Source organism: Streptomyces sp. NPDC052023, from assembly GCF_044548465.1.
Lineage (GTDB): Bacteria > Actinomycetota > Actinomycetes > Streptomycetales > Streptomycetaceae > Streptomyces.
Window position 1 is genome coordinate 56,397 of the sequence record NZ_JBIUBW010000021.1, and the last position, 88,792, is coordinate 145,188.

The following is an 88,792-nucleotide window of genomic DNA, read 5'->3' on the forward strand; positions in this document are numbered from 1 at the left end:
GAGAGGGTGCCGGTGCTCACGGTGGAGTCATTCGCCTCGAGCACCGTGTTCACGCGGGCGTCGTCGACAAGGACCCCGCCGGAGGAAGCACCGGTGCCGGTGTCGTCGCTGTCGGAACTCGAGCCGGAGCTGCCGACGCGATAGGCGGCGATGGTGTCGCCCGGCTTGATGCCCCTCGGGTACTGGCCTTCCTTGAGAGCCAGACCCACGGTGGCCTTGCCTGCGGGCAGGCTGTTGCCCTCGGTGAACATGTCGCCGACGACGACGGTCCCGCCGTAGATGGTGGACTTCGCCTTGAGCTTCTTCAGCGCGTCCCGCTGCTCCCACGGCACGTAGTTGATCGTGTCGTCGTCCGCGACCATCACGGAGGTGGTGTTGCTGTCGCTGATGGACTCACCGGCCTGGATGTCCTTCGTCACCTGGATGACCTCGACCCGGTCCCCGGCCTGGAGGACCAACGTCGTCACGCCGAGCGCACCGACCAGGATGAGCAGCACCGCGAGGGCGGCCAGGGCGGGCTTGCGCTCGCGAGGAGGAGTGGGAAGCCGGTCACCGACAGCCGGTTGAGCCGGAACCGCGGAACGCCCCGCGCCCGCCCCCGTACGCTCCTGGATCTTCACGCAACCGCTCCCCGTACACCCAAATGAAGAATGTTCGCCAAATACCGTGCTGGTAGGGACACTTCATCACCGACCGCCGCTGCGGCGGACGCGCCGGGACGAACCGGCCGGCGCGCGAGAGAGTGTCAAGCCATCGCACCGTATCAGCCGCACATAAGCCCCTCAAGGCACACCCAGCCTCACGCGACCGCAACGAACGCACGCTTGAGCCCTGCCCACTTGAGGTAATTCATCCAGGTTGCCGAAGCGTATGAGCCCTCCCCGGTCGCTGTGCGCGAGCGAAGAGTGTGAGCCGTCACGGGACGACCACCACCCCTGCACGGTTCGCTCACGTGGGGGCGTGGGCGGCGTGCCATGATCTCTGGTCGCCTGCCGCGAGGTGCTCGACGACGCCGATCACGCCGGCCACGTCGGACGGAGGCGTCGGCTACGGCCCATTTGCACCTCGCCCTCATCGCGCTCGACCGCACCGACACACCACGGGGGTTACACCCATGCGACGCACCGCACCGACCATCATCGCGCTCTCCGCTGCCGTACTGCTGACCGCGTGCTCAGCCGACGAGGGCTCCGACACGTCCGCCGCCCCCGAGGCGTCGCCCACCCGCGCGAAGCAGATCTCCCCCAGCGAGCGCCTGGCGCAACTGATGATCACCAAGTCGGACACCGGGGCGGCAGTCGCCGAGGTCGATGAGAACTTCGTCTTCGCCCAGTCCCCGGACGAGGTCACCGTCGACAAGCCGGCCTGCGCCCCCTTGGCCCACGCCATGAATCAACTCCCCCTCGGCGACCCGACGGCCGACCTCACGCGGTATGTCTCGGACGGCATGAAGGGCGCGGCCACGTACATCACCTTGACGACCTACGCCGACGGCGCGGCGGAGACGACGATGGCCGAGCTGTCCCAGGCGGTCGACACCTGCGGCGACGGCTTCACGGCCAAGGCGGGCGACAGCACCAGCACGTACGACACGGTGGCCGCGGAGGATCCCCTCGCGCCCGCCGGTGACGAGACGATCGCCTTCGAGTCCACGATGACCTTCAGCGGGGCGTCCCACACCCTCCACACCCAGGCCGTACGCCGGGCTGACGTCATCGCCGTCTACTTCTCGGTCAACGGCCTCGCCATCGCCAACGGGCAGCCGAGCGACGGAAAGCTGTCGACGACGGTGGTGAAGGCGCAGAACCGGAAACTGGGATGAGTCGCCTTCGCTCCGCAAGGTGAACAACCGCCCTGTGCCTCAGGGCTGGGCCACACGCCCTGCCGCAGTTCGCTCTGGCGAAACCGGGAACCCCCCGGATACCGTCAGTGCTCTTGACTGAACATCTGTCTCACGGGGAGTCCACTGTGAAGCGCCGCACATTGCCCGTTGCCGCCGCGCTGGCGGCTGCCGCACTGCTGCTGACGGCTTGTGGCAGCGAGGGCGACAAGTCCAGCGACAACGACAAGATCGCCGGAGCCGACCAGGGAACGAAAACGCCGGAGGCGTCGACGGAAGCCCCGGCAGCACCGGCGGAGGACAAGCCGGACGGTGTGGATGTGTCCCTGCCCAAGGACATGAACCTGGTCTTCGACTGGAACAAGCCGGCTGACAAGAACGAGGCAGCGGCGATGGACGATGCCGCGAACTTCGTGCGGGCCATTTACCGGGGTGTCGACAAGGGCACGACCAGGGATGCGGCCGTCACCGCCTATGCCACGGGTGAGGGACTGCGATACGCGGAGACCCAGATTCAGAAAAGGGTAGACGGCGGCTGGACAGCCACAGGCATCCGGCGCCACTACCAGGCCACCACCCGGTCCGTACCCAGCGGGACTGCGGTGGAGGTCACGTTCTGCGTGGACTCGACCAGGTTCTACAGCAAGGAAGTCAAGACCGGCAAGATTCTGAAGAGCGAACCCAGCATCGATGCCTTCGACTATTTCAAGATCATCATGGTGAAGCTTCCTACAAGCTCCGGCCTGTGGCAGGCGTCCCAGGTGTTCGTCGAGACGAAGGCGGAAAAGTGCCGGTGAACCGATCACTGCGTTCGGGTCTCAGCACCGGCACCGTTGCCCTGATCCTGGCAGTCGCCACCTTCGGCCTCGCTTCGCCGGTCCACGCGACGGAACTGCCGGACAACACCTCCAGCACCGACCAGCAGGGCGGCAGCGACACAACCGGCATCTACGCCGCCGCACGCATCCAGTACTCCGGATCCGTCACCAAGGACGGCAGCCGCGGGAACGTCAGTTCCTCCGACGTCAACTGGACCCCGCCGCCCTGCTGGTATGCCCCCTATCTGGGCGCCAAGGACTTCAAGGAAAAGATGTCCAAGGACATCGAGAGCCAGATGAACGCGCCCGGGATGGGCGGTCACGCGGGTGCGGCACTCAGCGAACTGCAACGCCACTACGAGGACGAGTACGGCTGGACCGACACCCCCGGCTACAAGGACTACAACGTCGAAAAAGACGGCGACGGGATGTTCTGGGCCGCCGTCGAGAATCCGAATGAGCCCGACATTCTGAAGCGGAGCTCGTGCAACGACCTCCCCTTCTGGGTCGACAACGGCGAGCCCCCACCGGCCCAGTACGAACAGGCCATCACCCCTGAGATACTCGCGGCCCTCGCCTACCAGCACATGCAGCTTCCCGACACCGAAGTCACCCTCGCTCCGGAAACCACCACCAAGGTGAACCTCCCGACCTGGGCCTGGCTCGACAAGGCAGTCTTCAACGAGGTCCAGGCCACCGCGGCCATCAACGCCCCCGGCTTCAACCTCCAGGCCACGACCACCGCCAGGCCCGTGGCCCTCAAACTGGAACCAGGCACAGAGGACGCCGAGACCTACCCGGCCTCCGGCGAATGCGCCATCAACTCCGACCGCTCCATCGGCGAGCCCTACGCCAAGGGCAAGTCCCGCCAGACCCCACCCTGTGGCCTCAAATACCTCCGCTCCTCCGGCAACGGCACCTTCAACCTCCAGGCCACCATCACCTGGGAGATCTCCTGGGCCGGCACCGGCGGCACCGGCGGCGACCTCCCCGACGGCACCTTCGGCAACGACCAGGCCATCACCGTCCAGGAAATCCAGTCCGTCAACCGCTGATGAGAAGGAACTGGCTCGTTCTCGTCAGATCTCTTGACCGGACTTCAGCCCCACGGGGAGTCGAGACCACCGTGAAGCGCCGCACCTTGCCCACCGCCACGCTCGCCGCAGTTGCAGCCGCAACCTTGCTGCTGACGGCCTGTGGCAGCGAGGACGACAAGTCCACCGCCAACGACAGAAACGCCGGAGCCGACCAGGGAGCGCAGGAGCCGACGGCGTCCACCAAAGCCCCGGCAGCACCTCCGAATGACGAGCCGGACGGTGTGGATGTCTCCCTGCCCAAGGACATCAACCTGGTCTTCGACTGGAACAAGCCGACCGACAAGAACGACGCAGCCGCGATGGACGACGCCGCAAACTTCTTGCGCGGCATTTACCGAGGTGTCGACCAGCGCACGACCAAGGACGCGGCCGTGACCACCTACGCCACGGGCGACGGCCTGCACTACGCGGAGACGCAGATCGACGCCTGGATCAAAGGCGGCTGGACCGCTACCGGCACACTGCGCCACTACGACGCCACCACACGGTCCGCGATGAACGGAAGGTCTGTGGAAGTGGCATTCTGCGCGGACTCAGGCAAGTTCTTCGGCAAGGAAATCAAGACCAACAAGGTCCTCAAGACCAACCCAAGTATCGAGGACTTCGACTACTACAAGATCGTGATGGTCAAGTTCCCCACCGGCACGGACCTGTGGCAGGCGTCAAAGGTGTTCGTCGAGACGAAGGCGGCGAAATGCAAGTGAAGTGATCACGAACACCCACTCTTCCGTTTACACCACACTCACGCTCGCCCTCAGCGCCCGTAACACGATCACGGTCGGGCCGTCCTGGACCGCCTCCGAGAGATGAGGCCGCAGACGAGTGTGGCGAGGGCGCCGTACAGGCCAAGGCGTCTTGCTGCCGCATCCCCAGTCGCCGAGCAGGGACACCAATACGCCGTCGCGGGAGCAGGAGTTCCTCCGACGCCAACTGGGCGCCGCTCCCTGCGGGTACGCCCGCTACCTCGGTGCCAAGAACCTCAGGAAAATGTCCAAGGACGTCGACAGCCAATTGAGCGCGCAGACGCGCCGAGCGGGAGTGCCGGCCGAGCTGCCGACGCCATCCCTCCGCGCTCAAGGCCAACCACCGCTCAGCCGCGTCCCCACCCCACAGGGCAATACAACACGGGCCCTGACTCGTGACGGTCGGTTCACAAACGCTATGTGCACGGCGGCAGTTCGCCCTAGCGCATCGAGCAGCCCCACCGATACCTTCGGTCCCTAGACTGAACGTCTGTCTCACGGGGAGTTCACAGTGAAGCGCCGCACCTTGCCCACCGCAGTCGCGCTCGCCACCTCGGCAGCACTCTTGCTGACCGCGTGTGGCGGCGCAAACGAACAGTCCGGCACCAACGACAGGATCGAAGGTGCAGATTCGGGAGCCCCGGCATCGTCGCCGCCCAGTGCCACGGCCTCTGGTCCCGATGACCGGCCCGTGATCAAGTTGCCTGACGACGTGGAGAACAAGTTCGAGAACTGGCAGACGGGCGATCCCGCGGAAGACGCCGTACTGTCCGACGTGGCCGCGACGGTCAACGCCGTCGACGACGCCATCCTCCGCGGCGACACAGACTCAGCAGCCGTGGCGTACTACCGCCAGGGCAGCGCCCTCGTCAGCGCCCAGAAGTGGATCCAGGCCTGGCTCGACGAGGACCTCAGCTTTACCGGCGTCACGCGCTACTTCAACCCAGACATCAAAGTCGCCGACAAGGACACGGCTGCGGTTGTGTACTGCGCGGACGAGAGCAAGGCTTACAACAAGGACCGCAAGACCGGCAAGGTAGACAAGTCACCTTCAGGCGAGAGCCCGTACGTCACCTACAGCACACAGCTGAAGAAGAGCAGCAAGGGCGTGTGGCAGACGACCAACGTGGTGTCGAAGCGGGGAGACAAGACATGCGCGTCCTGAGCCGCCGCGCCGCCGGTGTCAGTGCACTCGTCATAGCCTTCAGCGCACTGACCGGAAGCGCTCACGCAAAGGGACCGGGTGAGTCGGAGTCCGAGATCGACAGCAGCGGCGGGCGTTCCGGAAACACCCTGGTCTCCAAGATCACGTACTCCGGAAGCACCAAGGGTAGTGGTGGTGGCTCCGGCGGCGTGACTCCGGTCGGCGACTGGACCCCGCCGGCCTGCTGGTACGAGCCCCGCTCGGCTGAGGAGTTCGCGAAGTACGTGGAGGACATGTACACCGAGACGGTCAACACCCCCGGGCAGCACAGCTACGCGAAGACCTCCGTCGGCATGTTCCGGGACGAGTACAAGGATGGCAAGTACGAGAACTACAACCTGGACAAGAAGGACGAGGGAAATTTCTGGGTCGCTGTCCAGGACGAGGACCGCTGGATGGAGCCCGAGGCGCAGCTCTGCGACGAAGCCCCCTTCTGGGTGGAGAACGGTGACGCACCCCCCGTCGAGAACGCGGTGACACCCCAGATCCTGGCTGAGCTCGCATACAACCAGATCCAGCTCCCGACCACGGAAGTGACCCTCGCCCCAGCAGCCACCACGAAGGTCAACCTCCCCACCTGGGCCTGGCTCGACAAGAACACGTTCAGAGAAGTCTCCGTCACCGCCCAGCTGAACGCCGGCGGATTCACCATCCAGGCGACCACGACCGCCAAACCGGTCTCGATGAGACTGGAGCCCGGCACGTCCGACGCTGAGACATACCCCGCCTCCGGCGAGTGCGCGCTCAACGACGACGGCTCCATCGGCCAGCCGTATGCCAAGGGCAAAGCCGACCGCATCCCGCCTTGCGGCCTCAAGTACCTGCGCTCCTCCGGCAACGGCACCTTCAACCTTCAGGCGACAGTCACTTGGGACATCACCTGGACCGGCACCGGCGGAACCGGCGGCGACCTCCCCGACGGCACCTTCGGCGCCGACCAGGCCGTCACCGTCCAGGAGATCCAGTCAGTGAACCGCTGAGCCGCTGAGCATTGCGCGCGCTCCCTGGTCCAAACGGACGACAGTCGACGAGGGTTCATACACCTGCACTCGCCCGCGTTTCGAGAAAGTTCGCTCTGGCGAGACCGGGAACGCCGCGGTTACCGTCAGCCAACGTCGGTCTCAGAGGGAGTCAGCTGTGAAGCGCCGCTCTCTGCCCGTCGCCTCGCCCGAGGCTGATGTGGCTGCCAAGCAGTTGCTGACGGCCTGTGTCAGCGAGGACGAAGGGTCCATCGACCAGACTGCCGGTGCCGACCACGGAGCTGAGATGCTGAGGGAGTTTGCAAGGCCGACAGCGGCTGGACCGCCACCAGCAACCCGGCGGCACTACCTACCCGACCCGACTCGAACGGCAGCTTATGGGGGAGATGGCGTGGTGCGTGGATCGAGCGTGTCCGATGGCGAAGAGAAGAAGGCTGAGAAATGCCCATGAGTAGGTCACGTCTTGTGGCTCTATGCACCGGCAGAGCCGCCCAGACGCTGGGCCTCGGCGCACTCTGCCCTGGTGAGCTGGCCTACGCGGCAGAGCAGGCTGGCTATGACACGGACTCCATCACTGACCGCAAAGGCGTTACCGAGCGGCGGCGTAGGAGTCGCTTCCAGTACTCCGGTATAGGCCAACGCTGCGATCAACGTCCCTGGCTTCCACTCTCAGGAACGACCACCGCCAAACCGCTGTCCTCACGGCGGAGCCCGGAATAGGGCGCCGAATTCTACGTACCCTTTGGCGAGCGCGCGATCAACAGCGACTGGTTGAATCAGCGAATGGTCTCGATCTGCATTTTATGAAATTCCTTATCAACGAAAGGGGCGAGGTCGTGGCAGACGACGCTGACCTTATCGTCAACGTGGACCTCCTAGTTGAGTCGGAGACCCTCCTGAAGAGCATCCAGAAAGAACTCAAAAACCTCAACAATCGCAAGGAAGATCTGCGCCCTTACTGGGGTAGCCATGACATAACGGGAGCCATGGACGAGTTTGTGAACAACTGGGACGACTACCGCGGGAAAATGCTGGAAAGCGTCAAGACGGTCGGAGAACTCGTCAAAGCGACCATCGATGGATTCACTGGCCTCGACGCACAGATGGCCAGTGAACTTCGAAAGGCCGAGAAGAAAAAGTGACCGAGCACTCCAAGTCGCGCCCCCGCAACTGGGACCCTTTGGCGCCATCCGATCCAGTGCCAGGCGATCCCGAAGAGATTCGAGCTGAAGTACGTCATATGAAGTCCGTAGCGAGTTCGCTACGCGAGCAAGCGAGGCTACTGCGCGGAATCAGTGACGATAACGAACTCAAGGGAAAGTACGCAGGAAAGCTCAAGGAAGAGGCCGGCGGGCTCGAGAAGCACCTGCGAGAGGTCGCGGGCCGCTATGAGCGAGTTCACGGACACCTGACCAACTGGGCTAACGATCTTGAGGAATTTCAGACCCAGGCCGACAAGGTACTGGCAAATGCCAAGAGGGAACAGGAGGAACAGGACGCCGACAAGGCCAAGAAGGGTTCCGGGGGCGACGGCACCCCTTCGTCTTCTCCGAGCGGCGCTGGGGGCGACCCCCTCCGCGACTTCCGAGTCCAGCTCGACCGTATCAAGGGAGATCGCGACGAGCGCGCTCGTCATCACGCTGGAAAGATCCGTGACCAGCTAGACGATGTGATTGAGGACAGCACCTGGGAGAACTTCAAAGGCTTGATACACGACAACATCAAAACGATCAAGATCGTGCTGGATGCCTTGGGATGGATAGCCACCATTGTTGGCGTCGTCGCCTTGTTCATTCCCGGCCTGAATGCACTCGCATTGGTCCTGGGCGGAGTCATTCTATTCGCAAGAACGGTGCTGGCAATCTCTGGTGAAGCAAGCTGGATGGAAGTGGTCATGGACTCCGTCGGGCTGCTCACCATGGGTATCGGCCGAGCCGGACTATCCGCCCTCAAGGGAGCTAACGCAGCAACGAAGCTGACCGCCACGGCCAGTCGTACCGCGGGCCTCAAGGCCGGCCTGGGTGCACACAAGTCGATGATGAACTCGCTCCAGCGTGCCATTGCCAATACTAGCGACGAAGGTGCCAAGAAGTTCTACAAAGATCTCCTCAACTTCACGCGGAAGAAGATCTCTGACAGCGCCGGGCGCGTGACCAAGGAACTTCCTGAGGCAAGCCCGGCGGCCAAATGGGCGCATCTCGGCGAGGACGAACTAGCGGCTCATTATGCGCAGTTCACCAAGAACAAGGCGGCGTTCCCCGGGGCTGCGGTCGGCAATACCGCGAAGGCACACATCGGGTACGGTCTGTCGATGGGAGCCGTCTACGTGGGAGCAGCAAGCGACGCCACCGACAAAATTTTCGGCCAGAGCGACGCTTGGAGCGCTGCCTCCACCGCAACGGGCGGCGTGATTCCTGACAAATGGTCGAGCGAGGGCTATAACGAATGGAAAGAGAACACATGGAAGCCCCCCGTCGGCTCCTCATGGTGAACGCTCGCGAAAGGGGTTGAGGATCACGTGCCATCGCAAGGGAGCACATCCAACTCGCTCATCAACCGACTCGGCGGCGGAATGGTGGCATATGCACGCTTGTGCATCATTGTGCCTTATTTGTATTTCATGGTCTATGTGGGCGGAGCATTCGTCATCCCCAAGGCATTCGGTCCCGCCTGGGTATGGCTACAACGTGGCGTCGTATCAGCGGCAATCGTTTGCCTTGTGGCGATCTTTTTCCAGAACCCCATCGCCCGCGACCGCCCGGCAGGCTTGACACATTCCTTGGGACTCTCCTTCATGCTGGTGCTCCCAGCGATCGTCACAAGTTACTGGGTGGGGGTCGTCGGCTCAGCTGTTACACCGCTGCTCGTGGTCGGCTCCACGCTCCGGGAAAGGGTCCGACGTGTCTGAGGCCATGGAAGCCGAGGCCGTGGTTCCTATCGGTTACACCATCGTCCCGCCACCCGGATGGGACCGAATTCCTCTCCGCGACGGAACCAGCCAGGCGATCAAGCGCATCGCGGACGGGTCCATGCTGGAGATCCCGGATGATATTCCTCGGGATCACCTGACCAAAGCTCGGATGGAACTGATCAAGCGACTCAAGAGAGTCGCTCGTCAGGCGCGTGATGCCCGGGCATTGGACCTGTACCTACCGGTGGAACGCATCAACGGACTGGCCCTCCCAGCTTCCTTCGTCGTCAGTGAGCCGTTCCCTACGCTGACTCTGGAAGTTGACTCTCCCATCGTCCTCAGTTCGCTGCGTCCGGACGCCTCTCAGAGCGATAGCGTGATCATGGACGGTGCTGCGGGATTCCGCATCGACGGTGTTGCTCAGGCCGATTCGGACAAGGACGTCGAATTTCCTTCCCGACGAGTCGAGTACATTCTTAACGTACCTAACTCAGCCCCACCGAAGTGGCTGACCATCTCTTTCAGTACCATCGCCGATGGTCAGCCGGACGGTGAGTTTGCGGCGATCTTGGTTGACCTGTTTGATGCCGTGATGACCACATTCCGCTGGAGCCATTCATGAAGTTGCTGAATACCGACTCAGAGACCCTGCAATGGTTTCCCACGCCCATGCACTGGAACAGTGACGCGGAGCGTGAGGAGTGGGCAGAGATGTGCGCTCTCGCAGTCCTGAGTGCACACGAAGAAAGCCCTAAACGACGACGTGTCAAGAACTTGCGCAAGTTGCTGGCGGCCTTTGTCGCTGACCTGCCCAAGTTGACGCCCGCGCAACAGGCGTTCCTCTTCATGCCGGATCCGGAGCGTACGCCGGTCCCGGCCTTTGTTCTCATGGCACCGAGCGAGGGAGAGGCGGGTCCCGCTCTACGGCAGATCGTCCAGGCCGATGCCGAAAGTGCAGTCCGACCGGTCGAAGTGGAGACATTTACCACGGAGCGGCTCGGACAAGGTCTCCGGAGTACGCGATTCTGGTCCACCGTCAACGGCCAGCTTATGGCAAGTGTGCGCTTCGGGTGGCGAGTTGCAGGTGCCGGTGTGGACCTCTGTCTGTATATGGTGTGGAGCGATCCAGGGCAAATGGCTGTCTACTCAGACACGATCGATGAATTCGCTGGGAGCCTATGGATGGGCGATGCTGACTGACGGATCCATTCAGAACATCAATCCGAGAAGTGCGTGAACCTGGGTAAATTCTACTTTCCGTCGCGGTGAGCAGATCGATTATGGGTAGGCTGACGCCGGGCTCCCGTGTGCTCAGCGACGGGAGCCGGGCGTCACTCGCACGTTGCGGGCTGACTCAGCTGCTCTTGGCGCTGTTCGCCAGCTGCACGTCCAGCTGCTCGTACGCCTCCTTGGCCTTCTTCAGGAACTCGGACATGCCCTCGAGCCCCTCCATGGCCTTCTTGGCGCCCTTGGTGAAGTCCTTGAAGGACTCCTCGAAGGCGGCGGAGCCCTTCTGGGTGGTGTAGCCGTTCTCGACGAGGGCGCGGATGCGGTCGTCGATGCTGTCGAGTTCGCCGTGGAGCCGGTGCATGTCCTTCAGGAGCTTGCCGGCTTCCTTGTCCATCTCGGAATATGTGATATCTGCGTCTTTGCCCTTGGCCATGACGCCTCCCTCCCGTTGTGGGTGTCGCGGAGGCCTGCCCCCCACGGCACCGATCCAGCGGCGCTTCGGCCGTCCGCCGTCGCATCCGCGTGAGCAAAGATCTTACGGGTGAGGCCGTTGGGATCCCAGGGGAGTTGTGCGGCCGGATCGTGAACTCGTGCACATCCCCATGCACGGGCGAAAGGCGTTGCGGCTAAGGTCACTTCGTTGCTTGAAGCGTTCCGGGGGGCGGCCTCAGCCCAGCGAGGAGGACGAACGTGCGCCTGAGCCTGACCGTCGTCGATCCGATCGGCGGGGCTGCCGCCGACGTGGTGCTCGACGCCGATCCGGAGTCGAGCGTCGGCGACATCACGCGGGAGTTGGCGCGTCAGATCGGTCTGGGGGACGGTGCCCAGGTCATTCCGATCGGCGGGCAACGCGGCCCGCAGGGCGGTGTGCCTCAGGCCTACGTCGACGGGTACGCCCTTGACGCCGCCGCCACCGTCGCCGGATCGCCCTTGCGCGAAGGCGCCGTTGTCAGTCTGCACGATCCGGCCGGATGCCTGATGGGCGAGCCGACCGGAGTCGTGGAGTTCCGTGTGGTCGGCGGGCCGGGGGCTGGTGCCGTGCACCGGTTGGGAGTCGGACGGTACGACATCGGCAGCGGGCCCGCCATGCAGATCCGCGTCGACGATCCCGAACTCAGCGACCGCGCGGCGACGTTGTCCATCGCCATCGACGGTACGTGCCGGATCGCCGTCCACGACCAGCACGACGGCAAGGGCAAGAGGGACCAATCCGGCGACGCCGTGCGTCTCGACGGTGAGCCACTGGACGGCGACTCCTGGCCTCTTGGCTCCCAACTCGCCCTGGGCAACAGCCTGCTGGAGCTCACCGCCTATGCGCCGCCCAACGCCGCCCTCAAGTGGTCCGAGGACGGCACGGGCCTCGACTACAACCGGCCCCCACGCCTTCGCCCCGCCGAGCGCCAGACCCGGTTCCGGCTGCCCTCGCCGCCCGGCGATTTCGAAGCCCGCCCCTTGCCCTGGTTGATGGCGCTGTTCCCGCTGGTCGCCGCCTTCGTATCGGTGATGATCTTCCAGCGCTGGTACTACCTGATCATGGCCGTGCTGAGCCCGATCATGCTCTTCGGCAACTACTTCATGGACAAGAAGCACGGCCGCAAGTCGCATGCCAAGCAGGTGAAGGAGTACAAGGAGACCAAGGAACGGATCGAGAAGGACGCCCAGGACGCCCTGGTCACCGAGCGGTCGGATCGACGGCAGGCCATACCCGACCCGGCCGCCGTCCTCACCCTCGGCACCGGCCCCCGCACCCGGCTGTGGGAGCGCCGCCGCACCGACGCCGACCACCTGCTCCTGCGGGTCGGCACAGGGCGCATCCCGTCCGAGGTGGTGCTCGACGACCCGGAGCAGGACGACCACAAGCGCGAGGTGACCTGGCACATCGAGGACGCACCGGTCGCCCTGCCCCTGAAGGACCTCGGGGTCGTCGGCCTCGCGGGGCCGGGCGACTCGGCGCAGGCGCTGGGGCGGTGGGCCGTGGCCCAGACGGCCGCGCTGCACAGCCCGATGGACGTGCAGTTCTACGTGCTGACCGAGAACGAGGCCCACCCCCGCTGGGACTGGGTCCGCTGGCTCCCGCACGCCCGCCCCTCGGGCGGCCAGGACGTCAACGTGCTGATCGGTACGGACTCGGAGACGGTCGGCGCCCGGGTCGGCGAACTGACCCAGCTGCTGGACGCCCGCCAGAAGGCCCTCAAGGAGGGCGGCGGACGACCCGACGGCGGACCGGCGTTCTCCGATCCGGACGTCGTCGTCGTGTGGGACGGCTCGCGACGGCTGCGCTCGATGCCGGGTGTCGTACGGCTGCTGCGCGAGGGGCCGGCCGTGTCCGTCTACGCGATCTGTCTCGACGAGGAGGAGCGGTTCCTGCCCGGCGAGTGCCAGGCCGTCGTCGTGGCCGAACCACGGCGGCGTGCCGAGGACGACGTCCCCGCAGCCCCGCAGGCCGCTGCCGCATCCGGCGCCTTTCCCTCCTTCCATGCCTGGCACCTGACCGCCAGGCATCCGGACGAGGACCGGAACCAGGTGCCGGAGCTACGCCTGCGCGTGGAGCAGAGCGGCGCCCGGCGCATCACCGACGTACGGCCCGACTTCGTCTCGCCCGCTTGGTGCGCCCGGCTGTCACGGTCGCTGTCCCCCCTGCGGGACATCAGCGGTGAGACCGAGGACTCCGCACTGCCCGCCGCCAGCCGCCTCCTCGACGTCCTCCAGCTGGAGCCGCCGACGAGCGATGCGATCAGCGCGCGGTGGCGGATGGGCGGCCAGTCGACGACGGCGGTGATCGGCGAGTCGTACGACGGCCCTTTCGGCATCGACCTGCGCAAGGACGGCCCGCACGGTCTGATCGCCGGTACGACCGGTTCCGGCAAGTCGGAGCTGTTGCAGACCATCGTGGCCGCGCTGGCGGTGGCCAACACGCCCGAGAACATGACCTTCGTGCTCGTCGACTACAAGGGCGGCTCGGCGTTCAAGGACTGTGTGAAGCTGCCCCATACCGTCGGTATGGTCACCGACCTCGACGCCCACCTCGTCGAAAGGGCCCTGGAGTCGCTCGGTGCCGAGCTGAAGCGGCGTGAGCACATCCTCGCCGCCGCCGACGCCAAGGACATCGAGGACTACCAGGACCTGGTACGCCGGGATCCCTCGCATGCGCCGGTGCCCCGACTGCTCATCGTGATCGACGAGTTCGCGTCGATGGTGCGGGACCTGCCGGACTTCGTCACGGGTCTGGTCAACATCGCCCAGCGAGGCCGTTCCCTCGGTATCCACCTGCTGCTGGCCACCCAGCGCCCGAGCGGTGTCGTCTCCCCCGAGATCCGCGCCAACACCAACCTGCGCATCGCGCTCCGCGTGACCGATGCCGGTGAGTCCAGCGACGTCATCGACGCGCCGGACGCCGGGCACATCTCAAAGAGCACGCCGGGTCGGGCGTACGTACGACTGGGGCATGCGTCCCTCATCCCGTTCCAGTCGGGACGCGTGGGCGGTCGCCGGCCGGGGGCTGCCGATCCGCAGACACTCGCACCCTGGGCCGGTCAGCTGGCCTGGCAGGACCTGGGGCGCCCGGCACTGCGCAAGCCCAGCACACAGGCGCGCGAGGAGGAGGAGATCACCGACCTGAAGGTGCTGGTGGACGCGGTACGGGAGGCGAACACCGCGCTCGCCGTCCCTGCCCAGCACTCCCCGTGGCTGCCCGCCCTGGAGGAGACCCTCCTGCTCGACGACATCCCGGCCGTTCGTGCCCAGGGCGCCCTGCCCGCAGCACCGTACGGTGTCGAGGACCTGCCCGCCGACCAGGCCCGCCGGCCGGTCGCCGTCGACTTCGCGACCTTCGGGCACCTGCTCGTCGGCGGCGCCCCGCGCACCGGCCGCTCGCAGCTGCTGCGTACCGTCGCCGGCTCCCTGGCCCGTACGAACTCCTGCGCCGACGTCCACATCTACGGCATCGACTGCGGTAACGGCGCCCTCAACGCGCTGACCCGGCTGCCGCACTGCGGCGCGGTCGTCGGCCGCAACCAGACGGAGCGGGTCGTCCGCCTGTTCAGCCGCCTCTCGGGCGAACTCACCCGTCGGCAGGACCTGCTGGCCGAGCACAGCTTCGCCGACATCGGCGAGCAGCGGGCGGCGGCCACCACCGAGGACCAGCGGCTGCCGCACATCGTGCTGCTGCTGGACCGCTGGGAGGGCTGGCTGCCCACGCTCGGCGAGTACGACCACGGTGACCTGACCGACCAGCTGATGACGATGATGCGGGAGGGCGCGAGTGTCGGCATCCACGTGATCATCACCGGTGACCGGCAGGTGCTCGCGGGCCGGATCTCCTCGCTGACGGAGGACAAGTACGGTCTGCGGCTCGCCGACCGGGGCGACTTCTCGATGCTGGACATCAACTCCCGCAAGGTGCCGGAGGAGATCCCACCGGGCCGGGCCTTCCGCAACGAGACGGCGACGGAGACGCAGTTCGCGCTGCTCTCCGAGGACACGTCCGGTCAGGGGCAGGCTGCCGCGCTGACCGCGATCGCGGACGCGGCCACCGCACGGGACGTGGACGTGCCCCGTTCCCGCCGCCCGTTCCGCGTGGACGTGCTGCCCAACCGCATCTCCTTCGCGGACGCCTACGCGATGCGTGACCCGGCGTCGAGCGGCTCCCCGCTCTGGGCACTGGTCGGTGTCGGCGGTGACGAGCTCACCGCCTTCGGCCCCGACTTGGCACAGGGCGTGCCGGCGTTCGTGATCGGTGGTCCGGCCAAGTCGGGCCGCAGCACGGTGCTGCTGAATTTCGCCCGCTCCTACCTCGCCCAGGGCGTACGCCTGGTGATCGCGGCACCCCGTCCGTCGCCCCTGCGTGATCTGGAGGGGCAGGAGGGCGTGTTGCAGGTCTTCACCGGTCGCGACATCGACGAGGACGAGCTGGACGAGGTCATCAAGCCGGCGACGCCGGAGCAGCCGATCGCGGTACTCGTCGACGACGCCGAGGTGCTGGACGACTGCGACGCGGAGGACGTGTTCAAGCGCATCCTGCAGAGCGGCACCGAAGAGGGTCTGGCGTTCGTCATCGCGGGTGACGAAGAGGAGATCTGCGACGGATTCTCGGGCTGGCAGGTCGACGCGAAGAAGGCCCGCCGCGGGGTGCTGCTGTCCCCGCAGGACACGTCCGCCGGCGACCTGATCGGCATCCGGACCACGCGCAGCATGGTGGGCGGCCCGATCGCCCCTGGCAAGGGCATGCTGCACCTCGGGAGCGGGGAGCACAGCACGGTCACGACGCCGATGTGAGCGTGGGCTCCCGCCGCGGGGCGGGCCGGGGTGAGGACGTCGGCGGCCACCGGTATCCCTGACAGGGCGGACGCCATGCTGCCGCTCGGCGTCGGCGAGCCCATGGCCACCGTGCCCTGCCGGCTGCTCGGACGGCTCGGTTCCGGTGGCGTGGGCCGCGTGTATCTGGGCCGCGATGCGGGCGGCCGCACCGTCGCGGTGAAGGTCGTACGCCCGCATCTCGCACTCGGCGAGAAGTTCCGCGCCCGCTTTCACCGTCAGGTGGAGCCGCGCGGCGGTGGAGGGCACGCTTCGCGGCCGTCCGCTGCTCAGCGGCTTCGAGGTCGCTCCCTTGGCATCGCCCGTACGCCTCCCCGCCCGCAGGGGTTATCGGCGTACGGGTGCGGCCGTACTACGACCCCAGCAGCTCCACCCTCACATCCGCCGGAAACCCGGTCGTCGGCCCCACCCTGCGGGCGAACTCCGCCACCGCCTCCAGTTGAGGGCCGCCGAGGCTGAAGTCGAGGGTCGTGAAGTACTGCTCCAGGATCTGCTCGTCGAAGGCCTCCCAGCGGGCGGCCTGCTCGGCGACCTTGGTGACCTCCTCCAGGGAGAGGTTGCGGGAGGCGAGGAAGGCCTCGTGCACCTGGCGGGTGATACCGGGCTCGCGTTCCAGGTAGTCGCGGCGGGCCGCCCAGACGGCGAAGACGAACGGCAGCCCGGTCCACTCCTTCCACAGCGCGCCGAGGTCGTGCACGGTCAGGCCGTACCTCGGCCCGTCGTGCAGGTTGGCCCGCAGGGCGGCGTCGCCGATGAGGACGGCCGCGTCGGCCTCCTGCATCATCAGGCTGAGGTCGGGCGGGCACGTGTAGTAGTCGGGCCGTACGCCGAAACGGTCCGCCAGCAGCAGCTGGGCGAGGCGTACCGAGGTGCGCGAGGTGGAGCCCAGGGCCACCCGGCGTCCGTCCAGCTCGTCCAGCGGGACCTGCGAGACGATCACGCAGGACATCACCGGTCCGTCGCATCCGACGGCGATGTCCGGGAAGGCGACGAGGTCGTCGGCGTTCTTGAGGAACTCCACCAGGGTGATCGGGCCGATGTCGAGATCACCCCGCACCAGCTGCTCGCTGAGCTTCTCCGGGGTGTCCTTCGTCAGCTCGAAGTCAAGCAGCGTTCCCGTTCGGGCGAGCCCCCAGTAAAGGGGCAGGCAGTTCAGGAACTGGATGTGACCGACGCGCGGCCGCGTGCGAGAAATGTCCACATCGAGAGGCTAGACCCCGTGGGGTAGGGTGCAGCCTTCTGGGGTCCCCCCTCCGGCGTCAACGCCGACACGGCGTTCAAACATCCGGGTGACGTGATCTTGACCCCTATTGCTTTCGGCTGCCCGCGTGCTAGGCTCGCCGCAAGTTGCAGTTTGGTTTCCCTTGCAGTACAGAGCCTGCGGAGCATGTGACCGCGGGCTCTCGACGTTCTCGGACATATGCAGTTGTGCAGAACTCAATCTTCACACTTGCTGGTTCTGGAGCAGGGCAACCCTTTGGGCCCAAGGAGGGCTTATGGCTACCGGAACCGTGAAGTGGTTCAACGCCGAAAAGGGCTTTGGTTTCATCGCCCAGGAAGGCGGCGGCCCCGACGTCTTCGTCCACTACTCCGCGATCAACGCGACCGGCTTCCGGTCCCTTGAGGAGAACCAGCACGTGACCTTCGACGTGACCCAGGGCCCGAAGGGCCCGCAGGCGGAGAACGTCACCCCGGTCTGATCCTCTGATCCAGGATCGAGTGCAGTACCCAAGGAGCCCCGCGCCATCCGGCGACGGGGCTCCTGCCTTTTCCCGCACCGCTCCTGCCTTTCCCCTTGCGAGGGGCCACCGCTTGCAACCCGCCACGGCTTGCAAGAGGCCACCGCGCGAAGATGAATTCTCCGGGAATTCCAAGGGCAGCCGGGCGGCGGAGGGCACGACGAAACACCGCTCAGCTGTCCCGCTCCGGCCACTACCGTGACCCCCCATGACCGAAGACACGCCCACCCCCACGGAAACCGTCCAGCACTTCTACGACGCGATAGCCGAGGAGTACGCCCACCTCTTCCGCGACGAACTCATCGGCAGGCCCTTGGAGCGGGCGCTCCTCTCGGCGTACGCCGAGCTGGTCGGCACCGGCGGCGAGGTCGCCGACCTCGGCTGCGGCCCGGGGCTCGTCACGGCGTACCTCGCCTCACTGGGCCTGCGGGTCTTCGGTCTCGACCTCTCCGCGGCGATGCTGACCGTCGCCCGCCGCGCGCACCCCGCCCTGCGTTTCGAACAAGGCTCGATGACGGACCTGGACATCCCCGACGGCCGGCTGGCGGGCGTGGTGTCCTTCTACTCCTCCGTCCACACCCCCGCCGGCCAGCTCCCCACGCTCTTCGAGGAGTACGCCCGCGTCCTCGCCCCCGGCGGCCACCTCCTCCTCGCCTTCCAGGCGGGAGACGCCCCCCTCCGCGTCGACCGGCCCTTCGGCCGGCCGGTCTCCCTGGACTTCCAGCGCCGCGACCCGGACCGGATGGCCGCTCTCCTCACCCGGACAGGCTTCACCCTCCACTCCCGAACGGTGCGGGAACCCGACCCGAACGTCAGGGAGACCACCCCGCAGGCACTCCTGATCGCCCGCAGGAACGCCTGACCGGGCTAGGTGTGCCGTCCCGCCCCTGAGCCCTCGCCCAGCACGCGCCGGCAGTCCTCCCAGGCCGCCCCGCTCAGCAGCGGCCTGAGCCGGGTGAGCAACGCCAGCAGATCCGCACCCCACCGCTCGCGGAACACCGGATCATGCCCGGCCAGGTCGAGTTCGTTAGCGGCGGTCAGTTCCGCGAAGTCACGGCGCAGAGCCGGCGGCGGGATGTGGTCGGTGGCCGTGAAGCGGTCACGGAAGTGAGCCGCGGGATCGACGAGGGCCGGGTAGGTGGCCGTGCGGTCGCAAGCGGCGTAGAGGTAGACGATCGTCTCCGCCTCCGGGCCGATCACCGAGGCCAGGTGGGAACGGTCGTCCAGGGAAAGTGGCCCGGAGGGGAAGCCGTCCGTGCCGTATGCGGCGTGACACAGGCCCGCCAGTTGCAGGGCGGGGCGGGCACCCCAGCCTTCGAGGCGCGTGCGGACGCGGGTCAGGTGAGCCAGCAGCGTGCCACCAGGGTGGGGCATGGAGGCCGCGCCCGATCGGCTCAGCAGTGCCAGCGCTCGGCCGGCCGGGGTCGGCACCCGCTTCACTCCCCCGCTGTCGGTCCGGACGTCCACGGAGGCGCGGAGCGGGTTGCCGCCCGGGCCCTGAGGAGATCGTCGTACAGGCCGTGGTTCGCAGTCAATCCTAGGGTTTTGACGTCAAACCCAAGTGCTAGCTTGGGTGTTGTGACGCTCGACGATCTTCGTGTGTTCGTGGCCGTGTGCCGGGCCGGGAGTCTCAGTGCGGTGGCCCGGGATCTCGGATGTACGCAGTCCGCGGTGAGCCAGCATGTGAAGCGGCTGGAGCGGGAGACCGGAGTCAGGCTGGTGGAGCGGCGGCCCCGTGGGGTGGTTCCCACGCAGGCCGGGCGGGTGCTGGAGGCCGCGGCCGCCGAGGGCATCGCGGGCCTGGACCTGGCGATACGGCGACTGCGGGACCTGGTCGACGGCGAGAGCGGGTCGGTGCGGGTGGCGACCGGAGCCACGACCGTGCGGCACTTCATGGCGGACGCGGTCGTCGCGTTCCGGGAGCGTCATCCCAGGATCAGCCTGGAGTTCCGTACCGAGAGTTCGAGCAGCGCCTGTTTCGACGCGCTCGCCGGCAGTGAGCTGGATCTGGCCTGGATCACCCTTGGTCCGCCGGTGCGCGGCATCGAGCAGCGCGCGGTGGTGGATCTGCCGTGGGTGCTGGCGGTCCGGGACGGCGATCCACTGGCCGGCCGCCCCTGTGCCGAGGCGGCGGACCTGACCGGCCTCCGGCTGATCCGGCTCCCCCCGAACTCCACGTCCGCCGCTCATCTCGACGCGGCGTGCGAGGAGTTGGGGGTCCGCTTCGGATACGACACGGGTGCCGCCGACTGGGACACGGCCCTGCTGCTGGCCGAACTGGGCCTCGGCCGGGCGGTGGTGCCCGCCCTGCCGGGCCTGCGCGCGGGCGGGGACCTGGGCGCCCTGCGGCTGGTACCGCTGCCCTCCCTGCGCCCCCTGAGCGTCGGGTGGGCCGTGCGTCAATGGGATGCGCTCACCCCGTCGGCCCGGGCCTTCGCCGACCTCGTGGCCGAGTGCTGTCGGCGGGGCGCGTCGTCAGGTCGTACAGACGTGCCCACTGGTCCGCGGTGAGGTGCTTGGGCAGGAGACCTGGCTGCGGGCCTCGCGCGCGGACGTCACCGGCGTCGAGAACCACACCGGCTGGCTGACCACGGTCGCCGGCCGCGTCTGCCTCAACGTGCTGCGCTCGCGCCGTACCCGCCCCGAGCAGCCGTACGACGCTCCGCAGGACGGCGTCGACCCGGAGCAGGAGGCGCACCTCACGGACTCGGCCGGCGTCGCGCTGCACGTCGTACTGGATCGCCTGGCGCCCCCCGAGCGGCTCGCGTTCGTACCGCACGACCTGTTCGCCGTTCGACGACATCGCCCCGCTCGTCGAGCGCACCCCGGCCGCTGCCCGTCGGCCGGCGAGCCGGGCCCGGCGCAAGGTGAAGTACAGAACGAACCCGGTCCCGGCCAGCAGGCCGATCACCGGAACCGCGAGTCCGGCGAGCAGGCCGGCCGCTCCGGCCGCATTGACACGCCCCTCGCCGTACATGTGACCGCAGCGCCGATGTGACGTGGCTCACCCGTCGTACATGGCCTCCACCTCGCCTGCGAAGTCGCGCAGGATCGCCTCCCGGCGGAGCTTCATCGACGGGGTCAGATGGCCCGCCGCCTCGGTGAAGTCGGTGGGCAGGACGATGAAGCGGCGGATGGACTCGGGCCGGGAGACGAGCCGGTTGGCCTCCTCGACCGCGCGTTGCAGAACGGCGCGCAGTTCCTCGTCGTCGACGAGGAGTTCGGGCGGCACCGGGTGCTTGCCGTTCATCTGCCGCCAGTGGGTGATGCCGTCGGCGTCGAGGGTGATCAGGGCGGTGATGTAGGGGCGGCGGTCGCCGAGGACGAGGCAGTGGGAGATCAGGGGGTGCGAGCGCAGCCAGTTCTCCAGCGGCGCCGGCGCCATGTTCTTGCCGCCCGCGGTGATCAGGATCTCCTTCTTGCGGCCGGTGATGGTGAGGTAACCCTCGTCGTCCAGCCTGCCGATGTCGCCGGTCGGGAACCAGCCGTCCGGCGACGCCGGCACCACCCCGCCCGCGTGCGGGTCCCAGTAGCCGCGCAGGACCTGGCCCCCGGCGAGCAGGATCTCGCCGTCCGCCGCGATCCGCACCCGGGTGCCCGGCAGCGGCCAGCCGACCGTGCCGAGCCGGGGTTTGAGCGGCGGGGTCACGGTCGCCGCGCCGGTCGTCTCGGACAGCCCGTAGCCCTCGTACACGTCGATGCCCGCGCCCGCGTAGAACGCGGCGAGGTCGCGGCCGAGGGGGGAGCCGCCGCAGACGACATAACGGATCCTGCCGCCGAGGGCGTTGCGGATCCGGCGGTAGACCAGCGGGTCGTAGAAGGCGCGGGACGCCTTCAGGGAGGCCCCGGGGCCGGGGCCGGTGCCGCTCGTCCGGGCCACCACCGCCTCGCCGTAGCGGCGGGCGACCTTCGCGGCGCGGTCGAACGCCGCTGCCCTGCCGCCGCGTTCGGCGGTGGCGCGGGCGTTGTTGTAGACCTTCTCCAGCATGTACGGGATGGCCAGCAGGAAGGTGGGCCGGAACGCCGCGAGATCGGCCAGCAGGTCCTCCGCCTTCAGGCTGGGCGCGTGCCCCAGCCGCACCCGGGCGCGCACGCAGGCGACGGCCACCATCCGGCCGAACACATGGGACAGCGGCAGGAACAGGAGGGTGGACGCCTCCTCGCTCGTCCGCGCCTTGAAGACCGGGTAGAGCAGTTCGACCGCGTTGTCGACCTCCGCCAGGAAGTTGCCGTGGGTCAGCGCGCAGCCTTTGGGCCGGCCCGTGGTGCCCGAGGTGTAGACGAGGGTCGCCAGAGTGTCCGGGCCCAGCATCCCGCGGCGTACGTCGACCTCGGTGTCCGGCACGGGCTGCCCCAGCTCCGCGAGCTGGTCCACGTGGCCCTTCTCGATGACCCACAGGTGGCGCAGGCCGGGCAGATGCGGGAGTTCGGGCCCGATCGCCGCGGCCTGTCCGGCCGTCTGCGTCGCCAGGGCGACCGCGCCGGAGTCCTGGAGGATCCAGCGGGTCTGGAAGACGGAGGAGGTCGGGTACACCGGGACGCTCACCAGTCCGGCCGCCCAGGCCGCGAAGTCGAGGAGCGTCCATTCGTACGACGTCTGCGCCATGATCGCGATCCGGTCGCCCGGCACCAGACCTTCGGCGATCATTCCCTTGGCCACGGCCAGCACCTGCGCGGCGAACTCCGCCGCCGTCACGTCCGCCCAGCTCCCGTCGTCGCCACGGCGGCTGAGCACCGGACGGTCCGGCACCGCGGCGGCGTTCTCGAACGGGAGGTCGGCCAGCGAGCCGTGCGACACCGGCGGCACGAGCGGTGGTACGGCCACCTCCCGCACCTCGCCGTCCAGCCGCCGTATCTCGGGCTCGGCGAGGACCGGCCCGCCGTCCGGGTCGTAGTCCAGCGACGCCGCCGCCGTCCGGGGCGGTACGGGCGAGGACGAGTACGAGATGGGCATGGCAGCTCCTGGGGCCTGCAGCGCGGTACTGCTTCGCTGCATGAGGTACGCGCGGCGCGTACGGAGGCGTTCACCGGCGGTGCGTGCGGGGGCGTTCCCGGCGGCTCAGGTGGCAGATGGTACGGCTCCCACGTGGGGAGGTTGTGCGGGTTCGAAGATGCTCCGGAGTCGGGCCTGTAAAGTCCCGGAGGCCTTGCGCCGCCTGGGTTTACCTACGGTAACCTTACTCAAGAGTAAAGCAGCGAGGACGGGATGGGGAAACCGTTATGGCCATGGCTGACCACCTCCCGCTCGTCACCGGCGCCCTCCGCTCCCCCTTCAAACGCCCCCGGCCCGACGCCCGCCTCTCCCTGACCCGGCTCGTCCGGTCCGGGGTCCGCGTCGACCCGGCCAGGCTCGCCGCCTACGAGCGGGTGTGCGGGTTCCCCACCACCGGCGACGACGCACTGCCGCTCACCTACCCGCACGTCCTGGCCTTCCCGCTGGCCATGCGCCTGCTGGGCGGCCGGGACTTCCCGCTCCCGCTGCTCGGCCTGGTCCACACCGCGATCGACCTCACCCGCCACACCGCCCTTCCCGCTGAAGGTGAGTACGAACTCGCCGTGCGCGTCGCCGGACTGGCCCCGCACCGGCGCGGGACCGAGGCCACGGTGGTGACGGAGGCGCGGGCCGGCGGCGAGGCCGTCTGGGAGTCGCGGAGCACCTATCTGGCACGGCACCGCACCGACGCCGTGCCGCCACCCGCGCCCGTCCCCGAGAAACCCGAGCCGCTGCCCCCGGGCACCGAGTGGCGGCTCGGCGAGGACATCGGCCGGCGGTACGCCGCCGTCTCAGGCGACCGCAACCCCATCCACCTGCACGCCCTCACCGCCCGCCTGTTCGGCTTCCCGCGCCCCATCGCGCACGGCATGTGGACGGTCGCCCGCTGCCTCGCCGCGCACGGCACGCCGGACGCGGTGCTGGTCCGGGCGGAGTTCCGGGCGCCGGTGCTGCTGCCGGCGACGGTGGAGTACGCCGCCGGGGACGGCCGTTTCACCCTAGGCCGAGGCGACCGGCTACACGTCGGCGGAACCATCCAGCCACTCGACTCGGACCCCGGGCACTGACCAGCACCCCCGGCCTTGAGCCCACCGACCCCGCACGCAACGGGATCCTCCAGCCGCACGACTCAAACCCCCGGCGGTGACCAGCGGCGCCCCACCATCAGCCCACCACACCCGCACCAGGCCGGACCGCCCAGCCGCGCGACTCAAGCCCCGGACGCCGACGACCACCAGCCCATACGCACACCGACCCCGCACCAGGCGAGACCGTCCAACCACTCGACTCAAACCCCGGGCGGTGACCAGCGGCGCCCGGCCATGAGCTCGCCGAGCCCGGACCAGGCGAAGTTCATCAGGGTCGCCGTCGCCTGCCGGGCCGTCACGCGCGGGGTGGCGTTGGCCCAGTCGGCGAGCGACTCCGCGGCGCCGACCAGGGCCTGGGCGAGCCCGGCGACCTCGTGCTCGGGCAGTTGCGGGTCCTGGTGTGCCTCGCGGGCGGCCTCGGCGATCAGCCGGGTGACGAAGGCGACGACGTCCGCGCGCACCGCGGTGACCTCGGCGGCGAACGCCTCGCCGTGGGTGCGCGCCTGCAGGTGCAGCACGGACCAGCCGTCGGGGTGCTGGGCGGTGTGCGTGAAGAACGCCAGCAGCCCGTCCCACAGTTGGCGGTCGGCGGACCGGCCGGGCCGGACACCGGCCTGGACGGCGGCGAACAGCGCCTGGGCCTCGCGGCGGATGCAGGCCGTGAAGAGGTCGTCCTTGGAGTTGAGGTAGAGGTACACCAACGGCTTGGACACACCCGCGAGTTCGGCGATGTCGTCCATCGACGCCGCGATGTACCCCCGCTGCCCGAAGATCTGCACGGCGGCGTCCAGCATCTGCTGCTCACGGACCGCACGCGGCATCCGCTTGGTCTTCACGGCACCCATGCGGCTTAGCGTACGGTCCGCGCGGCAGGCGGCCGGTCAGTACCGGTCAGGCGGCGACGGCCACCCGTTCCCGCTCCTCCACCGGTGAGCTGCCCGCGCTGTCGTACGCCTCACGGTCGAGCAGCCCCTCACGGGCCGACACGACGACCGGCACCAGGGCCTGCCCTGCCACATTCGTAACCATATTGTCTGTATGCACGTTGTCCACGGCGCAGGCACACCAGCTGTGACCCGGGGGGAGATATGGCCAAGCCGAAGCGTGTGGGGATCTACGTACGAATCAGCAAGGACCGCAAGGGCCAGGAACTCGGCATCCAGCGCCAGGAGAAGGCGTGCCGGGAGCTGTGCGAGCGCATGGGGTGGGGTGTTCTCAAGGTCTACCCGGAAAACGACGTATCGGCGTCCACCACAAGCAAGCGCCGACGCCCGCATACACGGAGATGCTCCGAGACGCCCGCGACGGCCTCATTGACGGGATCGTCGTCTACTCCATCGACCGCCTGACGCGTCGGATCAGCGAACTGACCAGCTTCCTCGAAGAGCAGAAGGAACACGGGTTCGCGTTCGCCACGACGGAGGGCGAGGACACGTCGACAGCCAACGGCCGCATGATCCTCACGATCAAGGGCGCGGTGGCTCAGCAAGAGACCGAGCGCATGTCGGAGCGGGTGAACAACTCCCTCCTGCAGCGCAGAGAGCAGGGCAAGCCGCACGCCGGCGGAAAGAGGCAGTTCGGTTTCAAGGAGGGCTCGTACTTCAAGGAGCTGGACGAAGGCGAAGCCGAGCTGATTCGCAAGGGCTATCGCATGCTGATGGACCGGAACCCGAAGACACCCGGCGATGTGGCCCGGTACTGGAACTCCGAGGGCTCTACGACTCCGCAGGGTGGTGCCTGGACGATCCAGTCAGTGAAGCGCGTGTACCGGTCGGAACGGACCGGGGGGATCGTCACCTACAAGGGCCAGGACATCGGAGACAGCATCTATGGCGCCCCTCTGACCCGCGAGCAGTGGGAGAACGTCCAGACCCTGCTCGATGGGCGAGCCACACCGGCGGCGCAAGGGTCGGGCAAGCGGAAGCACCTGTACTCCGGGTTCCTGCGGTGCGCGTATTGCGGGTCCGTCATGCGCGTCCAGTGGGCGACCATCCAGGGACGGACCTTCCGGCGGACGTTCTGTCACTCGGGGCAACGAGGCAGGAACGGCCGCCTGGGCTGCGGCAAGGTGAGCCGCAAGTACGAGTGGATCGAGGAGCGACTCAACGAGGTGATCGAGGCGGCGCTGCAATCCCGTACGCCTCGGAAGGAAGAGGTACCCGCGGAGGATCTCGCGGGTGAGATCAACCTTCTGGAGAACCGCATCCGGGCACTTCGAGATCGCTGGAAGGAAGGAGACATGGAGGACGAAGACTACTTCGATTCCTTGGCTCACCTTCGCACGGAGCTCCAGACCCTACGCACGCGCGAAGCCACAACGGTCATCCGTCGGTCCCGCGCCGAGACGGATGTACTTGCAGTCTGGAAGGACGAAGAGCCCGAGAACCTCGAACGCCGCCGCGCCATCGTGGCGACCGTGCTCGACCACGTTGACGTTTTCAGCATCGGCCGTGGCAGGCGCAAGCCGCCCGAGATCACCTCAATCAAGATCACGCCGGTCGGCGCGTCGAATGAGGCTGCGCCGAAGTAACCGGTTCGAAGCGGCCGGCAACGTAGCTATCGGTTTCTGCCACTGCTTCCGCGACCTCAAGATGCGACGGGAAGCCGTCGTGCAGGCCCAGCGCGCCGTCGACAGCACCGACCCGAAATACACCCGCACGCTGGGCCTCTGCCGCATGGTGCTCGCGCGAAGTCAGCTACTGAACGGCGAGTTTGAAGCCGCCGTCACCACCGCGAGCCTCGCAATGGACGGCGGCGACTCCCTACAGTCCACTCGCTTCCAGCGTTACGTGACCGACTTTCAGGACGAGGTCAGCGTGTACTCGGCGAACCCCGCTGTGGAGACCTTAACGAGAAGGTGCACGACGCGGTCAACCGCCTGGACGAGGACGACGAGTAACAGCTACCAGGGCCGCCAGGCCCGAGGCGCACCGTCGTTCCGCAGACCGGCGATGCGCCGGCGGTACTCGGCCGCGGTTTCCTTGTTCTCCTGCACGTTCCGCACACCGTAACTCGGCGTACCGGTCTTACCTTTTGCGCCACCGCTTCCGCAGAAGGACCTTGTCGTCATCCGGGATCACGGCCCGGGTCGAGCCGCAACTGTTGCTTTTCGAAGGGGCGAACGACGGGAGGACAAGCCCCTCCGGCACGGTGAGCGAGCGCAGATCCCGGAGGACGCCGCCCAGCTCCCCGTACGTCGCCTTTTGGTCACCCTCGACAATCAGATGCCAGAACGTCACGGGGTGGCCATCAATCAAGAACGGCTGCTCCAAGTCTTCGATGATCCGAGCAGCCGGGAACCCTTCCCCTGCCAGCCACCGCGACACGGCCACTTCGGTGTTGGCCTTGGGTAGCCACTCCTCCCCCCGGCGCTGAACGCACTGTCCGTCGCACGGGGGAAATTGGACACCTGCAACTCCATGCGACCGACTGCTCACTTGGAGCATGACCACTCCTGGATTTGCTTCCACAGGGGATTCCCCGCACTCTTGAGTTGAGACAAAAGCGCCGTGGCAGGCCGGTCGGGATTCCTTCGACAAGCCAGCCACTCACGTGAAGCCGGTCCAGCTCAGCGAGCCTTGGAGAGCACTCCGACCGCTGGGGCATGCACCAACGGCAGTTGCCATTAACTTGCCACCCTGAGCGACCGCTGCGCTGGGGGTACATCGCAGCACGATCGAAAGCGCCTGAGTCGAAAGTTTGCGCCATGAGAAGAATCTGGGTCGGCTTTGCTGCGATGTCGCTCTTGATGGCCGGGCAGCTACTTGGCCATTCTGGGACTGCGCACGCGGCGGACACCAGCGTCTTCATAGAGGAGAAAACCAAAAATTTGGTAATTCTGGCGGAAGCGGGAGCGAACAACGCTATCAAGATCACCGCGTCGGGGCCTGATTTTGTTGTCACTGATTCAGGAGTCGCGCTCATCGGAGGTAACGGGTGTACGGCATTCCCAGCGGAAGTACGTTGTCCTGCCACGGGAATAGCGCGCGTCGTCGTTCACGCGGCAGATGGCAACGACGACGTCACAGTCACTCCGAACATTGCCGGTTTCGCCGCTCTCCATGGCGATGATGGCAACGAAACACTACAGATCGGGTCTGGCGGGTTCCTGGGTGGCGGCGAAGGAAAAGACAAGCTATTCGGTGGGCGCGGCGACAACATGATCTTCGGGGGGACGGGCGATGACGAACTGTACGGTGGGCCAAGCCTTGACAACCTCAACGGCGAAGACGGCAAAGACTATCTCTACGCGCAAGAGGGCGGCGACACCCTCCGAGGCGGCAGAGGTGAGGACGAACTCATCGGAGATGCCGGCACCGACACGCTCGAAGGCGAGCAGGACTACGACCGTTGCTACGGCGGGGACCACAACGACATCATCAACGGCGGAACCGGTAAGGACTTTGTGCTCGGCGGAAACGGAGATGACCAGGTAACGGGTGGCACTGAACACGATGTCGTACGCGGTGACGCTGGCGCGGATTGGGTACGCGGAGGCACCGACAGCGACATTTTGTTGGGTGGTGAAGGCTGGGACTCCCTCGATGGCGAGTCTGGTAACGACCATATCGAAGGCGACGCCGGATGGGACAAGCTGTGGGGCGGGGTGGATGATGATGACCTGTTCGGCGAGATCGGCAACGACACGCTGGATGGGGGCGACGGCGGCAATGACTATGCGCATGGTGGGGACGGCACCGACGAGTGCCGCGGCGAACGAGAAGTACGCTGTGAGCGGTGAACTCCCGTGTGTCTCATAAGACGTTGTCAGGCGCCGTTGGGTCAGATATCGCCCGTACAAGTCCTAGAGTCGCTGACGAGCTGGACAAGGAACTACGCGCCAGGTACCTGCGCGAAGCCGCCTTGCGCGACTTCCACGAACAGGTCATGACCATCAAGCGAGGCGCCGCCAGGCCAGAGCTTTCGTTCTGATCCAGCCCATCAAAGATCCGGACCCCGTTCCATCGACGAACGGGGCCCGGATCAATGGCGCGGCGACACCGCCGCAGTGTCCGCGATCAGACGGCGGCAGCCATCACCCGAGGTTCGTCCGCGTCAACAGGTGCCGTGGAGACGCCGTTGTACTTGTCGCGGTCGAGGATCTTCTCCCGCGACGCCACCAGCAACGGGCATACAACTTGTCCAGCTACGTTGGTGGCCGTCCGCATCATGTCCAGGATCGGGTCGATGGCGAGCAGCAGGCCGACGCCCTCCATGGGCAGGCCGAGGGTGGACAGGGTGAGCGTCAGCATGACCGTCGCGCCGGTCAGGCCGGCCGTGGCGGCGGAGCCGACGACCGACACGAACGCGATCAGCAGGTAGTCCCCGATCCCGAGCTGGATGCCGAAGATCTGCGCCACGAAGATCGCGGCGATGGCCGGGTAGACCGCGGCGCAGCCGTCCATCTTGGTGGTCGCGCCGAACGGCACGGCGAAGGACGCGTACTCCTTCGGGACGCCGAGGCGCTCGGTGACCCTCTGGGTCAGCGGCATGGTGCCCACCGACGAGCGCGAGACGAAGGCCAGCTGGATCGCGGGCCAGGCGCCCTTGAAGAACTGGAGCGGGTTGACCTTGGCGACGGTGGCGAGCAGCGCCGGGTAGACCACGAAGAGGACGATCGCGCAGCCGACGTAGATGTCGGCGGTGAAGGTGGCGTACTTGCCGAGCAGGTCCCAGCCGTAGGTGGCGATGGCCGTGCCGATGAGGCCGACGGTGCCGAGCGGGGCGAGCCGGATGACCCACCACAGGGCCTTCTGGAGGAGCTCGAGGACGGACTCGCTCAGGGTGAGGATCGGCTGGGCCTTCTCGCCGAGCTGGAGGGCGGCGATGCCGGCGACGGCGGCCATGAAGACGATCTGGAGCACGTTCAGTTCGGTGAACGGCGTGATGACGTCGGTCGGGACGATGCCGGTGAGGAAGTCGATCCAGGAGCCGGTCTTCTCGGGCAGGTCACCGTCCTTGGGGGTGAGGCCGGTACCGGCGCCGGGGTCGGTGACCAGGCCGATGGCGAGACCGATGGCCACCGCGATCAGCGAAGTGATCATGAACCAGAGGAGGGTGCGGGACGCCAGGCGGGCCGCGTTGTTGACCTTCCGCAGGTTGGTGATCGACACCAGGATCGCGAAGAAGACCAGCGGGGCGACGGCGAGCTTCAGCAGGCCTATGAAGGTGTCGCCGACCTTCTCCAGGGTGGTGACGAGCCAGGACATGTCCTGGCTCCTGGCTATCCAGCCGAGCAGGACGCCGAGGACGAGGCCGAGGAGTATCTGGGCCCAGAAGGGGACCTTGAAGGGCAGCTTGACGGACTGCGTGTGCGTGGACACGGGCATGCTCCGGTGAGGGGTGCGCGGGGGCTGACGTGGGGCGGGGGTCGCGGAACGTCAGGGGCGACAGATCGCGGACGCGCACCAGCAGAGGTCCACGTGCAGACGCGCCACCAGCAGCGGGCACACGGGCATGCTTTCGGGCATGGCGGGCGCGGCTGATGACTTCATGCGGCAGACCTTAACACCGGAGCTTTGAGATACTCAAAGCCTTACTTTGACAGGCACATAGCGGGCATTGCCTTAGGAATGCCCGCAAAGCACCGTCGGCGGGGTCTACCCCTGCGCTCGCGCCGCGTCGTCGGCGCCGTCCTCCTGGCTGCGGTTGGCCTCGAAGGTGGCCTTGACGCGATCCACCTTCTGCACGATCCGCTCGGACGCCCGGTCCCGCTCCTTGCGCAGCACGACGAAGCTGATCGGCGCGGAGATCACGAGCGCGAGCAGCACCACCCAGATGCCGTTGGAGGCGCCGAGCCCGCGGGGGGCCACACCGGAGTAGACGAGGCCCCAGACGACCACGAGGCAGCCCACGAAGATTCCGAGGCGCATCAGCGTGTAGCGGAGCATCTCAATCCACTCTTCCGTTTCGAACGGCCAGAACTACCCAAAGGCACCGTCCAGTGAAGCACGCCGGTGCACCGATCTTGAAAGGGGGTCAGCCCAGCGGCAGCAGCATGATCACGTCGTCGCGGTCGTCGCCGGGGGCGACCCGGATCGCGTCGGGGATGCGGCCGACCTCCTTGTAGCCGCAGCAGCCGTAGAAGCGCTCGAGACCCAGCCCGCCCCGGCAGGTCAGCCGTATCGCCTCGATCCCCTCGAACCCGCGGGCGGCGTCCGCAGCGGCGGCCATGAGGTCCCGGCCGTAGCCCTTGCCCTGGTGCCGCGGGTGCACCATCACCGTGTACAGCCACACCCAGTGGGTCATCAGCCGGTGCGTGTTGAAGGTGAAGAAGGCGGTCGCGGCGACCCGCCCGTCCCCGTCCCGCCCGACCAGCAGCCGGGTCCGCCCCTCGACCATGGCGACCAGGTGTTTCACCAGTTCGGGCCGGATCGCCTCCCGGGTCACGGGAGGGACGAATCCGACGGAGCCGCCGGCGTTGGACACGTCGGTCCACAGGTCGAGGATCTCGTCACGAAGTGAGCGGTCGACGGCGGGATCCAGCGTGAACGTAAGGGACATGCGCGCATGGTACCTATTACGAAAGTACGCGCGCCGCCACCCCGAGATCCGAGACCAGCCCCTGGTACGCCGCCTCCCGGTCGTCCGCACGCAGCACCGACGACGGGTGAACGGTCGGCACCAGCCGCTCGGGGTGCCCGTGGATCTCCTCCTCCAGTACGGTCCCCCGCACCTGCGTCACCCGGAACGACGAGCCCAGCAGCGCCTTGCCCGCGGTCGCGCCCAGCACCACGATCAGCTCGGGCTCGACGAGGGCGAGCTCGGCGGCGAGCCACGGACCGCACGCGGTCATCTCGCGCAGGCTGGGCGCCTTGTGGATGCGCCGCTTACGGGGTTCCGCCTGGGTGAACTTGAAGTGCTTGACGGCATTGGTGACATACGTCTCACCAGGGTCGATCCCGGCCTCCGCGAGCGCCCGGTCGAGCAGCTTCCCGGCGGGGCCCACGAAGGGCCGGCCCTGGCGGTCCTCCTGGTCGCCGGGTTGCTCGCCGACGAGCATCACGCGGGCGTCCTCGGCGCCGGTACCGAACACGGTCTGCGTGGCCTCACGGTGCAGGGGGCAGCCCCGGCAGCCGGCGGCGGCCTCACGCAGCTCCGCGAGCCCGGCGCGCTCCGGCACGAAGGGCTCGGCGGTGTACTGGTCCTCGGGTGCCCTGCTCACGACCGCCGAGTACCCACCTCAGGGACGCGGGGGGACCACGGCCCGCGGCAGGGCGGCCCGGAACGTCAGATCCGCATCGGCTGCGGCGCCTCCCGGCGCGCCGGGTCGGGACCCTCGAACTCGCGGATGATCTCGTACCGCGTGTTGCGCTCCACCGGGCGGAAGCCCGCGTCGCGGATGAGGTCCAGCAGGTCGTCGCGGGTGAGCTTGCTGGGCGTGCCGTAGTTGTCGGCGTCGTGAGTGATCTTGTACTCGACGACCGAGCCGTCCATGTCGTCCGCGCCGTGCTGGAGGGCGAGCTGGGCGGTCTGGAGGCCGTGCATCACCCAGAAGACCTTGACGTGCTGCACGTTGTCGAAGAGCAGCCGGGAGACGGCGAAGGTCTTCAGGGCCTCCAGCGGGGTCGCCATGGCCGTACGGGCCTGGAGCCGGTTGCGGACCTTGCCGTCCTTCATGTCGACGAAGTCGTGCTGGTAGCGCAGCGGGATGAAGACCTGGAAACCGCCGGTCTCGTCCTGGAGTTCACGCAGCCGCAGTACGTGGTCGACGCGGTGGCGGGGCTCCTCGATGTGGCCGTAGAGCATGGTCGAGGGGGTCTTGAGCCCCTTCTCGTGGGCCAGCCGGTGGATGCGCGACCAGTCCTCCCAGTGCGTGCGGTGGTCCACGATGTGCTGCCGGACCTCCCAGTCGAAGATCTCGGCGCCACCGCCGGTGAGCGACTCCAGACCGGCGTCGATCAGCTCGTCGAGGATCTCCGAGGCCGACAGGCCGGAGATGGTCTCGAAGTGGTGGATCTCGGTGGCGGTGAAGGCCTTCAACGAGACGTTCGGGAGGGCGGCCTTCAGCTCGCGCAGGGAGCGCGGGTAGTAGCGCCACGGCAGGTTGGGGTGCAGGCCGTTGACGATGTGCAGCTCGGTGAGGTTGTCCGCCTCCATCGCCTTGGCGAGCTTCACGGCCTCCTCGATGCGCATCGTGTACGCGTCCTTCTCCCCCGGCTTGCGCTGGAAGGAGCAGTACGCGCAGGAGGCCGTACAGACGTTGGTCATGTTGAGGTGGCGGTTGACGTTGAAGTGGACCACGTCGCCGTTCTTGCGCGTGCGCACCTCGTGGGCGAGGCCGCCCAGCCAGGCCAGGTCGTCCGACTCGTACAGCGCGATGCCGTCCTCGCGAGTCAGCCGCTCACCGGAGCGGACCTTCTGCTCCAGCTCGCGCTTGAGCCCGACATCCATGCGCACACCTTTCTCCGACGGCCTCCGCCAAAGGTACGCCTACACCTCCTCCGGCAGCTCACCCACCCTGTTCTCCCACTTGGTCGACAGCACGACGGTGGTACGGGTGCGGGAGACGCCCTTGGTGCCGGAGAGCCTGCGGATGATCTTCTCCAGCCCGTCCACGTCGGTCGCCCGCACCTTGAGCATGTACGAGTCGTCACCGGCGATGAACCAGCAGTCCTCGATCTCCGGCAGGTCCCGCAGCCGCTGCGCCACGTCCTCGTGGTCGGCGGCGTCGGAGAGCGAGATGCCGATCAGGGCGATGACGCCGAGCCCGAGCGAGGCGGCGTCCACGGTGGCGCGGTAGCCGGTGATGACGCCGGCCGCCTCCAGCCGGTTGATGCGGTCGGTGACGCTGGGCCCCGACAGTCCGACGAGGCGCCCCAGCTCCGCGTAGGAGGCCCGGCCGTTCTCCCTCAGGGCCTGGATGAGCTGCCTGTCCACGGCGTCCATGCGATCGAAGCCTTCCGCTGAAGAGGTCTGAGGAGTTGCTGATGGATGAAGGGTGAGGCTCAGGTGGTGCGCGAACCGCCGCCGAGTTCACCGGCCCAGCGGCGGTAGAGCGTGTGGGGGACGCCGGCCGCGTCGAGGACCCTTCCGGCGACGAAGTCGACGAGGTCCTGGATGTGGGTGGCGCCCGCGTAGAAGGCGGGCGAGGCGGGTACGACGGCCGCGCCGGCGTCGTCCAGGGAGACGAGGTGGCGCAGCGTCTGTCCGCCGAGCGGCGCCTCCCGCACGGCGACGACCAGCGGTCGTCCCTCCTTCAGGGTGACGCTCGCGGCCCGTTGCAGCAGGTCCTTGGAGAGCCCGAGGGCGACTCCGGCCACGCAGGCGGTGGAGGCGGGCACGATGAGCATCCCCTTCGCGGGGTACGACCCGGAGGACGGCCCGGCGGCCAGGTCGCCCGCGCTCCAGTGCCGTACGCCGTCGAGGTCCACGGCGAAGGTGCCGGGCTTTCCGTCGGCCCCCCTGGCCAGCCATTCCCGCAGGTCGCTGCGCCAGTGCGCGTCCCGGAACGAGAGCCCCGTCTCGTCCAGGAGGGTGAGCCGCGAGGCCCGGCTGACGACGAGGTCGACACTCTCGCCGGCATCCAGCAGCGCGCGCAGCACGGCAGCGGCGTACGGCGTACCGGAAGCTCCGGACACCCCCACGATCCAAGGCACGCGCTGCGATTCCCCTGCGTTCACATCTTGAGCGTACCGGTGGGTGGGGCGGACCTCAGGACGGGTACGGGTCGGCGGGCAGGCGCCCGGTGTCGAGGGTGAGGCGCCCCGGCCCGATGTCCAGGGTGATCTCGCCGCCGTACGGGATGGTGTCGCGGCCGAGGTAGCCGTCGGGGCCGGGGTGCCGCAGGGTGACGAGATGCGCCTGCTGCGGTTCGGCGATCAGATGGTGCGGGATCCCCCGGGCCGCGTACTGACGGTTCTTCACCTCGTGGTCGACGCGGACGCTGCTCGGTGAGACGACCTCGACGGCCGGCTCGATGATCTCGGCCGGGTAGCAGGCCTGATTGCGGTCCTCTTCGGCGGCCGGAATGAGAGCCAGGTCGGGGCAGAACGCGAAGTCACCGCTGAAGGGGATCGCCACGTCGCTGACGCAGCCCCACTCCGGGCCGAGCTGGGCGTCGAGCTGCGTCCACAGCCTCATGACGGTCTTGTTGTGGAACGGCCTGAGCGGGCTCGCCACGATACTGCCCTCGACGATCTCCGTACGGAAGCCGGGGAAGGCGTCCTCGCATCGGGCGAGCTGGGCGCGCAGGCGGTTCACACGGCGGACGGTCTCATACCGTCAGTCCCCGGACCAGCAGATCCAGCAGCGCGCACACGAACAGGGCAATCCCGATGAAGCCGTTGACCGAGAAGAAAGCCCGGTTCAGCCGGGACAGGTCGTGCGGGCGGACGATCGTGTGCTCGTAGACGAACGCGCCCGCGACGATCAGCAGGCCCAGCCAGAAGAACGCGCCGGCGCCGGTGGCCAGGGCGTACCAGACGAACAGGGCCGTCGTCAGGGTGTGGCACACGCGGGCCGCCCAGATCGCCGCCGGGATGCCGAAGCGGGCCGGCACCGACATCACACCGATCTCGCGGTCGGTCTCGACGTCCTGGCAGGCGTAGATCAGGTCGAAGCCGCCGATCCAGATGCCGACGGCGAGACCGAGGATCACGGCCTCCCAGGACCAGGCGCCGCTGATCGCCAGCCAGCCGCCGACCGGGCCCATCGCCTGGGCGAGGCCCAGGATGGCCTGGGGGAAGTTCGTGAACCGTTTGCCGTAGGGGTAGACGACCATCGGGATGACCGCGACCGGGGCGAGGGCCAGGCACAGGGGGTTCAGGAGCGCCGCCGCGCCGAGGAAGACGACCAGGGCGATCAGGGCACCGGTCCAGGCGTGCCGTACCGACATCGCGCCGGTGACCAGCTCGCGCTGGGCCGTGCGCGGGTTCCGGGCGTCGATCTCGCGGTCGATGATCCGGTTGACGGCCATGGCGAAGGTGCGCAGCCCGACCATGCAGACGGTGACCAGGAGCAGCCGGCCCCAGTGGATGTTGCGGTCCCACTCGAACATCGCCGTCAGGGCGGCGATGTAGGCGAAGGGCAGGGCGAAGACCGAGTGCTCGATCATCACCAGCCGCAGGAAGGCCTTGGTGCGCCCCGGCTGGGGCAGGGCGGCGGATACGGAACTCACAGGCCGTACTCCCTCCAGCGGCGGTCCACCTTGGCCGCCGTCTCCGGATCGGACTCCACCATGTCGGGCCATCCCCCGTCGCGCGTGTACCCCTCCTCGGGCCACTTCTTCGTCGCGTCGATGCCCGCCTTGCCGCCCCAGAACTGCTGGTACGACGCGTGGTCGAGATGGTCGACGGGGCCCTCGACGACGCTGAGGTCGCGGGCGTAGTCGGTGTTGCCGAGGGCCCGCCAGGCGACCTCGTGCAGGTCGTGCACGTCGCAGTCGGAGTCGACGACCACGATCAGCTTGGTCAGGGACATCATGTGCGCGCCCCAGATCGCGTGCATGACCTTCTGCGCGTGCTTGGGGTACTTCTTGTCGATCGAGACGATCGCGCAGTTGTGGAAGCCGCCTGCCTCGGGCAGGTGGTAGTCCACGATGTCCGGCACGATGATCTTCAGCAGCGGGAGGAAGAACCGCTCGGTCGCCCGCCCCAGGGGCCCGTCCTCGGTCGGCGGCCGGCCCACGACGATCGACTGCAGCAGCGGCCGCTTCCGCATCGTCACGCAGTCGATCTTCAGCGCCGGGAACGGCTCCTGCGGCGTGTAGAACCCGGTGTGGTCGCCGAACGGCCCCTCGGGCAGCATCTCGCCGGGCTCCAGCCAGCCCTCGACGACGGCCTCCGCCTGCGCCGGCACCTGGAGCGGCACGGTCTTGCAGTCCACCATCTCGATCCGCTTGCCCGCGAGGAACCCGGCGAACAGGTACTCGTCGATGTCGCCGGGGAGCGGAGCGGTGGAGGCGTACGTCACGGCGGGCGGGCAGCCGAAGGCGATCGCGACCGGCAGCCGCTCCCCGCGCCGGGCCGCCACCTGGTAGTGGTTGCGGCTGTCCTTGTGGATCTGCCAGTGCATGCCGATGGTGCGCTTGTCGTGGCGCTGGAGGCGGTACAGGCCGAGGTTGCGGACGCCGGTCTCCGGGTCCTTGGTGTGGGTCAGGCCCAGATTGAAGAAGGAGCCGCCGTCCTTGGGCCAGGTGAACAGGGCGGGCAGCTGCTCCAGGTCGACGTCGTCGCCGTGCAGGACGACCTCCTGCACAGGGCCGTCCTTGACCTTCTTCGGCGGTACGTGCGTCATCGTGCCGAGCTTGCCGAAGGCCTCGCGCACACCGACGAACCCGTGCGGCAGTTCGGGCTTGAGCAGCCCGCCGATCTTCTGTGAGATCTCGCCGTACGACTTCAGCCCCAGCGCCTTCAAAAGCCGCCGGTCGGTTCCGAACACGTTCATGGCGAGGGGCATGGACGAGCCCTTCACCTTCTCGAAGAGCAGTGCGGGGCCGCCCGCCTTCTGCACCCGGTCGACGATCTCCCCGACCTCCAGATACGGGTCGACCTCCACCTTGATGCGCTTCAGGTCCCCCTCGCGCTCCAGTGCCCTGAGCAGGGAGCGAAGATCGTCGTAAGCCATGCGGTCAAGTATCCCCGAGGGGCTACCCTGGCCCCGTCACGGGGGCCGTGCGCGCGGCCCCCGACCGCCGTTCCACGAGGTGACTGCCGATGCTCCGGATCCTGATGTTCGTCGTACCGCTGGCGCTGAGCGTCTACGCGTTCATCGACTGCATCAGCACGGACGAGAAGGACATCCGGCACATCCCGAAGGCTTTGTGGGCGATCCTGGTGCTGCTGTTCCCGCTCGTCGGCTCGATCTCCTGGCTGATCGCGGGCAAGCACCGCCGCCCGGCAGGCCAGGTCGGCCGCCGCCGCTCCCAGTGGGTCGCCCCCGACGACAACCCGGAGTTCCTGAAGTCGCTCTCCGAGGACGAGGACGACAAGGACCGCAAGAAGGACGGCGACGACGCCTGACGCCGTCAGTCGGCGGAGGCCTGCCCGGCCCGCACGACCCTGATGTGCTCGGCGCCGAACTCCCCCAGGACGGCCTTTTCGGCGGCCTCCGGGTCGTCGACACCGACGTTCACCCACCCCCGCTCGTCCACCCCGACCTCACGGAGCTGGAAGGTGCCGTCCCAGCGGTGCATGTCGGCACCGATGCGCTCGGCGAGGTCGTCCAGCTCGCGGCGGCTGACGTCGGTGTCGTGCAGCCGCACGGTCACGCCCTTTCCGGCGGCGGCGCAGACGTCGGAGTCGAATGCCGCGGAGGGCACGCGATAGACGTCCGCGGCCCGGTCGCCCTCGTCGGCGGAGAGGCCCGTGAAGACGCCCGGGTGGCGCTGCCGGGCGATCCGGTCGACGGACACCAGGCTCTCCCGCAGGCTCCGGCCGGACACGCCGCCGGAGCAACGGGAGGCCACCGTGGGCTCGCCCACCCCGGGATCCGTCCCTGGACGCTCCTCGGCGGCGCACCCCTGGAGCCCCCCGAGTACCAGCACAGTGGCCGCCACGGCCCATGTACCCCGCTTCATCTCCGCCTCCGTCCGCCACGCGTCCTCACTGTGACGCCGAAGGGCCCGTGTACGTTCGGTCACGCCGACCGGGGCGCTGCACGACAGCGTCATCGGTGATCGGGCTTCCAACCCGCCCCGGTGGCCGTACATTTGACGGTCCGGTGGGAGGAGACGGGGGGCATGTGACCGATGACGAACCCAGGCACCCCGGCCCCGCAGTCACCGCCCCCCGCCCCGCCCGGCCGACGGGCACGGTTCGTCACCTGGTACCGGCAGCAGGATCCCGGGGTCAAGGCGGCGGTCTTCGGATTCGCCGGTGCGGTGCTGGCCGCCCTGATCGGGGCGGGCGCGACCGTGCTCGTCGTGATGATCGGACCGGCGGGCGACGCGGGCGGCGAGACGGCGGCTTCCGGCAGCCGGTCCCCGTCGCCGGCAGACCCCGGACCCGCCGGTACAGGCCCGGCCGGCCCGGTCACCACGCCCGCCCCGCTCCCGCCCACGACGGACTCGCCCTCGCCGCCCTCCCGGACGGCATCACCGGCGCCCGAGCCCGATGACGGAAGGCAACCCGCTCCGGCCCCGCCCGCCGAGCCGCGCGTCCGCTGGCAGGGCTCGGTGGTCCTGGACGGCACCGCGGGAGCCAGGGGCTGGTTCTTCGACTCCGTACCGCCGAGCCGGTCAGCGGGGGGCGATCTCTGGATCGGCGGCGCCGGCGAGGTGTACGGCCCCTGGGCGATCGCCGCGTGGCGGGGCCCGGGTCCGCCGGAGCGCGCCGAGTGCGTGACGCTGCTCACCACCGAGCTGGGCGTGCGGAGACTGGACGTCCAGGTGGGTGACCGGGTCTGCTTCGCCACGGAGAACCGGCGTATCGGCTCCTTCCAGGTGACGGACGTTCCCGGCCCTGAGTACATACGGCTGGCGGTGACCGTCTGGGAAGGTCCGTGACGTACCGGACCGGCCGGGCGTTGCCGGGGTGCCGTCGCACCGGGAGAGTGGACCCATGGATGAGGCACGGTCACGGGCATGGCTCGCCACCGCCGTCGCCGAGGCCCGCGCCGGGCTTGCCGAGGGCGGCATCCCGATCGGTGCCGCGCTGTACGGCCCCGACGGCACACTGCTCGGCCGGGGCCGTAACCGGCGCGTGCAGGACGGCGATCCGTCCACGCACGCGGAGACGGCGGCCTTCCGCGCGGCGGGGCGGCAGCGGTCGTATCGCGGTACGACGATGGTGACGACCCTTTCGCCGTGCTGGTACTGCTCCGGTCTGGTACGGCAGTTCGGCATCTCCCGGGTGGTGATCGGCGAGGCCGTCACCTTCCACGGCGGGCACGACTGGCTGGCGGCGCACGGGGTGGAGATCGTGCTCGTGGACGACCCGGAGTGCGTGGCGATGATGCGCGACTTCGTCCAGGAGAACCCGGCTCTGTGGAACGAGGACATCGGTGAGTGACCTTGAAGGCCTCCACGGCCCCCAGAACCCCCAAGACCCCCAAGGCCTCCAAGGCCTCCAAAGCCGCCAGGCCCCCCAAGCCCCGCGGATCCCGACCATCGATCTACGGCCCTGGCTGTCCGGCGGCCCCGAGGCCCGCGCCCGGATCGCCCGTACCGTCGACGAGGCCCTGCAGAGCGCCGGTTTCCTCCTGGTCACCGGGCACGGCGTGGACCCGGGCCTGCGTGCCCGCATCCGTGCGAGCGCACGCGCCTTCTTCACCCTCCCCGAGTCCGTGAAGCGGCGGTACGCCGCGAAGGTCGGCGGGCGCGGCTGGCTCGGGCCCGGCGCGGAGGCCAACGGCTACGCGGAGGGCACCGAGACCCCGCCGGACCTCAAGGAGTCACTGACCTTCGCGACACACGAGCCGTTCGGCGACCCGGCGGTCGACGCGCAGTGGTACGCGCCGAACGTCTTTCCGGCGGAGGTGCCCGAGCTGAGGCCGCTCTGCGAGGAGTACCTGGCGAGGATGGCCGGACTGGAGAACGAGCTCCTGACCCTCCTCGGCCAGGCCCTCGGCCTCGAACCCGACTTCTTCACCCGGCACATGGCCCACCCGACGTACGGCTTCAACATCAACTGGTATCCGGGCAGGGACGTCGTCGGCGTGCCCGAGCCCGGCCAGTTCCGGATCGGCCCGCACACCGACTTCGGCACGGTCACGATCCTCGACCGGCAGGCGGGCAGGGGCGGGCTCCAGGTGTACACGGACGAGGGCGGCTGGGAGGACGCCCCGTACGACCCGGACGCCTTCACCGTCAACATCGGTGACCTGATGGCCCGTTGGACCGGCGACCGCTGGCGCTCCGGCCGCCACCGGGTCCTGCCGCCGTCCGCGCAGGCCCCGACGGAGGAGCTGATGTCCCTCGTCTACTTCGGCGAGTGCACCCCGGGCACCCGGGTGGAGTCGGTCCCGGCGCCGGTGGGGCGGGGGGCGTACGCGCCCGTGGACTCGCACGTGTATCTGCGGGAGAAGCTGGACTCGATCGCGGTGGAATGAGCCCGTGCCCGTCACGGGGGCCCCGCCTGCAGCACCTCGATCAGCCGCTGGAAGCGGGACCGCCAGCCGCGTTCCGTCTCCTGCTCCCCCTCGAACTCATGGGTGAACCGCAGCGCGCTGCCCTGTTCCCCGTCCCGTTCCAGATGGAAGCGGATACGGCCGCCGCCCTCCACGGTGTACTCGGCGACCCGGTCGACATCCCAGGCGGTCACCTCCCCGGACCCCAGGTCACGCAGGGTGACCGCCCCGCCGAGGTGCGGTTCGAGCACGTCGGCCGGGGTGAACCAGGCCGCCAGCCCCTCTGCGGAGGCCACCGAGGGCCAGACCTCCCCCATGGACCGCGGCAGCCGCACCAGGAAATGCAGGATGTGCGTGTTCCCGTGGGTCTGGCTGATGCCCTGCTCGATGGAACCGCTCATGACACCAGCCTGACCCGTCACGAGACGTCGCGCACGTGTTACGGACGCTCCCCCGCCTTGTCGACGACCGCGCGCTCCAGGACCGCGCTCATGCCGTCCACCGAGCCGTCGGCATCGAGCTCCCGCTCGCCGAGGAAGGTGAACGTCCCGTCGTCGAAGATCAGCTCGTCGCGGGGTGCTCAGACGCCCGCGTAGGAGTGCTTGCCGGAGACGAAGATGTTGACGCCGTAGTAGTTGAACAGCCAGCACCCGAAGGCGACCAGCGCCAGGTACGCGGCCTTGCGGCCCTTCCAGCCGGCCGTGGCACGGGCGTGCAGGTAACCGGCGTAGGCGACCCAGGTGATGAACGACCAGGTCTCCTTGGGGTCCCAGCCCCAGTAGCGGCCCCACGCGTCGCCCGCCCAGATCGCGCCCGCGATGATCGTGAACGTCCACAGCGGGAAGACGGCGGCGTTGACCCGGTAGGAGAACTTGTCCAGGGAGGACGCGGCGGGCAGCCGCTCCAGGACCGAAGTGGCGAACCGGCCCGGGACGCCCCCGCCCGCGAGCTTGTTCTCGTAGGAGTCGCGGAAGAGGTACAGCAGCGTGGAGACCGCTCCGACGTAGAAGACGGCGCCGCACAGGATCGCCGTGGAGACGTGGATGTACAGCCAGTACGAGTGCAGGGCGGGAACCAGCTGGTCGCTCGCGGTGTACAAGACGGTGACGGCCACGCCGAGATCGAGGAGGATCGACGTGATCAGGGGAAGGCCGAGCCAGCGGACGTTCTTCCTCAGCGCGAGCAGCGTGAGGTACACGCCGACGGCGACGGTGGAGAAGGTGATGTTGAACTCGTACATGTTGCCCCACGGCGCCCGCTGCACCGACAGGGCCCGGGTGAGCACACCGCCGAACTCGATGAGGAACGCGAGCACGGTGAGGGACACGGCGATACGCCCGTAGAGGTCGCCCTGCTCGTCACCGCCGTGCGCTCCGGGCCCGTCGGGCACGTCACGGGTGCCGGCCGCCGCCCGGACGACGACCTTCGGCCGCTCCATCACGGCGGTCCCGCCGGCCTTCCTCACCGTGACGGCCGGCGCCGGGGCGGCGGCCCCCTCGGGGGCGGTGAGCGCGGCGGCCGTCCGGCCGACCTTGCTGCGGCTGCCGAAGATCCATTCGGTGATGTAGGCGAAGAAGGCCAGGGTGTAGACGGCCATCGCGGAGTAGATCAGCGTGTTGCTGAGGTCCGCGAGGTTCTCATTGGTCGCGGCGGCGAGATTCACTTCTCAGCCCCTTCGGCAGGTGCGGCATCGGGGTCGGGGTCGGATTCGGGGGAATCCGCGGGATGGTCTTCGGTGTCCGGCGCGCCCGGCGCCTTCTCGTACAGCGTCGCGGCGAGGTCGCCGAGCTCCTCCGGCACCTTCGCGGACTCGCTCCGGCCGAGGCCGGCCATCTCCACGACGGTGACGCCGTCGTCACCCCGCACCGCACGCACCCACACGCGGCGGCGCTGGACGAACAGGGAGGCGGCCAGGCCCAGGATCGCGGCGACGGCTCCGGTCAGCGCCCAGCCACTGCCGGGTTGCTGGGTGATCTGGAAGCCGGCCCACTCCTTGACGCCCTCGAAGGTGACCGAGCCGGCCCCGTTCGGCAGCGTCATGGTCTCGCCGATGGCCAGCCGCTGCTTGAACAGCTTGCCCTTGGAGTCCTTGAACTCCTTCAGGTGGCTCTTGTCGAGCTGGTAGACGCTCTTCGGGATGCCCGAGTTCACGCCCAGGTCGCCGTGGTACGCCGACAGCGCGAGCCGCGGGTTCAGCAGCGCCGGGAACTGGGAGAGCATCGTGCCGTGGCCCTCACCGGCGAAGCTGGGCACGAAGAAGGCGTTGAAGCCGAGCTGCTCCTTCTCCCCCGCGGCGTTGCGGTAGCCGTCCCTCACCATGATCGCGCCGGAGGAGGTGACGTTGGCGTCCAGCGGCAGCAGCGGCACCGCCTCCTTGTCCATCACGACGTTCCCCTTGGCGTCCCGGACGGTGACGATCGGGGCGTAGCCGTGGCTGACCAGGTAGACCTTGGAACCGTCGATCTCCAGCGGCTCGTTGACCTTGACCGTCTTGTCCTGGTCCTTGCCGAAGGCGCCGACGCCGTAGGTGAGGCTCGCCTCGAAGGTGCGCGGGGTGCCCCGGTTGGGGCCGGTGGCCTCGTAGGTGCCGTGGAAGTCGTTCAGGGTGAAGCTGAACGGGTCCAGGTCGTCCGTCGTGAAGAGGTTGCCGGACTTGAAGTCGTCGTACTGCGTGAGGGTGTTGGCGAAGCCGTCGCCCTCCAGGATCAGCTTGTTGCCCTCGGACTTGAACAGCTGGCCCCACGCGAAGGCGATCAGCATCACGATCAGCGCGATGTGGAAGGCGAGGTTGCCGACCTCCCGCAGATAGCCCTTCTCGGCGGCGACCGCGTCACCGGCGAGGTGGGCGCGGAAGTGGCGCTTCTTCAGCAGCGTGAGCGCCGCCTCGCGGACCTGCTCGGGCTCGGCCCCGGTGCGCCAGGTGGTGTAGGCGGGCAGCCGGGTCAGGCGGCGGGGCGCCGCCGGCGGGCGGCCGCGCAGCTGTCCGGCGAACTGCCAGGTGCGCGGGACGATGCAGCCGATGAGGGAGACGAACAGCAGGATGTAGATCGCGGAGAACCACACCGAGCTGTAGACGTGGAAGAGGCCGAGGGTGTCGTAGATCGGCGCGAGGGTCTCGTGCCGCTTGCGGAAGTCGGCGACCTGGGTCGCGTCGACTCCGGTCTGCGGGATCAGCGAGCCGGGGATCGCGGCCAGGGACAGCAGCAGGAGCAGCAGCAGCGCGACCCGCATGGAGGTCAGCTGCCGCCAGAACCAGCGGGCCCAGCCGATGACGCCGAGGGCGGGCAGGTTCGGGGCGTCCTCCGCGGGCGCGGTGGACAGCTGGGAGCCGGCCGCGCCGAGGTCCTGGTCCGGGCTCTGGTCCGGGGCCTGGTCCTCAGGAGCGCTCGTCACCCTTGCCGTGGTCTTGCTCATCGATCAGATCCCCACAGTGAAGCCGTTGGACCAGGTCTGCATCTCCTGCACCAGGCGGTCCCACGCCCCGGTCAGCAGCAGCACACCGGTCGCGATCATCATGATCCCGCCGATGCGCATCACCCACACATAGTGGCGCTTGACCCAGCCGAAGGCGCCGAGGGCCTTGCGGAAGGCGACCGCGGCGAGCACGAAGGGGACGCCGAGGCCGAGGCAGTAGGCGATGGTCAGGATGGCCCCACGGCCCGCGCTGGCCTGGTTGGACGAGAGCGCGAGCACGGAGGCGAGGGTCGGGCCGATGCAGGGTGTCCAGCCGATGCCGAACAGTGCGCCGAGCAGCGGGGCGCCGACGAGCCCGGTCGACGGCCGGGTGTGGAAACGGAACTCCCGCTGGGTGAGCCAGGGCATCAGCCCCATGAAGAAGACACCCATGAGGACCATGAGCACACCGAGCACCTTCGTCAGCGTGCTCTGGTGCTCCATCAGCGTCGAGCCGAAGTAGCCGAACAGCGCGCCGCCGGAGACGAAGACGGCGGTGAAGCCGAGTACGAAGAGCGAGGCACCGACGACCATCCGGCCCCGCCGGGCCTCGGCGAGGTCGGTGCCGGTGACCCCGGTGACGTACGAGAGGTAGCCGGGGACGAGCGGCAGGACGCACGGGGAGAAGAAGGAGACCAGGCCGCCGAGGAGCGCGACGGGCAGGGCCAGCAGCAGCGCGCCGCCCCGCACGGTGTCGTTGAGCCCGGTGGCGGCGAGCTCGGTCATTGCGGTCACGTCATTTCTCCGCGAGGACCGGGTCGAGCATCTCGCGCATCTTCTCCTCGCTCAGCGGCTGGAGCGTGCGCGCGGCGACCTTGCCGTCCCGGTCGATGACGAGCGTGGACGGGATGGCCTGCGGGTTGAGCGTGCCCTTCTCGAACCGGAGCATCAGCCTGCCCGCCGGGTCGTACAGACTCGGGTAGGTGACGCCGAACTCCTTCTCGAAGGCGAGCGCCGGACCGGTGCTGGTGTCCCGGGTGTTGATGCCGACGAACTGGACGCCCTGGTCCTTGGTGTCCTGGTAGACCGCTTCGAGGTTCTTGGCCTCGGCCCGGCACGGGGCGCACCACGAACCCCACACGTTGAGGACGACGACCTTGCCCTTGTAGTCGGCGACGTCGAGTTGCTTGCCGTCGATGGTCTTCCCGGACAGGTCGGGCGCCGGCGCCCGCTCGCCCTTGCCGGCGGTGTCGATGCCGTCGGCCCCCGCGACGAAGTTGGTCTCGCCGCCTCCCCCGGACGTACCGCCGGAGCCGCACGCGGACAGCAGCAGCGCGGCGGCGGCGACGCCGGAGGTGGCGAGCAGGGCGGTACGGCTACGGGCGCGACGGGCGGCACTCATGTGAAAAGTTTCGCATGCCCGTTCTGGGGATCTTGCGCACCCCCCTCGGGGGCGGATACCCGCATTTCAGGCAGCGTTCCGGGACTCCGTGGTGCTGCTCGCGGGCGCCTGGACGAAGCCCTTCCAGCCACCGGCGGGAGCCTGCCCCACATCCAGGGTGCGCAACTGGTCGAGCACCTCGGGCTTCTGCACGTCGAGCCAGTCCACGAACTGCCGGAAGGAGACCAGCCGGACGTCCTCGCCCTTGTCCCGCTCCCGCGCGATGTGCTTGAGGGCTTCCTCCACGGCGTCCATGTATATGCCGCCGTTCCACTGCTCGAAGTGGTTGCCGACGAAGAAGGGTGCCCGATTTGTCTCATATGCCCGCCGGAAACCCTGGATGTAGGCCTGCGCGGACTGCTCGCGCCAGCCCGGGTAGTTGTACGCGGGGGCGTTGGTGGAGTTCACCGACTGGTTGGCGAGCATGTTGTAGTCCATCGAGAGGACCTCGAACGAGCGCCCGGGGAAGGGTATCTGCTGGAGCGGAAGGTCCCATATGCCCTGTTTCTTCTGCGGCCAGACCTGACGGCCACCCGGCGACGACGCGTCGTAGCGCCAGCCCAGCTCGCGCGCGGTGGGCAGTAGGTTGTCCTGACCGAGCAGGCAGGGCGTGCGGCCGCCGACGAGCTCCTTGTCGTAGTCGAAGGGCAGCGCGGGCAGCTCGGTCCAGCCGCCGTTGGTCCGCCACTCCTTCACGAACGACTTGGCCTGGTCGATCTCGCTGCGCCACTGCTGCGGCGTCCAGTTGGCGACCGAGCCGGACCCGGCGCAGAAGTGGCCGTTGAAGTGGGTGCCTATCTCGTGGCCCTCCAGCCAGGCGCGCCGGACGCCCGCCAGCGTGTCCTTGATGTGCGCGTCGGTGAGGTAGCCGATGTCGGAGGCGCCGCGCGGGTTGTTCGGCGGGTCGTAGAGCCGCTTCTTCGACTCGGGCAGCAGATACAGCCCCGAGAGGAAGAAGGTCATGTGCGCCTCGTGCTCCCGTGCGAGGTCGAGGAAGCGCGGGAAGAGCCCGTTGCCCACCTCACCGGCGCCGTCCCAGGAGAACACCACGAACTGCGGCGGGGTCTGACCGGGCTCCAGCGGCACCGGCTCGGCGGGCTGCTTCGGCTGCTTGCCCGTGAAGGAGGTCGAGCCGTCGCCGATCGGGCGGGCGGTGGGCTTCGGGCTGCCTTCCGGACTCCGCCCGGAACCGCCCGCGTGGCTGGGACCGTCCGAGGAAGTGAGGGTTCCGCATCCCGCGAGCCCCAGGGCGGCCGCGGCTCCCGCGCCGAGACCCATCGCTCCCCGTCGACTGATGTGAGGCATGCCATCCCCATCCGTTGCGCTCTGTGGTGTCACCCAGTCAGAGAGCGCGACGAACGGGGAGGTTCCTCGCATCAGCTAACGATTCCGAACAACGGCAACGAATGCGTCACAGTGAACGAATGCGTCACAATGGACGGCTACGCCCCGAAAGCCTTGTCCTTGCCCTTCACGGGCCTGGCACCGGCCAGCAGGTGCGGCGGGACGAGATCACGGGCGGGCTCGCTGTAGCCGACGGACACGATCCGGTCACCCTCGTACGTGAAGGACGTCAGCGACGCGAGCGTGCACTGCCGGCGACGCGGGTCGTGCCACAGCCGCCGCTTCTCGACGTACGACCGCACGATCCAGATCGGCAGCTGGTGGCTCACCAGCACGGCCTCGTGACCGCGCGCCGCGTCCTTCGCCGCGTCCAGAGCGCCCATCATCCGGATGACCTGCTCGACGTACGGCTCACCCCAGGACGGCCGGAACGGGTTGACCAGGTGCTTCCAGTTCCCGGGGCTGCGCAGCGCGCCGTCGCCCACGCCGAAGGTCTTGCCCTGGAAGACGTTGTCGGCCTCGATCAGCCGCGGGTCGGTCGCCAGGTCCAGCCCGTGCGCCTTGGCGATCGGCGTCGCCGTCTCCTGCGCCCGCTCCAGCGGAGACGCCACGACGTACGTCACGTCTCGGGAGGCGAGGTGCTCGGCGACCCGGTCGGCCATCTGGCGTCCCAGCTCGGACAGGTGGTACCCGGGCAGCCGCCCGTACAGCACCCCGTCCGGGTTGGCGACCTCGCCGTGCCGCATCACGTGGACGACGGTGATGTCCCGCGCGCTCATGCCGTGGCCTCCGCAGCCGCGCGGGCCGCCGCAGGGAGGGCGTCGGCGATCCGCTGCACCGCGCGCTCGTCGTGCGCGGTGGAGACGAACCAGGACTCGAAGGCGGACGGCGGCAGATAGACGCCGTTCGCCAGCATGGCGTGGAAGAAGGCGGTGAAGCGGTACGAGGCCTGCGCCTTGGCGTCCTCGTAGTCGCGCACGGCGCGGTCGGTGAAGAACACCGAGAACATGTTGGAGGCGTTCTGCAGGGTGTGCGCGACGCCCTCCTTGGTGAGCGCCTCGCCGACCAGCGCCTGGATCTGCCGAGACACCTCGTCCACCTTGGCGTACGCGGCGTCGTCGAGCAGCCGCAGCTGGGCGAGGCCGGCGGCCGTGGCGACCGGGTTCCCGGAGAGGGTGCCGGCCTGGTAGACGGGCCCGGCCGGGGCGAGGTGCGCCATGACGTCCGCGCGCCCACCGAAGGCCGCGGCGGGGAAGCCACCGCCCATCACCTTGCCGAAGGTCATCAGGTCGGGCACGACGCCGTCGACGCCGTACCAGCCGGAGCGGCTGGTACGGAAGCCGGTCATCACCTCGTCGGAGACGAAGAGCGCCCCGTTCTGCGCGCACGCGTCCTTCAGGCCCTGGTTGAAGCCCGGCGCCGGCGGCACGACGCCCATGTTGCCGGGGGACGCCTCGGTGATCACGCACGCGATCTCGCCGGGGTGGGCGTGGAAGGCGGCGTGCACGGCTTCGAGGTCGTTGTACGGCAGGACGATGGTGTCGCCGGCCTGGGCGCCGGTGACGCCCGGGGTGTCCGGCAGCGCGAAGGTGGCCAGACCGCTGCCCGCGGCGGCGAGCAGGGCGTCGACGTGGCCGTGGTAACACCCGGCGAACTTGATCACCTTGGTCCGCCCGGTGAACCCGCGCGCGAGCCGGATCGCGGACATGGTCGCCTCGGTGCCGCTGGACACCAGCCGCACCTGCTCGACCGGCCCGACCCGCCCGACGATCTCCTCGGCGAGCGCGACCTCACCCTCGCCGGGCGTTCCGAAGGACGTACCGCGCGTGACCGCCTCCTGGACGGCGGCGATCACCTCGGGGTGGGAGTGCCCGAGGATCATGGGCCCCCAGGAACACACGAGGTCGACGTACTCCCGTCCGTCCGCGTCCGTCAGATACGGTCCGCTGCCGGACACCATGAACCGGGGCGTCCCGCCCACGGCGCGGAAGGCCCGCACCGGGGAGTTGACGCCGCCGGGCGTGACGGCGGCCGCACGGTCGAATAGAGCCTGCGAGACAGGTGCTTCGTATGAATAGGGCAGTTCGCTCATGACGTGCGACTTCTCCGACTTCTCGGACTTCCGGTTGCCAGTGACTTCCTCAGGGTAGGACGCGGCACCCCGTGATCGATCCTCCTCCACCCCGCTCCGTCTGCGAAACTGAGACCTGATACACACAGCTCTTGCGGGGCATGGTGATCAGGGGCTGCGAAGATCCTGCGGACAGGTGTTTCACCGCACGTTTCGGCGCGCGGCCGTGGGGGAGGTCACTGACACGATGATCGGGTTGCGCGGCGGGGGCCACGCGTCCTAGAAAAGCAGTCGGGTGGAGATATGCATCGCGGTGGCGGACTGGGCGAGGGGACTGATGACCTGGGTCCTCGACGCGCCCGGCGGGGAAGGCACCGGCGCGACGCGGAGGAACCGGCCGAAGCACGTCAGACACAGGGTGTACCGAGTGAGCCCGAGCGGGTCGACCGACTCCGGGCCGGGAGCAGGAATGGTGGTCGGGTGGGGGTGACGTACAAGTACTTCGGCGCGCCGGACGGTGCGACGGCGGCCCGCGTCCCGATCTCCATGCGCCCCGAGGAACTCGGCGGCGACGAACTCGGCATGAACGGCATGTTCACCAAGATCAAGCCCGAGACGATGGCCGCGATGGTGCTCACCGGCATCGAAGGCGTCCCCCTGCACAAGGTCCCCCCGCTCGAACTGGTCGTCCTGCACCCCGACTACGCGGTGGTCAAGCTCCCGATGACCGTCGTCGACCCCCTGCGCGGCATCGGCGAGGAGGCGGTGGGCGCGGCGGCCTTCATCTGGTCCACGGTCCCGGACCGGGGCGGCCCGCGCGACGCGTTCAACGTGTACCAGCTGCTGCACGAGTGGCAGGACTTCAGCCATCGGCTGCATGAGGCGGGGCATCAGCCGTACTGCTTGGTGTGGCCCTGAGCCCGCCCGGATTTCACGGTGCCGTGAGCGGCAGGGCGTCCGTGTAGCCGTTGGCCGGCTTGGTGACCCTTCTGACGGTGTGGGCGTCCAGGGCGGCCGGGGCCGACTTCGTGCCCAGGGTGCCGGACGGGTGCCAGGTTCCGGTCAGGGTCACCCACGTGTCGGCCGGCGGAGCCTGGACGCCGTGGACGCGGACCTTCACCGACTGGGCGTCCGCCGCGCAGCAGCTCAGCATCAGCCGGGTCAGGTACCAGCCGTCCCCGGCCGGCGTGACGAAGCCCGTCAGCTGCACCGTGCGGCCCTTGATCGCCTGCTCACGGTCCTGCTGCACGCGCTGCGTGAAGTCGGTGAGGGTCATCGGCAGCGGCGAGGTCGCCGGCAGCGGGTCGAAATGGTCCTCCTGCGCGACCGGCTTGGCGGCCTCACGGGAGGCGGTGAAGGCCCCGAGTGCCGGTGGGGCGTAGAAGAGCAGACTCAGGGCGGGGAGGAACAGCAGCCAGGCGACCTTGGGGGTGCCGGAGTGCTCGCCGCCCGAGCAGTCGTGGGCAGCCTGGTCCTTCCTCCCCCACCAGGCCTCCGCCACCGCCAGCGCGAGCAGCAGCACGCCGGAGGCGATCAGCAGCGGACGCATGCCCTCCTTGACGTAGCGCAGGTACAGGTCGCTGAAGAGGCAGGAGTGCAGGACGGCCAGGCCGCTGAGGGCGAGCAGGGTGATCTGGACGAGTCGCCTCACAGGAGTACCGCTCCGATCAGTACGGCGGCCAGGATCGCCACGACCGTCGTGGCGGCGGAGAAGCGGATCGCGAACGCCCGCCCGAACGTGCCCGACTGCAACGCGATCAGCTTCACGTCGACCATCGGTCCGACGACCATGAAGGTCAGCCGGGCGACCGGCGAGAACCCGGTGAGCGAGGCCGCGACGAACGCGTCCGCCTCCGAGCACACGGCGAGCACGATGGCCAGCCCGGCGAGGAAGAGCACGGACAGCCAGGGAGAGCCGGAGAAGGTCTCCAGCACGGAGCGCGGGACGGCCACGTTGAAGGTGGCGGCCGCCATGGCGCCGACGACGAGGAAGCCGCCCGCGTGCAGGAAGTCGTGCTGGAAGCCGCGCCGGAACTCGTCCCAGCGGCTGTGGCCCGGGTGGTGACCGGTGTGAGGGACCGCCGGCTTCAGCCACTCCGTGCGGCCCAGCGCAAGCCACAGCCAGCCCATCGCCACCGCCGTGACGAGCGAGGCGAGCAGGCGGGCCAGCACCATCTCCGGGCTGCCCGGGAAGGCGACCGCCGTGGCGGTCAGGACGATCGGGTTGACGGCGGGGGCCGACAGCAGGAACGCGAAGGCGGCGGCCGGGGTGACCCCCCGTCCGATGAGGCTCTTCGCGACCGGCACCGACGCGCACTCACAGCCGGGCAGCACGACCCCGGCGGCCCCGGCGACGGGCACGGCGAGCGCCGGACGCTTCGGCAGCAGCCGGTTGAACACGTGCGCCGGCACGAACGCGTTGATCGCGCCCGACAGAGCCGTGCCGAGCAGCAGGAACGGCAGCGCCTGCACGGTGACGGCAAGGCACACCGTCCGCCACGCCTGCACGGCCGGTTCGTCCGCCCACCGGCCGACGGCGAGCAGGAGCGCGCCGGGGAGGACCGCGGCGGCCAGCAGCAGGAGCGGCCAGTGCCGGGGCCAGGAGGGGGCGGCTGCGGCGCCGTCGGTACCCCGTGGCACACCGTCGCTCGCCCGCTCCCCGTGCGGGGCTATCTGTTCGGTCTTGTGCATGCAGGCTCCGCGCGTGTCGGGTCGAACGCAGCGACGATAGCGGGCGCCCGGCGCCCACGGGCCACGGCTTCGGACGGACATCGTCCGTCACCGCACCGCTCACCAGCCGCCCGGCCACCGCCCAGGACGACCCCGGTCACCCACCCTCCGCATCCGACACCCCCGCCCCCACGGTGAACCCGATCACCACCCCGCCCCCCTGCCGCCCGTACGCGAACGGCGCACCCCCGTGCGCCAGCGCCACCTCCCGGACGATCGAAAGTCCCAGCCCCGACCCCGGCAGGGCCCGGGCGTCCGCGGCGCGGTAGAAGCGGTCGAAGACGCGGTCCAGGTCGCAGTCGGCGACACCCGGCCCCCGGTCGTGCACCTCCACCCGGATCGCCCCGGGCCGCGCCGGTCCCGACACCACGATCTCGATCGGCGCGGTGCCGTCGGCGTCGAACTTCGCCGCGTTCTCGACCAGGTTGGAGATCGCGCGGGTCAGCATCCCCGGCCGCCCCAGCGTCGTCGTGTCGCCACTCACGCGCATCTCGATCCGCCGCCCGGTACGCCGTCGCGCCAGACCCGCGACATCCTCCGCGAGGTCGGCGACGTCGACCCGCTGCGGCGGCTCGGCGTCCGACTGCCCGGCGGCCAGGTCCACCAACTCGTTGACCAGGTCGGTCAGTTCGCGCGCCTCCTGTCCCAGGTCGGCGACCAGCTCGTTGCGCGTCTCGGGCGGCAGCTCGTCGATCCGGCGCAGCAGGGAGATGTTCGTACGCAGGGAGGTCAGCGGCGTACGCAGCTCGTGCCCGGCGTCCTGCACCAGGCGCCGCTGGTCCTCCTCCGACTGGGCCAGCCGGCCCAGCATGCGGTCGAAGGCCCGGCCGAGCCGCCCCACCTCGTCGCGGCCGGTCACGGGTACGTCGATGCCGAGCCGCCGGGTGCGGGCCACCGCCTCCGCCGCCGACGTCAGGATGACCAGCCGCCGGGTGATCCGCCGCGCCAGCCACCAGCCGAACAGGCCCGCCCCGACCACCACCGCCGCCATCAGCAGCAACGTCCGCTGCTGGAGCGCCCGCAGCAGGTCCTCGGTGTCGCTGAACTCCTGCGCCACCTGCACCGCGCCCCGGCCCCCGCCGAGCGCGACGGTCGCGACCCGGTAGACGTCGTCGCCGACATCGACGTCCTCGTGCTGGACCAGCGCCCCGGCCCGCGCCGCCCGCGCGACGTCCCGGTCGGCGCCGGTGACCGGCAGCCCGGGACTGCCCGGGTCGACGACACTCCCGTCCGGCCCCAGCACCTGCACGTCCGTACGGGCGGGCCGGACGAAGTCGTGTCCCGGCGCGGACGAGAAGTCCTCCGGAACCATCCGGCGCTCGCTCACCTCGCCCCGCAGATCCCGCACGACCTCGTCGAACACCGACTGCTGGTCGACCCGCACCAGCCGGGCGGCGGCGCCGTACGACAGGATGCCGACCAGCACGGTGACGACGGCGGTCACCGTGGCGAAGGACACGGCGAACGTCGTCCGCAACGACACCAGTCGCGGCCGCCACCACCCTCCGGACCCGCTCCCGGCCCCGCCCACGGATCCGCCCCGGGACCCGGCCCCGGCCCTCCGCAGGAGGTCCACTCAGTCCTCCCGCAGCACGTAACCCACCCCACGCACGGTGTGGATCAGCTGCGGCGCCCCCGGCTCGTCCAGCTTCCGGCGCAGATAGCCGACGTACACGGCCAGGTTCTTCGACCCCGGCCCGAAGTCGTACCCCCAGATACGGTCGTAGATCGTGGAGTGGTCGAGCACGATGCCCTCGTTGCGCACCAGCAGTTCCAGCAGCTCGAACTCCGTGCGCGTCAGCTCCAGCTCCCGCTCGCCGCGCCAGGCCCGCCGCGCCTGCGGATCCATCCGCATGCCGGCAGCCTCCAGGTGCCGCGCGGGCAGCGGCGCCCGCTCCGGCGCGTCGAGAGCGACGGCCCCGTTCGCCGTACGCCGCAGCAGGGCCCGCAGACGGGCGAAGACCTCCTCCACGTCGAACGGCTTCACGACGTAGTCGTCGGCCCCCGCGTCCAGCCCCGCGATCCGGTCGGCCGTCTCCACGAGCGCCGTCAGCATCAGGATCGGCGTCCGGTCCCCTTCGGCCCGCAGCACCCGGCAGACCTGCAGACCGTCGATCCCCGGCATCATCACGTCCAGCACCAGCACGTCCGGCGGCGTGCGATGTGCCTGTGCCAGCGCCTCCACGCCGTCGGCGACCGCGGTGACCCGGTAGCCCTCCAGGGTCAGGGCCCGTTCCAGGGCGTTACGGATGGCGCGGTCGTCCTCGGCGAGCAGAACAGTCTGGGGCACGCGTCCAGTGTGGCAAAGCACGCCGGACGTACGACCGGACGGGCGAGCGGCCCCTGCTCCTCTTACCGGCCTCTCACCCGCCCGGAACGGCCCCGGCCCGACCTGGGCACGACCCCGGACCCGCCCGGGACACGACCCGGACACGACCCCGGCGGACATCTCCCCGCCGCCACGCACCTACCCGGCCGGCCGCAGCGCGGCGAGCTGCTGCTCGAACGGGACCACCTCGAAGCCCTCCGAGGCACCACCCGACGCGCCGGCCGGAGCAGCCAGGGAACCGCCCGCCGGGAGCGGCCTGCTCCCCGACAGCCCCGTCATCAGCCGGACCAGCTCACCCGCCGCCCGCTCGATACGCCCGTCCAGCCCCTCGGCGCCCCAGTCCTCCGACGCGGCGTACACACCGGTCGGGACGACGACGGCCTTGAGGTAGGCGAAGAGCGGGCGCAGGGCGTGCTCCAGTACCAGCGAGTGCCGGGCGGTGCCGCCGGTCGCCGCGACCAGCACCGGCTTGCCCGCCAGCGCGTCGGGCTCGATCACGTCGAAGAACGACTTGAACAGCCCGCTGTACGACGCCGAGAACACGGGCGTGACCACGATCAGTCCGTCGGCCTCCGTCACCGCGTCGATCGCGGCGGACAGGGCACGGCCGGCGAACCCGTTGGTGAAGTTGTGCGCGATCTCGACGGCGAGCTCACGCAGCTCCACGACCTGTACCTCGACCGCTGCGCCGGCCGGCGCCTGCCGCTGCGCGGCCACGGCGAGCCGGTCGCCCAGCAACCGTGTGGACGACGGCACACTCAGTCCTGCCGAGACGACGACGAGCTTCATGCGGCGCTCACCTCTTCCTCGGATCCTTCCTGGTCGTTCTGCCGTGCCTTGAGCAGCGAGGCGTGGACCGGAGCATCCGGCACGTCCGCCGGCCGCCCCTTGGCGAACTCCTCGCGCAGCACCGGCACGACCTCCTCGCCCAGCATGTCGAGCTGCTCCAGCACGGTCTTCAGCGGCAGCCCGGCGTGGTCCATCAGGAACAGCTGGCGCTGGTAGTCACCGGCGTACTCGCGGAAGCTCAGCGTCTTCTCGATCACCTGCTGCGGCGAGCCCACGGTCAGCGGGGTCTGCTCCGTGAAGTCCTCCAGCGACGGGCCGTGCCCGTAGACCGGCGCGTTGTCGAAGTAGGGGCGGAACTCGCGCACCGCGTCCTGCGAGTTCTTCCGCATGAAGACCTGCCCGCCGAGCCCGACGATCGCCTGCTCGGGCGTGCCGTGCCCGTAGTGGGCGTACCGGCGCCGGTACAGCTCGACCATCCGCTTGGTGTGGTCGGCCGGCCAGAAGATGTTGTTGTGGAAGAAGCCGTCGCCGTAGTACGCGGCCTGCTCGGCGATCTCCGGCGAGCGGATCGAGCCGTGCCAGACGAACGGCGGTACGCCGTCCAGCGGGCGCGGCGTCGAGGTGAATCCCTGGAGCGGCGTGCGGAACTTGCCCTCCCAGTTCACGACGTCCTCGCGCCACAGCCGGTGCAGCAGGGCGTAGTTCTCGACGGCGAGGTTGATGCCCTGGCGGATGTCCTGCCCGAACCAGGGGTAGACCGGGCCGGTGTTGCCGCGCCCCATCATCAGGTCCACCCGGCCGTCGGCCAGGTGCTGGAGCATCGCGTAGTCCTCGGCGATCTTCACCGGGTCGTTGGTGGTGATCAGCGTGGTCGAGGTGGAGAGGACCAGCCGCTCGGTGCGGGCCGCGATGTAGCCGAGCATGGTCGTCGGCGACGAGGGCACGAACGGCGGGTTGTGGTGCTCGCCGGTGGCGAAGACGTCCAGGCCGACCTCCTCGGCCTTGAGCGCGATGGCGACCATGGCCTTGATGCGCTCACGCTCGGTCGGCGTACGGCCCGTGGTGGGGTCCGGCGTGACATCGCCGACGCTGAAGATCCCGAACTGCATGGTCGCTCATCCTCCAAGTTGTTGACGGTTCAACTATACCCGCAGAACGGTGACCGCCCCAGACCTATTCCCCCCTCCAGCAGCACTCCCATGCAGCCGACCACCCGCCCACATGTCACGCCCCGGCGGCACACAGACGCGGGGGCATGCCAAGCTGCCGGCATGCTCGTGCTGCGCTCCGCCGCCCTGTTCCTCGTCGCCGCCCTCTTCGAGATCGGCGGCGCCTGGCTGATCTGGCAGGGCTGGCGGGAACAACGCGGCTGGCTCTGGATCACCGGCGGTGTCCTCGCCCTCGGCGCCTACGGCTTCGTCGCCACCTTCCAGCCGGACGCCCACTTCGGCCGCATCCTCGCCGCTTACGGCGGGATCTTCGTCGCCGGTTCGATCGCCTGGGGCATGATCGCGGACGGCTACCGCCCGGACCGCTGGGACATCACAGGCGCCCTGATCTGCCTCGCAGGCATGGCAGTCATCATGTGGACCCCCCGAACAACCTGACCCCCCAGGGGCGCGGGGAACTGCGCGACCAACCCCCACCCACCCGCACCCAACCCACCACCGGCCACCCCACCCCCCAGGGGCGCGGGGAACTGCGCGACCAGCCCCCACCCACCCGCAGCCGGCCACGCACGCACCCCACATATCCTGGCCAAGCAACCCCCGCACCCCGCCGAGGAGACCCCCCATGGCCCCGTCCCGCATCGCAGTAGTCACCGGCGCGAGCAGCGGAATCGGCGCCGCAACGGCACGACAGCTGGCGGCGGCGGGCTACCGCGTCGTCCTCACCGCCCGCCGCAAGGACCGCATCGACGCACTGGCCGAAGAGATCACCGCGGCCGGCGGCCAGGCCACCGCGTACGCCCTGGACGTCACCGACCGCGCGGCCGTGGACGAGTTCGCCACCGCCTTCAAGACGATCGGCGTGCTGGTCAACAACGCGGGCGGCGCGCTGGGCCTGGACCCGGTGGCCACCGGCGACCCGGCCGACTGGCGGCAGATGTACGAGACGAACGTCCTCGGCACCCTCAACCTCACCCAGGCCCTGCTCCCCAAGCTGGTCGCGAGCGGCGACGGCACGGTGGTCGTGGTCTCCTCCACCGCCGGCCACGGCACCTACGAGGGCGGCGCCGGCTATGTCGCCGCCAAGCACGGCGCCCACGTCCTCGCCGAGACCCTCCGCCTGGAGATCCTCGGCGAGCCGGTCCGGGTCATCGAGGTCGCCCCCGGTCTGGTCAGGACCGAGGAGTTCGCCCTGACCCGCTTCGGCGGCGACGAGGAGCGGGCGGCCAAGGTCTACGAGGGTGTCCCCGATCCCCTGACCGCCGACGACGTGGCCGACACCATCACCTGGGCGGTCACCCGCCCCAGCCACGTCAACATCGACCTCCTGGTGGTCCGCCCCCGCTCCCAGGCCTCCAACACCAAGCTGCACCGCAGGAACTGAGCCCGAAGCGGACGACCGGCCGCCGGTCAGCCCTTCACGCAGACAACCTGCTTCAGCTTCGCCACGACCTCGACGAGGTCCCGCTGCTGATCGATGACCTGCTCGATCGGCTTGTACGCGCCGGGGATCTCGTCCACCACGCCGGAGTCCTTACGGCACTCCACGCCCCGGGTCTGCTCCTCCAGGTCCTTGGTGGAGAAGCGCCGCTTGGCGGCGTTGCGGCTCATTCGCCGCCCCGCGCCGTGCGAGGCCGAGTTGAAGGACATCTCGTTGCCGAGGCCCTTCACGATGTACGAGCCGGTTCCCATGGAGCCCGGGATGATCCCGTACTCCCCGGAGCCGGCGCGGATCGCGCCCTTACGGGTCACGAGCAGGTCCATGCCCTCGTACCGCTCCTCCGCCACGTAGTTGTGGTGGCAGGAGATCTCCTGCTCGAACGTGGGCTTCGCCTTCTTGAACTCCTTGCGGACCACGTCCTTCAGGAGCGCCATCATGAGCGTGCGGTTGTACTTGGCGTACTCCTGCGCCCAGAACAGGTCGTTGCGGTACGCCGCCATCTGCGGGGTGTCCGCGACGAAGACGGCGAGGTCACGGTCGACCAGGCCCTGGTTGTGCGGAAGCTTCTGGGCGACGCCGATGTGATGCTCGGCGAGCTCCTTGCCGATGTTGCGGGACCCGGAGTGCAGCATCAGCCACACCGAGCCGGATGTATCGACGCAAACCTCGACGAAATGGTTTCCGCTGCCCAGCGTCCCCATCTGCTTGGTGGCCCGCTCCTCGCGGAACTTCACCGCGTCGGCCACCGAGCCGAACCGTCCCCAGAAGTCGTCCCATCCGGCCGTCGCCAGTCCGTGGAAGCGCCCTGGGTCGACAGGGTCGTCATGCATCCCCCGCCCCACCGGAATCGCCGCCTCGATCTTCGACCGCAGCCGCGACAGGTCACCGGGCAGATCGTTCTCGGTCAGCGACGTCCGCACCGCCGACATGCCGCACCCGATGTCGACCCCGACCGCCGCCGGGCACACCGCCCCGCGCATCGCGATCACGGATCCGACGGTCGCGCCCTTGCCGTAGTGCACGTCCGGCATGACGGCGAGCCCCTTGATCCACGGCAGGGTCGCCACGTTCCGCAGCTGCTGGAGCGCCCCCTCCTCGACCGCGGCGGGGTCGGTCCACATCCGGATGGGTACCTTCGCACCCGGCATCTCGACGTACGACATGACAGCCTCATTCCCCCGGAAGATTTCAAAAGCCCTGAACCGCAAAACCGTCGCCAAGGTCGACGTAAAGGACAACGGACCGGCGGTCACGGCAGTGCGTGCGATACACATTGTCTCCAGGGGGAGACCGGCGACGGCAAGCGATTAACCAGCGAGAGGAGCCTTACCGTGCAGCGGAAGGCGTACGTAACCGGCGTCGCCGCACTCCTCGCGGCCCTGCTGGCCGGCTGCACCGGCGACTCCGACGACGGCGGCTCCACGGACGACTCCAACCAGGGCGGCTCCGGCACGGCGACGACGGCCGCCGAGCCCGGCCGCTACCGCACCCTCCCCGAACCCTGCGGCGCGATCGGCCAGGACACGCTCGACTCCCTCCTCCCCGGCATCCAGCAGATCGCCGACGAGGAGCAGCGCGAGCAGGCCTACGAGGGCGAGCCCACGCTCACCTACGACAACGACCGCAAGGTCGGCTGCCGCTGGAAGGTCGAGTCGGTCTCCGCGACGAACCATCTGTTCGTCGACTTCGAGCGAGTGGTGTCCTACGACAGCTCGATCAGCGACGACGACCAGGCGCAGGAGCTGTTCGGGATCAAGCGGACGGCGGCGGACCTCCCGGAGCCGACGGCCACGGAGACGCTCTCCCCCACGGACACGCAGGCCCCCACCGGAACGCGGCCCCCGTCCGGATCCGGAGCGCCGTCCGGCACCGGCACCCCGACCGGAACCGGCACCCCGAGCCCCACCGGCACCCCCACCGGCACCCAGGGCGGCACATCGAGCCCCACCGCCACACCGACCGGCCTCCAGCCCCGCGTCCTCGACGACCTCGCCGACGAGGCCTTCCTCGACGACGAGCTGAACAGCACCGGTTCGACGGCCAAGCAGCGCACGGTGACTGTGGCGTTCCGCACGTCCAACGTCATCGTCACCATCGCCTACGAGGAGCAGCCGGCGACCGTCGGAGTCGCCCCGGACAGCGAGGAAATGCAGGACAGGGCCCGGAAACTGGCCGCGCGACTGGCCGACTCGCTCGCCGAGTAACGCCCTTTCGCGCCCCGGGTAAAGCGGCTGAACCGAGTCCGCACAGTTCCCTCACCGCGTACCGTGACCCCTCGAACCCGTAACCCGAGCGTCACGAGTGAAGGAACCATGCAGCGACGAGCACAGCGAGCCGACCAGCCCAAGCAGCGACCCAGCCGTCTCAACAGCGTCCTCGCCGGCGCGGCGGCCGTCCCCGTGATGCTGATCGCCGCAGGCTGCTCCTCGGACTCCTCCGGCGCCGACGCCAAGGCGTCCGAGAGCCCGGCGAGCGCGTCCGCGAGCCCCTCGCCCACCGTGGAGGCGGCGGTGTACGCGAAGCTGCCCGAGCCCTGCAAGGTGCTGTCGAAGAAGACGCTGGAGGAACTGGTCCCGGAGGCGGGCAAGTCGGGCAAGGAAGGCAACTCGGACGATGTCTCCGTCCGGGCCGGATGCTCCTGGGACAGCCTCGACAACAACGGCGTCAAGGGCTCCCAGTTCCGCTGGCTGAACGTCTCGCTGCTGCGCTTCGAGTCCGACGCCGCGCGCGGCGCGGGCGAGCAGCGGGCGCAGAAGCACTACTCGAAGCAGGTCGCCGACGCGAAGTCCGCCGATGGCGCCAAGAACACCAAGTCCGAGCAGGTCACCGGCACCGGCGACCAGGCGACGGCCGTGCGTTACGACCTGAGGAAGAAGGAAGGCGCCTTCAAGCAGCAGACGGTCGTGGCGCGCGTCGAGAACGTCGTCGTCACGGTCGACTACAACGGCGCGGGCCTGGCAGGCGACAAGTCGCCCGACACCGACGACCTGATGAAGGCGGCGCAGAAGGCGGCCAAGGAGGCGGTGGCGGCCGTCACGAAGGCGAACGGGGCGGACGCCGCGGCGGCCCCGAAGAGCCCGAAGTCGCCGTCCGGCTCGTCGTCCAAGCCGTCCTCGAAGTCGTCCTCGAAGGTGTCCGCTTCGTCCAAGTCGCCGGCGAAGAAGAGCTGACCCGGGGAACGGTGCAGGATCACCGGCAGCCACCGGAAGAGTCACGGAAGGGCTGACGTACACGGTCCGGCCACCCGTTCCCCGGACGCATGTGCCACCCTGTTGGGCGCGCAACAACACGCAGTGGGAGGGGAATACGGTGGCCGCGCCACTACAGCTGACACGGATGCACCGCGTTCTCATCGGCGTGGTCGTCTTCGGTGCCGTGATCATCGCGGGCATCGGCTTCGCGGGATCGTACGCAGCCGTTCGCGAACTGGCGCTGAAGAAGGGCTTCGGGGACTTCAGTTACGTCTTCCCGATCGGCATCGACGCGGGCATCTGCGTCCTGCTCGCCCTGGATCTGCTCCTGACCTGGATCCGCATCCCCTTCCCGCTGCTCCGCCAGACGGCCTGGCTGCTGACGGCGGCGACGATCGCCTTCAACGGCGCGGCGGCCTGGCCGGACCCGCTGGGCGTCGGTATGCACGGCGTCATCCCGATCCTGTTCGTCGTCGCCGTGGAGGCGGCCCGGCACGCGATCGGCCGCATCGCGGACATCACGGCGGACAAGCACATGGAGGGCGTCCGCCTCACCCGCTGGCTGCTCTCCCCGGTCCCGACCTTCCTGCTCTGGCGCCGGATGAAGCTCTGGGAGCTGCGCTCCTACGACCAGGTGATCAAGCTGGAGCAGGAGCGCCTCGTCTACCAGGCCCGCCTCCGCTCCCGGTACGGCCGCGCCTGGCGCCGTAAGGCACCGGTGGAGGCCCTGATGCCGCTCCGCCTCGCCAAGTACGGCGTCCCCCTCGCGGACACGGCCCCGTCGGGCCTGGCGGCGGCGGGCATCGAGCCCACCCTCATACCCCCGGCACCGATACCGGAACTGACGCCGGCGCCCGCCACGGCCGCGACCGTGGCCGCGCCTCCCGGCGAGCAGCGCACCCCGGACGACAGAGCCCCGGACGCGGACCGACTGGACCAGACACCTCAGCCGGAGCAGAACCCCTGGCTCCACGCCCGCGATCCTCAGACGATCGAGTACCACGGCGGCTACGACCCCACCTACGACCCGGAGGCGGCGTACGCCCAGTGGTACGAGGAGCAGCAGCGGGCCGAGCAGTACCAGCAGCAGTTCGAGGAGCCCCCACCGTCCCCGGAGCCCTCTCCGGAGGACACCGGCACGTTCCCCATCCCGGTCGGCCCCAACCGCACCCGGGAACTGGGCGAGGGCGGCGGCACCGCGCCCCACGAGCCGACCGAGGAGGACTACTACCTGGTCTTCAAGAAGTCGATCGACGGCAGCTACCCCACCTCCGGCCAGTTCCGGGACGACGTGGAGGCGACGTACGGCACCACGCTCCCGCCGCGCGAGGCCGAGCGCATGGTCAACCGCTTCACGAACCGGCACACCGCGGAGCTCCAGGAAGACCACATCGCCTGACCCGCACGAAAAAGAGGCCCTCTTCCCGAGGGCCTCTTTTTGTATACGCCTAGTCGCCGAGCAGGCGCCGCACCCGCTCCTGTCCCACCGCCAGCAGCAGCGTGGGCAGCCGCGGCCCGGTGTCCCGGCCCACCAGCAGGTGATACAGCAGCGCGAAGAACGTCCGCTGGGCGGTCTTGATCTCCGGCGGCAGCTCCTTGGGCGTGGCGTCGGCGGAGAACCCGGCCTGGACCTTGGGCACCCCGTAGACCAGGTGGGTCAGCCCGTCCAGCGACCAGTGCTCCGCCAGCCCGTCGAGGAGCAGCCGCACCGACCGCTGGGACGGCTCGTCCAGCGACTTCAGCAGCTCGGCGTCGGGCTCCTCGCGCACGATGGTCCGCTGGTCGGCGGGGACGTGCGTGTTGATCCACGCCTCGGCCTTGTCGTACCGCGGGCGCACCTCGTCCAGCGAGCCGAGCGGCTTGTCGGGCTCCAGCTCGCTCAGGATCCGCAGCGCCTGGTCCGCGTGCCCGGCGGTGATGTCGGCGACGGACGCGAGCGTCCGGTACGGCATCGGCCGCGGCGTCGCGGGCAGCTCACCGGCGGCCGTACGCACCGCACGCGCGTGCGCGGCGACGTCGGCCGGCAGCGCGGAGCCGTCGGCCACCTTGGCGTCGAGCTTGTCCCACTCGTCGTAGAGCCGCTGGATCTCCTGGTCGAAGGCGATCTTGAACGACTGGTTGGGCCTGCGCCGGGCGTACAGCCAGCGCAGCAGCTGCGGCTCCATGATCTTCAGCGCGTCGGCCGGGGTGGGCACCCCGCCCCGGGAGGAGGACATCTTCGCCATCCCGGAGATCCCGACGAACGCGTACATCGGGCCGATCGGCTGCGTGCCGCCGAAGATCCCGACGATCTGGCCGCCCACCTGGAAGCTGGACCCCGGGGACGAGTGGTCGACACCGCTCGGCTCGAAGATCACGCCCTCGTAGGCCCACCGCATCGGCCAGTCGACCTTCCAGACCAGCTTGCCGCGGTTGAACTCGTTCAGCCGGACGGTCTCGGAGAAACCGCAGGCCGTGCACGCGTACGTCAGCTCGGTGGTGTTGTCGTCGTAGGAGGTGACGGTCGTGAGGTCCTTCTCGCAGTTGCCGCAGTACGGCTTGTACGGGAAGTACCCGGCGGAACCGGAGCTGCCGTCGTCCTCGCCGGCCGCCCCCGACCCCTCCGCGGCCTCGATCTCGGCCTCGTCGACGGGCTTCTGCTGCGGCTTCTTCCCGGCCTTGGGCTTGGTCCGGTACTGCGCGAGCACGGCGTCGATGTCGCCGCGGTGCCGCATCGCGTGCAGGATCTGCTCGCGGTACACCCCGGAGGTGTACTGCGCGGTCTGGCTGATCCCGTCGAACTCGACGCCCAGCTCGGCCAGCGACTCGATCATGGCCGCCTTGAAGTGCTCCGCCCAGTTGGGGTGCGGCGACCCGGCGGGGGCGGGCACGGAGGTCAGCGGCTTGCCGATGTGCTCGCCCCAGGACGTGTCGACCCCGGCGACCCCGGCGGGCACCTTCCGGTACCGGTCGTAGTCGTCCCACGAGATCAGGTGCCGGACCTCGCGGCCCCGGCGCCGGATCTCGTCGGCGACGAGGTGCGGGGTCATGACCTCGCGCAGATTCCCCAGGTGAATGGGGCCGGAGGGCGAGAGCCCGGACGCGACGACAACGGGTTTGCCCGGGGCCCGACGCTCCGACTCCTCGATGACCTCATCCGCGAAACGGGAGACCCAGTCGGTGGTCTCGGTGCTCTGAGCCACGATCGGCACGTCCTTCTTTCTCCTGAGGCAGCCGGTACGGTCAACGGCCGGCGCCCCCATTCTCCCAGCAACGACGGCAACGGCGAAAACGCCTTTTCAAGCAGCCGCCCCAGGGGCGCGGGGGACTACGCGAGCGGCCCCCACCGCCCCGCGGCCAGAAAACCGCTTCACCCCCCATGGGATACTGACCGTGTCTATCTGAACCCACGAGGAGAACGGGCACCCACTCCTATGGCCTCGGTCACGTCGCTCACCGATCTCGTCAACCAGCGCCTCACGGACGCCCTCTCGGCCACCCTGCCGGCCGCGGACGCGGACCCGCTGCTGCGACGAAGCGACCGGGCCGACTTCCAGGCCAACGGCATCCTCGCGCTGGCCAAGAAGGCGAAGGCGAACCCCCGGGACCTGGCGACCCAGGTGGTCGCGCAGGTCACGTCCGGTGACGTGATCAAGGACATCGAGGTCTCCGGCCCCGGCTTCCTCAACATCACGCTCACCGACAAGGCGATCACGGAGAACCTGGCCGCGCGGTACGCGGACCCCCAGCGTCTCGGTGCCCCCTACGCGGACGCGCCCGGCACCACGGTCATCGACTACGCCCAGCCGAACGTGGCGAAGGAGATGCACGTCGGCCACCTGCGCTCCGCGGTGATCGGTGACTCGGTCGTCCAGCTCCTGGAGTTCACCGGCGAGAACGTCGTCCGCCGGCACCACATCGGCGACTGGGGTACCCAGTTCGGCATGCTCATCCAGTACCTGGACGAGCACCCGCACGAGTTGGACCACAAGGCCTCCGAAGTCAGCGGCGAGGAGGCGATGTCGAACCTCGACCGCCTCTACAAGGCCGCCCGCAAGCTGTTCGACTCCGACGAGGAGTTCAAGACGAGGGCACGCCGCAGGGTGGTCGACCTCCAGGCGGGTGACCCGCACACGCTCGCCATGTGGCAGAAGTTCGTCGACGAGTCGAAGATCTACTTCTTCTCCGTCTTCGAGAAGCTGGACATGGAGGTCCGCGACCCGGACATCGTCGGCGAGTCGGGCTACAACGACATGCTCGCGGAGACCTGCCGGCTGCTGGAGGAGTCGGGCGTGGCGGTCCGCTCCGAGGGCGCCCTCTGTGTCTTCTTCGACGACATCAAGGGCCCGGACGGCAACCCGGTCCCGCTGATCGTCCAGAAGTCGGACGGTGGTTACGGCTACGCGGCGACCGACCTCTCCGCGATCCGCGACCGCGTCTTCAACCTGAAGGCGAACAGCCTGATCTACGTCGTGGACGCCCGCCAGTCCCTGCACTTCAAGATGGTCTTCGAGACCGCGCGCAAGGCGGGCTGGCTCAACGGCGACGTGAAGGCGTACCAGTTGGCTTTCGGCACTGTCCTCGGCAAGGACGGCAAGCCCTTCAAGACCCGTGAGGGCGAGACGGTCCGCCTGGTCGACCTCCTGGACGAGGCGATCGACCGCGCCACGGCGGTGGTGCGGGAGAAGGACACCCAGCGGCAGCTCTCCGAGGAGGAAGTCGCCGAGCGCGGCACCCAGGTGGGCATCGGCGCGGTGAAGTACGCCGACCTGTCGACCTCGGCCAGCCGTGACTACAAGTTCGACCTGGACCAGATGGTCTCGCTGAACGGCGACACCTCCGTCTACCTCCAGTACGCCTACGCCCGGATCCGGTCGATCCTGCGCAAGGCCGGCGAGAGTCGCCCCGAGCCCCACCCGGAGCTGGACCTGCACGAGGCGGAGCGCGCGCTGGGCCTGCACCTGGACGCGTTCGCGGAGACGGTGACGGAGGCAGCGGCGGAGTACGCCCCGCACAAGATGACGGCGTACCTGTACCAACTGGCGTCGCTGTTCACGTCGTTCTACGACAAGTGCCCGGTGATCAAGCCGGAGCCTCCGAAGGACATCGCCGAGAACCGCCTGTTCCTCTGCGACCTCACGGCTCGCACCCTCCACCAGGGCATGGCCCTGCTGGGCATCAGGACGCCCGAGCGTCTCTGAGTCCCGCCCGAACACCGCGCCACGCGGTAGCGCACCACGCCCTACCGCACGCGCAGCATCGCGGCCCGCTGGACCCGGCCGCGCCGCCCGCACAGCAGAAGGCCGCCCGGCGGAACCGGGCGGCCAGGGTGGTGCGTGGGTGCGTCAGGCGTGGGCCGGAGCCAACTTCGGGTTCTCGCCGTACTTGTTGCCGCCCGTCTCGCCCTCGAGGCACATGAAGACCAGCAGCACGATCGAGCCGACGAGCGGAACGAGGCCGATGAGGATCCACCAGCCCGTACGGCCGGTGTCGTGCAGTCGCCGAACCGTGACGCCCAGAGAGGGCAGCAGGAGGCCGAGGGCCAGAATGGCGCCGAGGATCTGCGAGCCGATGACGGCGAAGTCGACGATCGCCAGCACGACGGCGAGGATCACGTAGACCAGCACGTACATCCAGTATTCCTTGCGACGCGCGCGCCCGCTGAACACCGCGTACTTCTTGACGACTTCGATGAACCAGTTCATTGCGTCCCCCCAGGGATCGATGTACGGAAGCCTCACCGATCGGATCCGGCCAGACGCAGACCGTATGTACCTGACGCGATCCCGTCAACTCGATAGGCCCGGCCCCATCCAGTCCCCGGCCGGCTCGGACCGCGCGCCTCCGAGGGCCGGCAGCCGTCTCTTTTCCGGGCACATCGCACCAAGATCTCCGGACGGCAGGGCACACTCGCACGGAGCGGCGGGGCGGGGACGGGACCACGACACCCAGCAGCGGCCGAACCGTGCGCGATCCGTTGCAGTCTCTACGCCGCTTCGAGGCTGGAACGATCTCGAACCGTTGCCTCTCCGCCCGCTCCCTCGGGGCCCACTGTCAGTGGGCGGCTTTACAGTCACCGACATGGCGACTCTTCCGAACCCGCTACCCACGCTGGCGACCGACCCGAGCGGCCGTTCCCTCGGCCTCAGACTTCCGCCCGGGACCTTGATCGACGTCACGGACGAGGGTTTCTGGCACGAGCCGCTGCTGTGGCACGCCTCGCAACCCGCGACCCCCGGTGACTGGACGGCGCTGCAAGGGGCCCGCACCGCAGGCCTGCTTCCGCTCCTCATGGACGTGGGCGGCAGCCAGGGCGGCCCCGAGGCCTGGGAACTGATGCCGGGTGACACCTCGTACCCCGGAGACCACGACCCGGAAGAGGTACTGTCCGAGTACTGGGAGGACACCGAGGACGACGAGTGGCCGGGCCTGGCCCCCGAACCCCGGGTGGTCACCCCCGCCCCCGACCCCGACGCGCTGGCCGCGGACCTCGCCGACCACCTGCTCACGGACGGAACCTGGCTCAAGGAACCCCGCGTCGCCCTGGTCCCCGCCCGTCGCAGTGCGGACATCCCCGCGGCGATCGGCTGGTCGGGCCCCGTCAATCACGAGGGGGACGTGGCCCGCATCAGCGCGGTGCTCCGCTCCTGGGAGGACCGCTTCGGCGTGCGTGTCGTCGCGCTCACCTTCGACCAGCTGATCCTCTCCGTCGCGGCACCGCCCACCACCCCCGACGAGGCGCGGGCGGTGGCGGCCGAGCACTACGCGTTCTGCCCGGACAACCTCGACCAGGGCGCGACCCCGTCCCTGGATGCTTACGCCGGGCAACTCATCGACCAGGAAATCTGGTCCTTCTGGTGGGACTGACCGGAATGAGGAAGACAGATGAGCGAGAAGGCGCGGAAGCTGTTCGAGGCGCTTGACCTGGACAGGAACGGGATCCTGACCCGCGAGGAGGTGATCGTCGCCCTGCGGACCAAGGGCCCGACCCTCGCGGCCTCGGGGGTGCTGCCCTTCTGGGGTGTGGGGGACACCGACGCCTCGTCCGCGCTGTTCGACGCGGCCGACCAGAACGGGGACGCGGTGCTCACGCTGGAGGAGTTCTCGGCGGTGGTGGACCGCCGGTTCGGCTGGCGCTGACATCTCGCTCCCCTGGTGCGACGCTGGAGGCAACAGGTTTCCGAGGGGACTCGGGAGGCCCGATGGGACGGGACGTTCCGGCGGTGGTCTTCACCCGCGAGGACCGCCGCCGGTACCGGATCAAGGTGCAGCAGTGCCTCGACGCCTTCGCCCAGATGCTGCGCGAGTCACGGTTCGAGTCGGAGCGTCCGCAGGTCGGACTGGAGATCGAGCTGAACCTGGTCGACGACGACGCCGAGCCGGCGATGCGCAACAGCGACGTGCTGGAGGCGATAGCGGACCCCGCGTGGTCCACGGAGCTGGGCCGGTTCAATCTGGAGATCAACGTTCCGCCGCGCCGTCTGACCGAGGGCGGCCCGGACTCCTGGGAGTCGGAGGTCCGCGCCGCGCTGAACCATGCCGACGAGCGCGCCAGGTCGGTGGGCGCCCGGCTGATCATGATCGGCATCCTTCCCACGCTCCAGCAGCAGCACGCCGGTGAGCGCGCCCTGTCGGAGAACCCGCGCTACCGGCTGCTCAACGACCAGGTCTTCGCGGCCCGGGGCGAGGACCTGCGGATCGAGGTGGACGGCGTCGACCGGCTGCGGACGTACGCCGACACGATCACCCCGGAGGCCGCGTGCACCAGCACCCAGTTCCACCTCCAGGTCTCACCGGAGGAGTTCCCCGGCTACTGGAACGCGGCCCAGGCCATCTCGGGCATCCAGGTCGCGCTCGCGGCCAACGCGCCGTTCCTGTTCGGCAAGGAGCTGTGGCACGAGACGCGGATCCCGCTGTTCGAGCAGGCCACCGACACCCGCCCGCAGGAGATCAAGGTGCAGGGGGTGCGTCCCCGGGTGTGGTTCGGGGAGCGCTGGATCAACAGCGTCTTCGACCTCTTCGAGGAGAACCTGCGCTACTTCCCGGCCCTGCTGCCCCTGTGCGACGAGCAGGACCCCCTGGAGACGCTGGAGCAGGGCGACGTCCCCGAGCTGGGCGAGCTGACGCTGCACAACGGCACCATCTACCGCTGGAACCGCCCGGTCTACGCCATCGCCCACGACAAGCCGCACGTCAGGGTGGAGAACAGGGTGCTGCCCGCCGGCCCGACCGTCGCCGACACCCTCGCCAACGGCGCCTTCTACTACGGCCTCACCCGCGCCCTGGTGGAGGAGGAACGGCCGGTGTGGTCCCGGATGTCCTTCGCGGCCGCCGAGGAGAACCTGCACACGGCGGCCCGGCACGGCATCGACGCCCGCCTGTACTGGCCCGGCATGGGCGAGGTCCCGGCCCCCGAACTCGTCCTGCGCCGCCTCCTCCCCCTCGCCCACCGGGGACTTGAGCAATCCGGCATGGACGACGCCTGGCGTGAGCCGCTGCTCGGCATCATCGAGCAGCGGTGCGTCACCGCCCGCAACGGCGCGGTCTGGCAGAAGGAGATGTTCCACCGGGCGGCCGCCTCCGCCGCCGGCCGCCACGAGGCGCTCCGCCGGATGACACAGCTGTACATCGACTACATGCATCTCAACGCCCCCGCCCACACCTGGCCGGTCGACTGAGGCGGTGGGCGATGCCCGCTTGGCACCTGCGCGACTACCACGACGACGACCTGGACCAGGCGATCCAGCTCTGGGACCAGAGCCGGCGGTCGGACCAGGACCCGGTCTTCCCGGTCTCCGAGGTGATCGCGGCGGCCAAGGCCGGCCAGCCCGCGGTGGTGGCGGTGGTCGGTGACGAACTGGTCGGCACGGCCATGGCCCAGGCGTACGAAAAGCGCGGCTGGATCCTCTGGGTGGCACTCGCCTCACGGTGGCGCGAGCGCGGTATCGGCAGCGCCCTCCTCGCCGACCTGGAGCGGCGCCTGCACGCGCTGGGCGTGCGCCACGTCAGCGCCCTGCTGCCGGCCGGGGCCGCGGGGACGACGGCCCTGGAGAATTCCGGCTACCGCTCCCGTGAGGGCCTGACCTACTACGAGAAGGCCGAGCCCCCGGGTGCCGCCGACGCGGACGTCCTCGCCGCGCTGGGCGGACGGATGCTGCCGGAGGGCCTGTGGGGCGCGATGGCCGGCATGAGCCACGAGAAACAGGTCGTCGACCGCCGGGTCGTGCTGCCCCTGCAGGAGCCGGCACTGGCCGAGCGGTACGGCGTCCTGCCGCCCAAGGCGATCATCCTTTTCGGTCCGCCCGGCACCGGGAAGACCAGCTTCGCCAAGGCCGTCGCCTCCCGCCTCGGCTGGCCCTTCGTGGAGCTCTTCCCGTCCAGGCTGGCGGCCGACACCAGCGATGGACTGGCCGCCGCACTGCGCGAGGCCTTCGCGGTACTGGCGGAACTCGACTCGGTGCTGCTCTTCATCGACGAGGTGGAGGAGATCGCCGGAGCGCGCTCGGGAAAGGCGGTCGATCCCGGGCACGGGGTGACCAACGAGCTGCTCAAGCTCATCCCCGTCTTCCGCGAGCAGGACGCCCGTCTGCTGGTCTGCTCCACCAACTCGGTCCGCTCGCTGGACGCGGCATTCCTGCGGCCGGGCCGGTTCGACTACGTCATCCCCATCGGCCCGCCGGACCCGGCCGCCCGCTCCGCGATCTGGGCCCGCTACCTCGCGGGCACCGCCGGCGCGATCGACGTCGATCAACTGGTCGCGGCCAGCGAGCTGTTCACTCCGGCCGACATCGAGTTCGCGGCCCGCAAGGGCTCGCAGGCCGCGTTCGAACGGGAGGTCACCCACCGCCAGGGCCTCCCGGCGACCACCGAGGACTACCTGACGGCCATCACCGACACCCGCCCCACACTCACTCCCCGGCTGATCGAGGAGTTCACGGAGGACATCGGGAAGTACAGTCGGCTCTGAGGGAGCTTCTAGCCCCTTCCCAGCTTCTGGGCCACCTCGGTGGCCCAGTAGGTGAGGATGTTCTGCGCCCCGGCCCGCTTGATACCGGTCAGCGACTCCACAATGGCCCGCTCCCGGTCGATCCAGCCCTTCTCGGCGGCGGCCTCGATCATCGCGTACTCACCGGAGATCTGATAGGCGGCCACCGGCACGTCCGACACGTCCGCGACCCGCGCCAGGATGTCCAGATAGGGCCCGGCAGGCTTCACCATCACCATGTCGGCCCCCTCCTCCAGATCAAGAGCGAGTTCCCGCATCGAGTCCCCGACGTTGGCGGGATCCTGCTGATACGTCTTGCGGTCGCCCCGCAGCGAGGAGGCGACGGCCTCCCGGAAGGGCCCGTAGAACGCCGACGCGTACTTGACGGTGTAGGCGAGGACGGCCACGTCCTCCCGCCCGATCTGATCCAGGGCATCCCGGACGACCCCGACCTGCCCGTCCATCATCCCGCTGGGCCCCACGACATGAGCCCCCGCGTCGGCCTGGACCTGGGCCATCTCGGCGTACCGCTCCAGGGTCGCGTCGTTGTCGACGCGCCCGAACTCGTCGAGCACACCGCAGTGCCCATGATCGGTGGTCTCGTCGAGACAGAGATCGGACATCACCAGCAACTCGTCGCCGACCTCGGCCCGCACGTCCCGCAGGGCGACCTGCAGGATCCCGTCCGGATCGGTCCCGGGAGTCCCCACCGCGTCCTTCTTGGAGTCCTCCGGCACCCCGAACAGCATGATCCCGGAGATCCCGGCAGCCACGGCCTCGGCAGCGGCCTTCTTCAGGCTGTCCCGGGTGTGCTGCACGACCCCGGGCATGGAGGCAATGGCCACCGGTTCACTCACGCCCTCCCGCACGAACGCGGGCAGGATGAAGTCGGCGGGATGCAACCGGGTCTCGGCGACCATGCGCCGCATGACGGGCGAGGTGCGCAGCCGACGAGGACGAGAACCGGGAAAGGATCCGTACTTCGACATACGCCCACGCTACGCCCGCCCGCACTCCCCACTTACCAACACCCCGTCGGCCGGGCACAGGACCGCCCGCGACCACAGGGCGCCGCCGCACGGCGCCGGGGCACCCGACGCGAGCGGGCCGCCGCGGGCATCCAGCCCGCGGCGGCCCGCCGCCAAGCACCCGTCAGGTGGTCGTACGCCTCCGCCGAGCCCCCGGCCGCCGCTCGCTCGGCCGCGTCACCGGGTCCCCGGCTTCGAGAGCCGCGGCCCGCCGCTTCATCCCGAAGTCGGCCAGCGCCTCCGCCAGCTTGTGCACGGACGGCTCAGGAGCCATCACGTCCACCCGGAGCCCGTGCTCCTCGGCGGTCTTGGCCGTAGCGGGCCCGATGCACGCGATGACGGTCACGTTGTGCGGCTTGCCGGCGATACCCACCAGGTTCCGCACCGTGCTCGACGACGTGAAGAGCACGGCGTCGAAGCCGCCACCCTTGATCGCCTCGCGCGTCTCCGCGGGCGGCGGCGACGCCCGCACGGTCCGGTAAGCCGTGACGTCGTCGACCTCCCACCCGAGCTCGATCAGCCCGGCGACGAGTGTCTCCGTGGCGATGTCGGCCCGAGGCAGGAACACCCGGTCGATCGGGTCGAACACGGGGTCGTACGGCGGCCAGTCCTCCAGCAGCCCCGCCGCCGACTGCTCCCCGCTCGGCACCAGATCAGGCTTCACACCGAAGGCGACCAGCGCCTTCGCCGTCTGCTCCCCCACCGCGGCGACCTTGATCCCCGCGAAGGCCCGGGCGTCGAGCCCGTACTCCTCGAACTTCTCCCGGACCGCCTTCACGGCGTTCACCGAAGTGAAAGCGATCCACTCGTAGCGGCCCGTCACCAGCCCCTTGACCGCCCGCTCCATCTGCTGAGGCGTCCGCGGCGGCTCGACGGCGATCGTCGGCACCTCGTGCGGCACGGCCCCGTACGACCGCAGCTGGTCGGAGAGCGAGGCCGCCTGCTCCTTGGTCCGCGGCACGAGCACCTTCCAGCCGAACAGCGGCTTGGACTCGAACCACGACAACTGCTCACGCCGAGCCGCGGCGGAACGCTCCCCGACCACGGCTATCACGGGCCGCCCGCCCTCCGGCGAGGGCAGCACCTTCGCCTGCTTCAGGGTCTGGGCGATCGTCCCGAGCGTCGCGGTCCACGTCCGCTGCCGCGTCGTGGTCCCCGCGACCGTCACGGTCAGCGGCGTGTCGGGCTTGCGCCCCGCGGACACCAGCTCACCGGCGGCGGAAGCCACGGCGTCGAGCGACGTCGACACGACCACGGTCCCGTCGGACGCCCCGACCTCGGTCCAGCACCGGTCGGAGGCCGTCCGGGCATCGACGAACCGGACGTCCGCCCCCTGGGCGTCCCGCAACGGCACACCGGCGTACGCCGGCACCCCGACCGCGGCCGCGACACCGGGCACGACCTCGAACGGCACACCCGCCGCGGCGCAGGCGAGCATCTCCTCGGCGGCGTAGGTATCCAGTCCGGGGTCCCCGGACACCGCACGCACCACCCGCCTGCCGCCCCGCGCGGCCTCCATGACAAGATGTGCGGCATCCCGCACCGCGGGGGCCCCGACGGTTGCTGACGTACCGTCAACAACCGTCAGCTGAGGCGTGCCTGAGCCCGGACCGAGGTCCGGGGAAGGACCCGGCTCCGTGTTCACGACGGCGACGCCGGGCCTGGCGTGCGTACGTACCACGTCGAGCACTTCGTGCTCGGCGACGATGACGTCCGCGTTCGCCAGCGCCTCGACAGCGCGCAGAGTCAGCAGTCCCGGATCCCCGGGTCCGGCACCGAGAAAGGTGACGTGCCCGTGTTCCGGACCGGCGGCGGGAAGGGTGGTGGGGCTCACTGTGCTCGCTCCCCCATCAGACCGGCCGCGCCCTGGGCGAGCATCTCGGCGGCGAGTTCGCGGCCGAGTGCCACTGCCCGGTCGTGCGTGTCGGGCACGGGACCGGTGGTGGACAGCTGCACCGTGCGGGAACCGTCGGTCGTGCCGACGACGCCCCGCAGGCGCATTTCCTTGACAATCTGCCCGTCGGCCAGGAGGTCGGCCAGCGCGCCCACAGGGGCGCTGCAACCGGCCTCCAGGGCGGCGAGCAGGGACCGCTCGGCGGTCACGGCGGCCCGCGTCAACGGGTCGTCGAGCTCGCCGAGCATGGCGACCAGGTCCGCGTTGTGCGCGGCGCACTCGATCGCCAGTGCCCCCTGGCCGGGGGCGGGCAGAACCGTGTCGACCGACAGGAAGTCGGTCACCTCGTCGATCCGGCCGATCCGCTGCAGTCCGGCGGCGGCCAGTACGACGGCGTCGAGCTCGCCCTTGTGGACGTACCCGATCCGGGTGTCGACGTTGCCGCGGATCGGCACCGTCTCGATGTCCAGCCCGTGGCCGCGCGCGTACGCGTTCAGCTGCGCCATCCGGCGCGGCGAACCGGTGCCGACGCGGGCCCCGCGCGGCAGGTCGGTGAACTTCAGCGCGTCCCGGGCGACGATCACGTCCCGCGGGTCCTCGCGCAGCGGGACGGCGGCCAGCGCCAGGTCCTCGGGCTGCGTGGTCGGCAGGTCCTTCAGCGAGTGCACGGCGAAGTCGACGTCACCTCGCAGCAGCGCGTCGCGCAGCGCGGTCACGAACACACCGGTGCCGCCGATCTGCGCGAGGTGCTCGCGCGAGACATCGCCGTACGTGGTGATCTCGACGAGCTCGACGGGCCGTCCGGTCACCTGGCTCACGGCTTCCGCCACCTGCCCGGACTGGGCCATGGCGAGCTTGCTCCGCCTGGTCCCCAGCCTCAGTGCCTTCTCAGTCATGCCGGCCCTCGGTTCTGTGCGTTCTTCTCCATGCTTTCCTCGGCGCGGGAGACGGAGGCCACCGTCTCGGGGTCGAGGTCGAACAGGGTGCGCAGCGCGTCCGCGTACCCGGCACCGCCTGGCTCTGCCGCGAGCTGCTTCACCCGTACGGTCGGCGCGTGCAGCAGCTTGTCGACGACCCGGTGCACGGCCTGCCGGATCTCGCCGCGCTGCTTGTCGTCCAGACCCGGCAGCCGCCCGTCCAGCCGGGCGATCTCGCCGGCCACGACATCGGCGGCCATCGTCCGCAGCGCGACCACGGTCGGCGTGATGTGCGCGGCCCGCTGGGCGGCCCCGAACGCCGCCACTTCGTCGGAGACGATGTGGCGCACCTGGTCGACGTCGGCCGCCATCGGAGCGTCCGCGGAGGCCTCGGCGAGCGACTCGATGTCGACGAGCCGCACGCCGGCCAGCCGGTGCACGGCCGCGTCGATGTCCCGCGGCATCGCGAGGTCGAGCAGGTACAGGACCGGCTCGGGGCGCGGCACCTCGGCGACCGGCTCGGGCTTGCGGTACTCGGGGATCCGGCCGGTTCTGGCGACGGTCGCGGCCAGCGCGGTGATCAGTTCGGGCGTCACCTCGGGAGTGCGGCGCGCCGCCTCCCGTCGCTCGACCGCGCTGCCGGCGGCCCAGGCGGCGTGCTGCTCCAGCGTCGCCGCGTCCATGCCGGCCACGGCGGCCTCCCCCATCACGGAGAAGCCGGGAGCGGTCAGGTCCAGGGGGCAGTTCTCGTCGGCCCCCACGGAAGTGGGCGGCAACGGCGTCTGCCGTGCGTCCGTCTTCGGCGTCGCGGGGGACTGCGCGGCCGTCTCCTCGACCTGCGCGGGGCGGCCGGTGCGGCCCTCGACCGCGGCCGCGATCTCCTCCGCCTGCATGACCAGACCCGTGGCTCCGGTGCAGGAGACCGCGATGTCGGCACGTGTCAGCTCGGCCCGCACCGAATCCATCGGTACCGCCCGGGCCACCACGTCCGTGTCGTCGGCCTGGTTCAGGATCTGCGCCAGGCGCTCGGCCCGGTCGAGGGTGCGGTTGGCGATGACGATCTCGCCGACCCCCGCCCGCGCCAGCGTCGCCGCGGCCAGCGACGACATCGAGCCGGCGCCGACGACCAGCGCGCGCTTGCCCCGCGCCCACTTCTCCACGGCCGCGCCGGAGGTCAGCTGCTCCAGGCCGAAGGTGACCAGGGACTGCCCGGCCCGGTCGATGCCGGTCTCGGTGTGGGCGCGCTTGCCGACCCGCAGCGCCTTCTGGAACAGGTCGTTCAGCAGCCGCCCGGCGGTGTGCAGCTCCTGCGCACGGGCCAGCGAGTCCTTTATCTGGCCGAGGATCTGGCCCTCGCCGACGACCATCGAGTCCAGCCCGCACGCCACCGAGAACAGGTGGTGGACGGCCCGGTCCTCGTAGTGCACGTAGAGGTACGGCGTGAGCTCGTCCAGTCCGACCCCGCTGTGCTGGGCGAGCAGCGTGGACAGCTCGGCGACACCGGCGTGGAACTTGTCCACGTCGGCGTACAGCTCGATGCGGTTGCAGGTGGCGAGCACCCCGGCCTCGGTGGCGGGTTCGGCGGCGACGGTGTCCTGCACCAGCTTGGCCTGGGCGTCCGTGCTCAGGGCGGCCCGCTCCAGCACGCTGACCGGAGCGCTGCGGTGACTCAGTCCGACGACGAGCAGACTCATGCCGGCATCACGGCGGGTACGTCCCCGTCGGGCCCCTTGTCGGCGGACTGCTTGCGGGCGGTGGCGGCCGGGGCGTCGCCGTCGGGCGTCGCGGCCTCCTCGCCGGCCTTGCGCTGCTCGTGGAAGGCGAGGATCTGCAGCTCGATGGAGAGGTCCACCTTGCGCACGTCGACGCCGTCCGGCACGGACAGCACGGTCGGCGCGAAGTTCAGGATGGACGTGACACCGGCGGCGACCAGCCGCTCGCACACCTGCTGGGCGGCGCCCGCGGGGGTCGCGATCACGCCGATCGACACGCCGTTGTCCTGGATGATCTTCTCCAGGTCGTCGGTGTGCTGCACCGGGATCCCGGCGACCGCACGGCCGGTGAGCGCGGCGTCGGCGTCGATGAGCGCGGCGACCCGGAAGCCACGGGAGGCGAAGCCGCCGTAGTTGGCGAGCGCGGCACCGAGGTTACCGATACCGACGATCACAACCGGCCAGTCCTGGGTGAGGCCGAGTTCGCGGGAGATCTGGTAGACGAGATACTCGACGTCGTAACCGACACCACGGGTGCCGTAGGAGCCGAGGTAGGAGAAGTCCTTGCGGAGCTTCGCGGAGTTGACTCCGGCCGCGGCCGCCAGTTCCTCCGACGAGACCGTGGGTACCGAGCGCTCCGACAGCGCGGTCAGGGCTCGGAGGTACAGCGGAAGACGGGCGACGGTGGCCTCGGGAATCCCTCGGCTACGGGTCGCCGGTCGGTGAGTTCGGCCAGTTGCCACGGTGCTCCTGCGGGTAGAGCGGGGCTTCGGGCGGTCATACGTCCCCGGACCGCCCCGTCGAATGCAGGCTATGTCTTTGTGAACGCGTGCACAAAGATGGTGTCCGATTTGCCCGGCCAACGTGACCGGGGTCACGCGTACTCCGTGAGGGGGTGAGAAGGGGGCCACAATCGAACACACTCCTGAAAAAGTTCCCGCCCCCGAGACCAGGTCGCCGTCGATCCTAAGCCAGACCGAGCGCCCGGTCAGGCCGTGAGCTACTGGGGAGTCACCCGGTGAGGGCCCTGCGGAGGCGGCCCTCGTCCACGCGCCAGAACGTGTGCTGCTCGCCGTCCACCAGTACGACAGGGATCTGTTCCCAGTACTTCTCGTGGAGGTCCTGGTCCTCGGTGATGTCCTTCTGCTCCCACGACACACCGAGATCGGCACAGACCTTCTCGATCACGATCTGTGCGTCATCACACAGATGGCAGCCGGGCTTGCGGACGAGCGTGACGAGGCGATCCTGGGGCGCGGCGGCGGGCGCCACGCCCGGGGTGGCGGACTTGCGGCGGAAAATCGGGCTCATGCCTGCCATTCTCGCGCCACGCCGGGCGGTCCGTTTAACGGTGCCGACGCGGAGAGTTCACTGCGTTCCAACCTCGCGCCTCCGGAACCTCCGAACGAAATGGCTATGCTCACGCCATGGCCGCTCTCGGATGGCTCACTCCCCGTAGGCGCTCCGCCACGGCGCGGAGCGTGTTGGCAGGCGAGGCCGCGGCGGAGGCCGCGCGCAAGACACAGGACACCTCCGTCGTCGCCGGCGGCGGCGAGCCTGAGTTCCCCGTGCGCGGCGACGACCAGGCCGCCGCGTTCTTCGACCTCGACAACACCGTGATGCAGGGCGCCGCGCTGTTCCACTACGGGCGGGGACTGTACAAGCGGAAGTTCTTCGAGACCCGTGATCTCGCGAAGTTCGCCTGGCAGCAGGCGTGGTTCCGGCTGGCCGGATTCGAGGACCCCGACCACATGCAGGACGTGCGGGAGTCGGCGCTGTCGATCGTGAAGGGGCACCGGGTCGCCGAGCTCCAGTCGATCGGCGAGGAGATCTACGACGAGTACATGGCCGAGCGGATCTGGCCGGGCACGCGTGCGCTGGCGCAGGCGCACCTGGACGCCGGGCAGAAGGTGTGGCTGGTGACGGCCGCCCCGGTCGAGATCGCGCAGGTCATCGCGCGGCGGCTGGGCCTCACCGGCGCGCTCGGAACCGTGGCGGAGTCGGTGGCCGGCGTGTACACGGGCAAGCTGGTGGGCGAGCCGCTGCACGGCCCGGCGAAGGCGGAGGCGGTGCGGGCGCTGGCCGCGGCGGAGGGGCTGGACCTGTCACGCTGCGCGGCGTACAGCGACTCCCACAACGACATCCCGATGCTCTCCCTGGTGGGACACCCGTACGCCATCAACCCCGACAGCAAGCTGCGCAAACACGCCCGGGAGCAGGACTGGCGCCTGCGGGACTACCGCACCGGGCGCAAGGCGGCGAAGGTCGGGATCCCGGCCGCCGCGGGAGTGGGCGCCGTCGCCGGGGGGACCGCGGCGGCGATCGCGCTGCATCGCCGCCGCCGTTAGGCCCCGCGTCGGCCCCACGGCTCCACGGCCCGCCGTACGCACGTGCGGCGGTGGGCCGGCCATGCGACGCGCCGTGAAGGGCAGCGCCCTGGACGCGGACGGCACCCCGTCGTGCCGGGCCGCTCGACCACCTCGACCCCGGGCGCAACGCCGAGCACTTTCGAAACGCCGGGCAATCCAGACCCCGTACCCACGCCGGGCACCTTCCAGTCCCCCCACCCGCACCCGGCCACAACACGCCCCGTACCGACCCTGAAGTCGAGCCCGTTCGATCAACAACCTGTCACTCTGCGGCACTTGATCGGCCGTCAATCGGTTACGGAAGCGACGTAATCGATGATTTGAGCAACTGGGCGTAGCAGTGCCTGTACGAAGCGTTATTCTCCTCAGACGCAAACCGGTACCCCTCTCGTCGCTACGACGGGTGAAAGGTCCCGCACTGCACGTGATGGAAGCTCTGCCTCTGGGAGTCCCGTGTACCCACACGTCGGGGTTGACGCCTCGGGCCTGGCTACGCTGCGCGCAACGGTCCACGACCTGTTGCGCGGCTTCGTCCCCACCGCGTACGCCGTCCCCGCATTCACCACCGCCGCGCCGGTCGGCCCGTGCTACGCACTGGCCGACGGCAGCGCCGCGGTCGGCAGACGTGGCCGCGCCTCCGGTGCCGCCACCGCACGGCGTCCGGCCGCCGACAGCGACAGCGCCCGGATGATGGACCTCGTGGAGCGCGCCCAGGCCGGCGAGGCCGACGCCTTCGGCCGCCTCTACGACCAGTACAGCGACACCGTGTACCGCTACATCTACTACCGGGTAGGCGGCAAGGCGACCGCCGAGGACCTGACGAGCGAGACCTTTCTGCGGGCACTGCGCAGGATCGGTACGTTCACCTGGCAGGGTCGCGACTTCGGCGCATGGCTGGTCACCATCGCGCGGAACCTGGTCGCCGACCACTTCAAATCCAGTCGGTTCCGGCTGGAAGTGACCACCGGCGAGATGCTCGACGCCAACGAGGTCGAACGCTCACCGGAGGACTCCGTGCTGGAGTCCCTCTCGAACGCCGCACTGCTGGACGCGGTACGCCGGCTCAACCCCCAGCAGCAGGAGTGCGTCACGCTCCGCTTCCTCCAGGGCCTCTCGGTGGCCGAGACCGCCCGCGTGATGGGCAAGAACGAGGGCGCCATCAAGACCCTGCAGTACCGCGCGGTGCGCACCCTCGCCCGTCTCCTCCCCGACGACGCCCGCTGAGCGCCGCATCCGAAGAAACACGCTCCGCAATCCCCAACTCACCATCGGTCAAAGACTGTTGACTTCGCCGCCCGTTCCTCCTCGGTCCGTAACCCAAGTGCCGCGCCGCTCGTTGTGCGGGATGCAGGCTCCCTGTGGTCACTCCCTGGCCGACTCCGACCCCTCGATCGTGTGGTTGTGGCCGGGGCGTGCAACCCTCAGGACCCCCTGGGGAGTCGACCGTCTTGACGAGAGGAGGTGCCGCCAGTGATCGCGAACGTATCGGCGCACCGGCGGGCGAACGCCTTCGCCCAGGCCCTGGAGGAGCAGTCCGATCGGGGCACGGCGGCCGAGCAGCCCGAGGAATCGGCCCCGGCTGCTACGGAACAACCGACCGAGCAGGGCCGCCTGTTGGCCCTCACGGCCGGTCTTGGCGCGTTGCCCAAGCCGGAGCTGGATCCCGAGGTCAAGGTCGTCCAGCGGGCGCAGCTGGTCGCTCAGTTCGAGGCCATGCTCCAGGGAGGCGGCGCGGCGGCATCCGGGCCCGACGTCCCCGAGCAGCGCTCCGCGCGGGGCCGGGGCGCCCACAGGGCCGCACCGCTGGGCAAGTTCCGCCCGCGTACGCGCCTGGCCAAGGGCCTCACCGCCGGCGGCCTCAGCGTAGGTGTCGCCGCCAGTGCCTTCGGCGGAGTGGCCGCCGCCAGCGGAGAGGCACTCCCCGGTGACTCGCTGTACGGGCTGAAGCGCGGCATCGAGGACTTCAAGCTCGGCCTCGCCGACGGCGACGACGAGCGCGGCCACATGTACCTCGACCAGGCGTCCACCCGGCTGAGCGAGGCCCGTCGGCTGATGGAGCGCGGCCGCAGCGGCCCCCTCGACCACGAGTCGCTCGGTGAGATCCGCCGTGCCCTGTCCGGTATGACGCACGACGCCTCCGAGGGCCGCCGGCTGCTGGCCGCGGCGTACGAACGCGATCCCGAGTCGCTGGGCCCCATCCAGGCGCTCTCCGCGTTCTCCCGCTCGCACCGCGACGCCTGGGGCGCCCTGCGCGAGCGGCTTCCGGTGCAGCTCGGCGATGTGAGTGAGCAGGTGTCGTCGGTGTTCGACGCCATAGACCAGGAAGTCGCCCCGCTGCAGTCCCTGCTGCCGCAGCCCCCCGCCCAGGGCGGCGCCGGCGAGGACCACAAGAGGCGCGGCCCCGGCAGCGGGCCAGCCACGGGAGCCACCGAGTCCGGACGCGGCTCGACGGCACCCAGCAGCGGCAGCGGCTCCTCGGACAGCGACCGCACCGGCAGCGACGGCCCGAGCCGGTCCGCCGAGACCGGCGACGAGTCCGACGGCCTGCTCGGTGGCAACACCGGAGGCCTGCTCGACCCGCCGAAGGACATCGGCAGCGCCTCTCCGTCCCAGAGCAGGCCACCGGCCACCGAGCCCGACATCACGGTGCCGCCGCTGCTCCCGGGTCTGCTGCCCGGCCTCGGCCTCGACGCCGAGGACGCCGAGTAGTTCTTCGGGCCTACGGCTGTGGGGGCGTCCCTCGTGAGAGGGGCGCCCCCGTTGTCGTATCCGCGCCGCGGTGATCCGCTGGACGCGGTCAGAAGAAGACCGAGCGGCGCTGCACCAGCAGTTTGTACAGCGTGTGCTGGATCTGCTCCCTGACCTGGTCGGTCAGGTTGAACATCAGCATCGGATCCTCGGCTGCCTCCGGCGGATAGCCGTCGGTGGGGATGGGCTCGCCGAACTGGATCGTCCACTTGGTGGGCAGGGGGATCGCACCGAGGGGGCCCAGCCACGGAAAGGTGGGCGTCAGCGGGAAGTACGGGAAGCCCAGGAGGCGCGCGAGCGTCTTCGCGTTGCCGAGCATCGGATAGATCTCCTCCGCGCCCACGATCGAGCACGGGACGATCGGAGTGCCCTGCCGCAGCGCGGTGGAGACGAAGCCGCCACGGCCGAAGCGCTGGAGCTTGTAGCGCTCGCTGAAGGGCTTGCCGATGCCCTTGAAGCCCTCCGGCATCACGCCGACGAGTTCACCCTGCCCGAGGAGGCGTTCGGCGTCCTCCGCGCAGGCGAGGGTGTGGCCGAGCTTGCGGGCGAGTTCGTTGACGACCGGGAGGACGAAGACCAGGTCGGCGGCGAGCAGACGCAGATGCCGGCCGGCCGGATGGTGGTCGTGCACGGCGACCTGCATCATCAGGCCGTCCAGCGGGAGGGTGCCGGAGTGGTTGGCGACGATCAGGGCGCCGCCCTCGGACGGGATGTTCTCGATGCCCTTCACCTCGACCCGGAAGTACTTCTCGTACACCGGGCGCAGCAGGGACATCAGGACCTGGTCGGTGAGTTCGGCGTCGTAGCCGAAGTCGTCGACCTCGTAGTCGCCGGTGAGACGGCGGCGCAGGAAGGCGAGGCCCGCGGCGACGCGCTTCTCCAGGCCGCCCTCGTCCGGGGGCCGCTGCTCGTCCTCGCAGGGCACTTCCGGCCGCTGTTCCTCGTCGGGCACGGGAACATCATCCTGCGCACGCGCGCGGCCGGGCAGGGGCTGGACATCACCCACCTCGCCCATTTCCCGGACCCGTGCGGACTCCCCGCCGGGCCGTCGGCTCCCCCCGCTCCGGCCGCGCCGCGGCGGCCGCTGCGCGGCGCTCCCGCGGGACCGGTCGTCGTCGAACGGAATGACCTTGGCGTCCGCCATCGTTGATGCGCTCCTCAGTTGGCGCTCTTCGTCGGGGGGTGGCCGCCGCCCGCGACAGGCAGTGCGGCGATGCGGGCGACCGCCCCCGCAAGGGCCTCGGGCGGCAGAAGTCCAGGTCCGCGGCTTCGCGCGAAGTCCGCAAACGTTTCCGCAGTGGTGTACTTCGGCTGGAACCCCAGCGTCTCGCGCATCTGGGTCGTGTCCACCACCCGGCCATGGGTCAGCAGTCGGATCTGCTCCGGTGAGAAGTCCGTCATGCCCAGAGTACGCACCAATGAGCCGGTCCACGTGACGGCGGGCAGCAGCAACGGCAGGGTGGGGCGGCCGAGCCGCCGGGAGCACTGGGAGAGCAGCACGACGCCGTCACCGGCGATGTTGAACGTGCCGCTGTTGAGGGTGCCGCGGCGCGGCTCGTGCGAGGCGATGCGCAGCACCTCGATCACGTCGTCCTCGTGCACGAACTGCAGCCGCGGGTCGTAGCCGAGGACGGTCGGCAGCACCGGCAGCGAGAAGTACGAGGCGAGCGGGGAGTCGGCGCTCGGGCCGAGGATGTTGGCGAACCGCAGCACGCACACCGCCACGTCCGGCCGGCGGCGCGCGAACCCGCGGACGTACCCCTCGACCTCCACCGTGTCCTTGGCGAAGCCTCCGCTGGGCAGCGACTTGGGCGGGGTCGTCTCACTGAACACGGCCGGGTCGCGCGGCGCCGACCCGTAGACGTTGGTGCTGGACTTCACCACCAGCCGCCGCACCGTGGGGGACTTCTGGCAGGCGCCGAGCAGCTGCATCGTCCCGATGACGTTGGTCTCCTTGACCGTGGCCCGGTTGCCGCTGCCCAGCGCGGTGGCGGTGACGTCCATGTGGACGACCGTGTCGGCGGCCGTCTCGGCCAGCACGCGCGCGATGGTGGGCTGCCGGATGTCGGCCCGGATGAAGTCCGCGCCGCCCAGATGGTGCTCGGGAGGTACCGCGTCCACGGCGACGACCCGTTCCACCTCGGGGTCCCGCTGGATCCGTCGTACGAACCGGCCCCCCAGCTGGCGGGCCACTCCGGTCACGAGCACGACCTTGCCCAAGATCCGCGCCTTCCTTCCAGCCCTCGTACCGCTGCCGAGTTCCCGTCTGCGGTCAACCTAGCGGTTAGTTGTTGCGCTGTGATGACTGCCTGCTGCAGCAGGTGACGGGAAATCTCGGTCGTACGACCAGAGTCTCCCGTGCACGGGAGCAGGCATACGCGCGCGGCCTGCGCCGGAATATGCGTGTGGCCCCCCACCGGACGGGGTGGGGGGCCACAGCCACGCTTTCGCGGCGTTGCGGTGCGTCGATCTACCGCTTGTGTTGCTTCTAAAAGCGGTTACTTCTTGTTACGACGCTGAACGCGCGTGCGCTTGAGCAGCTTGCGGTGCTTCTTCTTGGCCATCCGCTTGCGCCGCTTCTTGATAACAGAGCCCACGACTACCCTCGCTCACTTCTCATCACTCGGTGTTTGGGCGCCATGGGCCCACACGACCTACGAGGGGCTAGCCTACCCGCCCGAGCGCTGAGGTCGTAATCGAGGTGCACGGGGAGACCGGAAAGTGCCCTGAGCCGATCTCCCCGGATCGCCGTCAGGCGGTTTCCACCCCCACATAGCTGTCACGGAGGTACTCGTGAACCGCGTTCTCGGGGACGCGGAACGACCGCCCCACCCTGATCGCGGGCAGATGGCCGCTGTGCACCAAGCGGTACACGGTCATCTTCGACACTCGCATCACCGCGGCAACTTCCGCCACGGTAAGGAACTGGACCTCGCTCAGAGGCCTCTGATCTCCAGTTGCAGCCATGACACACCTGTACCTTCCGCACTCGACTTCGACGGCCACCGGCTTCCCCTTCCGGTGACTCTTCGTCGCTGCGTGCTCACTCCCCAGACTAGGGGCGGGTGATGCGAGTGGGGAAGAGGTGCACCGATCGGCGGCCTACTGTGACAGACACGCCCGATTGAGTACGTAGCGGGTAAGCGGCCGGTAGTAATCCGACCGCACTGCGTCATCAAGTGGAACGACCACCGCCACCCGCCCCTCGGCCTCGCCGACGAACGGCGCCGGATCGTTGGTGTCGGCCAGGCCGATGGCCTCGAACCCCAGCTGACCTGCACCGCAAACCCATCCGTGGTCCCCTACGACCAGCTCCGGGAGGGGCCCGCCGGCCTCGGCGACCGCGTCCAGAACGGTTCGAACCGGGAGGGGGGAATGAGTGTGTGCGCCGGTCGCACAACAGGGGCCGGGCGCGCCGGGTTCCTGCACCATCGCGACGCCTCGTACGTAGCCGAGGTTGTACGTGCGTAGGCCGAACCTAGTCGTTATGTCGACAGAGCGACCCTTCGCCGGTGTGAGGACGGCACATCCGGCCGCCGACAAGGCGTCCGCCAGCGCGCCGTAGAAACCGAGCAGCCGGTGCGGGTGACCGGTCCCGAGCAACACGGGAGCACCACGCTCCGCGACGGCGGCGAGCCGTTCGGAGAACGCCTCCAGGGCGGCGAGCGTCAGTTCCGGGTCAATCACGTCCTGGCCGGAAACACACCTCGGATCGGCGGACACCCCGCACTTGTCCGCCATCAGCTCGATCACATCCCGCTCGGTCCACGCCCGTTCGGGATCAATCCCGATCAGCAACCGGGGATCACGGGCCGCGAACCCCCGATAGCTCCGCAGACTCTCCTCTCGCGCGGTCGCCACGACCCCGGCCAGCCGAGCGGCCAGGAGATGCGCACGCAGTCGGGCTCGGGCAGCGGGCGGGGTGAGGATGGGCATGGGGGGATGGTGGCGGACCTGGGTGGGGAGGTGGGGCGGGAACGGGGATACGGGGCTCGGTTGGCGTAATGGAGCCGCCATCTACCGCGGCGGCGCCGGCCCTCACCGCCAGGCGGGCCAGGCACCCCCTGGGCCGGCAGGCCCCTGCCCCGGCACGCCGCTGGGCCGGCAACCCTGAGGCCGGCCCCTTCAGGCCAGCAGCCCCCGCAGCGGAAACGCGGCCCGGCGAGTAGCCAGCACTGCCTGATCCAGCCGGTCCGCAGGGTCGTACCCCGCCTCCCACTCCCGCCACTCCACCGGCCACCGCCCGTCGGTCATCCGCGACGGTGCCAACTGCCGCGTACGGGCGAAGACCTCCTGCCGCCACCCCTCGGGAATCATCGACTCGGGCGCCACCTCCCGCCCGGCCGCGATTCCCACCAGATGGGTCCAGGACCGCGGCACCACATCCACCACCGCGTAACCGCCCCCGCCCAGGGCCACCCAGCGGCCCCCGGCGTACTCGTGCGCCAGTTCATGGCAGGCGACCTGCACGGCCCGCTGCGCGTCCAGGGAAACCGCCAGGTGCGCGAGAGGATCCTCGAAATGCGTGTCGGCACCGTGCTGCGTCACCAGCACCTGCGGCCGGAACCCGGCCACAAGCTCCGGCACCACCGCATGGAACGCCCGCAGCCACCCGGCATCCCCCGTCCCCGCGGGCAACGCCACATTCACCGCCGACCCCGCGGCAGGCCCCTCCGCTCCCGTCTCCTCCGGCCACCCGGTCTGCGGAAACAGGGTCCGGGGATGCTCGTGCAGCGAGATCGTCAGTACCCGCGGGTCCTCCCAGAACGCCGCCTGCACACCGTCGCCGTGGTGCACGTCGACATCCACATAGGCCACCCGCTCCGCACCCAGCTCCAGCAACCGGGCGATGGCCAGCGAGGCGTCGTTGTAGATGCAGAACCCCGACGCCGCCGCCGGCATCGCATGATGCAGCCCACCCGCGAAGTTCACCGCGTGCAGCGCGCCCCCCCGCCACACGGCCTCCGCGGCCCCCACCGACTGCCCCGCGATCAGCGCCGACACCTCATGCATCCCGGCGAACGCGGGATCGTCCAACGTCCCCAGCCCGTACGACTGATCGGCCGCCCGCGGGTCCGCAGAGGCGGCCTTCACGGCCCCGATGTAGTCCTCCCGGTGCACCAGCCGCAGCGTCGACTCCCCCGCCGACTTCGCCGCCACTACGTCCAGCTCGCGATCGAGCCCGAACGCCTCGACCAGTCTCCGGGTCAGCGCCAGCCGGACCGGATCCATGGGATGGTCCGGCCCGAAGTCATAGCCCGTTACTGCCTCGTCCCACATCAGCTGTGCGCGGCCGCTCATGCCCGCCACCGTATCGGTACGGTTGAGCGGCGAACGACCGGGCGTACACGAGTGTCACCAGCACCAACACCATCGGCACGAGCATCGCGCCCCGATAGCTCCAGGCATCGCCCAGCGCCCCCACCAACGGCGAACCGATCAAAAACCCTACATAGTTGAAGATATTGAGCCGCGCCACGGCCGCGTCAGAGGCCCCGGGAAACAATCTCCCACCCGCCGCGAACGTCTGCGGCACCAGCACACACAACCCCAGCCCCACCAAGGTGAACCCGGCCATTCCGGCCCACGCCCCGGGCGCCCCCGCCACCACCGCGAACCCCACCGCGGCGACGACTGCCCCGCCCCGTACGACCCGCACGGCGCCGAACCGCCGCACCCCGAAGTCCCCCAGCGCCCGCCCCACGAGAGTGGTGACCATGTAGACGTTGTAGGGAACCGTCGCCATCTGCTCCGAGCTCCCCAGCACGTCCTGCAAGTACTTCGCACTCCAGTTGGAAACGGTCGCGTCCCCGATGTACGCGAAGGTCATCACCAGACACAAGGGCAGCAGCGCCCGGAAGACGACGCCGCCCGCCTCACCGGCGCCCGCACCGGCACCCGCCTCGGCGCCACCCCCGTCGACGTACCACCGGCTCCCCACCAGCGCCGCCGGCACCAGCACCCCCACCACCGGCAGATATGACACGACCAGCGCCAGCCCCCAGTGCGCCCCCACCCACGCCAACGATGCCCCTACGATCCCGCCCAGGCTGTACGCGGCATGGAAGCCGAGCATGATGCTGCGCCCGTACGACCGCTGCAGGCTCACCCCCAGCATGTTCATCGAGGCATCCAGCGCCCCCACCGCGAGCCCGAACGCGGCGAGCGCCACCGCCAGCTCCACCATCCGCTCACCGGCGCCCACCCCCAGCAGCGCCAGCAGCACCACCGGCTGGGACCACCGCAGCACCGAGCTGGGCCGTATGCGCCTCACCAGCCGCTCCGTCGCCACGCTCCCGACGCCGGCCAGCACCGGCACCGCGGCCAGAAACGCCGGCAGCAGCGCGTCGGAGACTCCGTACCGGTCCTGGATGGCCGGAATCCGCGTCACCAGAAGTGCGAACGCAACGCCCTGGGCGAAGAAGCCGAACGCCAACGAGGCCCTACCGCGCCGCAGCACACGAGTCATGGCGGCGAGCGTAGGGCCCCGAGGTACCGCTCGGTATATCCAGCCAAAGATGAATTCTCCTCAGCTTCAGGACCGGGCTCAGATCAGCAGCTCCGCCAACTCCCCCATGTCGCCGAAGAGTCGCGTCGCCCCACTCAGCCTCGCCGCCGGCGTCATGGCGGTGAACCCGTACACATCCATCCCGGCCGCGACCGCCGCCCGCACCCCCAGCGGACTGTCCTCGACGACGACACACCGCTCCGGCGCCACTCCCATCCGCTCGGCCGCGTACAGGAAGAGATCAGGCGCCGGCTTCCCACGCCCCACATCCTCGGAACTGAAGATCCGCCCATCATCGAACCACCGCTCGAGCCCAGCCGCGCGATGCCCCACCCTGATCCGCTCATGACTCCCGGACGAGGCCACGCAGTACGGCACCCCCTCCGCCACCAGCTTCCCGAGTACGTCCACGGCGCCGGGCACCGCCTTCAACTCCCGCTCGAAAGCGGCGAACACCCGACCGTGGAAGACGTCGTCGAAGTCACCCGGCAACCGCTGCCCGGTCCGCTCCGCCACCAGGTCGTGCACGCGGTGCATGGCGGCGCCCATGTAGTCGCGCAGGGAGTCCTCGTAGGAGGTCGGATGCCCGAGCTCGGTGAGATAGGCCGCCAAAAGCCGGTTGGAGAGGGGCTCGCTGTCGACGAGAACGCCGTCATTGTCGAAGATCACCATGTCATAGCGCATACGTGAACCCTAAACGCAGAAAACCCCGCATCCGAAGATGCGGGGTTTTCCTCAATATTTGTTCGGCGGCGTCCTACTCTCCCACAGGGTCCCCCCTGCAGTACCAT

87 protein-coding genes and 2 pseudogenes (1 of these 89 running past the window's edge) are annotated in these 88,792 nt (G+C 69.4%); 38 read left to right on the forward strand and 51 right to left on the reverse strand.

The window, feature by feature from the left end:
• Nucleotides 1-620, reverse strand: partial view of a hypothetical protein gene (locus ACIHCM_RS30965; RefSeq protein WP_399903053.1) — the 5' portion only. It extends 94 nt beyond the left edge of the window; 620 of the gene's 714 nt are visible here — the first part of the coding sequence; its start codon is at nucleotides 618-620; its stop codon lies off the left edge, out of view.
• A gap of 494 nt (nucleotides 621-1,114) precedes the next feature.
• On the opposite strand from ACIHCM_RS30965, the gene ACIHCM_RS30970 reads away from it, so the two are divergent.
• From ACIHCM_RS30970 to ACIHCM_RS31015, 10 genes are all read left to right on the forward strand, one after another.
• On the forward strand, nucleotides 1,115-1,822 hold the full coding sequence (locus tag ACIHCM_RS30970; RefSeq protein ID WP_399903056.1) for a hypothetical protein: 708 nt from the start codon (nucleotides 1,115-1,117) through the stop codon (nucleotides 1,820-1,822).
• Nucleotides 1,823-1,968: 146 nt separating this feature from the next.
• A complete protein-coding gene (locus tag ACIHCM_RS30975) occupies nucleotides 1,969-2,637 on the forward strand; it encodes a hypothetical protein (protein WP_399903271.1) in 669 nt (222 codons plus the stop codon).
• Entirely contained in the window at nucleotides 2,634-3,713 is a 1,080-nt protein-coding gene (locus ACIHCM_RS30980; protein ID WP_399903059.1) for a hypothetical protein, read from the forward strand. The genes ACIHCM_RS30975 and ACIHCM_RS30980 overlap by 4 nt, the downstream gene beginning before the upstream one ends.
• A gap of 71 nt (nucleotides 3,714-3,784) precedes the next feature.
• A complete protein-coding gene (locus tag ACIHCM_RS30985) occupies nucleotides 3,785-4,459 on the forward strand; it encodes a hypothetical protein (protein WP_399903062.1) in 675 nt (224 codons plus the stop codon).
• A 550-nt stretch (nucleotides 4,460-5,009) separates the two neighbouring features.
• The gene (locus ACIHCM_RS30990; protein ID WP_399903064.1) at nucleotides 5,010-5,663 is read left to right on the forward strand and encodes a hypothetical protein; all 654 of its coding nucleotides are present in this window, start codon (nucleotides 5,010-5,012) and stop codon (nucleotides 5,661-5,663) included.
• Nucleotides 5,651-6,682 carry a hypothetical protein gene (locus tag ACIHCM_RS30995; protein ID WP_399903067.1) on the forward strand — a complete coding sequence of 344 codons (1,032 nt, stop codon included), beginning with the start codon at nucleotides 5,651-5,653 and terminating at the stop codon, nucleotides 6,680-6,682. Before ACIHCM_RS30990 ends, ACIHCM_RS30995 begins: the two co-directional genes overlap by 13 nt.
• An 836-nt stretch (nucleotides 6,683-7,518) precedes the next feature.
• Entirely contained in the window at nucleotides 7,519-7,824 is a 306-nt protein-coding gene (locus ACIHCM_RS31000; RefSeq protein ID WP_399903070.1) for a hypothetical protein, read from the forward strand.
• A complete protein-coding gene (locus tag ACIHCM_RS31005) occupies nucleotides 7,821-9,173 on the forward strand; it encodes a hypothetical protein (RefSeq protein WP_399903073.1) in 1,353 nt (450 codons plus the stop codon). Before ACIHCM_RS31000 ends, ACIHCM_RS31005 begins: the two co-directional genes overlap by 4 nt.
• 409 nt (nucleotides 9,174-9,582) lie before the next feature.
• On the forward strand, nucleotides 9,583-10,215 hold the full coding sequence (locus ACIHCM_RS31010) for a hypothetical protein (protein WP_399903076.1): 633 nt from the start codon (nucleotides 9,583-9,585) through the stop codon (nucleotides 10,213-10,215).
• A complete protein-coding gene (locus ACIHCM_RS31015) occupies nucleotides 10,212-10,793 on the forward strand; it encodes a hypothetical protein (protein WP_399903078.1) in 582 nt (193 codons plus the stop codon). Before ACIHCM_RS31010 ends, ACIHCM_RS31015 begins: the two co-directional genes overlap by 4 nt.
• Nucleotides 10,794-10,947: 154 nt before the next feature.
• On the opposite strand, the gene ACIHCM_RS31020 is transcribed toward ACIHCM_RS31015, so the two are convergent.
• A complete protein-coding gene (locus ACIHCM_RS31020; RefSeq protein WP_399903081.1) occupies nucleotides 10,948-11,256 on the reverse strand; it encodes a WXG100 family type VII secretion target in 309 nt (102 codons plus the stop codon).
• Between the two features lie 257 nt (nucleotides 11,257-11,513).
• On the opposite strand from ACIHCM_RS31020, the gene ACIHCM_RS31025 reads away from it, so the two are divergent.
• Nucleotides 11,514-16,097: an FtsK/SpoIIIE domain-containing protein gene (locus ACIHCM_RS31025; RefSeq protein ID WP_399903084.1), complete on the forward strand. Its 4,584-nt coding sequence runs from the start codon at nucleotides 11,514-11,516 to the stop codon at nucleotides 16,095-16,097.
• Nucleotides 16,098-16,488: 391 nt separating this feature from the next.
• Here the strand turns inward: ACIHCM_RS31025 and ACIHCM_RS31030 are convergent, their stop codons facing one another.
• Nucleotides 16,489-17,337: a menaquinone biosynthetic enzyme MqnA/MqnD family protein gene (locus ACIHCM_RS31030; RefSeq protein WP_399903087.1), complete on the reverse strand. Its 849-nt coding sequence runs from the start codon at nucleotides 17,335-17,337 to the stop codon at nucleotides 16,489-16,491.
• 295 nt (nucleotides 17,338-17,632) lie between these two features.
• On the opposite strand from ACIHCM_RS31030, the gene ACIHCM_RS31035 reads away from it, so the two are divergent.
• The gene (locus ACIHCM_RS31035) at nucleotides 17,633-17,836 is read left to right on the forward strand and encodes a cold-shock protein (RefSeq protein ID WP_189701348.1); all 204 of its coding nucleotides are present in this window, start codon (nucleotides 17,633-17,635) and stop codon (nucleotides 17,834-17,836) included.
• A 247-nt stretch (nucleotides 17,837-18,083) separates the two neighbouring features.
• Entirely contained in the window at nucleotides 18,084-18,737 is a 654-nt protein-coding gene (locus ACIHCM_RS31040; RefSeq protein ID WP_399903091.1) for a class I SAM-dependent DNA methyltransferase, read from the forward strand.
• Nucleotides 18,738-18,742: 5 nt separating this feature from the next.
• Here ACIHCM_RS31040 and ACIHCM_RS31045 read toward each other — a convergent pair whose 3' ends face one another.
• Nucleotides 18,743-19,249 (reverse strand): DUF6817 domain-containing protein, encoded by a 507-nt coding sequence (locus tag ACIHCM_RS31045; protein WP_399903094.1) that lies wholly within the window; start codon nucleotides 19,247-19,249, stop codon nucleotides 18,743-18,745.
• A 204-nt stretch (nucleotides 19,250-19,453) separates the two neighbouring features.
• On the opposite strand from ACIHCM_RS31045, the gene ACIHCM_RS31050 reads away from it, so the two are divergent.
• Together ACIHCM_RS31050 and ACIHCM_RS31055 are read left to right on the forward strand one after the other, a co-directional pair.
• Nucleotides 19,454-20,386: a LysR family transcriptional regulator gene (locus tag ACIHCM_RS31050; protein ID WP_399903097.1), complete on the forward strand. Its 933-nt coding sequence runs from the start codon at nucleotides 19,454-19,456 to the stop codon at nucleotides 20,384-20,386.
• A 10-nt stretch (nucleotides 20,387-20,396) separates the two neighbouring features.
• A pseudogene (locus tag ACIHCM_RS31055) lies at nucleotides 20,397-20,748 on the forward strand (RNA polymerase subunit sigma-70); the annotation flags it as partial.
• Between the two features lie 131 nt (nucleotides 20,749-20,879).
• Here ACIHCM_RS31055 and ACIHCM_RS31060 read toward each other — a convergent pair.
• Nucleotides 20,880-22,829 carry an AMP-dependent synthetase/ligase gene (locus tag ACIHCM_RS31060; protein ID WP_399903099.1) on the reverse strand — a complete coding sequence of 650 codons (1,950 nt, stop codon included), beginning with the start codon at nucleotides 22,827-22,829 and terminating at the stop codon, nucleotides 20,880-20,882.
• Between the two features lie 272 nt (nucleotides 22,830-23,101).
• On the opposite strand from ACIHCM_RS31060, the gene ACIHCM_RS31065 reads away from it, so the two are divergent.
• Complete coding sequence (locus ACIHCM_RS31065; RefSeq protein ID WP_399903102.1) at nucleotides 23,102-23,935, forward strand: MaoC family dehydratase; 834 nt, start codon at nucleotides 23,102-23,104, stop codon at nucleotides 23,933-23,935.
• Between the two features lie 221 nt (nucleotides 23,936-24,156).
• Here the strand turns inward: ACIHCM_RS31065 and ACIHCM_RS31070 are convergent, their stop codons facing one another.
• A complete protein-coding gene (locus ACIHCM_RS31070; RefSeq protein WP_399903105.1) occupies nucleotides 24,157-24,801 on the reverse strand; it encodes a TetR/AcrR family transcriptional regulator in 645 nt (214 codons plus the stop codon).
• 46 nt (nucleotides 24,802-24,847) lie between these two features.
• On the reverse strand, nucleotides 24,848-24,973 hold the full coding sequence (locus ACIHCM_RS31075) for a hypothetical protein (RefSeq protein ID WP_399903287.1): 126 nt from the start codon (nucleotides 24,971-24,973) through the stop codon (nucleotides 24,848-24,850).
• 71 nt (nucleotides 24,974-25,044) lie between these two features.
• Between ACIHCM_RS31075 and ACIHCM_RS31080 the strand changes: the two are divergent.
• The 3 genes and pseudogenes from ACIHCM_RS31080 to ACIHCM_RS31090 all read left to right on the forward strand — a co-directional run.
• Nucleotides 25,045-25,784: pseudogene (locus ACIHCM_RS31080) on the forward strand (recombinase family protein); the annotation flags it as partial.
• Nucleotides 25,785-25,925: 141 nt separating this feature from the next.
• A complete protein-coding gene (locus ACIHCM_RS31085; RefSeq protein WP_399903274.1) occupies nucleotides 25,926-26,486 on the forward strand; it encodes a hypothetical protein in 561 nt (186 codons plus the stop codon).
• Nucleotides 26,467-26,967: a hypothetical protein gene (locus ACIHCM_RS31090; protein WP_399903108.1), complete on the forward strand. Its 501-nt coding sequence runs from the start codon at nucleotides 26,467-26,469 to the stop codon at nucleotides 26,965-26,967. The genes ACIHCM_RS31085 and ACIHCM_RS31090 overlap by 20 nt, the downstream gene beginning before the upstream one ends.
• Nucleotides 26,968-26,982: 15 nt before the next feature.
• On the opposite strand, the gene ACIHCM_RS31095 is transcribed toward ACIHCM_RS31090, so the two are convergent.
• Entirely contained in the window at nucleotides 26,983-27,228 is a 246-nt protein-coding gene (locus ACIHCM_RS31095; RefSeq protein ID WP_399903111.1) for a hypothetical protein, read from the reverse strand.
• Nucleotides 27,229-27,662: 434 nt separating this feature from the next.
• Between ACIHCM_RS31095 and ACIHCM_RS31100 the strand changes: the two genes are divergently transcribed.
• Entirely contained in the window at nucleotides 27,663-28,697 is a 1,035-nt protein-coding gene (locus ACIHCM_RS31100; RefSeq protein WP_399903114.1) for a calcium-binding protein, read from the forward strand.
• Between the two features lie 277 nt (nucleotides 28,698-28,974).
• Here the strand turns inward: ACIHCM_RS31100 and ACIHCM_RS31105 are convergent, their stop codons facing one another.
• The 11 genes from ACIHCM_RS31105 to ACIHCM_RS31155 all read right to left on the reverse strand — a co-directional run bounded on the left by ACIHCM_RS31105 (nucleotide 28,975) and on the right by ACIHCM_RS31155 (nucleotide 37,522).
• On the reverse strand, nucleotides 28,975-30,285 hold the full coding sequence (locus ACIHCM_RS31105; protein ID WP_399903117.1) for a dicarboxylate/amino acid:cation symporter: 1,311 nt from the start codon (nucleotides 30,283-30,285) through the stop codon (nucleotides 28,975-28,977).
• A 51-nt stretch (nucleotides 30,286-30,336) separates the two neighbouring features.
• Nucleotides 30,337-30,426, reverse strand: a complete 90-nt coding sequence (locus ACIHCM_RS31110) for a putative leader peptide (protein WP_393112674.1) — start codon at nucleotides 30,424-30,426, stop codon at nucleotides 30,337-30,339.
• Nucleotides 30,427-30,555: 129 nt separating this feature from the next.
• Nucleotides 30,556-30,846 carry a DUF4229 domain-containing protein gene (locus ACIHCM_RS31115; RefSeq protein WP_399903119.1) on the reverse strand — a complete coding sequence of 97 codons (291 nt, stop codon included), beginning with the start codon at nucleotides 30,844-30,846 and terminating at the stop codon, nucleotides 30,556-30,558.
• Between the two features lie 88 nt (nucleotides 30,847-30,934).
• Nucleotides 30,935-31,459 (reverse strand): GNAT family N-acetyltransferase, encoded by a 525-nt coding sequence (locus tag ACIHCM_RS31120; protein WP_399903121.1) that lies wholly within the window; start codon nucleotides 31,457-31,459, stop codon nucleotides 30,935-30,937.
• A gap of 16 nt (nucleotides 31,460-31,475) precedes the next feature.
• On the reverse strand, nucleotides 31,476-32,120 hold the full coding sequence (locus ACIHCM_RS31125; protein ID WP_399903124.1) for a UdgX family uracil-DNA binding protein: 645 nt from the start codon (nucleotides 32,118-32,120) through the stop codon (nucleotides 31,476-31,478).
• A 65-nt stretch (nucleotides 32,121-32,185) separates the two neighbouring features.
• Nucleotides 32,186-33,349 (reverse strand): aminofutalosine synthase MqnE, encoded by a 1,164-nt coding sequence (gene mqnE / locus ACIHCM_RS31130; RefSeq protein WP_399903126.1) that lies wholly within the window; start codon nucleotides 33,347-33,349, stop codon nucleotides 32,186-32,188.
• 39 nt (nucleotides 33,350-33,388) lie between these two features.
• Nucleotides 33,389-33,844 carry an Lrp/AsnC family transcriptional regulator gene (locus ACIHCM_RS31135; protein WP_399903128.1) on the reverse strand — a complete coding sequence of 152 codons (456 nt, stop codon included), beginning with the start codon at nucleotides 33,842-33,844 and terminating at the stop codon, nucleotides 33,389-33,391.
• Between the two features lie 59 nt (nucleotides 33,845-33,903).
• Nucleotides 33,904-34,578: a UbiX family flavin prenyltransferase gene (locus tag ACIHCM_RS31140; protein WP_399903131.1), complete on the reverse strand. Its 675-nt coding sequence runs from the start codon at nucleotides 34,576-34,578 to the stop codon at nucleotides 33,904-33,906.
• Between the two features lie 31 nt (nucleotides 34,579-34,609).
• Nucleotides 34,610-35,158, reverse strand: coding sequence for a Uma2 family endonuclease (locus ACIHCM_RS31145; RefSeq protein WP_399903135.1), 549 nt, complete (start codon nucleotides 35,156-35,158; stop codon nucleotides 34,610-34,612).
• A gap of 13 nt (nucleotides 35,159-35,171) precedes the next feature.
• The gene (mqnP, locus tag ACIHCM_RS31150; RefSeq protein ID WP_399903137.1) at nucleotides 35,172-36,074 is read right to left on the reverse strand and encodes a menaquinone biosynthesis prenyltransferase MqnP; all 903 of its coding nucleotides are present in this window, start codon (nucleotides 36,072-36,074) and stop codon (nucleotides 35,172-35,174) included.
• Nucleotides 36,071-37,522 (reverse strand): menaquinone biosynthesis decarboxylase, encoded by a 1,452-nt coding sequence (locus ACIHCM_RS31155; protein WP_399903140.1) that lies wholly within the window; start codon nucleotides 37,520-37,522, stop codon nucleotides 36,071-36,073. Before ACIHCM_RS31155 ends, mqnP begins: the two co-directional genes overlap by 4 nt.
• 89 nt (nucleotides 37,523-37,611) lie before the next feature.
• Between ACIHCM_RS31155 and ACIHCM_RS31160 the strand changes: the two genes are divergently transcribed.
• Nucleotides 37,612-37,917 (forward strand): PLD nuclease N-terminal domain-containing protein, encoded by a 306-nt coding sequence (locus ACIHCM_RS31160; RefSeq protein ID WP_399903143.1) that lies wholly within the window; start codon nucleotides 37,612-37,614, stop codon nucleotides 37,915-37,917.
• 5 nt (nucleotides 37,918-37,922) lie between these two features.
• Here the strand turns inward: ACIHCM_RS31160 and ACIHCM_RS31165 are convergent, their stop codons facing one another.
• Nucleotides 37,923-38,474 (reverse strand): hypothetical protein, encoded by a 552-nt coding sequence (locus ACIHCM_RS31165; protein ID WP_399903146.1) that lies wholly within the window; start codon nucleotides 38,472-38,474, stop codon nucleotides 37,923-37,925.
• A gap of 171 nt (nucleotides 38,475-38,645) precedes the next feature.
• Here ACIHCM_RS31165 and ACIHCM_RS31170 point away from each other — a divergent pair, with 171 nt between their 5' ends.
• The 3 genes from ACIHCM_RS31170 to ACIHCM_RS31180 all read left to right on the forward strand — a co-directional run bounded on the left by ACIHCM_RS31170 (nucleotide 38,646) and on the right by ACIHCM_RS31180 (nucleotide 40,945).
• Nucleotides 38,646-39,401, forward strand: coding sequence for a hypothetical protein (locus ACIHCM_RS31170; protein ID WP_399903149.1), 756 nt, complete (start codon nucleotides 38,646-38,648; stop codon nucleotides 39,399-39,401).
• 55 nt (nucleotides 39,402-39,456) lie between these two features.
• Entirely contained in the window at nucleotides 39,457-39,906 is a 450-nt protein-coding gene (locus ACIHCM_RS31175; RefSeq protein ID WP_399903151.1) for a nucleoside deaminase, read from the forward strand.
• 88 nt (nucleotides 39,907-39,994) lie between these two features.
• Nucleotides 39,995-40,945 (forward strand): isopenicillin N synthase family dioxygenase, encoded by a 951-nt coding sequence (locus ACIHCM_RS31180; RefSeq protein ID WP_399903277.1) that lies wholly within the window; start codon nucleotides 39,995-39,997, stop codon nucleotides 40,943-40,945.
• Between the two features lie 11 nt (nucleotides 40,946-40,956).
• Here the strand turns inward: ACIHCM_RS31180 and ACIHCM_RS31185 are convergent, their stop codons facing one another.
• The 8 genes from ACIHCM_RS31185 to hemL all read right to left on the reverse strand — a co-directional run bounded on the left by ACIHCM_RS31185 (nucleotide 40,957) and on the right by hemL (nucleotide 49,233).
• Nucleotides 40,957-41,364 carry a hypothetical protein gene (locus ACIHCM_RS31185; RefSeq protein ID WP_399903154.1) on the reverse strand — a complete coding sequence of 136 codons (408 nt, stop codon included), beginning with the start codon at nucleotides 41,362-41,364 and terminating at the stop codon, nucleotides 40,957-40,959.
• A 179-nt stretch (nucleotides 41,365-41,543) separates the two neighbouring features.
• Complete coding sequence (gene ccsB, locus ACIHCM_RS31190; RefSeq protein WP_399903157.1) at nucleotides 41,544-42,626, reverse strand: c-type cytochrome biogenesis protein CcsB; 1,083 nt, start codon at nucleotides 42,624-42,626, stop codon at nucleotides 41,544-41,546.
• The gene (locus ACIHCM_RS31195; RefSeq protein WP_399903160.1) at nucleotides 42,623-44,377 is read right to left on the reverse strand and encodes a cytochrome c biogenesis protein ResB; all 1,755 of its coding nucleotides are present in this window, start codon (nucleotides 44,375-44,377) and stop codon (nucleotides 42,623-42,625) included. The genes ccsB and ACIHCM_RS31195 overlap by 4 nt, the downstream gene beginning before the upstream one ends.
• Before the next feature lie 3 nt (nucleotides 44,378-44,380).
• Nucleotides 44,381-45,142: a cytochrome c biogenesis CcdA family protein gene (locus ACIHCM_RS31200; RefSeq protein WP_399903280.1), complete on the reverse strand. Its 762-nt coding sequence runs from the start codon at nucleotides 45,140-45,142 to the stop codon at nucleotides 44,381-44,383.
• A gap of 10 nt (nucleotides 45,143-45,152) precedes the next feature.
• Complete coding sequence (locus tag ACIHCM_RS31205; RefSeq protein ID WP_399903163.1) at nucleotides 45,153-45,758, reverse strand: TlpA family protein disulfide reductase; 606 nt, start codon at nucleotides 45,756-45,758, stop codon at nucleotides 45,153-45,155.
• A gap of 66 nt (nucleotides 45,759-45,824) precedes the next feature.
• Nucleotides 45,825-47,102: a hypothetical protein gene (locus ACIHCM_RS31210; RefSeq protein ID WP_399903166.1), complete on the reverse strand. Its 1,278-nt coding sequence runs from the start codon at nucleotides 47,100-47,102 to the stop codon at nucleotides 45,825-45,827.
• 137 nt (nucleotides 47,103-47,239) lie between these two features.
• Nucleotides 47,240-47,920 carry a histidine phosphatase family protein gene (locus ACIHCM_RS31215; RefSeq protein WP_399903169.1) on the reverse strand — a complete coding sequence of 227 codons (681 nt, stop codon included), beginning with the start codon at nucleotides 47,918-47,920 and terminating at the stop codon, nucleotides 47,240-47,242.
• Nucleotides 47,917-49,233: a glutamate-1-semialdehyde 2,1-aminomutase gene (hemL, locus tag ACIHCM_RS31220; protein ID WP_399903172.1), complete on the reverse strand. Its 1,317-nt coding sequence runs from the start codon at nucleotides 49,231-49,233 to the stop codon at nucleotides 47,917-47,919. Before hemL ends, ACIHCM_RS31215 begins: the two co-directional genes overlap by 4 nt.
• 459 nt (nucleotides 49,234-49,692) lie before the next feature.
• Here hemL and ACIHCM_RS31225 point away from each other — a divergent pair, with 459 nt between their 5' ends.
• The gene (locus tag ACIHCM_RS31225; RefSeq protein ID WP_003974483.1) at nucleotides 49,693-50,130 is read left to right on the forward strand and encodes a hypothetical protein; all 438 of its coding nucleotides are present in this window, start codon (nucleotides 49,693-49,695) and stop codon (nucleotides 50,128-50,130) included.
• A gap of 13 nt (nucleotides 50,131-50,143) precedes the next feature.
• On the opposite strand, the gene ACIHCM_RS31230 is transcribed toward ACIHCM_RS31225, so the two are convergent.
• The 6 genes from ACIHCM_RS31230 to ACIHCM_RS31255 form a co-directional block, all read right to left on the reverse strand.
• Nucleotides 50,144-50,863: a TIGR03943 family putative permease subunit gene (locus ACIHCM_RS31230; RefSeq protein WP_399903175.1), complete on the reverse strand. Its 720-nt coding sequence runs from the start codon at nucleotides 50,861-50,863 to the stop codon at nucleotides 50,144-50,146.
• Nucleotides 50,860-51,903, reverse strand: a complete 1,044-nt coding sequence (locus ACIHCM_RS31235) for a permease (protein WP_399903177.1) — start codon at nucleotides 51,901-51,903, stop codon at nucleotides 50,860-50,862. The genes ACIHCM_RS31230 and ACIHCM_RS31235 overlap by 4 nt, the downstream gene beginning before the upstream one ends.
• A gap of 136 nt (nucleotides 51,904-52,039) precedes the next feature.
• On the reverse strand, nucleotides 52,040-53,473 hold the full coding sequence (locus ACIHCM_RS31240; RefSeq protein WP_399903283.1) for an ATP-binding protein: 1,434 nt from the start codon (nucleotides 53,471-53,473) through the stop codon (nucleotides 52,040-52,042).
• Between the two features lie 45 nt (nucleotides 53,474-53,518).
• Nucleotides 53,519-54,232 carry a response regulator transcription factor gene (locus ACIHCM_RS31245; RefSeq protein ID WP_399903180.1) on the reverse strand — a complete coding sequence of 238 codons (714 nt, stop codon included), beginning with the start codon at nucleotides 54,230-54,232 and terminating at the stop codon, nucleotides 53,519-53,521.
• Between the two features lie 177 nt (nucleotides 54,233-54,409).
• Nucleotides 54,410-55,060: an FMN reductase gene (locus ACIHCM_RS31250; RefSeq protein ID WP_399903183.1), complete on the reverse strand. Its 651-nt coding sequence runs from the start codon at nucleotides 55,058-55,060 to the stop codon at nucleotides 54,410-54,412.
• Nucleotides 55,057-56,169: an LLM class flavin-dependent oxidoreductase gene (locus ACIHCM_RS31255; protein WP_399903186.1), complete on the reverse strand. Its 1,113-nt coding sequence runs from the start codon at nucleotides 56,167-56,169 to the stop codon at nucleotides 55,057-55,059. Before ACIHCM_RS31255 ends, ACIHCM_RS31250 begins: the two co-directional genes overlap by 4 nt.
• A 162-nt stretch (nucleotides 56,170-56,331) precedes the next feature.
• On the opposite strand from ACIHCM_RS31255, the gene ACIHCM_RS31260 reads away from it, so the two are divergent.
• Both ACIHCM_RS31260 and ACIHCM_RS31265 read left to right on the forward strand, forming a co-directional pair.
• Nucleotides 56,332-56,667, forward strand: coding sequence for a YnfA family protein (locus ACIHCM_RS31260; protein ID WP_399903189.1), 336 nt, complete (start codon nucleotides 56,332-56,334; stop codon nucleotides 56,665-56,667).
• Between the two features lie 187 nt (nucleotides 56,668-56,854).
• On the forward strand, nucleotides 56,855-57,613 hold the full coding sequence (locus tag ACIHCM_RS31265; RefSeq protein ID WP_399903193.1) for an SDR family NAD(P)-dependent oxidoreductase: 759 nt from the start codon (nucleotides 56,855-56,857) through the stop codon (nucleotides 57,611-57,613).
• A 26-nt stretch (nucleotides 57,614-57,639) separates the two neighbouring features.
• On the opposite strand, the gene ACIHCM_RS31270 is transcribed toward ACIHCM_RS31265, so the two are convergent.
• Nucleotides 57,640-58,833, reverse strand: coding sequence for an RtcB family protein (locus tag ACIHCM_RS31270; protein ID WP_399903196.1), 1,194 nt, complete (start codon nucleotides 58,831-58,833; stop codon nucleotides 57,640-57,642).
• 168 nt (nucleotides 58,834-59,001) lie between these two features.
• On the opposite strand from ACIHCM_RS31270, the gene ACIHCM_RS31275 reads away from it, so the two are divergent.
• The 3 genes from ACIHCM_RS31275 to ACIHCM_RS31285 all read left to right on the forward strand — a co-directional run bounded on the left by ACIHCM_RS31275 (nucleotide 59,002) and on the right by ACIHCM_RS31285 (nucleotide 62,260).
• A complete protein-coding gene (locus ACIHCM_RS31275) occupies nucleotides 59,002-59,874 on the forward strand; it encodes a DUF3558 domain-containing protein (protein ID WP_399903199.1) in 873 nt (290 codons plus the stop codon).
• Between the two features lie 108 nt (nucleotides 59,875-59,982).
• Nucleotides 59,983-60,840, forward strand: coding sequence for a DUF3558 family protein (locus ACIHCM_RS31280; protein WP_399903202.1), 858 nt, complete (start codon nucleotides 59,983-59,985; stop codon nucleotides 60,838-60,840).
• A 139-nt stretch (nucleotides 60,841-60,979) separates the two neighbouring features.
• Complete coding sequence (locus ACIHCM_RS31285) at nucleotides 60,980-62,260, forward strand: DUF2637 domain-containing protein (protein WP_399903205.1); 1,281 nt, start codon at nucleotides 60,980-60,982, stop codon at nucleotides 62,258-62,260.
• Nucleotides 62,261-62,309: 49 nt separating this feature from the next.
• Here the strand turns inward: ACIHCM_RS31285 and lysS are convergent, their stop codons facing one another.
• Nucleotides 62,310-64,052: a lysine--tRNA ligase gene (gene lysS, locus ACIHCM_RS31290; protein ID WP_399903208.1), complete on the reverse strand. Its 1,743-nt coding sequence runs from the start codon at nucleotides 64,050-64,052 to the stop codon at nucleotides 62,310-62,312.
• 222 nt (nucleotides 64,053-64,274) lie between these two features.
• Here lysS and argS point away from each other — a divergent pair, with 222 nt between their 5' ends.
• Nucleotides 64,275-66,041, forward strand: coding sequence for an arginine--tRNA ligase (gene argS / locus ACIHCM_RS31295; protein WP_399903211.1), 1,767 nt, complete (start codon nucleotides 64,275-64,277; stop codon nucleotides 66,039-66,041).
• Between the two features lie 144 nt (nucleotides 66,042-66,185).
• Here argS and ACIHCM_RS31300 read toward each other — a convergent pair whose 3' ends face one another.
• Nucleotides 66,186-66,545: a DUF805 domain-containing protein gene (locus tag ACIHCM_RS31300; protein WP_399903214.1), complete on the reverse strand. Its 360-nt coding sequence runs from the start codon at nucleotides 66,543-66,545 to the stop codon at nucleotides 66,186-66,188.
• A 376-nt stretch (nucleotides 66,546-66,921) separates the two neighbouring features.
• On the opposite strand from ACIHCM_RS31300, the gene ACIHCM_RS31305 reads away from it, so the two are divergent.
• The 4 genes from ACIHCM_RS31305 to ACIHCM_RS31320 all read left to right on the forward strand — a co-directional run bounded on the left by ACIHCM_RS31305 (nucleotide 66,922) and on the right by ACIHCM_RS31320 (nucleotide 70,807).
• On the forward strand, nucleotides 66,922-67,707 hold the full coding sequence (locus tag ACIHCM_RS31305; RefSeq protein WP_399903217.1) for a DUF4253 domain-containing protein: 786 nt from the start codon (nucleotides 66,922-66,924) through the stop codon (nucleotides 67,705-67,707).
• Nucleotides 67,708-67,725: 18 nt separating this feature from the next.
• Nucleotides 67,726-67,980 carry an EF-hand domain-containing protein gene (locus tag ACIHCM_RS31310; protein ID WP_399903220.1) on the forward strand — a complete coding sequence of 85 codons (255 nt, stop codon included), beginning with the start codon at nucleotides 67,726-67,728 and terminating at the stop codon, nucleotides 67,978-67,980.
• 62 nt (nucleotides 67,981-68,042) lie between these two features.
• The gene (locus tag ACIHCM_RS31315) at nucleotides 68,043-69,518 is read left to right on the forward strand and encodes a glutamate--cysteine ligase (protein ID WP_399903222.1); all 1,476 of its coding nucleotides are present in this window, start codon (nucleotides 68,043-68,045) and stop codon (nucleotides 69,516-69,518) included.
• Between the two features lie 11 nt (nucleotides 69,519-69,529).
• Nucleotides 69,530-70,807: an ATP-binding protein gene (locus ACIHCM_RS31320; protein ID WP_399903225.1), complete on the forward strand. Its 1,278-nt coding sequence runs from the start codon at nucleotides 69,530-69,532 to the stop codon at nucleotides 70,805-70,807.
• An 8-nt stretch (nucleotides 70,808-70,815) separates the two neighbouring features.
• Here the strand turns inward: ACIHCM_RS31320 and hemB are convergent, their stop codons facing one another.
• The 6 genes from hemB to ACIHCM_RS31350 all read right to left on the reverse strand — a co-directional run bounded on the left by hemB (nucleotide 70,816) and on the right by ACIHCM_RS31350 (nucleotide 77,696).
• Complete coding sequence (gene hemB, locus ACIHCM_RS31325) at nucleotides 70,816-71,814, reverse strand: porphobilinogen synthase (RefSeq protein ID WP_399903228.1); 999 nt, start codon at nucleotides 71,812-71,814, stop codon at nucleotides 70,816-70,818.
• A gap of 163 nt (nucleotides 71,815-71,977) precedes the next feature.
• Nucleotides 71,978-73,687 (reverse strand): uroporphyrinogen-III synthase, encoded by a 1,710-nt coding sequence (locus tag ACIHCM_RS31330; protein ID WP_399903231.1) that lies wholly within the window; start codon nucleotides 73,685-73,687, stop codon nucleotides 71,978-71,980.
• Entirely contained in the window at nucleotides 73,684-74,643 is a 960-nt protein-coding gene (gene hemC, locus ACIHCM_RS31335) for a hydroxymethylbilane synthase (protein ID WP_399903234.1), read from the reverse strand. Before hemC ends, ACIHCM_RS31330 begins: the two co-directional genes overlap by 4 nt.
• Entirely contained in the window at nucleotides 74,640-76,358 is a 1,719-nt protein-coding gene (locus tag ACIHCM_RS31340; protein WP_399903236.1) for a glutamyl-tRNA reductase, read from the reverse strand. Before ACIHCM_RS31340 ends, hemC begins: the two co-directional genes overlap by 4 nt.
• Entirely contained in the window at nucleotides 76,355-77,119 is a 765-nt protein-coding gene (locus ACIHCM_RS31345; protein WP_399903240.1) for a redox-sensing transcriptional repressor Rex, read from the reverse strand. The genes ACIHCM_RS31340 and ACIHCM_RS31345 overlap by 4 nt, the downstream gene beginning before the upstream one ends.
• 268 nt (nucleotides 77,120-77,387) lie before the next feature.
• Nucleotides 77,388-77,696 (reverse strand): glutaredoxin family protein, encoded by a 309-nt coding sequence (locus ACIHCM_RS31350; protein ID WP_399903243.1) that lies wholly within the window; start codon nucleotides 77,694-77,696, stop codon nucleotides 77,388-77,390.
• Between the two features lie 107 nt (nucleotides 77,697-77,803).
• On the opposite strand from ACIHCM_RS31350, the gene ACIHCM_RS31355 reads away from it, so the two are divergent.
• The 3 genes from ACIHCM_RS31355 (at nucleotide 77,804) to ACIHCM_RS31365 (ending at nucleotide 81,454) form a co-directional block, all read left to right on the forward strand.
• Entirely contained in the window at nucleotides 77,804-78,724 is a 921-nt protein-coding gene (locus ACIHCM_RS31355) for an HAD family hydrolase (RefSeq protein ID WP_399903246.1), read from the forward strand.
• Nucleotides 78,725-79,198: 474 nt separating this feature from the next.
• Complete coding sequence (locus ACIHCM_RS31360) at nucleotides 79,199-79,969, forward strand: ECF subfamily RNA polymerase sigma factor, BldN family (protein ID WP_399903249.1); 771 nt, start codon at nucleotides 79,199-79,201, stop codon at nucleotides 79,967-79,969.
• A gap of 246 nt (nucleotides 79,970-80,215) precedes the next feature.
• Nucleotides 80,216-81,454: a DUF5667 domain-containing protein gene (locus ACIHCM_RS31365; RefSeq protein WP_399903252.1), complete on the forward strand. Its 1,239-nt coding sequence runs from the start codon at nucleotides 80,216-80,218 to the stop codon at nucleotides 81,452-81,454.
• A gap of 88 nt (nucleotides 81,455-81,542) precedes the next feature.
• On the opposite strand, the gene ACIHCM_RS31370 is transcribed toward ACIHCM_RS31365, so the two are convergent.
• From ACIHCM_RS31370 to ACIHCM_RS31405, 8 genes are all read right to left on the reverse strand, one after another.
• Nucleotides 81,543-82,637: a lysophospholipid acyltransferase family protein gene (locus ACIHCM_RS31370; RefSeq protein WP_399903255.1), complete on the reverse strand. Its 1,095-nt coding sequence runs from the start codon at nucleotides 82,635-82,637 to the stop codon at nucleotides 81,543-81,545.
• 14 nt (nucleotides 82,638-82,651) lie between these two features.
• Nucleotides 82,652-83,713: an NAD-dependent epimerase/dehydratase family protein gene (locus ACIHCM_RS31375; protein WP_399903258.1), complete on the reverse strand. Its 1,062-nt coding sequence runs from the start codon at nucleotides 83,711-83,713 to the stop codon at nucleotides 82,652-82,654.
• Nucleotides 83,714-83,991: 278 nt separating this feature from the next.
• Nucleotides 83,992-84,090: a 30S ribosomal protein bS22 gene (locus ACIHCM_RS31380; RefSeq protein ID WP_003948845.1), complete on the reverse strand. Its 99-nt coding sequence runs from the start codon at nucleotides 84,088-84,090 to the stop codon at nucleotides 83,992-83,994.
• A 154-nt stretch (nucleotides 84,091-84,244) separates the two neighbouring features.
• On the reverse strand, nucleotides 84,245-84,460 hold the full coding sequence (locus ACIHCM_RS31385) for a helix-turn-helix domain-containing protein (protein WP_393112670.1): 216 nt from the start codon (nucleotides 84,458-84,460) through the stop codon (nucleotides 84,245-84,247).
• A gap of 135 nt (nucleotides 84,461-84,595) precedes the next feature.
• Nucleotides 84,596-85,429 carry a phosphatase gene (locus ACIHCM_RS31390; protein ID WP_399903261.1) on the reverse strand — a complete coding sequence of 278 codons (834 nt, stop codon included), beginning with the start codon at nucleotides 85,427-85,429 and terminating at the stop codon, nucleotides 84,596-84,598.
• Nucleotides 85,430-85,618: 189 nt separating this feature from the next.
• Nucleotides 85,619-86,794, reverse strand: a complete 1,176-nt coding sequence (locus ACIHCM_RS31395; RefSeq protein WP_399903264.1) for an acetoin utilization protein AcuC — start codon at nucleotides 86,792-86,794, stop codon at nucleotides 85,619-85,621.
• A complete protein-coding gene (locus ACIHCM_RS31400) occupies nucleotides 86,745-87,962 on the reverse strand; it encodes an MFS transporter (RefSeq protein WP_399903266.1) in 1,218 nt (405 codons plus the stop codon). The genes ACIHCM_RS31395 and ACIHCM_RS31400 overlap by 50 nt, the downstream gene beginning before the upstream one ends.
• Before the next feature lie 78 nt (nucleotides 87,963-88,040).
• Nucleotides 88,041-88,685, reverse strand: a complete 645-nt coding sequence (locus ACIHCM_RS31405; protein WP_399903269.1) for an HAD family hydrolase — start codon at nucleotides 88,683-88,685, stop codon at nucleotides 88,041-88,043.
• Nucleotides 88,686-88,792: the final 107 nt, after the last annotated feature.

Bases quoted from the DNA above. Each gene is read 5' to 3' on its own strand.
- ACIHCM_RS30970 (WP_399903056.1), top strand. From the start codon at position 1,115: ATGCGACGCACCGCACCGACCATCATCGCGCTCTCCGCTGCCGTACTG.
- ACIHCM_RS30995 (WP_399903067.1), top strand. From the start codon at position 5,651: ATGCGCGTCCTGAGCCGCCGCGCCGCCGGTGTCAGTGCACTCGTCATA.
- ACIHCM_RS31015 (WP_399903078.1), top strand. From the start codon at position 10,212: ATGAAGTTGCTGAATACCGACTCAGAGACCCTGCAATGGTTTCCCACG.
- ACIHCM_RS31020 (WP_399903081.1), bottom strand. From the start codon at position 11,256: ATGGCCAAGGGCAAAGACGCAGATATCACATATTCCGAGATGGACAAG.
- ACIHCM_RS31035 (WP_189701348.1), top strand. From the start codon at position 17,633: ATGGCTACCGGAACCGTGAAGTGGTTCAACGCCGAAAAGGGCTTTGGT.
- ACIHCM_RS31040 (WP_399903091.1), top strand. From the start codon at position 18,084: ATGACCGAAGACACGCCCACCCCCACGGAAACCGTCCAGCACTTCTAC.
- ACIHCM_RS31045 (WP_399903094.1), bottom strand. From the start codon at position 19,249: ATGCCCCACCCTGGTGGCACGCTGCTGGCTCACCTGACCCGCGTCCGC.
- ACIHCM_RS31060 (WP_399903099.1), bottom strand. From the start codon at position 22,829: ATGCCCATCTCGTACTCGTCCTCGCCCGTACCGCCCCGGACGGCGGCG.
- ACIHCM_RS31065 (WP_399903102.1), top strand. From the start codon at position 23,102: ATGGCTGACCACCTCCCGCTCGTCACCGGCGCCCTCCGCTCCCCCTTC.
- ACIHCM_RS31070 (WP_399903105.1), bottom strand. From the start codon at position 24,801: ATGGGTGCCGTGAAGACCAAGCGGATGCCGCGTGCGGTCCGTGAGCAG.
- ACIHCM_RS31085 (WP_399903274.1), top strand. From the start codon at position 25,926: ATGCGCGTCCAGTGGGCGACCATCCAGGGACGGACCTTCCGGCGGACG.
- ACIHCM_RS31090 (WP_399903108.1), top strand. From the start codon at position 26,467: ATGAGGCTGCGCCGAAGTAACCGGTTCGAAGCGGCCGGCAACGTAGCT.
- ACIHCM_RS31100 (WP_399903114.1), top strand. From the start codon at position 27,663: ATGAGAAGAATCTGGGTCGGCTTTGCTGCGATGTCGCTCTTGATGGCC.
- ACIHCM_RS31105 (WP_399903117.1), bottom strand. From the start codon at position 30,285: ATGCCCGTGTCCACGCACACGCAGTCCGTCAAGCTGCCCTTCAAGGTC.
- ACIHCM_RS31110 (WP_393112674.1), bottom strand. From the start codon at position 30,426: ATGCCCGAAAGCATGCCCGTGTGCCCGCTGCTGGTGGCGCGTCTGCAC.
- ACIHCM_RS31115 (WP_399903119.1), bottom strand. From the start codon at position 30,846: ATGCTCCGCTACACGCTGATGCGCCTCGGAATCTTCGTGGGCTGCCTC.
- ACIHCM_RS31120 (WP_399903121.1), bottom strand. From the start codon at position 31,459: ATGTCCCTTACGTTCACGCTGGATCCCGCCGTCGACCGCTCACTTCGT.
- mqnE (WP_399903126.1), bottom strand. From the start codon at position 33,349: ATGGATGTCGGGCTCAAGCGCGAGCTGGAGCAGAAGGTCCGCTCCGGT.
- ACIHCM_RS31135 (WP_399903128.1), bottom strand. From the start codon at position 33,844: ATGGACGCCGTGGACAGGCAGCTCATCCAGGCCCTGAGGGAGAACGGC.
- ACIHCM_RS31155 (WP_399903140.1), bottom strand. From the start codon at position 37,522: ATGGCTTACGACGATCTTCGCTCCCTGCTCAGGGCACTGGAGCGCGAG.
- ACIHCM_RS31160 (WP_399903143.1), top strand. From the start codon at position 37,612: ATGCTCCGGATCCTGATGTTCGTCGTACCGCTGGCGCTGAGCGTCTAC.
- ACIHCM_RS31165 (WP_399903146.1), bottom strand. From the start codon at position 38,474: ATGAAGCGGGGTACATGGGCCGTGGCGGCCACTGTGCTGGTACTCGGG.
- ACIHCM_RS31170 (WP_399903149.1), top strand. From the start codon at position 38,646: ATGACGAACCCAGGCACCCCGGCCCCGCAGTCACCGCCCCCCGCCCCG.
- ACIHCM_RS31175 (WP_399903151.1), top strand. From the start codon at position 39,457: ATGGATGAGGCACGGTCACGGGCATGGCTCGCCACCGCCGTCGCCGAG.
- ACIHCM_RS31185 (WP_399903154.1), bottom strand. From the start codon at position 41,364: ATGAGCGGTTCCATCGAGCAGGGCATCAGCCAGACCCACGGGAACACG.
- ACIHCM_RS31195 (WP_399903160.1), bottom strand. From the start codon at position 44,377: ATGAGCAAGACCACGGCAAGGGTGACGAGCGCTCCTGAGGACCAGGCC.
- ACIHCM_RS31200 (WP_399903280.1), bottom strand. From the start codon at position 45,142: ATGACCGAGCTCGCCGCCACCGGGCTCAACGACACCGTGCGGGGCGGC.
- ACIHCM_RS31205 (WP_399903163.1), bottom strand. From the start codon at position 45,758: ATGAGTGCCGCCCGTCGCGCCCGTAGCCGTACCGCCCTGCTCGCCACC.
- ACIHCM_RS31210 (WP_399903166.1), bottom strand. From the start codon at position 47,102: ATGCCTCACATCAGTCGACGGGGAGCGATGGGTCTCGGCGCGGGAGCC.
- ACIHCM_RS31215 (WP_399903169.1), bottom strand. From the start codon at position 47,920: ATGAGCGCGCGGGACATCACCGTCGTCCACGTGATGCGGCACGGCGAG.
- hemL (WP_399903172.1), bottom strand. From the start codon at position 49,233: ATGAGCGAACTGCCCTATTCATACGAAGCACCTGTCTCGCAGGCTCTA.
- ACIHCM_RS31235 (WP_399903177.1), bottom strand. From the start codon at position 51,903: ATGCACAAGACCGAACAGATAGCCCCGCACGGGGAGCGGGCGAGCGAC.
- ACIHCM_RS31250 (WP_399903183.1), bottom strand. From the start codon at position 55,060: ATGAAGCTCGTCGTCGTCTCGGCAGGACTGAGTGTGCCGTCGTCCACA.
- ACIHCM_RS31255 (WP_399903186.1), bottom strand. From the start codon at position 56,169: ATGCAGTTCGGGATCTTCAGCGTCGGCGATGTCACGCCGGACCCCACC.
- ACIHCM_RS31260 (WP_399903189.1), top strand. From the start codon at position 56,332: ATGCTCGTGCTGCGCTCCGCCGCCCTGTTCCTCGTCGCCGCCCTCTTC.
- ACIHCM_RS31265 (WP_399903193.1), top strand. From the start codon at position 56,855: ATGGCCCCGTCCCGCATCGCAGTAGTCACCGGCGCGAGCAGCGGAATC.
- ACIHCM_RS31270 (WP_399903196.1), bottom strand. From the start codon at position 58,833: ATGTCGTACGTCGAGATGCCGGGTGCGAAGGTACCCATCCGGATGTGG.
- ACIHCM_RS31280 (WP_399903202.1), top strand. From the start codon at position 59,983: ATGCAGCGACGAGCACAGCGAGCCGACCAGCCCAAGCAGCGACCCAGC.
- argS (WP_399903211.1), top strand. From the start codon at position 64,275: ATGGCCTCGGTCACGTCGCTCACCGATCTCGTCAACCAGCGCCTCACG.
- ACIHCM_RS31300 (WP_399903214.1), bottom strand. From the start codon at position 66,545: ATGAACTGGTTCATCGAAGTCGTCAAGAAGTACGCGGTGTTCAGCGGG.
- ACIHCM_RS31305 (WP_399903217.1), top strand. From the start codon at position 66,922: ATGGCGACTCTTCCGAACCCGCTACCCACGCTGGCGACCGACCCGAGC.
- ACIHCM_RS31310 (WP_399903220.1), top strand. From the start codon at position 67,726: ATGAGCGAGAAGGCGCGGAAGCTGTTCGAGGCGCTTGACCTGGACAGG.
- ACIHCM_RS31315 (WP_399903222.1), top strand. From the start codon at position 68,043: ATGGGACGGGACGTTCCGGCGGTGGTCTTCACCCGCGAGGACCGCCGC.
- ACIHCM_RS31320 (WP_399903225.1), top strand. From the start codon at position 69,530: ATGCCCGCTTGGCACCTGCGCGACTACCACGACGACGACCTGGACCAG.
- hemB (WP_399903228.1), bottom strand. From the start codon at position 71,814: ATGTCGAAGTACGGATCCTTTCCCGGTTCTCGTCCTCGTCGGCTGCGC.
- hemC (WP_399903234.1), bottom strand. From the start codon at position 74,643: ATGACTGAGAAGGCACTGAGGCTGGGGACCAGGCGGAGCAAGCTCGCC.
- ACIHCM_RS31340 (WP_399903236.1), bottom strand. From the start codon at position 76,358: ATGAGTCTGCTCGTCGTCGGACTGAGTCACCGCAGCGCTCCGGTCAGC.
- ACIHCM_RS31350 (WP_399903243.1), bottom strand. From the start codon at position 77,696: ATGGCAGGCATGAGCCCGATTTTCCGCCGCAAGTCCGCCACCCCGGGC.
- ACIHCM_RS31355 (WP_399903246.1), top strand. From the start codon at position 77,804: ATGGCCGCTCTCGGATGGCTCACTCCCCGTAGGCGCTCCGCCACGGCG.
- ACIHCM_RS31370 (WP_399903255.1), bottom strand. From the start codon at position 82,637: ATGGCGGACGCCAAGGTCATTCCGTTCGACGACGACCGGTCCCGCGGG.
- ACIHCM_RS31385 (WP_393112670.1), bottom strand. From the start codon at position 84,460: ATGGCTGCAACTGGAGATCAGAGGCCTCTGAGCGAGGTCCAGTTCCTT.
- ACIHCM_RS31390 (WP_399903261.1), bottom strand. From the start codon at position 85,429: ATGCCCATCCTCACCCCGCCCGCTGCCCGAGCCCGACTGCGTGCGCAT.
- ACIHCM_RS31395 (WP_399903264.1), bottom strand. From the start codon at position 86,794: ATGAGCGGCCGCGCACAGCTGATGTGGGACGAGGCAGTAACGGGCTAT.
- ACIHCM_RS31400 (WP_399903266.1), bottom strand. From the start codon at position 87,962: ATGACTCGTGTGCTGCGGCGCGGTAGGGCCTCGTTGGCGTTCGGCTTC.
- ACIHCM_RS31405 (WP_399903269.1), bottom strand. From the start codon at position 88,685: ATGCGCTATGACATGGTGATCTTCGACAATGACGGCGTTCTCGTCGAC.